General features: G+C 62.8%; 99 protein-coding genes, 2 pseudogenes and 2 riboswitches (2 of these 103 running past the window's edge). Of the genes and pseudogenes, 45 read left to right on the top strand and 56 right to left on the bottom strand.

Features of this window, described 5'->3' with window-relative positions:
* The 4 genes from tcuB to RPMA_RS21580 all read left to right on the top strand — a co-directional run.
* Positions 1 to 880, top strand: partial view of a tricarballylate utilization 4Fe-4S protein TcuB gene (gene tcuB / locus RPMA_RS21595; RefSeq protein ID WP_211909702.1) — the 3' portion only. The gene continues 329 nt to the left of window position 1, outside the view; the window shows 880 of its 1,209 coding nt (coding positions 330-1,209); its start codon lies off the left edge, out of view; it ends in the stop codon at positions 878 to 880.
* 105 nt (positions 881 to 985) lie between these two features.
* The gene (locus tag RPMA_RS21590) at positions 986 to 1,924 is read left to right on the top strand and encodes a 3-hydroxyacyl-CoA dehydrogenase NAD-binding domain-containing protein (protein WP_211909701.1); all 939 of its coding nucleotides are present in this window, start codon (positions 986 to 988) and stop codon (positions 1,922 to 1,924) included.
* A gap of 305 nt (positions 1,925 to 2,229) precedes the next feature.
* Positions 2,230 to 3,525, top strand: coding sequence for a glycoside hydrolase family 113 (locus RPMA_RS21585; protein ID WP_211909700.1), 1,296 nt, complete (start codon positions 2,230 to 2,232; stop codon positions 3,523 to 3,525).
* Positions 3,444 to 5,372, top strand: a complete 1,929-nt coding sequence (locus RPMA_RS21580) for a hypothetical protein (protein WP_211909699.1) — start codon at positions 3,444 to 3,446, stop codon at positions 5,370 to 5,372. The genes RPMA_RS21585 and RPMA_RS21580 overlap by 82 nt, the downstream gene beginning before the upstream one ends.
* A gap of 19 nt (positions 5,373 to 5,391) precedes the next feature.
* Here RPMA_RS21580 and RPMA_RS21575 read toward each other — a convergent pair whose 3' ends face one another.
* The 4 genes from RPMA_RS21575 to RPMA_RS21560 are packed head-to-tail and all read right to left on the bottom strand — an operon-like array spanning position 5,392 to position 9,087.
* Entirely contained in the window at positions 5,392 to 5,781 is a 390-nt protein-coding gene (locus RPMA_RS21575; RefSeq protein ID WP_211909698.1) for a hypothetical protein, read from the bottom strand.
* Positions 5,782 to 5,795: 14 nt separating this feature from the next.
* Entirely contained in the window at positions 5,796 to 6,962 is a 1,167-nt protein-coding gene (locus RPMA_RS21570; RefSeq protein ID WP_211909697.1) for a glycosyltransferase family 4 protein, read from the bottom strand.
* A 17-nt stretch (positions 6,963 to 6,979) separates the two neighbouring features.
* A complete protein-coding gene (locus RPMA_RS21565) occupies positions 6,980 to 8,260 on the bottom strand; it encodes a glycosyltransferase family 4 protein (protein WP_211909696.1) in 1,281 nt (426 codons plus the stop codon).
* Entirely contained in the window at positions 8,257 to 9,087 is an 831-nt protein-coding gene (locus RPMA_RS21560) for a WecB/TagA/CpsF family glycosyltransferase (RefSeq protein WP_211909695.1), read from the bottom strand. The genes RPMA_RS21565 and RPMA_RS21560 overlap by 4 nt, the downstream gene beginning before the upstream one ends.
* Positions 9,088 to 9,294: 207 nt before the next feature.
* Between RPMA_RS21560 and RPMA_RS21555 the strand changes: the two genes are divergently transcribed.
* On the top strand, positions 9,295 to 10,392 hold the full coding sequence (locus RPMA_RS21555; protein ID WP_211909694.1) for an endo-1,4-beta-xylanase: 1,098 nt from the start codon (positions 9,295 to 9,297) through the stop codon (positions 10,390 to 10,392).
* 9 nt (positions 10,393 to 10,401) lie between these two features.
* Here the strand turns inward: RPMA_RS21555 and RPMA_RS21550 are convergent, their stop codons facing one another.
* The 11 genes from RPMA_RS21550 to RPMA_RS21505 form a co-directional block, all read right to left on the bottom strand.
* Positions 10,402 to 11,841, bottom strand: a complete 1,440-nt coding sequence (locus RPMA_RS21550; protein ID WP_249225337.1) for an oligosaccharide flippase family protein — start codon at positions 11,839 to 11,841, stop codon at positions 10,402 to 10,404.
* An 88-nt stretch (positions 11,842 to 11,929) separates the two neighbouring features.
* Positions 11,930 to 12,889, bottom strand: coding sequence for an acyltransferase family protein (locus RPMA_RS21545; RefSeq protein WP_249225336.1), 960 nt, complete (start codon positions 12,887 to 12,889; stop codon positions 11,930 to 11,932).
* A 3-nt stretch (positions 12,890 to 12,892) separates the two neighbouring features.
* On the bottom strand, positions 12,893 to 13,999 hold the full coding sequence (locus RPMA_RS21540) for an acyltransferase family protein (RefSeq protein WP_211909693.1): 1,107 nt from the start codon (positions 13,997 to 13,999) through the stop codon (positions 12,893 to 12,895).
* Between the two features lie 27 nt (positions 14,000 to 14,026).
* Positions 14,027 to 15,100, bottom strand: a complete 1,074-nt coding sequence (locus RPMA_RS21535) for a glycosyltransferase (protein ID WP_211909692.1) — start codon at positions 15,098 to 15,100, stop codon at positions 14,027 to 14,029.
* Entirely contained in the window at positions 15,097 to 16,488 is a 1,392-nt protein-coding gene (locus RPMA_RS21530; RefSeq protein ID WP_249225335.1) for a VpsF family polysaccharide biosynthesis protein, read from the bottom strand. Before RPMA_RS21530 ends, RPMA_RS21535 begins: the two co-directional genes overlap by 4 nt.
* Entirely contained in the window at positions 16,485 to 17,888 is a 1,404-nt protein-coding gene (locus tag RPMA_RS28135; protein ID WP_249225334.1) for a polysaccharide biosynthesis tyrosine autokinase, read from the bottom strand. Before RPMA_RS28135 ends, RPMA_RS21530 begins: the two co-directional genes overlap by 4 nt.
* An 8-nt stretch (positions 17,889 to 17,896) precedes the next feature.
* The gene (locus RPMA_RS28130; RefSeq protein ID WP_249225333.1) at positions 17,897 to 18,790 is read right to left on the bottom strand and encodes a GumC family protein; all 894 of its coding nucleotides are present in this window, start codon (positions 18,788 to 18,790) and stop codon (positions 17,897 to 17,899) included.
* A complete protein-coding gene (locus RPMA_RS21520; protein WP_211909691.1) occupies positions 18,771 to 20,141 on the bottom strand; it encodes an outer membrane beta-barrel protein in 1,371 nt (456 codons plus the stop codon). Before RPMA_RS21520 ends, RPMA_RS28130 begins: the two co-directional genes overlap by 20 nt.
* A gap of 391 nt (positions 20,142 to 20,532) precedes the next feature.
* A complete protein-coding gene (locus RPMA_RS21515) occupies positions 20,533 to 21,111 on the bottom strand; it encodes a polysaccharide biosynthesis/export family protein (protein ID WP_249225332.1) in 579 nt (192 codons plus the stop codon).
* Between the two features lie 146 nt (positions 21,112 to 21,257).
* On the bottom strand, positions 21,258 to 21,989 hold the full coding sequence (locus tag RPMA_RS21510) for a metallophosphoesterase family protein (protein WP_211909690.1): 732 nt from the start codon (positions 21,987 to 21,989) through the stop codon (positions 21,258 to 21,260).
* Positions 21,990 to 22,090: 101 nt separating this feature from the next.
* The gene (locus tag RPMA_RS21505; protein WP_211909689.1) at positions 22,091 to 22,228 is read right to left on the bottom strand and encodes a hypothetical protein; all 138 of its coding nucleotides are present in this window, start codon (positions 22,226 to 22,228) and stop codon (positions 22,091 to 22,093) included.
* Positions 22,229 to 22,856: 628 nt separating this feature from the next.
* Here RPMA_RS21505 and RPMA_RS21500 point away from each other — a divergent pair.
* The 3 genes from RPMA_RS21500 to RPMA_RS21490 all read left to right on the top strand — a co-directional run bounded on the left by RPMA_RS21500 (position 22,857) and on the right by RPMA_RS21490 (position 25,934).
* Positions 22,857 to 23,627, top strand: coding sequence for a sugar transferase (locus tag RPMA_RS21500; protein ID WP_211909688.1), 771 nt, complete (start codon positions 22,857 to 22,859; stop codon positions 23,625 to 23,627).
* A 121-nt stretch (positions 23,628 to 23,748) separates the two neighbouring features.
* On the top strand, positions 23,749 to 24,540 hold the full coding sequence (locus RPMA_RS21495) for an FkbM family methyltransferase (RefSeq protein ID WP_211909687.1): 792 nt from the start codon (positions 23,749 to 23,751) through the stop codon (positions 24,538 to 24,540).
* Positions 24,541 to 24,614: 74 nt separating this feature from the next.
* Positions 24,615 to 25,934 carry a UDP-glucose dehydrogenase family protein gene (locus RPMA_RS21490; protein WP_211909686.1) on the top strand — a complete coding sequence of 440 codons (1,320 nt, stop codon included), beginning with the start codon at positions 24,615 to 24,617 and terminating at the stop codon, positions 25,932 to 25,934.
* Between the two features lie 27 nt (positions 25,935 to 25,961).
* On the opposite strand, the gene RPMA_RS21485 is transcribed toward RPMA_RS21490, so the two are convergent.
* Positions 25,962 to 26,381: a hypothetical protein gene (locus RPMA_RS21485; RefSeq protein ID WP_211909685.1), complete on the bottom strand. Its 420-nt coding sequence runs from the start codon at positions 26,379 to 26,381 to the stop codon at positions 25,962 to 25,964.
* A gap of 213 nt (positions 26,382 to 26,594) precedes the next feature.
* Between RPMA_RS21485 and RPMA_RS21480 the strand changes: the two genes are divergently transcribed.
* Both RPMA_RS21480 and RPMA_RS21475 read left to right on the top strand, forming a co-directional pair.
* Complete coding sequence (locus RPMA_RS21480; RefSeq protein ID WP_211909684.1) at positions 26,595 to 26,909, top strand: hypothetical protein; 315 nt, start codon at positions 26,595 to 26,597, stop codon at positions 26,907 to 26,909.
* A gap of 290 nt (positions 26,910 to 27,199) precedes the next feature.
* Complete coding sequence (locus tag RPMA_RS21475) at positions 27,200 to 27,454, top strand: DUF6719 family protein (RefSeq protein WP_211909683.1); 255 nt, start codon at positions 27,200 to 27,202, stop codon at positions 27,452 to 27,454.
* A 4-nt stretch (positions 27,455 to 27,458) separates the two neighbouring features.
* Here RPMA_RS21475 and RPMA_RS21470 read toward each other — a convergent pair whose 3' ends face one another.
* A complete protein-coding gene (locus RPMA_RS21470; protein WP_211909682.1) occupies positions 27,459 to 28,274 on the bottom strand; it encodes a mechanosensitive ion channel family protein in 816 nt (271 codons plus the stop codon).
* A gap of 246 nt (positions 28,275 to 28,520) precedes the next feature.
* Between RPMA_RS21470 and RPMA_RS21465 the strand changes: the two genes are divergently transcribed.
* Genes RPMA_RS21465 through RPMA_RS21455 form a run of 3 tightly spaced genes read left to right on the top strand, consistent with a single transcriptional unit; the run spans position 28,521 to position 32,259 of the window.
* Entirely contained in the window at positions 28,521 to 29,519 is a 999-nt protein-coding gene (locus RPMA_RS21465; RefSeq protein WP_249225748.1) for a phosphotransferase, read from the top strand.
* Between the two features lie 23 nt (positions 29,520 to 29,542).
* The gene (locus RPMA_RS21460; protein WP_249225331.1) at positions 29,543 to 30,883 is read left to right on the top strand and encodes an aspartate aminotransferase family protein; all 1,341 of its coding nucleotides are present in this window, start codon (positions 29,543 to 29,545) and stop codon (positions 30,881 to 30,883) included.
* Positions 30,883 to 32,259 (top strand): M20 family metallopeptidase, encoded by a 1,377-nt coding sequence (locus RPMA_RS21455; protein WP_211909680.1) that lies wholly within the window; start codon positions 30,883 to 30,885, stop codon positions 32,257 to 32,259. Before RPMA_RS21460 ends, RPMA_RS21455 begins: the two co-directional genes overlap by 1 nt.
* 134 nt (positions 32,260 to 32,393) lie before the next feature.
* Here RPMA_RS21455 and RPMA_RS21450 read toward each other — a convergent pair whose 3' ends face one another.
* Complete coding sequence (locus tag RPMA_RS21450; protein WP_211909679.1) at positions 32,394 to 33,251, bottom strand: VOC family protein; 858 nt, start codon at positions 33,249 to 33,251, stop codon at positions 32,394 to 32,396.
* 129 nt (positions 33,252 to 33,380) lie between these two features.
* Between RPMA_RS21450 and RPMA_RS21445 the strand changes: the two genes are divergently transcribed.
* Entirely contained in the window at positions 33,381 to 34,685 is a 1,305-nt protein-coding gene (locus RPMA_RS21445) for an NAD(P)/FAD-dependent oxidoreductase (RefSeq protein WP_211909678.1), read from the top strand.
* A gap of 194 nt (positions 34,686 to 34,879) precedes the next feature.
* Here RPMA_RS21445 and RPMA_RS21440 read toward each other — a convergent pair whose 3' ends face one another.
* Genes RPMA_RS21440 through RPMA_RS21425 form a run of 4 tightly spaced genes read right to left on the bottom strand, consistent with a single transcriptional unit; the run spans position 34,880 to position 39,950 of the window.
* Positions 34,880 to 36,505, bottom strand: a complete 1,626-nt coding sequence (locus RPMA_RS21440; protein WP_211909677.1) for an ABC transporter ATP-binding protein — start codon at positions 36,503 to 36,505, stop codon at positions 34,880 to 34,882.
* Positions 36,502 to 37,332 carry an ABC transporter permease gene (locus RPMA_RS21435; RefSeq protein WP_211909676.1) on the bottom strand — a complete coding sequence of 277 codons (831 nt, stop codon included), beginning with the start codon at positions 37,330 to 37,332 and terminating at the stop codon, positions 36,502 to 36,504. Before RPMA_RS21435 ends, RPMA_RS21440 begins: the two co-directional genes overlap by 4 nt.
* A 2-nt stretch (positions 37,333 to 37,334) precedes the next feature.
* The gene (locus RPMA_RS21430) at positions 37,335 to 38,312 is read right to left on the bottom strand and encodes an ABC transporter permease (RefSeq protein ID WP_211909675.1); all 978 of its coding nucleotides are present in this window, start codon (positions 38,310 to 38,312) and stop codon (positions 37,335 to 37,337) included.
* A gap of 24 nt (positions 38,313 to 38,336) precedes the next feature.
* Positions 38,337 to 39,950, bottom strand: coding sequence for an ABC transporter substrate-binding protein (locus RPMA_RS21425; RefSeq protein ID WP_211909674.1), 1,614 nt, complete (start codon positions 39,948 to 39,950; stop codon positions 38,337 to 38,339).
* Between the two features lie 290 nt (positions 39,951 to 40,240).
* Between RPMA_RS21425 and RPMA_RS21420 the strand changes: the two genes are divergently transcribed.
* A complete protein-coding gene (locus tag RPMA_RS21420; protein WP_211909673.1) occupies positions 40,241 to 41,356 on the top strand; it encodes a DSD1 family PLP-dependent enzyme in 1,116 nt (371 codons plus the stop codon).
* Between the two features lie 110 nt (positions 41,357 to 41,466).
* Here the strand turns inward: RPMA_RS21420 and RPMA_RS21415 are convergent, their stop codons facing one another.
* The 6 genes from RPMA_RS21415 to RPMA_RS21390 all read right to left on the bottom strand — a co-directional run bounded on the left by RPMA_RS21415 (position 41,467) and on the right by RPMA_RS21390 (position 47,165).
* Positions 41,467 to 42,174, bottom strand: a complete 708-nt coding sequence (locus RPMA_RS21415; protein ID WP_211909672.1) for an ABC transporter ATP-binding protein — start codon at positions 42,172 to 42,174, stop codon at positions 41,467 to 41,469.
* Positions 42,174 to 42,926, bottom strand: coding sequence for an ABC transporter ATP-binding protein (locus RPMA_RS21410; RefSeq protein WP_211913763.1), 753 nt, complete (start codon positions 42,924 to 42,926; stop codon positions 42,174 to 42,176). Before RPMA_RS21410 ends, RPMA_RS21415 begins: the two co-directional genes overlap by 1 nt.
* Positions 42,923 to 43,759 (bottom strand): branched-chain amino acid ABC transporter permease, encoded by an 837-nt coding sequence (locus RPMA_RS21405; protein WP_211909671.1) that lies wholly within the window; start codon positions 43,757 to 43,759, stop codon positions 42,923 to 42,925. Before RPMA_RS21405 ends, RPMA_RS21410 begins: the two co-directional genes overlap by 4 nt.
* Positions 43,759 to 44,631 (bottom strand): branched-chain amino acid ABC transporter permease, encoded by an 873-nt coding sequence (locus RPMA_RS21400; protein WP_211909670.1) that lies wholly within the window; start codon positions 44,629 to 44,631, stop codon positions 43,759 to 43,761. The genes RPMA_RS21405 and RPMA_RS21400 overlap by 1 nt, the downstream gene beginning before the upstream one ends.
* 217 nt (positions 44,632 to 44,848) lie before the next feature.
* Positions 44,849 to 46,099 carry an ABC transporter substrate-binding protein gene (locus tag RPMA_RS21395; protein WP_211909669.1) on the bottom strand — a complete coding sequence of 417 codons (1,251 nt, stop codon included), beginning with the start codon at positions 46,097 to 46,099 and terminating at the stop codon, positions 44,849 to 44,851.
* 376 nt (positions 46,100 to 46,475) lie between these two features.
* Entirely contained in the window at positions 46,476 to 47,165 is a 690-nt protein-coding gene (locus tag RPMA_RS21390; RefSeq protein ID WP_211909668.1) for a MarR family winged helix-turn-helix transcriptional regulator, read from the bottom strand.
* Positions 47,166 to 47,486: 321 nt separating this feature from the next.
* Between RPMA_RS21390 and RPMA_RS21385 the strand changes: the two genes are divergently transcribed.
* A complete protein-coding gene (locus tag RPMA_RS21385) occupies positions 47,487 to 48,119 on the top strand; it encodes a MarR family winged helix-turn-helix transcriptional regulator (protein ID WP_211909667.1) in 633 nt (210 codons plus the stop codon).
* Positions 48,120 to 48,228: 109 nt separating this feature from the next.
* Here the strand turns inward: RPMA_RS21385 and RPMA_RS21380 are convergent, their stop codons facing one another.
* Positions 48,229 to 48,966, bottom strand: coding sequence for an SDR family oxidoreductase (locus RPMA_RS21380; RefSeq protein ID WP_211909666.1), 738 nt, complete (start codon positions 48,964 to 48,966; stop codon positions 48,229 to 48,231).
* Between the two features lie 146 nt (positions 48,967 to 49,112).
* Between RPMA_RS21380 and RPMA_RS21375 the strand changes: the two genes are divergently transcribed.
* A complete protein-coding gene (locus tag RPMA_RS21375; protein WP_249225330.1) occupies positions 49,113 to 50,384 on the top strand; it encodes a Zn-dependent hydrolase in 1,272 nt (423 codons plus the stop codon).
* Positions 50,385 to 50,490: 106 nt separating this feature from the next.
* Here RPMA_RS21375 and RPMA_RS21370 read toward each other — a convergent pair whose 3' ends face one another.
* A complete protein-coding gene (locus tag RPMA_RS21370; RefSeq protein WP_211909665.1) occupies positions 50,491 to 52,485 on the bottom strand; it encodes a putative bifunctional diguanylate cyclase/phosphodiesterase in 1,995 nt (664 codons plus the stop codon).
* A 215-nt stretch (positions 52,486 to 52,700) separates the two neighbouring features.
* Here RPMA_RS21370 and RPMA_RS21365 point away from each other — a divergent pair, with 215 nt between their 5' ends.
* A complete protein-coding gene (locus tag RPMA_RS21365; protein ID WP_211909664.1) occupies positions 52,701 to 53,213 on the top strand; it encodes a tyrosine phosphatase family protein in 513 nt (170 codons plus the stop codon).
* Here RPMA_RS21365 and cobS read toward each other — a convergent pair.
* Both cobS and cobT read right to left on the bottom strand, forming a co-directional pair.
* Entirely contained in the window at positions 53,206 to 53,970 is a 765-nt protein-coding gene (cobS, locus tag RPMA_RS21360) for an adenosylcobinamide-GDP ribazoletransferase (RefSeq protein WP_211909663.1), read from the bottom strand. The two genes, RPMA_RS21365 and cobS, sit on opposite strands and share 8 nt — an antisense overlap.
* Positions 53,971 to 55,023, bottom strand: a complete 1,053-nt coding sequence (gene cobT / locus RPMA_RS21355; RefSeq protein ID WP_249225329.1) for a nicotinate-nucleotide--dimethylbenzimidazole phosphoribosyltransferase — start codon at positions 55,021 to 55,023, stop codon at positions 53,971 to 53,973.
* Positions 55,024 to 55,121: 98 nt separating this feature from the next.
* A riboswitch (cobalamin riboswitch) is annotated at positions 55,122 to 55,317 on the top strand.
* Positions 55,318 to 55,409: 92 nt separating this feature from the next.
* Between cobT and RPMA_RS21350 the strand changes: the two genes are divergently transcribed.
* The 6 genes from RPMA_RS21350 (at position 55,410) to RPMA_RS21325 (ending at position 63,558) form a co-directional block, all read left to right on the top strand.
* A complete protein-coding gene (locus RPMA_RS21350) occupies positions 55,410 to 55,856 on the top strand; it encodes a DUF1636 family protein (protein ID WP_211909661.1) in 447 nt (148 codons plus the stop codon).
* The gene (gene cobU / locus RPMA_RS21345) at positions 55,853 to 56,383 is read left to right on the top strand and encodes a bifunctional adenosylcobinamide kinase/adenosylcobinamide-phosphate guanylyltransferase (RefSeq protein WP_211909660.1); all 531 of its coding nucleotides are present in this window, start codon (positions 55,853 to 55,855) and stop codon (positions 56,381 to 56,383) included. Before RPMA_RS21350 ends, cobU begins: the two co-directional genes overlap by 4 nt.
* Positions 56,384 to 57,397 carry a cobalamin biosynthesis protein CobW gene (gene cobW / locus RPMA_RS21340; RefSeq protein WP_211909659.1) on the top strand — a complete coding sequence of 338 codons (1,014 nt, stop codon included), beginning with the start codon at positions 56,384 to 56,386 and terminating at the stop codon, positions 57,395 to 57,397.
* 179 nt (positions 57,398 to 57,576) lie between these two features.
* Positions 57,577 to 61,293, top strand: a complete 3,717-nt coding sequence (cobN, locus tag RPMA_RS21335) for a cobaltochelatase subunit CobN (protein WP_211909658.1) — start codon at positions 57,577 to 57,579, stop codon at positions 61,291 to 61,293.
* Entirely contained in the window at positions 61,290 to 61,919 is a 630-nt protein-coding gene (cobO, locus tag RPMA_RS21330) for a cob(I)yrinic acid a,c-diamide adenosyltransferase (RefSeq protein ID WP_211909657.1), read from the top strand. The genes cobN and cobO overlap by 4 nt, the downstream gene beginning before the upstream one ends.
* A gap of 151 nt (positions 61,920 to 62,070) precedes the next feature.
* A complete protein-coding gene (locus RPMA_RS21325) occupies positions 62,071 to 63,558 on the top strand; it encodes a cobyric acid synthase (protein WP_211909656.1) in 1,488 nt (495 codons plus the stop codon).
* Here the strand turns inward: RPMA_RS21325 and cbiB are convergent.
* The gene (gene cbiB / locus RPMA_RS21320) at positions 63,531 to 64,499 is read right to left on the bottom strand and encodes an adenosylcobinamide-phosphate synthase CbiB (protein WP_211909655.1); all 969 of its coding nucleotides are present in this window, start codon (positions 64,497 to 64,499) and stop codon (positions 63,531 to 63,533) included. The genes RPMA_RS21325 and cbiB overlap by 28 nt on opposite strands.
* Positions 64,499 to 65,320 (bottom strand): ABC transporter substrate-binding protein, encoded by an 822-nt coding sequence (locus tag RPMA_RS21315; RefSeq protein WP_249225328.1) that lies wholly within the window; start codon positions 65,318 to 65,320, stop codon positions 64,499 to 64,501. Before RPMA_RS21315 ends, cbiB begins: the two co-directional genes overlap by 1 nt.
* A 45-nt stretch (positions 65,321 to 65,365) precedes the next feature.
* Here RPMA_RS21315 and cobD point away from each other — a divergent pair, with 45 nt between their 5' ends.
* Positions 65,366 to 66,349 (top strand): threonine-phosphate decarboxylase CobD, encoded by a 984-nt coding sequence (gene cobD / locus RPMA_RS21310; protein ID WP_211909654.1) that lies wholly within the window; start codon positions 65,366 to 65,368, stop codon positions 66,347 to 66,349.
* 12 nt (positions 66,350 to 66,361) lie between these two features.
* Here cobD and RPMA_RS21305 read toward each other — a convergent pair whose 3' ends face one another.
* The 5 genes from RPMA_RS21305 to RPMA_RS21285 form a co-directional block, all read right to left on the bottom strand.
* Complete coding sequence (locus RPMA_RS21305) at positions 66,362 to 67,144, bottom strand: ABC transporter ATP-binding protein (protein WP_211909653.1); 783 nt, start codon at positions 67,142 to 67,144, stop codon at positions 66,362 to 66,364.
* Positions 67,141 to 68,166, bottom strand: a complete 1,026-nt coding sequence (locus tag RPMA_RS21300; RefSeq protein ID WP_211909652.1) for a FecCD family ABC transporter permease — start codon at positions 68,164 to 68,166, stop codon at positions 67,141 to 67,143. The genes RPMA_RS21305 and RPMA_RS21300 overlap by 4 nt, the downstream gene beginning before the upstream one ends.
* Positions 68,160 to 70,085, bottom strand: coding sequence for a TonB-dependent receptor plug domain-containing protein (locus RPMA_RS21295; protein WP_211909651.1), 1,926 nt, complete (start codon positions 70,083 to 70,085; stop codon positions 68,160 to 68,162). Before RPMA_RS21295 ends, RPMA_RS21300 begins: the two co-directional genes overlap by 7 nt.
* 77 nt (positions 70,086 to 70,162) lie before the next feature.
* A riboswitch (cobalamin riboswitch) is annotated at positions 70,163 to 70,359 on the bottom strand.
* 38 nt (positions 70,360 to 70,397) lie between these two features.
* The gene (locus RPMA_RS21290; protein ID WP_211909650.1) at positions 70,398 to 71,180 is read right to left on the bottom strand and encodes an alpha/beta fold hydrolase; all 783 of its coding nucleotides are present in this window, start codon (positions 71,178 to 71,180) and stop codon (positions 70,398 to 70,400) included.
* Between the two features lie 4 nt (positions 71,181 to 71,184).
* The gene (locus RPMA_RS21285; RefSeq protein ID WP_211909649.1) at positions 71,185 to 72,480 is read right to left on the bottom strand and encodes an O-acetylhomoserine aminocarboxypropyltransferase; all 1,296 of its coding nucleotides are present in this window, start codon (positions 72,478 to 72,480) and stop codon (positions 71,185 to 71,187) included.
* Positions 72,481 to 72,882: 402 nt separating this feature from the next.
* On the opposite strand from RPMA_RS21285, the gene RPMA_RS21280 reads away from it, so the two are divergent.
* The 4 genes from RPMA_RS21280 (at position 72,883) to uraD (ending at position 76,501) form a co-directional block, all read left to right on the top strand.
* On the top strand, positions 72,883 to 73,140 hold the full coding sequence (locus tag RPMA_RS21280) for a hypothetical protein (RefSeq protein WP_211909648.1): 258 nt from the start codon (positions 72,883 to 72,885) through the stop codon (positions 73,138 to 73,140).
* A gap of 1,088 nt (positions 73,141 to 74,228) precedes the next feature.
* Entirely contained in the window at positions 74,229 to 74,642 is a 414-nt protein-coding gene (locus RPMA_RS21275) for a DUF3830 family protein (protein ID WP_211909647.1), read from the top strand.
* Positions 74,642 to 75,571 carry an allantoinase PuuE gene (puuE, locus tag RPMA_RS21270; RefSeq protein ID WP_211909646.1) on the top strand — a complete coding sequence of 310 codons (930 nt, stop codon included), beginning with the start codon at positions 74,642 to 74,644 and terminating at the stop codon, positions 75,569 to 75,571. The genes RPMA_RS21275 and puuE overlap by 1 nt, the downstream gene beginning before the upstream one ends.
* A 9-nt stretch (positions 75,572 to 75,580) precedes the next feature.
* Complete coding sequence (uraD, locus tag RPMA_RS21265; protein ID WP_211909645.1) at positions 75,581 to 76,501, top strand: 2-oxo-4-hydroxy-4-carboxy-5-ureidoimidazoline decarboxylase; 921 nt, start codon at positions 75,581 to 75,583, stop codon at positions 76,499 to 76,501.
* A 140-nt stretch (positions 76,502 to 76,641) separates the two neighbouring features.
* Here uraD and RPMA_RS21260 read toward each other — a convergent pair.
* A pseudogene (locus tag RPMA_RS21260) lies at positions 76,642 to 78,034 on the bottom strand (nucleobase:cation symporter-2 family protein).
* Positions 78,035 to 78,224: 190 nt separating this feature from the next.
* On the opposite strand from RPMA_RS21260, the gene pucL reads away from it, so the two are divergent.
* The 5 genes and pseudogenes from pucL to RPMA_RS21235 all read left to right on the top strand — a co-directional run bounded on the left by pucL (position 78,225) and on the right by RPMA_RS21235 (position 85,269).
* Positions 78,225 to 79,064, top strand: coding sequence for a factor-independent urate hydroxylase (gene pucL / locus RPMA_RS21255; protein WP_211909644.1), 840 nt, complete (start codon positions 78,225 to 78,227; stop codon positions 79,062 to 79,064).
* Positions 79,065 to 79,399: 335 nt separating this feature from the next.
* A pseudogene (locus tag RPMA_RS21250) lies at positions 79,400 to 80,652 on the top strand (allantoate amidohydrolase).
* 3 nt (positions 80,653 to 80,655) lie between these two features.
* Positions 80,656 to 81,531, top strand: coding sequence for a dihydrodipicolinate synthase family protein (locus tag RPMA_RS21245; protein WP_211909643.1), 876 nt, complete (start codon positions 80,656 to 80,658; stop codon positions 81,529 to 81,531).
* Between the two features lie 218 nt (positions 81,532 to 81,749).
* Positions 81,750 to 84,071, top strand: coding sequence for a xanthine dehydrogenase family protein molybdopterin-binding subunit (locus RPMA_RS21240; RefSeq protein ID WP_211909642.1), 2,322 nt, complete (start codon positions 81,750 to 81,752; stop codon positions 84,069 to 84,071).
* 136 nt (positions 84,072 to 84,207) lie between these two features.
* The gene (locus tag RPMA_RS21235) at positions 84,208 to 85,269 is read left to right on the top strand and encodes an alcohol dehydrogenase (RefSeq protein ID WP_211909641.1); all 1,062 of its coding nucleotides are present in this window, start codon (positions 84,208 to 84,210) and stop codon (positions 85,267 to 85,269) included.
* Between the two features lie 337 nt (positions 85,270 to 85,606).
* Here RPMA_RS21235 and RPMA_RS21230 read toward each other — a convergent pair whose 3' ends face one another.
* The 3 genes from RPMA_RS21230 to RPMA_RS21220 all read right to left on the bottom strand — a co-directional run bounded on the left by RPMA_RS21230 (position 85,607) and on the right by RPMA_RS21220 (position 88,469).
* On the bottom strand, positions 85,607 to 85,981 hold the full coding sequence (locus tag RPMA_RS21230) for a helix-turn-helix domain-containing protein (protein WP_211909640.1): 375 nt from the start codon (positions 85,979 to 85,981) through the stop codon (positions 85,607 to 85,609).
* A gap of 620 nt (positions 85,982 to 86,601) precedes the next feature.
* A complete protein-coding gene (locus RPMA_RS21225) occupies positions 86,602 to 87,855 on the bottom strand; it encodes a serine hydrolase domain-containing protein (RefSeq protein WP_211909639.1) in 1,254 nt (417 codons plus the stop codon).
* Positions 87,856 to 87,950: 95 nt separating this feature from the next.
* Positions 87,951 to 88,469 (bottom strand): hypothetical protein, encoded by a 519-nt coding sequence (locus RPMA_RS21220; RefSeq protein WP_211909638.1) that lies wholly within the window; start codon positions 88,467 to 88,469, stop codon positions 87,951 to 87,953.
* 314 nt (positions 88,470 to 88,783) lie between these two features.
* Between RPMA_RS21220 and RPMA_RS21215 the strand changes: the two genes are divergently transcribed.
* Genes RPMA_RS21215 through RPMA_RS21195 form a run of 5 tightly spaced genes read left to right on the top strand, consistent with a single transcriptional unit; the run spans position 88,784 to position 95,753 of the window.
* Entirely contained in the window at positions 88,784 to 90,088 is a 1,305-nt protein-coding gene (locus RPMA_RS21215) for a CmpA/NrtA family ABC transporter substrate-binding protein (RefSeq protein ID WP_211909637.1), read from the top strand.
* Between the two features lie 37 nt (positions 90,089 to 90,125).
* On the top strand, positions 90,126 to 91,019 hold the full coding sequence (gene ntrB, locus RPMA_RS21210; RefSeq protein ID WP_211909636.1) for a nitrate ABC transporter permease: 894 nt from the start codon (positions 90,126 to 90,128) through the stop codon (positions 91,017 to 91,019).
* A gap of 12 nt (positions 91,020 to 91,031) precedes the next feature.
* Entirely contained in the window at positions 91,032 to 91,826 is a 795-nt protein-coding gene (locus RPMA_RS21205; protein ID WP_211909635.1) for an ABC transporter ATP-binding protein, read from the top strand.
* 13 nt (positions 91,827 to 91,839) lie between these two features.
* The gene (locus tag RPMA_RS21200; RefSeq protein WP_211909634.1) at positions 91,840 to 93,048 is read left to right on the top strand and encodes an NAD(P)/FAD-dependent oxidoreductase; all 1,209 of its coding nucleotides are present in this window, start codon (positions 91,840 to 91,842) and stop codon (positions 93,046 to 93,048) included.
* Positions 93,048 to 95,753, top strand: a complete 2,706-nt coding sequence (locus RPMA_RS21195; RefSeq protein ID WP_211909633.1) for a nitrate reductase — start codon at positions 93,048 to 93,050, stop codon at positions 95,751 to 95,753. Before RPMA_RS21200 ends, RPMA_RS21195 begins: the two co-directional genes overlap by 1 nt.
* Before the next feature lie 82 nt (positions 95,754 to 95,835).
* Here the strand turns inward: RPMA_RS21195 and RPMA_RS21190 are convergent, their stop codons facing one another.
* A complete protein-coding gene (locus RPMA_RS21190; protein ID WP_211909632.1) occupies positions 95,836 to 96,729 on the bottom strand; it encodes a LysR family transcriptional regulator in 894 nt (297 codons plus the stop codon).
* 99 nt (positions 96,730 to 96,828) lie between these two features.
* On the opposite strand from RPMA_RS21190, the gene RPMA_RS21185 reads away from it, so the two are divergent.
* Positions 96,829 to 97,887 (top strand): aldo/keto reductase, encoded by a 1,059-nt coding sequence (locus tag RPMA_RS21185; protein WP_211909631.1) that lies wholly within the window; start codon positions 96,829 to 96,831, stop codon positions 97,885 to 97,887.
* Positions 97,888 to 97,913: 26 nt separating this feature from the next.
* Positions 97,914 to 98,420: a nuclear transport factor 2 family protein gene (locus RPMA_RS21180; protein WP_211909630.1), complete on the top strand. Its 507-nt coding sequence runs from the start codon at positions 97,914 to 97,916 to the stop codon at positions 98,418 to 98,420.
* Between the two features lie 23 nt (positions 98,421 to 98,443).
* Here the strand turns inward: RPMA_RS21180 and RPMA_RS21175 are convergent, their stop codons facing one another.
* The 9 genes from RPMA_RS21175 to RPMA_RS21135 form a co-directional block, all read right to left on the bottom strand.
* On the bottom strand, positions 98,444 to 99,259 hold the full coding sequence (locus tag RPMA_RS21175) for a carbohydrate ABC transporter permease (RefSeq protein WP_211909629.1): 816 nt from the start codon (positions 99,257 to 99,259) through the stop codon (positions 98,444 to 98,446).
* A complete protein-coding gene (locus RPMA_RS21170) occupies positions 99,256 to 100,185 on the bottom strand; it encodes a carbohydrate ABC transporter permease (protein WP_249225747.1) in 930 nt (309 codons plus the stop codon). Before RPMA_RS21170 ends, RPMA_RS21175 begins: the two co-directional genes overlap by 4 nt.
* A 5-nt stretch (positions 100,186 to 100,190) precedes the next feature.
* A complete protein-coding gene (locus RPMA_RS21165) occupies positions 100,191 to 101,543 on the bottom strand; it encodes an ABC transporter substrate-binding protein (protein WP_211909628.1) in 1,353 nt (450 codons plus the stop codon).
* A gap of 184 nt (positions 101,544 to 101,727) precedes the next feature.
* Positions 101,728 to 102,153: a helix-turn-helix domain-containing protein gene (locus RPMA_RS21160; RefSeq protein WP_211909627.1), complete on the bottom strand. Its 426-nt coding sequence runs from the start codon at positions 102,151 to 102,153 to the stop codon at positions 101,728 to 101,730.
* Entirely contained in the window at positions 102,141 to 102,422 is a 282-nt protein-coding gene (locus tag RPMA_RS21155; RefSeq protein ID WP_211909626.1) for a type II toxin-antitoxin system HigB family toxin, read from the bottom strand. The genes RPMA_RS21160 and RPMA_RS21155 overlap by 13 nt, the downstream gene beginning before the upstream one ends.
* Before the next feature lie 94 nt (positions 102,423 to 102,516).
* A complete protein-coding gene (locus tag RPMA_RS21150) occupies positions 102,517 to 103,302 on the bottom strand; it encodes an IclR family transcriptional regulator (protein WP_211909625.1) in 786 nt (261 codons plus the stop codon).
* 26 nt (positions 103,303 to 103,328) lie between these two features.
* Positions 103,329 to 104,096, bottom strand: a complete 768-nt coding sequence (locus RPMA_RS21145; RefSeq protein ID WP_211909624.1) for an SDR family NAD(P)-dependent oxidoreductase — start codon at positions 104,094 to 104,096, stop codon at positions 103,329 to 103,331.
* Position 104,097: 1 nt separating this feature from the next.
* The gene (locus RPMA_RS21140; protein WP_211909623.1) at positions 104,098 to 105,822 is read right to left on the bottom strand and encodes an FAD-dependent oxidoreductase; all 1,725 of its coding nucleotides are present in this window, start codon (positions 105,820 to 105,822) and stop codon (positions 104,098 to 104,100) included.
* Positions 105,823 to 105,837: 15 nt separating this feature from the next.
* Entirely contained in the window at positions 105,838 to 107,046 is a 1,209-nt protein-coding gene (locus tag RPMA_RS21135) for an ABC transporter substrate-binding protein (protein ID WP_211909622.1), read from the bottom strand.
* A gap of 194 nt (positions 107,047 to 107,240) precedes the next feature.
* Between RPMA_RS21135 and RPMA_RS21130 the strand changes: the two genes are divergently transcribed.
* The 3 genes from RPMA_RS21130 (at position 107,241) to RPMA_RS21120 (ending at position 111,845) form a co-directional block, all read left to right on the top strand.
* On the top strand, positions 107,241 to 108,080 hold the full coding sequence (locus tag RPMA_RS21130) for an aldo/keto reductase (RefSeq protein ID WP_211909621.1): 840 nt from the start codon (positions 107,241 to 107,243) through the stop codon (positions 108,078 to 108,080).
* Between the two features lie 169 nt (positions 108,081 to 108,249).
* Positions 108,250 to 109,212 carry a DMT family transporter gene (locus tag RPMA_RS21125; RefSeq protein WP_249225327.1) on the top strand — a complete coding sequence of 321 codons (963 nt, stop codon included), beginning with the start codon at positions 108,250 to 108,252 and terminating at the stop codon, positions 109,210 to 109,212.
* A 215-nt stretch (positions 109,213 to 109,427) separates the two neighbouring features.
* On the top strand, positions 109,428 to 111,845 hold the full coding sequence (locus tag RPMA_RS21120) for a bifunctional diguanylate cyclase/phosphodiesterase (protein ID WP_211909620.1): 2,418 nt from the start codon (positions 109,428 to 109,430) through the stop codon (positions 111,843 to 111,845).
* Positions 111,846 to 111,859: 14 nt separating this feature from the next.
* On the opposite strand, the gene RPMA_RS21115 is transcribed toward RPMA_RS21120, so the two are convergent.
* Positions 111,860 to 112,321 carry an Lrp/AsnC family transcriptional regulator gene (locus RPMA_RS21115; RefSeq protein ID WP_211909619.1) on the bottom strand — a complete coding sequence of 154 codons (462 nt, stop codon included), beginning with the start codon at positions 112,319 to 112,321 and terminating at the stop codon, positions 111,860 to 111,862.
* A gap of 152 nt (positions 112,322 to 112,473) precedes the next feature.
* Between RPMA_RS21115 and RPMA_RS21110 the strand changes: the two genes are divergently transcribed.
* The gene (locus RPMA_RS21110) at positions 112,474 to 114,840 is read left to right on the top strand and encodes a transketolase (protein ID WP_211909618.1); all 2,367 of its coding nucleotides are present in this window, start codon (positions 112,474 to 112,476) and stop codon (positions 114,838 to 114,840) included.
* A gap of 111 nt (positions 114,841 to 114,951) precedes the next feature.
* Here RPMA_RS21110 and RPMA_RS21105 read toward each other — a convergent pair whose 3' ends face one another.
* Positions 114,952 to 115,188 carry an Lrp/AsnC ligand binding domain-containing protein gene (locus RPMA_RS21105; protein ID WP_068735543.1) on the bottom strand — a complete coding sequence of 79 codons (237 nt, stop codon included), beginning with the start codon at positions 115,186 to 115,188 and terminating at the stop codon, positions 114,952 to 114,954.
* A gap of 148 nt (positions 115,189 to 115,336) precedes the next feature.
* Positions 115,337 to 115,343: the final stretch of a Bug family tripartite tricarboxylate transporter substrate binding protein gene (locus RPMA_RS21100; RefSeq protein WP_211909617.1), read on the bottom strand. It continues 986 nt past the right edge of the window; 7 of the gene's 993 nt are visible here — the last part of the coding sequence; its start codon lies beyond the right edge, outside the window — the gene reads right to left on this strand; its stop codon occupies positions 115,337 to 115,339.

Raw genomic sequence — 115,343 nt, 5'->3', positions numbered from 1 at the left:
TGCGTGGCCGCGCGCATTCGGAAAGCTCTACGAGAAGGCCGGCCTTACCGTCGCTTTCGCGCTGTCCGGCGGCCTCGCACTGTTCATGATCCTGGCGATCGCCATGAATGGTAGGTTGATCCACGAACCCCTAAAGGGTAATTTCTACGCGATCTTTCCGCATAATTTCATGGCGCTGCTGTTCGGCTCCGTGTTCGGCTTCTCCATCCTTGCGCTGATGATCGGCGTGATCAAGTTCTGGCGCGAAGTGTCGCCGACCAAGGATGGCACGCCCGCAGACATCAAAGCTGCTGCGCAAGCGCGCGTGCCGGCCGTGGCCGAGGCCGTCCACGATGTGGCGCGCCTAAAATATCTCGGTGGCGGACATGGCGATGGCTGCAACGAGGGCGACGATGCGTTCACGCTGTGGCGCCGTCGCTTCCATCAGTTCACGCTCTACGGCTTCCTGCTGTGCTTCGCCTCCACCTGTGTAGCGACGCTGTATCACTATATCTGGAAGCTGCAGGCGCCCTATGCCTACACCAGCGCGCCGGTGATCCTCGGCACGCTTGGCGGCATCGGACTCATCATCGGCCCGGTTGGCCTGCTTTGGCTGAATTTCAAGCGCGACGCGCTGCGCGCCGACGTGAAGCAGAACGCCATGGACCGTGGTTTCATCATGCTGCTGCTGCTGGTGTCCGTCACCGGCCTGCTGCTCTTGGTGCTGCGCGACACCCGCTTCATGGCGCTGTGGCTGGCGATCCATCTCGGCACGGTGATGGCGCTGTTCGTGACACTGCCTTACGGCAAATTCGCCCATGGCATCTTCCGCTCTGCAGCCTTGCTCAAATTCAATATCGAGAAGCGCATGCCGAACCGGCTGGGGCTGGGCGGGGAGTGAGCCGAACTTGCGTGCAGCGGGCTGGCGCACGCAGGAGGTGATTGCGATGCCGGTTCCGACCGGTCACACTGCGGGTGGGAAAACGCACGCAGAGATCGATCGCATATGCCACTCATCGCACCGAATGCCGTCCGCCATGTCGCCATTGTCGGATCAGGCACCATTGGAGCCAGCTGGGCCGCCTTGTTTCTGGCCCATGGGCTCGACGTCACCGTCTATGATCCGCAATCATCCGCTGAAGCCACCACGCGCGCATTGATCACCAATGCATGGCAGGGGCTGGTCGCGCTCGGCGTTGCAAGCGACACCACGCCAAAGCCCTGGCGCTTCACCACGGATCTGGCCGAAGCCCTGCGCGATGCCGAATTCGTGCAGGAGAGCGGACCCGAGCGCGCCGACATCAAGCGTCAGCTCTATGCGCAGATGGAAGCCTGCATGAAGCCCGATGCGATCGTGGCGTCGAGCACGTCCGGTCTCGTGATGAGCGAGTTGCAGGTCGGGTTGAAGCATCCCGAACGCTTCGCCGTCGGCCATCCCTTCAATCCGCCGCATCTGGTTCCGCTGGTGGAGATCGTCGGCGGCAAGGCCACGTCGCCCGAGGTGCTGACTTGGCTCGACGGTTTCTATCGCCACACCGGCAAGGCGCCGATCCGTCTCAACAAGGAGGTCCCCGGCCATCTCGCCAATCGTCTGCAGGCCGCCTTGTGGCGCGAAGCCGTGCATGCGGTGGCGAGCGGCATCGCCAGTGTCGAGGATGTCGATACGGCGATTGCTCAGGGGCCAGGTTTGCGCTGGGCGATCATGGGGCCGCATATGATCTTCAGCCTCGCCGGCGGCGAAGGCGGGATGAAGCATTTCCTCGATCACATCGGCCCGGCGATGGAAGACTGGTGGCGCGATCTCGGCACACCGCAGCTCGGACCCGAGGTCAATGCCGCGCTGATCGAGGGGATTGCACAGGAGGCCGCCGGTCGATCGCGCACGGATCTCGTGACGCAACGTGATGCCGCGCTGATTGCGCTCATTAAACAGAAGAACAGCTGACCACGACGAATCGCAACTTTCGTCGCAAGCCGGCGCACGACATGTGCGCCGGCTTTGTTGTTCCGGCGTGGAACTGATGAGTGAGTTGCGATGGTGCGCAACGACAGATTTGCCGAAACACGCGGCAGATGCGCTGTTCCTTGGCAGGAACTGTGTTGCGTTGTGTTGCAGAGATCACGCAACGGATCGTCTTTGATAGTCGCCATTTGAATTTTCGCTTTCGGAAAACTTTGGATCGGTCTCTTAAGGCTGCCGTTAATTCATTGCGCTAAGCGTCCACGAAACCGCGGACCGGAGATCATTCAGTGGCAAATCTTTTTGACGTGCAGGGCTTCGGTGCCTTGTCGGAGTGGAACGGACAATTCGCCAGCGCCTCCGCTGCGCAGTCGTTCCAGCAGATCGCAGCGCTTGGTTCCAATTCGGTAAGCCTCACCGCGCGTATCTGGACCACGAACAAGACGACCAGCGACGTGTTCGCGCATGCCGGCAAGACCGAAAGCGATGCAAGCCTGCTGGCCGGTTTCAAGGCGGCGGAAGCTGCGGGATTGTCGGTGGTGTTCAAGGCGGCGATCTCGCCGCTCGATGGAACCACGTCCTTCGCATTGTCACCGACGGATATCAACGGCTTCTTTGCGTCCTATAAAGCCGAGATCGTGCGCCTGGCCGATGTCGCGCAACGCGGCGGCGTCGATACATTCGTCATCGGCAACGAGATGAGCAGCCTGACGGGCGCGGCCTATCGCGGCTACTGGACCGACATCATCTCGTCGGTGCGGCAGGTCTATCACGGCGATCTCACCTATTCGGCGGCCACCGACGAAGCGCTCAAGGTGAGCTTCTGGGATCAGCTCGACATCATCGGCGTCAACACCTATCCGCCGCTGACATCGAGCATGACGCCGACGGTGCAGGAGATGATCCACGCCTGGACCGAGGTTCCTTACAATCCGTATTATGCCGCGGCCTTCGACCACAAATCGCCGGTGGATTTCCTGCATTCGCTGTCGGAGACCTATGGCAAGCAGGTGCTGATGACCGAGGCCGGCTTTCGCAGCATGGACGGCACGGCGATGCGCCCGGGCTCCTGGACCACGAATGCACCGGCCGACACGGCAGAGCAGGCCGACGCCTATAATGCGTTCTTCCAGGTGTGGAGCGCGCATGGCGGCAGCTGGATGAAGGGCGTCGAACTCTGGCAGTGGGATCTCAACGGCAAATATAACGAAACCGGCTATTCGCCCATGGGCAAGCCGGCCGAAGCGATCGTCGCGCAATATTTCAGTGGCCACGGCGCCACGCTGGATCTCACCATCACCGGTTCGGCTACCCATGACGTCATCGATCTCGGTCGCGGCAACGATACGATCAATGCCGGCCTTGGCAATGACGTGATCTATGGCGGCGATGGGAACGACACCATCATCGGCGGGCCATCGATCTATGGCAAGCTGGCCACGACGACAGTGACGCTGACGGGCTATGGCACTGCGGGGGCGGCGCGAACGCCCAGGTCCAGATCATGGTCAATGGCCAGCCGGTCTCGGCACTGCTGGAGTTCAAGCCGGCTACGGATCCCGCGGGCTATCAGACTTACACGGTGACCTTCGCCAATCCCGAGCAATTCACGAGCTTCGATGTCGCGCTGATGAATTCGGCGCCCGGCCGCGCGCTGCATCTCAAGGATCTGATCATCAACGGCGTTGCCGTCGCGCCGAAGGAAGCGATCAATGCCAGTGCGCCCGGCACCTTCGATCTCTATGTGCGCAGTATCCATCTGGATGCCGCCGCGCATCAGGAATGGTTCTTTGGCGCCAATAGCGACAATGACATCATCTATGGCGGCGCCGGCAACGACATCATTACCGGCGGCATCGGCAATGACGTGATCGACGGCGGCGAGGGGGTCGATACTGCGGTGTTCTCCGGCAAGGCCGCGGACTACACGATCTCCTTCGTGAACGGCCAGCTGGTCGTGACCGACAGCGTCGCGGCGCGGGACGGCACCGATCGCATCACCAACGTCGAATATTTCAAATTCGCGGATGCGACGATCTCCACCGCTGGTTTCACCACCAGCCAGTCGGCGCTTGCCAAGGGCGGCGAATATCAGGCGCTGGCATCGAATGGCACCACGGTGACCAGCGAAACCATCCGCAATGCCGATGGCTCGCGTGACGTGTTCACCCGCGACATCACCGGCAAGGCCTACACGTCCGAACACAGTGTGATCGCCTCGGGCGGCAAGACGACACTGGTCGAGCGCTTCTACGGGGATGGCGACCTTGCCTTCCGCCAGATCGTGAATGGCGACGGATCGGTGTCGCGCAGCGATTTCGATGGCGACGGGCATCTGACCAACCTGCTGAACAGCTACAAGGATGGCTCGTTCCAGCAATTTGTCTTCAATGCCGCGGGGATTGAGACCAATGCCACGATACGCAATGCCGATGGCACGCGCGACATCCGCGAATACGGGATCACCGGGCAGGACTACACGTCCCGCCACACGGTGACCGACGCTGCCGGCAAGAGCATGCTGATCGAAGGTTTTCGCGACGACACGTCGCTCGCCATGAAGCAGACCGTGGATGCGGCCGGCACCAAGACGTTCAATCAATATGACAAGCTCGGCCAGCTGTCGCAGCAGACCGTCACCAAGACGGATGGCTCCATCGTGCAGACCCTCTACAAGGCCGATGGCGGCATCTCCAGCCAGACCATCCGCAGCGCGGACGGCACGCGTGACACCATGACCTATGACATCGCTGGCAAAGCCTATACCAGCGAGCATGTGATCCGGGATGCCGCCGGCAAGAGTGTGCTGATCGAGCAGTTCCACAAGGATGGATCGCTGGCCGTCAAGCAGACGGTGGACAGCACAGGCGTCAAGATGCTCGCCCAGTATGACGATGTCGGCCATCTCAAAATGCAGACGGTCACACAGACCGACGGCTCCTATGTGCAGTCGAGCTTTGCGACAAATGGCGCGGTCACCAGTGTTACGACGCGCCATGCGGATGGCAGCAAGAGTGTCGATACCTTCGCTGTGGCCAATCAGGCCTATGTCGCCAAGCATGACATGCTCGACGCCTCCGGCCAGCGGCTTGCGACCGTGCTCGACAACAAGGACGGTTCGCACACCATGACCGCCTATAAGGCCGGCGTGACGCTAACCGGCACGGCGGGCAACGACATCATGAACAGCGCCGGCGGTGACACTTTCGTGTTCAAGCAGGCGTCAGGCCACGATGTGATCAACAATTTCCATGCCGGGCCGGGCGCCAATCACGATGTGATCCAGATCGCCTCGTCGATCGCGAAGGATCTTGCGCAGCTGGCGGTCCATGTGGTCGGTCAGGATACGGTGATCGATCTCGGCCACGATGCGTCGATCACGTTAAAAGGTGTGACCGCCCCGCTGACGTCGCATGATGTTCTGATCGTCTGATCCGTAAGCAGGGGCTGGCTTAGGTCAGCCCCTTGATCTGCTTGCATGAGGTCGCGCCGGTCGATGACAGGCGCACGATCTGCGGCATGGATTTGGCAACGGCCAGATCCTTCTTCGACAGAAAGCGCAGCGTGGCGCGCGGATTGGCGTCGCAGAAGCGCGATAGCGTAGCCGCCGTGGCGGGGATCGTGTCCTGCTTGGGGATCACGGCGATGCCGCCGTCCTTGAGGATGAAGGCATCCTGCACATTCGACATGGTGGCCGTCGCCACGCAGATCTTGAACAGGCCGTCATAGGTCTGAGGCGCCATTTCGAGATCGCCGGCCAGGCCGCCGAGCAGATATTCGCGGCTCTTGTTGCAGCTGTCGGCATGCGCGGCCGCAGTGGACAGCATCAGCAGTGACAACATGATCGCAAGCCGCCTCATGCCGACAGCGCCTCGATCGGCGATGCTCGCCGCGGCAGCCGATAGGTTTCGGCCGCGCATCGTTCCCATGACAGGTCCTGCGCATGCCTGCGTGCGCCAGCGGCGAGGCGGGTGCGCAATTCGCCGTCATCGGCAAGCTGCTGGATGACGCTGGTGATCACGTCGATCCGCGGCTGCACCAGCAGGCCGGATCCGCCGGCCAGCACGGCATCCGGAACGCCGCCGATATCGCTGGCGACGCTCGGCAGGCCCGCGGCGCCGGCTTCGAGATAGACGAGGCCAAAACCTTCGACGCGGCCTGAGGATTCCGGCAGGCCGGTGAGACAGAAGAAGTCGGCGGCGCCGTAGAGATCGCGGATCTCCTCATTCGACAGCGCGCCGAGTAGCCGCACGTCGCAATCCGAATGGCGGATCATGCGGCGGACATCGTCCACATAATCGGCTTCGCCCTCGGGGCCGATGACCAGCCAGGTGATGCGGCGGCGTAATTCGTCGGGCAATTGCGCCAATGCCGCAAGCGTTAGGTGATGTCCCTTGCGGCGCGTGATCCGCGCGACCGTGATCATGACGATCCGGTCCGGCGCGATCTCGCGATGCGCGCGCACCGTTGCGCGGTCCATGCGGCGACCGGACCAAAAGTCCGACACGCCGAGGCGGATTGCGTGAATACGGCTGTTGTCGATAGCGAATTTTTCGCGAAACAGATCGCGGGTGAAGCGGCTGTTGGCGGCCACTTCGGTCCGCGGGCCGAACACGCCGCTGCAGCGGATCGCAAGACGCTTCAGCGTGGTCTGCGTTTCGTTGATTTCGGTGCCGTGCACGGTCATCAGGACGCGCGCCGGCGTGCGTCCGCGCGCCAGCGCGACGGGAATGAAGAACGGCCAGTCGGCCGCATGCACCACATCGAACGGCGCGGCGCCGATGCGGCTGCGCGCCAGCATGATCTTGGCGGGCAGGTCGCGGGCCGAATGCAGGCCGCCGCTGAAGCGATGCACCGCAAACGGCGAGGCGCGATCGTCATCCGACGTGTCCTGCGCGTAATCGGGCGCGACCAAAGTCACTTTGGCGCCGAGCTGCGTCGCGGCGGTTGCGATCTCGCGCGCATAGGTGCCGATGCCGCCCCGCATCGGGGCGTATTCACTGGACAACAGCAGGATATTCACGTCGCGTTTCCCAACACTCACTGCGCGGGTGATGGGGTCATCGAGAGCCCGCGGCCGTCCTGGATCTGCTGGTGATAGGTGTAGACACGCGCCAGCTGCGTCGCCGGGGTGAAATTGGCGATGGCATCGGCCACGCGCATGGGATCGAGCGTGCCGGCATCGATGCTGTCGCGCACTTCGACGAACCGGTCGGCCAGCGCTTCCACCATCTCGTCGCGCGAGGAGCTGCGCGGGATCAGATAGCCGCTCGGGCCGTCATCGATCACCGATTCGAGTTGCGGCAGATGCACGGCGACGGTGGGCCGCCCGACGGCGAGCGTCTCGAGCACGCAGCGCGGCATGCCCTCGAATTCCGACGTCAGGATGCCGGCATGTGCGCTCGCCAGCGTCGATGCCATGCCGAGCGCATCCTTGAAGCCGTGACGCACGGTGATGTCTTCGATGGCGGCGAATTCCGGGAAACGATGCGGATCGCTGGTGCCGATGTAATGGAATTCGAGCTTCCCGTTTAGCTTCTCGCGCAACCGCGCGATGGTGCGGAACATCAGCGGTGGATCCTTGAACTCGTCGAGACGACCCGCAAAGATCACGCGGAAGGGATCGGTGCTACCCGGGAAAGGCTGCGGCTTGAAGATGTCGGTGTTTACCCAGGTCCACAGCGTATCGATCTTGTCGCGATGGGCGGGATAGGTGCCCTTCAGCCGCTCGGTGATGAACGGGTTGACGCAGAGGAAGTGCGAACTGGTGGAAACGGCGAAGCGCTCGCCGAAATTATGCACGAAGGAATATTTCTTCAGCAGCGAATCCATCTGCAGCTTCGGTGCGCCCTCGCCATGCAGCATCTGCACATAGGGACGACGCAGCAGCGTCGGCAGCCATGAAAACTCCACGCGGCGCAGGTCGATGGTGCAGCCGCGCTGGCGGATCAAGCGTGATACCGGAATGAAATGGCGCAGCAGCGCCGAGAAGAACTGGCCGGTGAGCGAGGAGCGGATCGTCTTTGCCGCCTCGCGCGCCTGCTGGTCGCTGTAATGCAGGATCGGCATGAAATCGAAGTCGCGGCCCCGGAAGGTGAGCCGCCGGATTTCACCGAGCTTGAGATCACCGACGGAGTCGACGCCGACAAACAGCAGATCAGTATCGGCGGGATGGAAGGTGATGAAGTCGCGGATATAGGTCTCGAGCCCGCCGACCTTTTGACCGCGCGGATCGAAAGGGTGGATCAGGCAGATCTGATAGCGGCGCGGGGCGGGAGCAGCATTGCGGGCGCGCAGGCCGAGGGTCAGCGTGGACGTCATGCGGCTTTCCTTGTGCGGGGAGACGTGAAGAAGCGGGTGCGGGCACTGATGATTTGCGGCAGTGTGCCGACAAGAAGACGCGGAACCGCAGCCGCGCAGCGCGCATAGCGCGGCGCGAGGCGGCGCGGATCATTGATCATGCGCCAGGCCCATTCGAGCCCGGCCTTTTGCGCAATACGCGGCGCGCGGACTTGCGTGCCAGCGATAAAATCGAGCGATGCACCTATGCACAGGAAGCCGATGCCATCGAGTTCGTCGAGACAGCGTGATGCGAAGACTTCTTGCTTCGGCGCGCCGAGCGCGAGGAAACAGAGCTTTGCGCCAGATGCGCGAATGCGCGCGATGGCGTCGTCCGCTTCTGTCGAGAACGCATCGAAGCCGCGGCCGGGCGCAAAGATGCCGGCGACATCAAGGCCGTCATAGCGACGTTGCAGTTCGATCGCGGATTTTTCCAGCGTAGGTGTATCAGAACCGAACAGGAAGATCGGCAGGCCCTTTTCACCCGCAGCCGCGCATAGCGGTTCCACGAGATCGGCGCCGGTGGTGCGCGAGATGGGAACTCCGAGCAGACGGCTGAGCACGACGATGGGGAATCCATCGGCCGTTACGAAACGTGCGCGACGATAGGCGGCACGGAAGTCGGGCTTCTGTTGCAATTGAACAACATGATCGAGATTGAGCGTGCAAACGCTGAATTTCTCGCCCTGTTCGGCGGCATCGACGATGGATGTCACCGCTTCCGATAGCGATGACACATTCACCGTCACGCCATCGACGGTGAGATTGTCCTTGTCATGGTCTTGTTGTGAAGACGGTGTGTCCAACATGTCGGTCCCCTATGACGATGTTGCCGAGATACGCTTGTGTGAGATGCATCTGCTCATCGAGACAGCAGATCTACGCACACAGATTCGAAAGACACTCTGCTCGACATGGCGGACATGAAAACGAACTATTGCGACGCAACGATGGCGCATGCAGTCGCGTGCTATCAAAACACACGCAACGTCGTTTTGAATCGATGGAGAGTGATTATGTTCGAGTACTCAAGGCGAAACGCTCTTGCGATTCTGTCCGGTGCGACGCTTGCCATGCATCGCGATGCGATTGCAGCGCCGCAAACGCAGAGCCTCGGCGCGATTGCGGCGAAAAGTGGATTGCTGTTCGGTGCTGCTGCGGGACCTGTGATCGACAAGGATGTCGGTTATCGTGAGCTCTATACAAAAGAGACGCGGATCATCACGACGGATGTTGCCCTCAAGATGGGCACGATCGCGCCACAAGCAGGCATGATGCGCTATGAGCCTGCGGATCGATTGCTACAGTTTTGTGCGAGCAACAAGATTCCTATGCGCGGGCATTGCCTGATCTGGAACGATTGGGTGCCGCAATGGATCAAATCCATGAGCGTTGATGAACGTAGAAAATTCTTCGATCATTATATCGAACAGGTGGTGGGGCGTTACGCCGGCAAGCTGCATTCATGGGACATCGTCAATGAGCCGTTCTGGCCGGGCCACAAGGCGCCCGGCGGCTATCGGCTCGGACCATGGTATGACGCGTTTGGAACCGGCTATATCCGCCGCGCCTTCGAGCGCGCCGCATCGGTGGATAAAACCAGCAAATTCGTGCTGAACGAGGCGCAGACCGAGCGCGACGACGATGTCGGGCGGACATCGCGTGCCGGCATGCTGAAACTCGTCGACGAGTTGCAGCATGCGGGCGTCCGTCTCGACGCCGTCGGCCTGCAGGGCCATCTGCAGCCGCGTTATCCATATGATTCCGGCCGCTTCCTTGAATTCGTCCATGCGCTCGCGGAGCGCATGGTGGACATCTACATCACCGAATTCGATGTCCGCGATGACACATTCCCGGATGATGTGGCGGCGCGCGACAAGGCAATCGCCGAGACCGGCGAGAAATTCCTCAACAGCGTGCTGCAGGTGCCGGCCGTGAAGGCCGTCATCACTTGGCAGTTGTCGGATCACTATTCCTTCTACAAGGGCATCGCCTTGCAGAAGGACCCGACCACGCAGCGTTTGCCACGGCCACTGCCTTATGACGCGGAGATGCAGAAGAAGCCGCTATGGTTCGCGATGGCGCGGGCGTTCGAGAATTCGAAGCGGGGATAGATTGTGTCCTTATGAGAAACGGGGCTGGCGCCGGATCATGCGCAGCAATGTCGGTGCATAGAGCAGCGCCAGCACCGAGACATAAAGCGCCGCGCCGGTTCCAATATGCGCGGCGAGCGCGGCATAGGATTTCGCGTCCGGCAGCCACGTCAGCAATACGCCCATGGCCAGCGTGGCGATGGCGATACGGGCGAGATGCGCCCAGGGCAGCGTCAGCCCGAATCGCGTGAAGCCGAGTGCGAAGCTGACCAGCGCGGCGGCCACTGCCGAGATCACCGTCGCTGCGGCTGCGCCGACAAGTCCCCACAGATGAATGCAGATCAGGCTGGCGATGATGGTCACCGTGGCATCGATAGCCGAGACGACCACCATCAGCCGCGTCTTGCTGTGGAGCAGGAAGACCTGATCGCCGAAATGGGCGCGGATGTTGCGGATCGAGCCCGCCAGTGTCGAGAGCGGCAGAATCGCCAGGGTCACCGCCTGAAACGGCGCGGCGATCAGGAGATGCACGATCTCGGCGCGCAGCAGGAAGATCCCCGCGATGCTCGGCGCGAGAATGCCGAGCAGCAGCGCGCCATTGTCGGCGAGCTGCCGCATCGCGGCCTTGGCGCCGCCTTGCTCCATGCTCTTCACCGCGAGCGGGAATGCGGCTGCGGTGACTAGCATCGCCGCAACGGCAGCAGCGCGCTGGCCGAGCCCGTATCCGACGGCGAACAGGCCTGCTGCAGCCACGCCCAGCATGTCATTGACGATGAAACGCGATGCATTGAGGCCGACCCAACCGAGCGCGCCGCCGAAGATCAGCGGAATGCCATAGCCAAGCGCATGGCGGATGATCTCGCGGTCGAGGGGCCAGACTTTGCGGCTGCAGCCGATCTTCGGCAGCACGATCAGCGCCGCGAACAGTTGCGCGATGGCGTAGCCGAGCAACGGCCATTCCGGTGCCGGGCTGATCATTTCGATCATCAAGAGGCCGAGCAGGAACCCGGCCGCGGGGCCGACGATCTGCTGGATCGAATAGACGCCGATCTGGTGCCGCACGCGCGCACGCTCGGCGATGTAGAGATTGAGCGAACGGCTGATCACATAGGCGACGGTCGCTGCGATCAATGCCGGATTCGTATCGGTGGCGATCACCGAATAGAGCACGGCGACGACAGCGGCGCTCTGTAGCAGCAGCGACATCAGGATGATAACATTCTCGGTGCGATAGAAGCGCTCTGCCTCGTCACCGTCCTGATAGCGTCCGAAGAAGCGTAATGCATATTGCGACCACCACGCCAGAAAGCCGATCTGCAGCAATTCATGTGTGGCGGTGATCAGCGTGATCACGCCGAGCGTGTGTTCGTTGACCACATGGGTCCACACGATCATGGCGACCAGCTGGAATAGCGGGCCGACGATCTGCGCCGGAAGATAAAGGATGGTGCGCTTCAGCAGCATGGTCATGCCCCGAACATGCGCAGGACGCGCGGCGGCGCCCATTGGCGGAGTGCCAGCAGCGCCGCGCCGCTGACCAGCGTGGCGATCACATACATCAATATCGTGGCAGCCACGCCGCCGAGCGCGCGGAAGCCGCCGAGATCGCGCAGCGCCATGATGATGAAGATATGCCAGAGATAGATGAAATAGCTCCCCGCCCGAGCGTGGCGAGCAGGGGGACATCCGCGCGCATGGCGAGCAGGAAAACGCTCAGTGCGGCGGCGTAACCGAAGAAGGCGGTGGAATCATAGGCGGCGGCATCGCCAATGACGGAGATCCGCATGCCAGTGTAAATCGCATAGGCCCCGACCGTGGCGACGGCGAGGGTCGGCATCATGTCGAGCAGAACATCGCGGATGGCGGCGCGCGCCACCAGCATGCCGAGCGCGGCAAAGCCGAACCAGAACGGGATGTCGCGCATCCGAAATTCCTCGATGGAGCCGTCGGACAGGCCGAACCGCGCCAAAGTGGGATCGAGGTAGCTGCCGACAATGAGCCCGAAGGCGATGGCGATCAGCAGCAGCACCTGCAGTCGCTGTTCGGCCTGTTGCGGGACGCGGGTGGCGAACCACAGCACAAGCCACAGCATCAGCGTGCAGCCGATATACACGAAGACATAATAATAGACGAAGACGTAAGCCAATCCGAACCGCGCGATGGTCGTGGTGATGCGGTGGTCCATCGCCGGATTCATCAGCGCCATATAGGCGTAGGCGGCGACGAAGGCGATTGCATAGGGGATCACGGTCGCCGTGATGCGCTTGGCCACGGGCACGCGACCGGACAGGCCGGTGAGATAGCCCGATGCGAACAGGAAGATCGGCACGCAGGGGCGCAGAAACGCATCAAGCGCGATCTTCCAGGAGGCATCGAGCGGCTGCTGAAGCGCATGGATGCCGATGACCATCAGGATCGCGATGCCGCGCATGGTGTCGATGGCGCCGTCGCGGCTGATGGCATTGGCGCGGGCCGGCGCGGTGGCGGTGCCTGTCTCTGAATGCGTCACGCTCGTCATGACTCAGGTCTGCCCGGTGAGCGGCGCCGCGACCGGATGCGGACGAAACTGGCGATCGTAGAACGCATTGAGCGCGCGCCGCAGGGGTGTCTCGAAGTAGCGTAGCGACATCACGCTGAGCATGGCGAGGGCGACGATGGCGACGGGCACCAGCATCAGCTTTCCGCCGGGCAAGACCGGCGCGAGATAGCGCGACGCCAGCGTCAGCACGATGGTCGCGACGGGAATATGCAGCATATAGGAGGAGTAAGTGAGATCCGACCAGCGCGCGAAGCCGAGACGGGAGAACAGCGTGGTCTGGCCGGCGCAGTCATGATGGATCGCGAGCAGAGCGATGGCATAGACCACGAGCAATGCGAGCATGATTGGCAGATAGGCTCCGATCAGGATGAACATCACGAGCAGGCCGCTGAGCAGGCCCGGAATGGCCGGCAGCCGTGCGATCTGCGCCCGATAGAGATAGCAGGCGATGCCGAGATTGAAGGCAGGCACCGCGCGGAACGCGCCGCCTTTGTTGATCCAGTCCGGCCACGGCTCGAAGCCGGCCATGACCGTCACCAGCGTATTGGCGATAAACGGCACCGCGATCAGCGCAAGAATGACCGGCCGCCGGCGGCTGATCAGGATCGCCATCAGCGGAAACAGCACATAGCAGAAGAATTCGGCCGAGAGCGACCAGCTCGGAAAATTGAAGGTCAGCCGCGCGCCATCGATGGCATGCAGCAGGAATAGTTGCGCCGGAATGTCCGACAACGGATAGCGCGCGGGATTATCGCCACGCGCGATGCCCGCATGCATCGCCAGCGCAATCGCCACATAGAAGCCGAGTGTGGCGAGATGCAGCGGATAGATCCGCGCAAAGCGTCGCCACAGGAAGCGACTGACGGACGATGGCGATCCGACCTTGGTGAGGTACTGGCTTGCGATCACATAGCCGGAGATGACGAAGAACAGATCGACGAACAGATTGAAGTGCCAGGTATGATCGACCATGAAGCGGCCGATCGGATGGTCCTTCACATAATCCGCATAATGCAGAATCACGACGGCACTGGCTGCGACGATGCGCAGTCCGTCCAGATGTCGTGTTTCGGTCGTCGTATCCTGCAACGCGGCGTCCCCGGGTCAGTGCGATGGTCAGCGGGCGACCATGTTGTCCTTGGGCGCGGTGCGGCGCGCTGAGGCGAGATCGGCGATCAGCTCGATGACGGTGTCATGATCACTGGCTGCGAGCGCATTCCAGCGCAGCAGATTCTGGCTGGCCGCCGCCACATATTGCGGGCGCCACTTGGGCGTGGCGATGGCAGCGCCGATCTGTGCGGCAGCGCCGCCGTGATCGGCGATGTCGATGAAGATGCCGGAATTGCCGAGCACCTCGTGAAACACCGCCGCATTCGGCGCCACGACGGGAAGGCCGGCATATTGCGCTTCCAGCAGCGGCAGGCCCAGCCCCTCGTCATGCGACGTGCAGATGAAGATGTCGGCCCGATCGAGCAGGCGCGTGACATTTTCGGATGACTGATACCCATGCAGCGTCACGCCGGGTATGCGCTCCAGCGTGGCCCAGTCGTCGCCCCAGCCCTTGCGGCCGACGATGTCGAGCGTGGTGCCGGGAAAGCCGTGCTGGCGCAGTGCGCCGACGATGTGAGCGGCGGCGACGAAATTCTTGCGTGGCTCGACCGTGCCGAGCGCGACCAGCCGGAGCGGGGAGGCGCTGACCTCGCGCGCGCTACGCGTGGCCGATTGCAGGTTGAACACGTTGCGCACAGGCGGACGGTATAGCGTGATCTCCGCATCGGCGCGTGTATAGGCGCTGATCTTACGCTGCGTGTCGCGCGAATTGGTGAGGAAGCGCGGATAGTTCTTCAGCGCGATCCGGAACGGCGCAGCCATATATAGTTTAGCGCGGATATTGAGATCGGCGCTGCGGGTGATGAGGAAATCGTCATGGATATAGGGCAGCACGCGCGCAGCGAAGGGGCGCAGCAGCGGGCTCGGCGGGAAGCCGGGGCAGAGTAGCAGCGCGTTGGAGGCGGCAAGGCGCGCAGGCAGGCCGAAGGTCTGCGTGGTAATCATCTGGCGGGTGCCGCGCGATGTCACGGGAACGACATCGAGGGGCGCCAGCGCCTGCACGGAGAACAGTTCCTGGGTGATGCGTTCAAGGCCGGTGACGTGGCGGCCGAGATGGGTGTGATCGACATAGATCGTCATGCGAACTCCTGATCCCGGATCATCGGATGCCGCGGTGTCGGACGCGGCGAGACTGCTGGTCGCGGCGTGCGCGGCAGCAGCAGCGCGATCAAGAGCACCAATTGCGCCAGTTGAATGTTCTTCGAGGAAAAACTCACGGAACTCGCGGCGATCATCAGGATGAGAAGCAGGATCGCCCAGGCGGCGCGATCCGAGCGATGCATCAGCTCAACGGCAAAGCAGGTGAGGCCGAGTGTGATCAGCGCGGTGTGCACGAGCCCGAATTGCACGATGCATGACACCCAGAAATTCTCGATGCCATAATTGAGGCCGAGCTGCGACTGCAGCGCATTGACGCGCACGGGATTGGGGCCGAGCACGAGCTCGCTCCATTGGAAATGCGACAGCATGTCGAAAGTGGCGACGCGCGCCATGGCGCTGCCTTTGTCCGACGAGAATCGCAGCAGCATCTTGTCGAAGATGCCGAGCGAATAGGCAGCGAAGACGAGGCCGACGGCGGCGAAAATGAGACAGATGGCGCCGACCGCGACCAGCAGCGGGATTCGCTTGCCGCGGATCAGCTGGAACATCTCGATCGCAGCCATGACGGCGAGCACGGCCAGCACCGTCATCAGCGCCGTGCGGCCGCCAAAGGCCATCAGCGATCCCAAAGCGAAGGTGATCAAGGGAATGCGGATGATCAGCGGCGGGCAGATCGCCGGCCGCAGCACCAGCGCCATGATATAGGCGGCTACAATGCCCGACGCCGTCAGCGGATGGCCGAGCAGCGCGGACGAGCGCCATTCGCCCATCACGAGGATGCTGCCCAGCGTCAGCGGGATGATGCGGTGGCCCGACGCGAATTCGTAATAGCCGATCACGATATTGAGCAGCATCGTGGCATGCAGCGCCCAGATCAGCGGGCGGCGCTGCTGCGGCGTCAGGCGCCAGATCAGCAGGCAGAGCAGGACCGGTAGCAGAAACGTGTCGATGATGACCGTGAACGGGCGATCCAGCGCGAACATCTGGATCAGCAGGCAGAACCAGCAGAACAGATGCACCAGCAGCAGCTTGGCTTCGGAGAAGGCGCGGTTGATCTCACCGATGGGGTCGCCGCCGCGCATCAGCAGCAAGGCGGTGGCCATGAAAGTGAGATAGGTCGCTGGGTGCAGCTTTTCGAGGAAGTTGCCGCCGGGCGTTAGATAGTTGATCTTCAGATGGGTGAGCACGCCGCCGGACAGCGTGAAGATCGCGATCATGGCCACGGTGAGCAGGCCGATGACGCCGACATCGATCAGCTGAGTGACATCCGGCTGCGGCCGCCGCTGCGGCACGCGCGCGCCGCCGGCCATAGCGTAAGCGCCGTGGCGTGGCAGGCGATGCGGCGATGCCGGGCGGATCGATGTCACCGGGCGACCCCGGCGGTGGCAGGAACGCCATAGGGCTTCAGATAGGCCGAGCTGCGATAATAGTCGTAGAAGCGGATCTTGGAGAGATCGACCTGCGTCAGCACCGTGCCGAGCAGGCGGTCATGCACGGGGCCGAGCAGCTCCATCGTATGCTGCACGACCTCGCGCGGTGTCTGGTCCCAGGCCATGGCGAGCAGAATACGATCGGCGAGTTCGGCCAGCGCGCGGCCATCCACCAGCGGGATCAGCGGCGGGGAGTCGATGATGATCAGTTCGTAATGCGACTTCAGCCGTTCCAGGATCTCGACCATCTGCTCGGAAAACATCAGCTCGGTGATGACATCGACATCCTTCATCGCCGGCGAGGGCAGGATCGAGAGGCCAGACGAGCGGTCGAACAGCAGGGCATGTTCGAGCGGGACTTCGCCGGTGGCGACCTGGAACAGGCCGGCTTCGGCATTCGGGGATAATGCGCGCGTCATGCCGGGATTGCGCAAATCCGCATCGATCAGCAGCGTCTTGATGCCGAGCGTCGCGAAGGACAGCGCGAGATTGCCGGCGAAGGTGGTCTTGCCTTCGCTCTCGAGACCGGATGTGACCAGCACCGTCTTCACCGGCGCGATCTTGCGGGCACGCTGGATCGAGAGGCGCACGGCGCGGATGGCTTCGGCGAAGAACGTGCCGGGCTCCTCGATGGCATAGCGCATCAGCGGCGGCTGTAGCGAGGGCGGCAGGAGCCGCATGGTGCGCGGATCGTAGTTGCCGAGATCGGCGCGGCCGCGCTTGGCGCGCGAGGCGAGTTCGCGCGCGCCGATCGCCGGGAGCGCGGCAAGCGCGGGCACGCCGGTGAGGCTCTCCGCCTGTTCCAGCGTCTTGATGCGGCCGTCGAGATAGTCGATCAGGAATGCGAGCACTGTGCCGGCGCCGAGGCCAAGCAGGATGGCGAGGCCGAGAATGAGCTTGGACTTCGGTGCGGATGGAAACAGCGGCACGCTTGCCGTGGAGACGATGCGCGAATCCGGCATCTCCAGGCTTTCCTGCGCCGTCGTTTCCTTGGAGCGCGCCAGATAAGACTCATAGAGCGTCCGGTTGGCCTCGGCCTCGCGCTGCAATTCATGCAGGCGCACCAGCGCCTGGCTCGACGTGGTGGAGACGCCCTGCAACTTGTCCAAGCTGTCCTGCAGCGATGCCTCGCGTGATTTCGCCACGTCGTAATCATGCTTGGTGCTCTCGACGATACGCCGAAGCTCCTCATTGATCAGGCGTTGAGTATCCCTGAGCTGGGCCCGGATATTCGCCACCGTGGGATGGCGCGGGCCGTATTTGCTGGTGAGGTCCGCCTCGTTCTTGGCGATGTCGGCATATTGTGCGCGCAGCTTGCTCACCATGTCGGACGACACCGCGGCATTCAGCCCCCGGCATCGGCGCCGGATTTCGACAGCTGCTGCACCTGATCGAATTTGGCGCGCGATTCCGCGGTCTGCACGCGCGCCGCGATGAGCTTGTTGTTGAGATCGGTGATCTGCTGATCGTTGACGGTCACGCCTTGCGCGACCGACAGGTTGTTCGCGGCGCGATAATCGGCGACGGCGCGCTCGGAGACGACGACGCGGTTCTTCAGGTCGTCGATCTGGCCGCCGAGCCACTTCGCGGCGATCTTGGTGGCATCATATTTCGCGCGCACCTGTTCGTCGAAATAGGCCGACGCCACTGTGTTGGCGATGGTCGCCGCCTTGCTTGGCGATTCCGAACTTACGGCGATATCGACCAGGAAGGTGGTGCCCTGCCGCGTCACCTTCATCCGCTGCTGCAGGATGTCCACGGCATTGGCGCGGGCGATCTCTTCCGCGCTGAGGCCACCTGAGCCACCGGAACTCTTGAACAGCCGCTTGATCGGGTCGAGCAGGCCGGGCTTCGGCATGAATTCGGGATCTTCGGTCAGTTTCAGCCGATCGACCACGCGCTGCACCGTGGCGATCGACTGGATCAGCAGCGACTGGCTTTCGATCGTGGCATCGTCCGTGCCGATATTGGTCGGCGTGGTCTGGTTGGTCTCGATCATGGTGGCGCGGCGCGGATCCACCAGCACCGTCGAATTCGCCGTATAGAGTGTCGTCGCCATCAGGAGATAGACGAGTGCGACGCCGGCCAGCGCTGCGGCGGGCGCGAGCGCGACACGCCAGCGGCGGCGCAGGATGCGCGCCATCTCGCGCAGATCGACAGTCGGCGCCTTCCAGCCCTCGACGGCTGTCGGGACAGGATCCTGCGCAGGGTAGGCCTGATCAAAATTGCGCTGTAACATTGATCCCTACTTGATGCTTGTCATAGCTGAAGATCGGCGTGTTGCTGTCACGCGATGTGTAGCGGTGATAGGCGGAGATCGAGCTGAAGCGATTCATCAGATACTTCACGCTGGCATTGGTGGACGTCACGGTGTCGCGGCGATCCTGGCCGAAGAAGCGATCGGTCTCGTAGCCGGCCGAGGCCGACAGCACGACATTGCGCAGCAGCTCATAGTCGGCGCCGATCTGCACGGCATTGGCGAGCACGCCCGTGGAGCTGGTGTCCGAGGTCTGCGTCACCAGCTGCTCGGCCTTGACATGGATGTCGAGCATCCGCGTCGGGCTCCAGGTCAGCTTGGCGCGATAGGATGGGCCGGAGACGGTGCCGATCAGCGGATTGTCGAAGCGCTGCTCCACATAACCGCCGCCGAATTCACCCTTGACGAGGCGGCCGAGCCCGACGGTGAAGCCGGACAACACGCGATAGCCGGTAGAATCGATCGACGAGCCGGGAATGCCGCGCAAGTCGCGCTGATTGCCCTCGGCGCCGGCGAACCAGCCGAGCGATGGCGAGAAGGCGTAATCGATGCGGCCATGCACGGCATAGATCTGGCCGTCGCGCGCGCTCTGGTCGATGATGCTGCCATCCTGCGCTCGCGCAGTGCCGAACTCGTAGGAATCAACGCGGGCGCCCACCGAGCCGGTGAACCGGTTCCATTCCTTGCGCACCGTGAGATCGCCGGAGAACAGATTATAAGGTGTTGGTGTCACCGCATTGGTCGGCGAGCTCAGCGATCCCACGCCTTCATTGAGGCGCGCGATCTGGAAGCTGCCGAGCACGACCATGTCATGGGCGACATCGAACCAGCCAGCGCCTTTCAGGCTGGCATTGGTCTGGTCGAGGCTGGAATTCTCATTATAGATGGTGCTCTGCGAATTGAGCTTGAGGTCGATGCCGTGGCGCTCCCACAGCGTGTGGGCGCGCAGGCTCGGTTCGATCACGGCTGCGATGTCGCTGCGCTTCTGCGTGTTGGATGCGAAGACGTTGCTATCATAAAGTGCGCCCGTCATCAGCGACGGATTGAACATCCAGGAGCCGTGACGGATGCCCACCGGCTCATAGCCGGGCTGCTGGCGATTCTTCACCGGCGTGTCTTCCGGCGCCACGGGCTCGTTATTGCTGTCACGCGTGTCGCGATGCTCAAGCTCCGGCAATGCCGAAGGCTCGAAGATGCGTTGCGCGTTCCATGGCGAGCCGAGCGGATCCATGGTGTTCTGAATCGCCTGTGCATGGACCGCGGATGACGCGCCGATGAGAAGGGCTGCGAGCGACCATGGCGCGACACGTGCCACACGGCGCATGGTCAGCATGGACCGAAGCGCGTCATCACGCGCTGCGGTCGCACCTGCTCCTCTGACTGCCAGTGAACATTTCATCACGCATCCCTTGCGAAGGGTGTGGTCCTTCGCGATCGAACTGTCGTCGAGACTTGATTGCCGCTTCATCATTCATCGCGATGCCCGGAAAATCGGCGAGACCGTGATGAAGAAAGCGCCCCCGCTGCTACACGCTCAACTCACGTCTGATGAAACGTCCCCTCTGCGTTCGATCATGCGGCGATCGAACTCACATTCGTCGCACTGCACAAGATTACGCAGCGTAAAGAGACGAGACTATGGCAATGCAACACTGAAGCGTGCAGGACGTTGCCACAGGCCGAGACATACTCATCAAGACACAGTGTTGAGAATGAGAAGAGATTTAGAAGTATCGCTCCGGAATGCGCACATTGTCGCCGGGTTGTACGAGCACCGGCGCATCCATCGGATAGATCTCTTCTACCGTTGAGCCGGAGCGGCGCAAATACACTTTGCCTTCATTCGCACGGTAGGTGTATCCGCCCGCGGTGGCGACGGCATCGAGGACGGTGAGGCCGACGCGATACGGATATTCGCCGCTCTTCTTCACCTCGCCGAGAATATAGAAGGGGCGATAGGCCAGCATTTCCACATTCACGCGCGGATCGCGGACAATGCCCTTGGCAAGCGCGGATGCGATGTTGCGTTCAAGCTGACGCGTGGTGAGGCCTGCAGCCTTCACCTGGCCCGCAAGGGGAATCGAGACATTGCCGTTGGCGTCGATCTCATATTCACCGGTGATATCAGGCTCGCCATAGACCTTCAGTCGCACGCGATCGGTGGGGCCGAGGAGATAGGCGCCTGATGGCGAAGCCGCGGAAAGGCGTTGCTGCGCGGAGGCTTGCGGAGCGTGAAGGCTCATCGTGCCGAGTGTGAGCAGGCACAGAGTGAGCAAGCCGGCGAACCGGTAAAGCAATGGCATGGCAGACCCCCAACGAGATACGAATGTGATCATCTGCATCAATTCGATGACAATTGATCGAGAACTGGCCGACAAAAAACGGCGAAAGAATGTGACGTCCCCACTACGCCCGCGATCTCATATAAGATCGCGCCTCAATTCTCTTTCTATAGAACCATGATCTCCGTGCCCTCGATGGCGACGCAAGTAAGTACGCCACTACGCCACGCTCCGGTGTCGATATTGGCGCGATTGTCCCGAATGTCCGCGTGTGGAACCGGCGTATGTCCATGAACAACATAAAGACCGTGGTCTTTTGTGGAGTTCAGGAACTCGTCGCGTATCCACATCAGGTCACTCGGGTCCTGTGCATCAAGAGACACGCCTGGGCGAATGCCAGCGTGAACGAACAGAAAGTCACCGCATCGCACATTGTTCCGCAGGCATCGAAAAAAAAGTTGATGCGTCGTCGGCAGCGCTGAAAGCAGCGCTTGTTGAATGTCTTCCGCTGTTTGCTGGCGCGCTGGAATGATTCCATAGGACGCGAGCGTGGAGAGACCACCGAGCTGACGCCAGCCATCGAGCGCTGCAGGATTATCGTAAAGGAACTCTTCCATCAGCGCTTCGTGGTTCCCACGCAGGCAGATTGCATGGTTTTGCACCAAACGCGTAGCAAGAAGATCGATCACGCTTTTCGAATCCGCGCCACGATCGATGTAATCGCCGACATAGACTTCGCCGGCGAACGGGATGGGGCGACGTTGGATGTCCTCATCAATGCGGCTGATCACCTCTTGCAGAAGGTCAGCACGACCGTGAATGTCACCGATGGCATAGATGCGCGTTTCAGGCGGCAGCGCCGCCTTGCTCGAACGCTGATGGGAAGGGCGGCGTGGCATGATGGCCCAACCTATGCCGGACGATTTGCTGCGGTCAAATCAATCACGCACATCATCTTGTGCGATGTGAGGCATAACGAGCGGCAGATGCTGTGATCGCCTCAGGATGAAAAGGCGAATCCGATCGCGGCAATGATGACGACCCAGGCGATCGCATTACCGATGATGATGAGATTGCGCAGCTTGCGGCCCGACATCTCATTCTGATCGAGCGGCTCATGGGTGAATGATCGATCCATGATTGCCTCGTCCGTCTGTGCGGCCAGGCCGTTCATCGTATCGACATGAGGCGGCACCACGAGAAGCCGCGCTTCCGTTGCCTTATTTGATCCTGCTTGCCTCAATGCCATGGTCGCAACCGACAATGCTCGACTGAAAAACCGTTCTCACGCAGCAAGTTGTATCTGGCAGTCTATTATTCGATGAAAAATGTCGTTCGAATCGTAGGCGTCACGTCGAAATGCGAAACGTGATGAACGAGATCATGCACGCGATTGCGCTCACGCGCGATGAGAATCTTAACGCGTGTTCTTATGGCAGGTTTTTGCATGGCTGATGTGAAGTGAGCGCAGCGCAAGGCACGCAAGAAAATAGCTAAGCGCTTTTCCTCAAACAGAATTTTCTGCGTCGCACAAAACGAGGTCGGGTGTGTGATGCATTCTCATGCACGGCAATACCGTTTTGCGGCCCCAATTCACGCAAAGAGTTAAACAAAGTTCATCGGCGAAAGCTATTCGGAGTGTGGGTGAGCATCGTCGGCATCACAATCGCTGATGTCATGATGTGGACGAAGAGTTGTTGTGTCTCGTCGTCGCCCGCGCGCTGAGGGAATCGTAGGCTACCAAAGTTCCAGCAGGGAGCGTCAGCATGGTCTCTACTGTGTCAGTTGGTCTTGAACGCAGCAAGGTGACGCAGCTCTGGAAAGGGCAGCAGTTCATCTCTGTGCGGCCGGTTGAATTTGCCGGTGGCCATGGCGCCTATGGCAGCAGTGCCTATCGCGGTCGTCGCCACCAGAAGGTCGTCAGACGCGAACCGTCGGCATCGCTCACCAAGCGCGTGTTTGATATTGCAGCGTCGGGGTCGGCGCTGTTGTTCTTTGCGCCGTTTCTGCTGGTGATCGCCGCGATCATCAAGACGACGTCGCCGGGACCGGTGTTCTTCACCCAGTATCGCTACGGCTATCGCAACCGCGCCTTCAAGATCTACAAGTTCCGCTCGATGCGCACCGATGCCGGCGACAAGCTCGGCGTGCAGCAGACCGTTGTCGGCGATGCGCGTGTCACCAGGATCGGCAAAGTGCTGCGCAAAACCAGCCTCGATGAAATCCCGCAGCTCATCAATGTGCTGAAGGGCGACATGTCGCTGGTCGGGCCGCGCCCGCATGTGCCGGGCATGCTCGCAGCCAATATGCTCTATGAAGATCTCGTGCCGTATTACTTCCAGCGCCACAGCGCGCGCCCGGGGATCACGGGCCTCGCCCAGATCAGCGGCTGCCGCGGCAGCACGGTGGACCCGACGCTCGCCATCGCGCGCATCGACTACGATCTCGATTACATCGAGGGGTGGTCGATGGTGAAGGACATCAAGATCATCGTCCAGACGGTGCGCAAGGAGTTCATTTCCGGCACCGGATTCTGATCGACCCGTTTCTTTTCACAGGGTGATGCCGGCGCGTCCGTGCCCGGCAGAGCGCCGATTCACGTCGCACGCCCTGGAATTTGCCAGACATCAAACCGGCCGCGAACCAAGGGTGACAGCGATGACCGCCACACAGCGAACCAAGCAGATACTGAAGGAGACGTTCCCTTCCATGTGGCTGCGCTGGCGCTTCATGAAGCGGCCGAAGACTGCCGAACGCGAGTTGCATTATCTCGACAAGATCGTGCCGGCCGGCGCCGTCACCGTCGATGTCGGCGCCAATGTCGGTCTCTATACGCAGAAGCTCGCAAAACTCTCCGGCAAGGTGCATGCCTTCGAGCCCTCGCATGACATGGCCACATTGCTGCGCCGAACCTCCGCGTCCAATGTCAGCATCCATGAGATCGCTTTGTCGGATCAGGAAGGCGAAGCCGATCTCTATATCCCGCAGAGCGACGACGGCCTCGTGCATGGCCTTGCCTCGCTCGAACAGTCGCATGCGCCGAACACGACCAATGTCGTCGCCGCCCATGTGCCGCTGGCGCGACTCGATGGCGTGATGCGTGACGACGTCGCCTTTGTGAAGGTCGATGTGGAAGGCCACGAACTCAGCGTGCTGAAGGGCGCGACCGGCTTGATCGATCGTTGTCAGCCGGTGTTTCTCGTCGAGGCCGAAGATCGCCATCGCACCGACGCTACCAAATCGATCTTCGAATTCTTCGACGCCAAGGAGTATCGCGGCTATTTCCTGTCCGATGACGACATTGTCCCCGTCGATTTCTTCGATGCCGAGACGATGCAGGATCCTGACGCGCTGCTGCCCAATGGTGGCCGTAAACCCGGGCAATCCTACGTGAACAACTTCTTCTTCTTCCCGAAACATCTCGACGGCGAGTTGCTGCTCAGCAGCTAGGACGTCGCGCTCTATCTACCTTGGGGGCGTCCGGGTCGTTCTGACCGCGGACTTGTATAATGACAGGACATCTCATGCGTATCGCCATGATCGGCGCCGGCTATGTGGGGCTGGTGTCGGGTGCGTGCTTTTCCGATTTCGGCCATCACGTCACCTGCGTGGACACCGACCAGAGCAAGATCGATGCGCTCAATCGCGGCGAGATTCCAATTCACGAGCCCGGCCTCGATACGCTGGTGGCGAGCAATGCGAAGCAGAAGCGGCTGAATTTCGTCACCGATATCACCAGGGCCGTCGGCGAGGCGGAGGTCGTGTTCATTGCTGTCGGCACGCCGTCGCGACGCGGCGATGGTCATGCGGATCTCACTTATGTTTATGCCGCGGCGCGCGAGATCGCCAAAGCGATCACCAAATTCACGGTGGTGGTGAACAAGTCGACGGTGCCGGTGGGCACCGGGGACGAGGTCGAGCGCATCATCCGCGAGGAAAATCCCGAGGCGGAATTCGCTGTGGTCTCGAATCCCGAGTTCCTGCGCGAAGGTGCTGCGATTCGCGACTTCAAACATCCCGATCGCATCGTGATCGGATCGAGCGATGCGCGCGCGAAGCAGGTGATGGCGGAGGTCTATCGCCCGCTGCATCTCAACACGTCGCCGATCCTCTATACGGATCGCCGCACCGCCGAGCTCACCAAATACGCTGCCAATTCCTTCCTCGCCACCAAGGTGGCCTTCATCAACGAGATCGCGGATCTCGCCGAAAAGGTCGGCGCCAATGTGCAGGAGGTCGCGCGCGGCATCGGGCTCGACAACCGCATCGGCGCGAAATTCCTGCATGCCGGGCCCGGCTATGGCGGCTCATGCTTTCCGAAGGACACGCTGGCGCTGATCAAGACCGGCCAGGATTTTGAGGCGCCGCTGCGCATCGTCGAGACGGTGGTGGCGGTGAATGATCAGCGCAAGCGCGCGATGGCGCGCAAGGTGGCGCATGCCTTTGGCGGCAATTTGCGCGGCAAGACCATTGCGATCCTTGGTGTGACGTTCAAGCCGAACACCGACGACATGCGCGATGCGCCGTCGATCCCGCTGATCACGGCGTTGCAGGACATGGGAGCCGAAATCCGCGTCTATGATCCCGTCGGCATGGAGCAGGCAAGGAAGGTGTTCGAGAATGTCACCTTCTGCGACAGCGCCTATGATTGCGCTCGCGGAAGCCATGCGGTGACCATCGTCACAGAATGGGAGCAGTTCCGCGCGCTGGATCTGAAGGAGATGGCGGCGATCATGGCCTGTCCGGTGATCGTCGATCTCCGCAACATCTATGCGCCGGATGAGGTGGTCCGTAACGGATTCCTCTATAGCGGCGTCGGCCGGCCGCAGTCTGTCGCGTATTGAAACAGTCTGGAAGAGGCCGAAGCCGCGTTACTGCGTGGCTTCGGTGGTCGTCGTGATCGTGCTCTCGATGGAGACGGCGATCTTGTCGTCCACGCCATGGAACAGGGCTTCCAGGCCCTCGCCGCCGAGATACCAGCTGCCGAAATAATACGTTGCCCCGACAATCGCGGCGGCCATGATCAGGCCGCGGCCTACGGAGATGACGACGTCGGCCTTGGTGATTTGGTGCATCAAGCTTTCCCGTTGCGGGCCGTCATCATGTGACGCGGCGGTCCAGAACGTGCCGAGGAACTCGACGACGAGTAGCAGAGCGATAAAGCCCGCGGACAATAGCGAAATTGAGACGAGCGGCCGGCTGGCGAGGCCGAATTCGTCCATGGCCAGCGCGCCCATGGAATAGGCGAGGAGAGCCGCGCTCCCGCCGCCGATCACGATGATCGCGGCCAATTCCAGGATTCGTCCCATGCGCGACCATCTCTGCTGGGGATGACGGATTCAACCGTCGCATTTGCGACAATTCACCCCAGTTTAAGGCGCCCGCCAGACAGTGCTGGACATGAAAAGTCACGATTGCGGAACCGAGGTATAGTATGACAGTTGGATGTAAGTTCGAGACTCGGAACCGCGTGGGGCAGCATGAAGCGGTCTAACGGAATAGTCTTGGTACTCGTCACGGCACTCGCGTCGCCTGCATTCGCCAACGAGATCGACCAGATGGCGTCGAATCTCGAAAAGAGCTGCAGCAATCATTTCCGCAAACGTCCGAACCGGCCTTCGAACGATTCCAAAAAATATTGCAGCTGTTTTGCCGCAGAATTCACCTCGACGATTTCATTGCGTGAGATCGATAGCGCGGGCGGCACCGTGACGCCTGTGATTCAGGAGCAATTCGAACGCGCTGCCGAACATTGCGGCCGCGATGTGCCGGCCAGTGTCGCACAAGCCGGCAGAGCATGGGCCGTGCAGGACAACTAGGCGTCGGCGCCGCGTCGTGTCTTGCTGTGGCGTTGACTCACTGTCGCCTCATTTGCCAGAGAGTCTATGGCCGTTGGCGCACCGGGGACGTCTTCGCGCCGACATTGGGGACTGCTCATTTGACGATATCTCGCTCCAAGGCGCAGCCTGCGTCGCGCATGCCCGTATCCGGGCTGAAGCGCAAAGCCGGCCCCGCGGTCGAAGCCGTATCGATCGCTTGCGCCCATGTGTTCGCGGTGGCCTCTCTGGTCGTCATCGCAGGTCTGATTTTTTACGCGAGATAAGGATCGATGCGTTCTAGTCTGTTCGGGCTGCTGGTTGCGGCCGTTGCGCTCTGTGCTGCCCAGCCTTCCCATGCCCAGAAAGTCCTGTCCTTCGAGCCGCTGGCGATGGACCCGTATTCCACGGTCTATGTCGACAACGGCTCATGCTCGGCCGGCAAGGTGCTGAAGGTGCAAGGCGCGCCGAACAATCAGCGCCGCAAGAAGAGCTGCGTGCCGCTCGGCGATCTGCGCGGGCCGACCGGCACCATCCGCACCAAGTAAGCGTCTATATTGCAGCCTTCGGCAGCGCCGCCGGCCGCCCTGCGATATAGTTGTTGATCGCCTCCAGCAGTTTCGCTTTCACGGCATCGGCATCGCCGGGCTCGGTGGTGGCTGCGATGGTGAGTTCGACAACGCCGCCCTCGGCGTCAGCGAGATTGACGACCTTCGACACTTTCGCATGTGGCGCCGGTTCACGCTGCACGCGTGCATCCTGCGCGAGATCGGCAACGAGATCACGGCCCATGTTCTGCGCCTCGGCGCCGGCGCGAATCGGGAAACTGACTTCGACCTTGCTGGCATTCGCGCCGGGATAGGTCGATTTGTTGATGATCGCCGATCCCCACACCGAGCCGTTCGGCAGCAGGATCTGTACATTCTCGCTGGTCTTGAGTTCGGTCATGAACAGCGACAGCGAGGTTACGGTGCCGGCCTTGCCGCCGACCTCCACGGTGTCGCCGATCTTGAATGGCCGAAACAGCAACAGCATCACGCCGGCGGCGAGATTTGTGAGCGTACCTTGCAGCGCCAGGCCGATGGCCAGGGATGCAGCACCCAGCACGGCGACGAGACTTGCGGTCTGGATGCCGAACAGCTGCAGCACGGCAATGCCCATCACCGCCAGCACCGCATAGCGCGCGAGCGAGGCGAGGAAGTTCGAAACCAGTGGGTCGATGCTGCGCGCATGAGATAGCGCGCCGGTCACGATGCGATCCGCCGCGCCGGACAGATAGAGACCGACGGCGAGCAGGGCGCCGGCATAGATCGCGTTCAGTCCATAAAGCAGCAGCGACGCCCACAGCGTTTCAAAATTGATGGTCACGGAAAATCCCTCAAGCAGGTCTGACCGGGGGCAACGCTTGGGCGGAGTGATTGATCCCGCTTTTCGGGCTTCGCTGGGAGCCGAATACCGACCGGGCCTGACAAGCGCCGATCCCATTGCTAATCTCGCCGAGACCGGCTTGCATGCCAGCGCCGGTTCCCGAATCGAGATGGATTGATTGAAGTGAAACACGAGGCTTCCGCTCCGGTTGTAATGCAGAGCGGTCTCGCGGCGTCGTATGTGAATATGACCGAGGACGAGGCTGTCGAACTGGCGCGTATGCATTTCGGCATCGACGGCAAACCGACCCGCTTTGCCACCGAGAAGGACGACACGTTCCGCATCGCCCCGGCGAGCGGCCCGCGTTATGTGCTGAAGGTCGCCAATCCGACCGAGGATGTCGCCGAGATCGATTTCCAGATCCGCGTGCTCGAGCATGTCGCGGCGCGCGCGCCGGAATTGCCGATCCCGCGGGTGATTCCGAACAGGGAAGGCAAGGGCCATTTCGCCTATCATGATCGTGCCGGCCAGCAACGCCAGATCAGGCTGATGTCCTTCGTCGAAGGCCAGCCGCTGAGCGAGGTCGTGATCGACACCAAGGGCCGCGAGGAAATCGGCCGGCTATCGGCGACGCTGCGCCTTGCGCTGGCCGATTTCAGCCATCCGACCGAGACCCGCGTGGTGCCGTGGGACGTCAAGAACCTGCTGACGCTGGCGCCCATCCTGCCGGAGATCACCGATACCGCATGGCGTGCGAAGCTGGAATCCGTGCTGGAGCGTTTCGCCTCCATCGCGCCACGCCTCTCGCGCTGTCGCCAGCAGGTGCTGCATAACGATTTCACGCGCTCGAACATCGTTGCCGATCCCAAGCTGCCCACCTTCATCAGCGGCATCATCGATTTCGGCGACACCGTGCGCACCGCCATCGCTATCGATGCGTCCACCGCGCTGCTCAACCAGCTGCCGGAAAAGATGGAAGGCGAGATTTTCGCTCATGGCCGCGATCTCCTGCGCGGCTATCTCCGCGTCGCCGATCTCACCGAGGAAGAGCTCGCGCTGATCCCGGCGCTGATCATGTCGCGCCTCACCACGCGCATCCTGCTCTCCACCGCCATGGCCAACCGCGTGCCGTCGGTGGCCGGCTACGTTCTTCGCAACAATCACATGACCTGGGGCCAGATCGACTGGTTCCTCCATCGCTCGATGGATCAGCTCGGCAACGAATTGATCGACCTCGCGCGCTAACACGAGTTCAAAGGAGCATCACCATGTCAGCGACGTCAGCCCAGCGCGGCAAGATGGTCAACGGGTTCGATCCCGCCACCGCATCGAACCTCACCCCCGAAAGCCGCAAGCTCGTCGAGCGCCGCATCGCGCTGCTCGGTCCGGCCTATCGCCTGTTCTACAAGGATCCCGTCGAAGTCGCGCGCGCCAGCGGCGTGTTGCTCTATGACAGTGAAGGCAACGAATATCTCGACGCCTATAACAACGTCGTCTCGGTCGGCCACTGCCATCCCAAGGTGGTCGATGCCATCACCAAACAGGCGCAGACCATCTGCACCCATACGCGCTACATCCAGAAGGGCATTCTCGATTACGCCGAACAGCTGCTCGCGACCTTCGATGGCCCCGCGCGCCACGCGATGTTCACCTGCACCGGTTCGGAAGCCAATGATCTGGCCGTGCGCATGGCCAAGCATCACACCGGCAACCAGGGCATCATCATCACCGACGAGGCCTATCACGGCAATTCCGAACTGAGCGCCGGCTTCTCGCCATCGCTCGGTCCGTATTCGCCGCTCGGCACTTTTGTGCGCCGCGTGCCGGCGCCGGACAGCTATCGCATCGCGCCGGAAAACATGGGCCAGTGGATGGCCGAGAAGGTCTCCGAGCAGATTGTCGATCTGCAGCGCCGCGGCGCCGGCGTGGCCTGCTTCATCGCCGACAGCATGTTCTCGTCGGACGGCATCTTCTCGCATCCGACCAACCTGCTGCAGCCGGTGGTGGACGTGATCCACAAGGCCGGTGGCATCTATATCGCCGACGAAGTGCAGTCCGGATTCGGCCGCAGCGGTGAGAAACTGTGGGGCTATCAGCGCCACGGCATTACGCCGGATATCATCACCATGGGTAAGCCGATGGGCAACGGCTATCCCGTCGCCGCCGCAGTGATGCTGCCGGAGATCGTCGAGAAATTCGGCCGCGACAACCGCTACTTCAACACGTTCGGCGGCAACACCGTCGCGATGGCCGCTGCGCAGGCCGTGCTGAATGTCATCAAGGACGAGCAGCTGGTCGAGAATTCGCTCAAGGTCGGCAAGATGCTGCGCGAAGGCTTCGAGGCTCTCGCGAAGAAGTATCAAGGCATCGGCGATGTCCGTGGCTCCGGCCTCTATATCGGCGTCGAAATGGTGAAGGACCGCTCGACCAAGGAGCCTGATGCCGCGGCTGCCGCCGCCGTCGTCAATGGCCTGCGCGCGCGTCGCGTGCTGATCTCGGCCACGGGTGCCGCCGCCAACACGCTGAAGATCCGCCCACCGCTGGTGTTCAGCGCGGCGCACGCCGATCGCCTCCTCACCGAGGCCGATGCCGTGTTCGCGACGCTCTGATGTCGCGCGAACAAGCCATTGCGCGGATTGATGCGCAATTCGAGTCCGGCGAATTCCTCGCCGTGCTCGATCGCATGGTCGGCTACAAGACCGAGAGCCAGAGCGACAAGCGCGGCGAGGAGCTGCAGGCCTATCTCGACAAGGAGCTGGTGCCGCAATTCACCGCACTCGGCTTCACGACAAAGATCGTTCCGTCGCCATCGGGCCGCGGGCCGAACCTTCTCGCCAGCTATCACGAGAGCGACGATCTGCCGACCGTGCTGATGTATGGCCATGGCGATGTCGTGCCCGGCATGGAAGGCGAGTGGCGCGACGGGCTCGATCCCTGGCGCTGCACGACGGTCGGCGAACGCGTCTATGGCCGCGGCACCGCCGACAACAAGGGCCAGCATGCCATCAATATCGCGGCCCTCCGCGCGGTACACGAGACGCGCGGCGGCAGGCTCGGCTTCAACGTGAAATTCATCGTCGAGATGGGCGAGGAGATCGGTTCGCCCGATCTGCCGAAGGTGTGCGAAAGCCTGCGCGACGAACTCAAGGCCGATCTGTTTCTGGCGTCCGATGGGCCGCGTCTCTCCGCCGAGCGCCCGACGATCTTCTTGGGCTGTCGCGGTGGCCGCCGCATCCATCTCGATCTCAAGCTGCGCGAGGGTGCGCATCATTCCGGCAACTGGGGCGGACTGCTCGCCAATCCCGCCACCATTCTTGCATCGGCGATATCAACGCTGGTGGATCGCGACGGCCGCATCCTGCTCGATGCGTTGAAGCCGCCTCGCATCATCAACCAGATTCGATCGGCGCTCGCCGATGTCGTGGTGTCGCCGACGCCGGATGAGCCATCGCTGTCGGAAGGCTGGGGCGAGGACGGGCTGTCGCCCGCCGAGCGGCTCTATGCGTGGAATACACTGGAAGTGCTGGCGATCAATGCCGGCAATGTCGCCAATCCCGCCAATGCGATTCCCGGAGAGGCCCATGCGGTGCTGCAGCTTCGGTTCGTCGTCGGCACCGATATCGAGAACGTCGTGCCGGCCATCGAGAAGCATTTGGCCGCGAACGGCTATGGCGACATCAAGGTGAGCCAGTCGCAATTCTTCAATGCGTCGCGCACCGATATCGACAATCCCTGGGTCGGCTGGGCCGTGGAGTCCGTGCGCAAGACCACGGGCAAGCCGCCCGCGCTGCTGCCGAATTTCGGTGGCTCGCTGCCGAATGATGTGTTCACGGATATTCTGGGATTGCCCACCGTGTGGGTGCCGCATTCCTATCCCGGCTGCTCGCAGCACGCGCCCGACGAACATATCCTCAAGCCGGTGACATCAGAGGCATTGCGCATCATGGCGGGGCTGTTCTGGGATTTGGGGGAGAAGGGAAAGTAAAGGCGCGCGCCGTCGCTTCAATCCCGCTCCGTCATGGTCGGGCTTGTCCCGGCCACCCATGTCTTTCTTTTCCAGTCACCTAAGACGTGGATGCCCGGCACGAGGCCGGGCATGACGATTGAGGGCGCGAGCGTTTAGGCTTTCACGAACGCCACCAGCGTGCCATTCGCATTCGCCGGCGGCACGACGACACCGACGTCCGTCTTTGCGCCCGCCGATCCCACAGCCTTCTCCGCTGCATCCAGATCGCCGGCGATGAACACCAGTCCGACGCCGCCGCGTGCCGGCGCGCCATCCAGCGACGTGCCCGGAAAGCGCTTTGCTAGCACGTCGCGCGTCATGAACACGAAGTCCGCGCGATCGCCGCCCGGCGGCACGGTGACGGCGCCGTCGCTTTCCTTGCGTGCGGTGCCGTCGATCAGCTTCACCATATGCGCGGCGTCCTGCTCCGGTGCGTCTGTCACGATCAGCACCTGCTTCATCCGCTTGGCGGTGTTCGCGTGCTGCATCAGCTCGGGAATCCACACCGTCTCGCGCGTATAGTGCTGGCAGGCGAAGATGCGCAGCCCGCCGGGCGCTTCCTCGATCGGCCAGTGAAACACGCGAAACTTTGCCGCGCTGACGGTGCCGTTCGGCAGCGTCACCGGGCGTTCGAAATCGGTGGGGCCGAGCGCCTGATAGCCGCGCGCGGTGATCTCTTCGGCGCCAGCGGCAGAATCCACTGCGGTGAATGCGACACGCTCCACGCCTTCGCCGCGCTCGGCGAGAAACTTGCGCATGGGCGCATTGTGCTCGGTGTCGGAGATCACGCCGAGCAGCTCGACATAGTCGGGACCGAGCATGATCGTGTAGTTGCCGGAGCCCATCTTGGCGCTGTGGGTGCCGCGCGGCGACAGCGTGAAGCCGAGCTTTTTCCAGACCGCGGCTGCGGCATCGAGGTCTTTGACGGAAATCACCGCATGGTCGATTCCGATGATGTTCTTGAGGGTCACGCTTGCACCACCTTGCATTGGATTGGGCGCGTAAACTATGCAGAATGCGGAACTGCCGCAAGGGAATGGATCATGTGATCTGCCCTGCATTTATTGATGATTGTGCCGTTGAAAACGGGAAGGCTGACGATGGAAACTGCAAATGCGCCCTGGCCGAAATCGCTCTGGGCCGCCGTCACGCCGGATGGCCCGCAATTGCCCGAACTCAAGGGCGCGGTCGAGGCCGATGTGGTGGTCATCGGCGCCGGCTTCACCGGCCTCTCCACGGCGCTGCATCTGCGCGAACAGGGCATCGATGTCGCCGTGGTCGAGGCCGTCGAGCCCGGCTGGGGCGCTTCCGGCCGCAACAATGGCCAAGTGATCCCGACGCTGTCGCGCCCCGATCCCGACGACATCATCAAACGCTACGGCGCCGCCGGCGAACGCCTGGTCGGCATTATCAGGGATAGCGCACAGATCTTGTTCGATCTCACGCGCCGCTATCAGATCCAGGCCGAAGGCGAGCAGAATGGCTGGATCCAGCCGGTGCATTCGCCCGGCCGCATCAAGATCGCCGAGCGCCGCGTCAAGCAATGGTCGAAGCACGGCGCGCCCGTGGAGCTGCTGTCGTCGGATGAGATGAAGAAGATGCTCGGCTCCCCCGCATGGTTCGGCGGCTTCTGGAACAAGACCGGCGGCCATATCAATCCGCTCGCATTGGCCCGCGGCTTTGCCCGCGTGGTGCTGGAGCAGGGCGGACGCATTTTTGCGCGCTCGCCGGTGGAGAGTTTTGCGCGGCAGGGCGATCGCTGGATCGTCAAGACGGCGCAGGGCCAGATCAGCGCGCGTGCGCTGGTGGTGGCCAGCAATGCCTATACCGGCGAATTCTCGAAACAGCTCTCGCCGGGCATCGCCTCTGAGGTGATGCCCGTGCTGTCCTGGCAGATGGCGACGCAGCCGCTGTCCGATCAGGCACGGCAGACCATCATCCCCGGCCGTCAGGCGGTGTCCGATACTCATGGCGAACTCTATTTCATGCGCTACGACGCGCGTAACCGCCTCGTCACCGGCGGCAATGTGATCGGCGTCGGCGACAAGACCGGCCGCCTGAAAGAGATGGTCGGCGCTCGCCTGCAGCGGCTGTGGCCGGAGATCGGCGAGGTCAAGTTCGATTATGTCTGGAACGGCTATGTCGGCATGACCACGGACTTCCTGCCCCGCATGCACAAGCTCGGCCCGAATGCCTTCGGCTGGACCGGCTGCAACGGCCGCGCAGTGGCGCTGTCGATCGCACTCGGCAACGAGTTTGCGAAAGCCGTGCAGGGCGTGCCGGATGACGAACTGGCGCTGCCTTTCTCGGAGCCGGTGCCGATCGCCGCGCATGGCCTGATGCGATTGCTGGCACCATTCATGCTGCTGGTCTATCGGCGCAGGGATAAGAAGGAGATGGTGTAGGCTACCGGTCTCTCTTCCCTCTCGCCCAAGCACAGCGCAGCTGTGCGGGGTGGGAGAGGGTGGATCGAACGCGAAGCGTTCGAGACGGGTGAGGGGTGCCACAAGCTCCAAGCCTAGCCGTACCCCTCATCCGTCTTCGCTTCGCGAAGCCACCTTCTCCCACAAGGGGAGAAGGAAGAAAGGCAGCGTTACACTTAAACCGTCAACGGCTCTTTCTTCCTTGTAAAATCCCCACCCGGAATCGACGCCAGCAGCGCCTGCGTATAGGGGTGCTGCGGTCTGCCGAACACCTCGCCGGCCAATCCGTGCTCGACCACTTCGCCGTCCTTCATCACGGCGACGAGATCGCAGATTTGCGCCGCGACGCGAAGATCATGCGTGATGAACACGATGGACAGGCCCAGCCGCTCGCGCAGCTCGTGCAGCATCTTCAGCACCTGCGCCTGCACCGACACGTCGAGCGCCGACACCGCTTCATCCGCCACCAGCACATCCGGCTTCAATGCCAGCGCACGCGCAAGCCCGATGCGCTGGCGCTGGCCGCCGGAGAATTCATGCGGCAGACGGTCCATCGCGGAGGGATCGAGCCCGACGAGGCGAAACAGCTCCTTCGCTTCCGCCCAGGCCTGCGCGCGCGGCATGCCATGCACGATAGGCCCCTGCGCCACGAGATCGCCGGCCTTGCGGCGCGGATTGAGCGAGGCGAACGGATCCTGAAACACCATCTGGATATGCTTGGTCTCGCGCCGTACCTGCTCGCGTGGCATGGTCGCCCAGTCCTTGCCTTCCAGTACGATCGACCCCGCATCGGGATCGATCAGGCGCACGATGCAGCGCGCGAGCGTCGATTTGCCCGAGCCGGATTCGCCGACAATGCCCAGCGTCGCGCCGCGCGGCAGATTGAGCGAGACGGACTTCACCGCATGCGTCACGCGCGCGCCGCGGCCGAGAAAGCCGCCATTGCGATAGGTCTTGGAGACATTCGCCAGCGTGAGAATGTGATCGTCGTTCAGCTTGCGCGGCGGTGGCGCCGCAAGCGGCGGCACGGCGGCGATGAGCTGCTGCGTATAGGGATGCTGCGGACTATGCAGCACATCCTGCACCGGGCCTTGCTCCACCACCTTGCCATGCTGCATCACCACCACGCGATGGGCGATCTCGGCGACCACGCCGAAGTCGTGGGTGATGAATAGCACCGCCGTCTTGCGCCGGCTCTGCAATTCCCGAATGAGCTTTAGAATTTGCGCCTGCGTAGTGACATCGAGCGCGGTGGTCGGTTCATCCGCAATCAGCAAGCGCGGATCGAGTGCAAGGGCCATGGCGATCATGGCGCGCTGGCGCTGGCCGCCGGAGAGTTCGTGGGGATAGGCGCGCGCGGCCTGTGCGGGATCGGGGATGCGCACGTCCTGCAGCAGCGCCAGCACGCGCGCCTTGATGTCCTTTGTCGAGAGCTCGGTGTGGATCTCGAACATCTCACCGATCTGGTCGCCGATGGTGCGCAGCGGATTGAGCGCGGTCATCGGTTCCTGGAAGATCATCGCGATGCCGGCACCGCGCACCTTGCGCATCTCGGCATGAGAAGCGCTGGCGAGGTCCTTACCCTCGAACAGCACGCGGCCGCCATCGATGGCGACTTCCGGCGGCAGCAGCCGCATGACGGCATTGGCCATCACGGATTTGCCGGAGCCGCTTTCGCCGACCACGCAGACGATCTCGTCGGCGGCGATCGACAGCGACACGCCGCCCAGCGCATGGGGGCGATCGGCGCCTTTCGGCAGCTTCACGCTGAGGTCTTCGACCGTAAGAATGATGTTGCTCATCGGCTCTTCAGTCTCGGATTGAGCGCATCATTCAGTCCCTGGCCGACCAGCGACACCGCCAGCACCGTGAGCAGGATCGCGATGCCGGGGATCGCCGAGACATACCACTGCACCCGCAGCACGTCGCGGCCGAGGCCGATGAGATTGCCCCAGGATGCGACATTGGGATCGGAGAGGCGCAGGAAGGCGAGGGCGCTTTCCAAAAGGATCGAGACGGCCATCACCACGCTCGCATAGACGATCACCGGCGGCAGCGCATTGGGCAGGATCTCGCCGAGAATGAGCTGAATGTCCTTCATGCCGAGCGTGCGCCCGGCCTGCACGAATTCACGGCTGCGCAGCGACATGAACTCCGCACGCGTCAGGCGCGCGGGCGCAGGCCACGACACGATGCCGACGGCGATGGTCACGGTTGTCAGCGTCGAGCCGAACACGGCGACCAGCACCAGCAGCAGCACGAAATTCGGCAGCGTCTGGAATGCTTCGGTGATGCGCATCAGGATCGTATCGATCTTGCCGCCATAGAAACCGGCAAAGGCGCCGATCAGCACGCCGATGATCACGGCAATCAGGGTCGCAACGCCGCCGATCAGCAGCGAGATGCGCGCGCCGTAAAAAATCTGCGCTGCAATGTCGCGGCCGGAATTGTCGGTGCCGAGCGGAAAGCGCGGATTGGCGAAGGGCCAGACCAGCGGACGGCCGGCCAGCGAGAGCGGATCGTTGGGGTAGATCCAGCCCGCGGTGATCGCCATACCAATGACGATCAGCAGCAATAGCAGGCCGACCACGGCGGCGGGGCTGCGGAAGTAGCGTTTCACCGCATCCATGCTCAACCCTCCGCCTGGATGCGCGGATCGAGCCGGGCGTAGAGGAGATCGACCAAAAAGTTCACGAAGATCACCAGCAGCGCCGAGACGAAGACGATGCCGAGCAGCGTGTTGAGATCGCGCTGGACCACCGATTCATAGGCGAGGCGGCCGAGGCCGGGCAGCGAGAACACGCTTTCGACGACCACGGAGCCGCCGAGCATGGTGCCGGCCTGCAGGCCGATCAGCGTCACCATCGGCAGCAGCGCATTGCGCAGCACATGCTTGGCGACGATGCGCGTCTCGTCGAGGCCTTTTGCGCGCGCGGTGCGCACATAATCGAGATTGAGCACTTCCAGCATCGAGGCGCGCATGATGCGGAGATAGATCGCGAGAAAAATCAGCGCCAGCGTCAGCGTCGGCAGCACCAGATGCGCAGCAATGTCGAGCGTGCGCTCGAATGCCGTCTGTACCGCGCCGATATTCTCGAAACCGCCGGCGGGCAGCCATTGCAGATAGATCGAGAACACTACGATGGCCATCAGGCCGAACCAGAAGGAGGGCGTGGCGTAGAAGATCAGGCCCAGCGTGGAGATCAGCGTATCCGGCCAGCGATTGACGCCGCGTGCCGCGATGACGCCGAGCACCAGGCCGAAGAAGAACGCGAAGGACAGCGAGGCCGTCATCAGCAGCAGCGTCGCCGGCAGCCGCTCGAAGATCACGGTGGCGACGGGCTTGCCATAGATCGAGGAGAAGCCGAGATCGAACTGCACCAGCCGCCACAGATAGTTGCCGAGCTGCACCGGTACCGAAAGATCGAGCCCGTAGAACTTGCGCAATTCGCGCGCGGTGTTCGCATCGCCGCCGCCCATCTGCGCCATCATGGCATCGACCGTGTCGCCCGGTGCCAGTTGCAGCAGCAGGAACACGCCGATCAGGATCAGGAAGAGCGTCGGGATCGAGGCGGCCAATCGCCGCCCCGCAAGTGATAGAATGCGCATACCGCTATTGTGTCGGGTTTTGCGTCAGGCGGAAAGCCAAAGATCGTGCCAGCTCGACGAACCCCAACGCGGATTATTCGAATGGTTACGTGCCTTCGCCGTGATCACCGTGACGAAGATCTGTTCGATCGGCATCCACACCGGCAATTCGGTATTGGCTTCCTTGACGAACTCCGCATAGAGCGCCTTGCGCTTAACCGGATCGATCTCGGTGGCCGCGTTGTCGATCACCTTGTCGATGGCGTCGTTCTTCCAGTCCCACTGATTGGTCCAGGGTGCGCCGGCAGGCTGGCCGGAGCGATACCACACGGTGGTCGAGACCGCGGGATCGTTGCGATACTGGTGCCAGCCGGTGGCGAGATCGAAAGCGTGGTCGGCATAGACGCCCTTGAGGAAACCGCCGCCGTCATTGCGCACGATCTCGACAGGAATGCCGACTTCCTTCAGCGACTGCTGGATGAAGGTCGCCCATAGCGAGATGTCTTCGCCCCAAGGGGCGGGGAGAAGGCGCAGCGAGAAGCGCGTGCCGCCAGCACCTGCCTTGAAGCCGGCCTCGTCCAGCAGGGCTGCAGCCTTCTTCTTGTCATAGGGATATTGCGGTGTGTTCGGGCCGGGGAAGAAGTCGGTGGAGACCGAGGGGATCGGGCCGGTGCCGGGCTTGGCGAAGTCGCCGAGAAAATTCTCGATGAAGAACGGCACATTGATCGCATGCGCGATGGCGCGGCGGACGCGGATATCCGACAGCTCCTTGCGGCGGAAGTTGAACTCGATGGTGTTGGTGCGCGCGTTGCCTTCATTGCCCTTGGTGGAAACGACGAAGCGCTTGTCCTTGCCGAGCCGCGCCATGTCCGAGATCGTTAGACCCGAGAACGGCGAATACTGGATATCGCCGGCTTCCATCTGGGCTGCTGCAGCGGCGCGGTCGGTGACCACCTTCCAGACGATGCGGTCGAGATAGGGCAGGTTCGGGCGCCAGTAATTCTCGTTGCGCTCGGCGATGATATATTGGCCGCGCTCATATTTGTTGAACTTGAACGGACCGGTGCCAACCGGCGCGAGATTAGCCGGGTTGGCGCGGATATCGCTCGAACCCTCATAGATGTGCTTGGCCGAGATGTAGCCGAGATCGGGCAGCGCGCGCAGCAAGAGGCCGAGCGGCATCGGGCGCTCATATTTGAACACGGCAGTGTGCGCATCCGGCGTTTCCACCGCGGTCAGGAACAGCTGCAGGGTCGATCCATAATTGAGGATCTTCTTCCACATGTTCATGGCGGTGAATTCGACGTCTGCCGAGGTGAACGGCTTGCCGTCGTGCCAGGTCACGCCCTTGCGCAGCTTGAAAGTGATGGTCTTGCCGTCCGCCGAGGACTCCCAGCTCTCGGCGAGCACGCCGACCGGCTGGCCCTTTTCGTCGAGATCGACGAGGGCTTCCTGGATCTTGCCGCCGATGATGTAGACGCCGGTGGAGGCCTGCAGGCTCGGGTTCAGTTGGCGCTGTTCTGCACCGTAATGGACATTGAACACGCCGCCCTTCTTGGGCGTTTCCTGCGCGAAGGCGCGGAAGGGATTTGCCACATTGGCTGCAATGGCGGCCGAGGTCAGCAGCGCGGCGCGGCGGGTCATCTCAAAGCGGTTCATCTGTCCAATTCTCCTGCGTCATCTGCGCATAGCGGAACGGGCCGGTTCCACGCAAGCTACGGCAAAAACTTGGTTGAAGTCATGCGCAAATCGGCGCCTGATGGGTAATTCTTGCGCCATCGCCGCGTTCCGTAGCAATAATATCTCCGATCGATTTCTGACTTAGCTTGCCGGCCAAGCTATTCACCGCGGCACGTTCCGTGGCGCGGGCGCGACTTTGGTTCGTCTTCTCCTCATTGCCGGTGGTTGCTAGAGATTTTCGACATCGCCGCTCTGGAGTGCACCCCACCATGACCGCCCTCGATCCAAATCTGCCGGCCCTGCAGGATATTGCGACACCGGCATTGGTGGTGGATGGCATGGCGCTCCAGCGCAACATCGCGGCCATGGCGGATTTTGCCAAGGCAAACAACATCGCGCTGCGCCCGCATGCCAAGACCCACAAGTCGCCCCGCCTCGCGCAATTGCAGATCGAGGCCGGCGCGGTGGGCATCTCCTGCGCCACGGTGGCGGAGATGGAAGCGATGGCGGAGGCGGGCATTCAAGGCCTGCTGCTGACGACGCCGGTGGCCGACCGCGTCAAGCTCGCCCGCATCGCGGCGCTGGCTGACAGCACCGACATCGCGCTGGTCGTCGATCACGCGGACCAGATCAATGTGTTGCACACGCTGCTCGACACCGGCAGCCGCATTGTTCAGGTGCTGATCGATATCGATGTCGGCCAGCGCCGCACCGGCGTGGTCAAGCCGTCATCCACAGTTGAACTGGCGCAACTGATCGAGGCAACGCCGGGCATGAGCTTCGCTGGCATCCAGGGCTTTGCCGGCCATGTCCAGCACATCATCGATTACGAGGAGCGCAAGGCGGGAGCTGCGAAAGTGCGCGGTATCCTGGATGATCACCTGCGCGTGCTCGCTGAGGCCGGCATCAAGGCCCCCATCGTCACCGGCAGTGGCACCGGCGCCTGCGCCTTCGATATCGCCGGTACCTTTACGGAACTGCAGGTCGGCTCCTATCTGTTCATGGATGCCGATTACGGCCGGCTGCAAGCCGAGGGCGGCGCACCGCTGCCCTTCGAGCCCAGCCTGTTCGTGCTGGCCACGGTGACATCAGTCAATCGCGCCGGCGAATTCACCGTCGATGCCGGCGTCAAGGCGATGGCCTTCAACGGCCCGGTGCCGTCACTGATGCTCGGCGTCCCCGAGGGATCGACCTATCGCTTCGGCGGTGACGAGCATGGAATGATCACGCTGCCGGAAGGCGCTGAGGCGCCAAAACTCGGCAGCCGCGTGCTCCTGATCGCCACGCATTGCGATCCGACGGTGAACCTGCATGCGAGCTATCAGGTGGTGGGGCACAATGGCAGCGTCGAGGCGTGGCCGGTAATGGCGAGGTATGGGGCGTAGACACACACCGTATGTAGCCCGGGTGGAGCGAAGCGTAACCCGGGGACCGGCGCTTTTAACCAGCTCGATGGTCCCCGGATTGCGCTTCGCTCCATCCGGGCTACGCGGAGCTAATGTCCCCCGCCCAAAAACGCCTCCGACAGCGTCGGATCATTGATCAACGCCTCCGCCGATCCCGACGTCACCACGCGCCCGGTCTCCAGCAGATAAGCGCGGTCCACGATCTTCAGCGTCTGCCGCGCCTTCTGCTCCACCAGCAGCACCGTCAGGCCTTCATCGCGGAATTGCGCGATCATCTGGAACAGGCTCGCGGTCATCAGCGGCGCCAGACCGAGCGATGGCTCGTCCAGCAGCAGCAGTTTCGGCTTCGACAGCAGCGCGCGGCCGATGGCCAGCATCTGCTGTTCGCCGCCCGAGAGCAGACTGGCGAGCCCGTCGCGGCGCTTGCCGAGGATGGGGAAGCGCTCCAGCATCTTCTCCACATCGGCCATCGCGGCCGATTTGTCGCGGCGGGTGTAGATGCCCATCAGCAGGTTTTCATACACCGTCATGCGCGCGAGAATGCCGCGGCCTTCCGGCACCAGCGCGATGCCGCGGCGCAGGTTTTTCTCCGCAGCGCCCGGCGTCAGCTTCTCGCCTTCGAACGAAATCTCGCCCTGGAACGGCAGCAGCCCCGCGATGGAGCGCGCGATCGTGCTCTTGCCGGCACCATTGGCGCCGAGCAGCGCGACGATCTCGCCTTTCCTGATCTCCAGATCGACGCCGCGCACCGCCGTGATGGCGCCGTAACGGACTTCCAGCCCCTTGATCGCAAGCATCAGTTGTCCTTTCCGAGATAGGCGTCGAGGACGACCGGGTTGTTGCGCACGTCCTCCGGCGTGCCTTCGGCGATGGGTACGCCGAAATCGAGCACATAGAGATAGTCGCACAGGCGCATCACGAAATTCATGTCGTGTTCGATCAGCAGGATGGAGAGGCCGGTGTCGCGCAGCCGCAGCATCAGCGTGCGGATCTCTTCGGCCTCGTCATGATTCATGCCCGCCACGGGCTCATCCAGCAGAAGCAGCTTCGGCTTTGCGGTGACGGCGCGCGCCATCTCCACCTTGCGCTGGATGCCGTAGGGCAGCGATTTTGCGGGGCGGTCGCGATATTCGGTGAGGCCGAAGAATTCCAACACCTCTTCGGCGCGCGCCTGCGCGGCCGGATTGGCCCAGGCAATCGGCAGCAGCCGGCGCCATGCCGCCTCGCTATGCGGCTGCGCAACCAGCAGATGTTCCCACACCGACATCGAGCCGAACAGGCGGATGTTCTGGAACGTGCGCGCAATGCCTTCGCGCACGATGCGGTAGGACTGCCACTGGGTGACATCAACGCCCTTGAGTTTCACTTCGCCCGCATCGGCGCGATAGGCGCCGGTGATGGTGTTGAACAAGGTCGTCTTGCCGGCGCCGTTGGGGCCGATCACGCCAATGATCTTTCCTTCCGGTACCTCGCAGACCATGTTGGACAGCGCATGGATGCCACCGAACGTCTTGGTGACGCCGGTGAGTTGAAGCAGCGCCTGGCTCATGCTGCGGCCCTCCGGAAAGTCAGCGTTCGGATCAGCGAGCGATCGAGAATGCCCTGGCGCCGCACCAGCAGCACGATCACCAGCAGCGAGCCGAAGGCGGCGAGGCGCCAGTCGGCGATCGGCCTCAGGAACTCAGGCAGGAAGATCAGCAGCATCGAGCCGACCATCGAGCCCGGCGCCACCGTCGAACCGCCGAGAATGACGGCCAGCACGAATTCCACCGAACGTTCAAAACCGAAATTCGCCGGCTCGATATAGACATTGTGATGCGCGAACAGCCCACCGGAGATCGCAGCCACCGCAGCACCGGCTGCGAAGGCACCGATCTTGGTGACGACGGTATTGAGGCCGATCAGGCCGGCAGCCGTTTCGTCGTCATGCACCGCCTGCATTTCCAGCCAGACGCGCGAGCGCTCCAGCAGCATCACGGCGATCAGGATGCCGCCGGCCCACAGCCAGATATAGCCGACGCCGACATGCTGCATGCCGCGGAAGCCACCACTGCCACCCATGGTGTCGAAGTTGAGGAAGAAGCTACGCACCATTTCGCCGAAGCCGACCGTGGCCATTGCGAGATAGATGCCCTTCAGCCGCAGCGCCGGGAAGGCGACGATGGCGCCGACGATGCCGGCGAAAACGGCCGAGATCACCAGTGCCAGCGTCAACGGCAGATTCATCGTCACCGTGAGCCACGATGAGAGATAAGCGCCGATGCCCATGAAGGCGCCGTTGCCAAGCGATAGCTGGCCGGTGGCGAGGATGATGTAGACGCTCAGCGCGCCGAGCAGGAGAACGCCGGATTCAGCGAGCAGGCTTGCGTAATAAGTCGACATCAGACGCGCTGCCCCTGATCGGACCGCGCACCGCCGAGAAGGCCCTGCGGACGCAGCAAGAGAATAAGGATCATGAAGCCGTAGACGACGAAGTCGCGGATCTGCGAGCCTCCGTAAGCCACCGTGAGCACTTCGGCGATGCCGATCAGCGGGCCGGCCACAAGCGCGCCCCAGATTCGCGTGGTGCCGCCAATCACCATCACGGCAATCGCCTTGAGGCCGATCTCGACGCCAAGATAGGGCGTGATGGCACCGTAATGCAGCGCGATCAGCACGCCGGCCACGCCGGCCAGCGCGCCGGAGAGAATGAAGGCCATCATCATCAGCCGGTCGGCGGAGACGCCGAGAATGCGCGCGACATCGCGATTCTCGGCGACGGCGCGCAGCGCCCGGCCCATCGGCGTCTTCTGCACGATGTAAGCGGTGAGGGCGACCAGCACGACGGTGGCGCCGAGCACGAGTAGCTGCATCTCGCCGATGCGGATCGGGCCGATCTCGAACTGCTCGCCGAAGATCGGCAGCTGCAGCGGATCCGAACCCCAGATATTGGTGGCGATGTTCTGCAGGATGATCGAGAAGCCAAGCGTGGACAGCATCGGCGTCACCAGCGGCGCGTCGCGCAGCGGCTGGTAGCCGATCTTCTCGACGATGATGGCGATCGAGGCCGCGCCCAGCATGCCGCCGAGCACGGCGATAGGCAGCGGGAAGCCGGCGGAGATCAGCGTGAAGCCGATGAAGCCGCCGATCATGAACAGCTCGGCAATCGCAAGATTGAGGATGCCGAGAATGCCCATCACGAGCGAATAGGACAGTGCAAGAAGCGTATAAACCGCTCCGAGCGTCAGTCCGTTGACGAGTTGCTGTATCAGCATGGGGATCGCATTCGTTAGGTCGAGAATAGGAGATGTCCGAAATAGCGGACGGTCGTGTTCAGCGCACCTCTCCCATAGGGAGAGGTCGACCCGGCGTAGTGTAGCGAAGCCGGGGCGGGTGAGGGTTAGGGACGGTCGCTGCGGAGCGCTGCCCCTCACCCGCGCGCAAGAGCGCGCGACCTCTCCCCAGAGGGGAGAGGTGAAGTAAGAGCACGTCTTAGCACGCCGGGTGGTTCGGGGCCGAGCTGCAGCCCTTGACCTTGGTGTCCCAGTTGCCGCCCTGGCCCTGCAGCACATAGAAGGCCTTGATGGCGTCGCCGTCATCGTTGAAGCCGATCGGGCCGCCGAGACCCTTGAAGCCTTCGAGCTTGGCCATGTAGTCGCGAATCTTGGTGCGGTCGGCTTCGAGGTCTTCCGGCTTGCCGGTGACGCCGGCGGTCTTGATCGCGTCGATATACATCGAGACGATCTCATAGATATTGGCATCGAACATGTTCGGCTCGATGTCCTTCGGCAGGCCCGACTCCTTGCGCAGTAGCGGCGTCAAGGCGGCGGTGAACTTCTCCGGCGCCTCGCCCTTCATGGTCGAGTAGAAGGTCGCCGGCGCGATCACCGGAATTTCCGGCGCGGCCTTGAGGATCGCCGAGGAGATCAGCTGGCTGGCGCCGACCACCGGCTTGATCAGGCCCTGACGCTTCATCTCGCGCAGCACGGTGATGGCCTGGCTGTAGTCCGCGCTGATCACGATGCCATCGGGATTGAGCGACTTCAGCTTGGTCACCTGGGCGGAGACGTCGAGATCGCCGGTGTTGAACGACAGCAGGTCATTCTCGTTGGCGACGGCGATCTCATTCGCCTTCAGCACCGAGGGCATGATCACCTTGCCGACGGTCGCAGCGGTCGCATCCTTCGCATCGAAGATCACCGCAACGGTCTTGATGTTGAAGCTCTTCTTGAAATACGGCACCGCCGTCTTGGCGAGCACGCTTTCATCGATGGTGTTGCGGAACGCCCAGGGGCGGTTCTGCTTGGCGGTGCCCGGCTTCGACGAGGCCTGCGAGGTCGAGACCAGCTTCAGCTCGTTGGCGACGGGGAAGGTGACTTCCGCGGCGCTGGAGGTGAGAGGGCCGGCCACTGCGAGCACCTTCTCGTCGCTGGCGAGCTTGCGCATCGAGGTTGCGGACTGCGCCGGCTTGGCGGCGTCGTCGAGGATGGTGATCTTGAGCTTGGCGCCATTGATGCCGCCGGCATCGTTGGTCTGCTTCTCCAGCATCTTCAGGGTGACGGTGTTGCTGCGGCCCCATTCGGCGAACGGGCCGGAGCTCGGCACGATGGCGCCGAGATTGATCTCGCGGGTCTGAGCGTTGGCATGGCCGGCCACCAGCGCCGAGAGCGTCACTGCTGCGACGGTGCCGAGCACGCGTGATGCGCCAAGGACGTTTGGCAAATTCGATTTAATCCGCGACATCGAACGTGATCCTCTATTGGTGTGATGCAAGACCGCGGCGCGCCGCAGCTTTGTTTCTGATGGTCGTTCCATCTACCCCGTAACAATGCATTCCGTATGCCATCGCCGGATATGTCGCCAGCATGACAGCGGTGAGGGATGGTCCGATAAATTTGCGGTTTTGACAATCCGCAAGTGGAGTATCTTTGTAAAATAGTTCTCTTAGGAAGCTAATTTGTGCGGCAATCGAAGCCCAACATTATGGCACGCCACGGCATTCGCGGGTGGTTTTCCCGCGATACGACGTGGTTGAGGATAAATAAGTGGGGTGCGCCTGAGCCTTATCGCGGTTGTAAAGCGCAATTTGTCGCAGTTGTCGCCGGAGGGCGGCGAAGCGCTATGCCTTGCGGGACTTTACGGGCCGGGCTGCGACCACCTGCTGCGCTTCCGGGGAGAGCGCCTTCACCTTGGCTTCCGCCAGATATCGCTGCAGTGCGATAGCGCGATCGCTGGATTCCACGAGGCGCTGCACCATGTCGAGTAGCTGACGGAATTCCTTGGCGCTCAGGCAGCCGAACTGCACATCGTTGATCTGCTGCTGGGTCGGCGCCAGCCGCTCCAGCAATTCAGCGCCATGCGACGTCACCACCAGGCTGATCCGGCGGCGATCGCCGGGATGCGACGTCTTGGTGATCAGCCCCTTGGTTTCCAGCTTGTTGGTCACCGTGGTGACGAAGGCGCCGCTGAGATGCAGATGGTCCGCGACGGCGCGCACATGCACATCGCCTTGCGCCGACAGATGCCGGATCGAGATCAGGGTCGTGAATTCGATGCCGGCAAGGCCGATCACCGCAGCATGGCCTTCGCGCAATGTCTGGTGACGGACCAGGAAGCCGAACAGGCTGTGTACGAGGCGGCGGAATTCGGCGTCGGAGCCATCGACCAGCAATTCCGGACGCGAGGCCGTAAGGGCCGCCTGCCGCGCCAGATGACCGGCTGGCTTCTTGCCGCCGCTGACCTTGCTCGTCTCACCCTTGGCGGGCGATTTGTTCGCGGAGGAGGTACGTCGGCCGGCGGGCTTTGCCACGTGTCGATTCCATGCGTGAGGTTTTATTCAGCTTGGCGGCTTCGTGAGGTAATTGCAATTGCGACGAAGGATGCAGAGCGGTGTGTCAACCGCGCCGTGACTTCCGCGCCGCAAAATTATTCCCGTGAAATGATCTGTTCCGCACGCAATGCAATGGCGTTGGCGTCATCGAGGTCATGGCTGGACGCGTCACCGTGTTCGTTTTGCGACTCCTGTTGCCTATTTCCTTTGCACTAATAGCTTATCAAAAAAGTTATACGACTTACTTGACCTGCTGCCGGGGACCACGCAATCCTGAGGCTCACTCGTTCGGGAAGCGGCATGTCACGTTCCAGGGTTGCGCCGCTTGCGTCTGCATCGGGGTCACGAAAGTCGAAGTCGAAACTGCCGGTGCCGTCGCTGACGACGTCGCGCAGCGCACTGCTGACCAATGGGTCCGATCTCGCATTCCGGCAACTGGTGCATACGCTGCTGGCCTTTCTGGCGCGGCATGAAACCGTGCGCGAGAATTATGCGGCGGCGATCGGTCTCACCGGCATCGAATACACGGTCCTGATCTCGACGAAGTCGTTTGTGGCAAGCGGAGCGGTGAGCGTGCGCGAGCTCGCGGCGCATCTGCATCTGAGCGGCGCGTTCGTCACCACCATTTCCAACAAGCTGCAGGAGATGGGCTTGCTCGACAAGCTGGTGGATCCGGAAGATCGCCGCCGTCTGCGTCTGGTGGTGACGGCGGCGGGCGACGCATTGCTCGCAAGCCTTGCGCCCATCGAATGTCAGGTTAACGACATTCAGTTCGACGCGCTCGGCGCCGGCGATGTCGGCCGGTTGCTTGCCAGTGTCGACAAGCTCGTTGCCTCCAGCGAGCGGGCGATCGCCCTGCAGCGCTATCTGCAACCGGCCACCGGCGCAGATGCCGTGCCACGGCGTGCAGTGAAGAAGCGCGTATCGAAGTGACGGCGATGGCGCCGTGACGCACCGAGGTTAATGGCCTCCCTCCCTCCAGCGCCGCTGCGCGGCTTGGGGGAGGGAGAAGATCACCCCACTGCTCCGGGGAGGAAGAAGATCAGTACCCGATCAGACTCCGATTCCATGTCGGGCTGATCAGCACCTCGTTGATGCAGACATGTGCCGGCATCCCGGCAATGAACGCGATCGTCTTGCCGAGATCCTCCGGCTGCAGCATGCGCGCCATCACTTCGGCGCTGGGCGGCACCGGCCGATTCTTCATGATGTCGGTGGCCACTTCGCCCGGTGACAGGCAGCAGGCGCGCAGGCCATTGACGCATTCGTCCATGTTGAAGGAATGCGTCAGCGCCAGCACCGCATGTTTGGTGGCGGTGTAAGCGGGACCGGTCATCTTGGAGACGATGCGGCCGGCCCACGAGGCGACATTGATGATGCAACCGTCTTTTTGCGCACGCATTGCCGGCAGCACCGCGCGCATGCAATACATCACGCCGTTGAGATTGATGTCGACGATCTGGTCCCAGCCTTCCTCGGTGACATCCTGCCAGTTGCGCTTCGGCAGATTGATGCCGGCGCTGTTGACCAGAAGATCGATGCGGCCATGTTTGGCGAGGATCGCATCCGCGACCTTCTTGGCATCGGCGAGGTTGCTGACATCGAGCACCATCGATTCAATGGGCTTGCCGCCCGTGCCGAGTTCCTTGACCACGCCGTCCAGCACGTCGGCACGACGGCCGGAAATGATGACGGTCCAGCCGTCGGCCAGCAGCGATTCTGCACCGGCCTTGCCGATGCCGGTGCCGCCGCCGGTGACCCATGCGATTTTCTTCGTCACGATATTCTCCCTGATCTTTTCTTGTGTTGGGGCATGGTCGTTTCCAAAAGGCGGATGTCACTTTTCGGGATCATGCTTTTGATGGCGCGCGGAGTGTTCACCAATTATGGTGACGATACCAGCCCACATCGCGCGAGTGACCAGCGTTGAACAAGCCAGCCGATATCGTGACGCCGCCCATCGATCAGGCCCGCCTCTGGGACGATCATATGGCGCTCGCCGCCATCACCGATCCCGACAAGCCGTGGACGCGGCGGTCGTTTTCGCAGCGTTTTCTCGATGGCCGCGTCTGGCTGAAGCAGCAATATGAAGCCGCGGGCATGACGGTGCGGATGGATGCTGGCGCCAATGTGATCGCGCGCTGGGAGGGGACGGTCGCCGGCCTGCCGCCGATCATGCTCGGCTCGCATTCCGACACCGTGCCATCCGGTGGCCGCTTCGACGGCATCTCCGGCATTCTCACTGCGCTGGAAACGGTACGCGCGCTGCAGGCCTCCGGCTACAGGCCCCGCCACCCCATCGAGATCGTGGATTTTCTTGCCGAAGAGCCCAGCGAATACGGTCTCTCTTGCGTCGGTAGTCGCGCCATGGCGGGCGAGCTCGACGCCAAGATGCTGACCTACACCAATGCGGCAGGCGAGACGCTGGCCGCCGCGATCAAGCGTGTCGGTGGCGATCCCGACAAGATCGCCGCGATGCCGAAGCCGGTCTTCGCCGGCTATCTCGAACTGCATATCGAGCAGGGCATCGTGCTGGAGAGCAACAATCTCGACATCGCGCTGGTCACCGGCATTGCCGGCATCACCCGCGTCGAGATCGTGCTGACCGGTGCGGCCGATCATGCGGGCAGCACCTTGATGCAGTATCGTCGCGATGCGAGTCTCGCTGCTGCCGAGATCGTCCTGCTCGTCGCCCGCAAGGCGCATGAATTTGCTGACCGCAAGCAGGGCCATTTCGTCGCGACGACAGGCATTCTCGACATCAGCCCCAATGCATCCAATGTGGTCCCGGGCGGCGCGCGCATGATCCTCGATATCCGTGCCGAGAAAGCTGAGACCGTCGCCGAATTCGTCGCCATGCTCGATCGCGAGACGCAGGAGGTCGCGCAACGCGCGAAGGTCGATCGCACCAAATTTGGTATTATCTCGCAAAATCCACCGTCGCCCTGCGACGATCATCTGCGCGATATTCTCGGCCGCGCTGCGAGCAAGCTGGGCTATTTCACGACGACGCTGGCATCAGGCGCCGGCCATGATGCGGCCTTCATGTCTCATATCGGCAAGAGCGCGATGCTGTTCGTGCCGTCGAAGGATGGCAAGAGCCATTGCCCGGAGGAATACACATCGCCGGAACAACTCGCTGTCGGCGCAGCGACCTTGTTCGAGGCGGTGCGATTGCTCGACGGCCAGAACGCCTAGAGCATGATCCCGAAAAGTGGATGCCGGTTTTCGGATAAGATCATGCTCAAGCCAGCAAAAGCTCTAAGTCAGATTCATTGGAGATGAATCTGACTTGAGGCCGCGATCAGCCGTGACGAAGCGCTGCGATGCGGGCCATGTCGCTGGAGGTGCCGAGGAACGGCCGCACCTCTTCGCCATGCATCGGCTTGGCGAAGAAGTAGCCCTGCATGAAGCGGCAGTCTTCCTTGCGCAGGAAATCGACCTGATCCACGGTCTCGACGCCTTCGACGATACAGTCGTGGCCGAGGCCGTTGCAGAGATCGATCATGGTTCTCAGAATCAGCCGCGCCGCGGGATCGGTTTCGATCTTGCTGATGAAGCTGCGATCGATCTTCACCTTGTCGAGTGGCAATTCGCGGATATTGCTGAGGCTGGAATACCCGGTGCCGAAGTCATCCAGCGAAATACGGGCGCCGAGCGCGCGCAATGCATTCAATGACTGCGAGGTCTGCGCGACATTGCTCATCACCGCGGTTTCGGTGATCTCGAAATCGATGCGCGCCGGCCGTACGCCGCTTTGTTCGACGACGTTGATCAGCTTGAGCACCGACAATGGCGAGGCGACATCGACCGCGGAGAGATTGAACGAGATCCGGATATGTTCGGGCCAGCGCGCTGCGCCTTCAAGCGCCTTGCGCAGCAGGATCGGCGTCAGCTGCGCGATCATCCCCGAACGCTCGGCTGCGACGATGAAGGTCATGGGCGGCACATTGCCGAGCATGGGGCTCCGCCAGCGCGCCAGCGCCTCGAATGCGACGGGCTGCTGGGTCGCCGCGCTCATGATGGGCTGATAGGCAATCCATAGTTCCTGCTCGAGATCGGCATTGACGAGCGCCTGATCGATCCGGCTAGCCTCGCGAATGGTCGCTTCGTGCTCCGCGCTGAAGCGCACCGCCTTGCCGCGGTCGTTATGCTTTGCGAAAAACAGCGCATAGTCCGCGCATTCGAACAGGTCTTCGGCGGTGGTCGCCGCCTCCGGATATTGCGCGTAACCGATCGAGCAACCGATACGCACGGTCAGGTCTTCGATTTCGAACGGTGCATCGAACAGTCCGATCAGATCGCGCTCGGCGTCGGCGAAGGCTTGTTCGTCGGTGAGCCTCTCACTGAACATGGCAAATTCATCACCGCCCAGACGGCCCAGAAAAACATAATCGGGCAAGTGGGCGCGCAACCGGTCGGCGACCTCGATCAGGAGCCGATCGCCGACCCGGTGGCCGTGAACGTCGTTGATCGGCTTGAAGCCATCAAGATCGAGAATGCCAAGCGCGAGGCGGCCTTCCGCACGTTTGGTTTCGGGGATCTGCTTTTCGATCGCCGCGAAAAAGCTGCGCCGGTTCGGCAATCCGGTCAGGCTGTCGATATTCGAGTCGCGGAAATTCTTGTCGCTGAATACCTGCAACTCGGCCTGCTTGATGCGCAGCGCCTTCTCGGAATTGACGCGTTGCTCGAAGTCTTTGTGATTGCCAAGCAGCATGAACACGACCGCAAGGGTCACGACGGTGAAGTTGAATGCAAGTGAGACGAAGACCGGATTGTCGCTGGTCCCGAAATAGATCGCGAACGGGATCACGACGATGCTCATCAGGACGAGGGCTGCGGCGCGCAGATGCATCAGGCAGAAGCCGCAGCCGATCGAGGTCACGGCCATGAAGAAGGCGACATGGCTTTTGCTGAGATCGGTGCCGTACGGAAACAGGCTCAGGCTCCAGGCGCAGAATGCGACACCCAGCACGGCCGCAAAGATGATCGAGCTGCGCAGCTTGTCAGCGGCCTGATCGACATCGAAGACGTGATGACGTGACTGCCACCAGGATGTGATCCGGAACAGGCAGACGACAGCCAGTGCCACCGGCAGGTCGAGGGTCAGCAGGCGCGGTGCGGCGCCATGGAAGGTCGATGCCAGCGCCATGGTGTTGACGATGACGAGCGCATACATCATCGGAACCTGGCGCGTGAAGGCCGCGAGCTTGGCTTGCACCAACTCCGGATTTTCACGCGGGACGCGGAGCATGTTCAGCGTCCGCCACACGAAGATATTCGAGGAACCTCGCATCATGCCCTTCCTGGACTTCAGATCGTTCAACCCGATACCTACGGGAACTTGTTTAAGAATGAGCAATCTGCCGTAAAAGCGATCAATTTTGCTCAGGCGATATGTGCGGAAACAGACATGCGCGAGGTCGTGTACTTAACAGTAAGTCAACACGATAGCGGTTTTGGTATTTTGACACCGTAATTGTGCAGTGCCGTATTGCCCGTTAAAGGTTTTCGATGATCCATGTGACCTCGCTCAGGGGGCTTCGTCCCGTCGCTGAAACCCTGCCGGTGTTCGATCTGCTGACGCTGCTGTCCCCGTCTGCCACCGAGCCCGACTGGAACGGTATGGTCCGTGAGCGGCACATCCGGCTTTCATTCCATGACATCGTCGAACACGCGCCGGATCTCGTTGCGCCCGATATGGACATGATGCGCGCCATTCTCGATTTCGGCCGCGGTGCGATCGAGGGGCGGCCGCTGCTCATTCATTGCTGGGCCGGCATCAGCCGCTCGAGTGCTGCGGCCTATGCGATCACCTGCGATCGCAATCCTGGCTATGAGGCCGAGATCGCCGACGAACTTCGCCGCCGTTCGCCTTACGTGACGCCGAACAAATTGATGGTGAAGCTCGCCGACGACATGCTCGGCCGAGATGGCCGTATGAGCGAAGCGATCGCGCGGATCGGCCGTGGCGCCGAGACAGCCGAAGGCGCGCCGTATCAGTTGCCGTTGCGCTGGCCTATCTGATGATCGCGGCGACGCCGAGCAGGAATCCGATCTCGAACAGCTGCTCGATGGCGCCGAGCACATCGCCGGTATAGCCGCCGATCAGGCGCTTGGCCCAGCGCGCGAGCAGGGCGCCGAGGGCGGCGCCAAGCAGCAGGCCAATCACAACGCCGCGCGGCGCCAACAGCATGAGCGGCAGCACGGCCAGTGCCGCGGTGATCAATGCGAAGGTGATCTCCGTGCGACGCACGGGAGATTGGACATAGCTCACTTTCATGCTGGCGGGATCGCCGCTATGCGACATGCGGTTCATCACGAAGGCAGGCATGACCCGCGCGGCGGCGTGGGCGGCGATGAGGGCGGCGGCGCCGATCCATGGCGTGAGCGTTGCGAGCGCGGCGATGCGCAGCGTAGTGCCGAGCCCGAGGGCGAGTGCACCATAAGTGCCGATGCGGCTGTCCTTCATGATTTCGAGCCGTTTCTCGACAGTCCAGCCGCCGCCGAAGGCGTCGAATGTGTCTGCGAGTCCGTCTTCATGAAATGCGCTGGTGAGCAGGATGCTTGCCGTCACCGCCAGAATGGCAGCGATGGTCGGCGACCACACCATGTTTGCAGCGACCAACACGCATGCGGACACCGCGCCGATGCCGATACCCACCAGCGGAAAATACTTCATCGCGCGCGCCAGCCAGTCGGGCGCAGGCGCCTCGTCCGAATGCGGCGTCGGCAGCACCGTCAGGAAACGGATCGCATTCAGCAGATGCGGATCCGGCCTCATCTAGATCTTCCCAGCCAGCACGTCATCGAGGCTGGCGACATCGGTAAGCAATCGCGCTGCGGCGCGCACCAGCGGCACGGCGAGCAGCGCACCGGTGCCTTCGCCGAGCCGCAGGCCGAGATCGAGCAGCGGCTTTGCATCGAGCGCGTTCAATACGAGATCATGCCCGCGTTCGGCCGAGCGATGCGCGAATACGCAGTAGCCGCGGGCCTCCGGGCAAAGTCGGACCGCGAGCAGCGCAGCGACGCTGGAGATGAAGCCATCGATGATCACCGGCCGTCGCTGCGACGCGGCACCGAGGATCGCGCCGGCCATGCCCGCAATTTCGAGCCCGCCGAATTCGATGAGCACATCGAGCGGCGCCGTCGCATCGTTGCGCGCAGCTGCCATTTCGATAGCTATACGCTTGCGGCTCATACCAGCGTCGTCCTGACCTGCGCCGACGCCGATGCAGTCGTCGAGCGATGCGGGCGCGAGGCGATGAGCGAGCAGTGCAGAGGATGCTGTGTTGCCGATGCCCATCTCGCCAAGCGCAATGATATCAGCGCCGGCTTTGATCTCGCCGATGGCGATGCGGATGCCGTGGTTCAGGGCCTCGGTGGCTTGCCCCGCTGTCATTGCCGGCTCGCGCGCGGCATTGGCCGTGCCCATGCGCACCTTTGCATCGCGCAGGCCGGGATGCACCGGCAGTTCAGCCGCGACACCGATATCGATGACACGGACGTCCATGCCATTGGCTTTGGCAAATGCATTGGCGCTGGCGCGACCGGCGAGATAGGTCATCACCATCGCGACGGTGACGGCGGACGGATATTGCGACACGCCTTCGGCCACGAGCCCGTGATCGCCGGCGAACACCAACAATACAGCCTTCTCGCCGCGCGGTTCGCCGGGATGGCGGATCATGCCGAGTTGCACAGCGAGTTCCTCGATTCGCCCGAGCGAGCCCGGCGGCTTCGCCTTGCCGTCGATGGTCGCACGAAGGCTGGCTTCGGTTGCGGGATCGAGGGGCGTGAGGGCCGGCGGCTGGAAGAGGGGGCTGAAAGAGGTCAAATGCGGGTTCCTTTGGCCGTCTGTCTCGCGCATCCATGGCCTTTCGGTCAACAGTGGCTGCGCAGTTCCGGCCGTGGTTGACCCCGGCTGTGGGTGCAGATAGCGTCCGCCGCGATGGTCCTTCCGCGAGGAAGGTGAAAAGGGAAGCCGGTGCGATACCGGCGCTGCCCCCGCAACTGTAAGCGATGAGCCCGAGCCGGTGCCACTGGGAGTTCCCGATAGGGGAGCTGCTGGGAAGGCGGCAGCGGGCGCCGACTCGCGAGCCAGGAGACCTGCCGTCATGAACTGTGCTTTGGAGGCGTCGTCGGGGCGGGGTGCACCGGACGGGAGCGAGTGGATGCCCGCATCCGCGCGACCCAACAAAGCTCGTCTGATTTGAGCCCGTGATGGATCGCAACGCATCGACCTTGCCTGATGACTCCCGTGTCACCGAATTGCCTCGCCCGCTGCCCTCAGCGCCGGTGGTGGTGAGCGTCTGCGTGAATTGCAAGGCGGCTGATGGTGCGGTCGTCGGCCCGGCGATGCTCGATGCGGTGACGGCTGCGCTCGATGAGCGCGATGTCGCTGTCATGGTGCGGCCGGTGCAATGTCTCAGCGTCTGCAAGCGGCCGACCACCGTCGCGGTGACGAGCCAGGATGGCTACACGTTCTTGTTCGGCGATCTCGTGACGGACACCGGCCCGGATGCCGTCGCCTCTTTCGTGCAGTCCTATCAAAAATCCGACTACGGGCTCGTGCCATGGCGTGAGCGCGCCGATGTGTTGCGCAAGGGCATGGTGGCGCGCGTGCCGCCGCTGCGCTGGTCTCCGGAAGACGGCAGGGCGCCGAAATGACGTCGCTCGGCACCACGCTCGTCCTCGGCGGCGCGCGCTCCGGCAAATCGGCTTTCGCCGAACGGCTGATCGGCGAGATGTCGCTCACAAAAGTCTATCTCGCCACGGCGACGGCCGGCGACGATGAGATGCAGGCGCGCATCGCGCAGCATCGCAAGCAGCGCGGCGAAGGCTGGATCACCGTCGAGGAGCCGCTGGCGCTGGTGGACACGCTGACACGCGAATCCACCATCGGCCGCGTCGTCCTCGTCGATTGCCTGACGCTCTGGCTCTCCAATCTGATGATGGCCGAGCGCGATCCCGAAGTCGAGGCGAAGCGTCTGGTGCGCTTTCTCGACGTGTCGCGCTATCCCATCGTCTTCGTGTCCAATGAAGTCGGCCTCGGCCTCGTGCCCGAGACGCCGATCGGCCGCGCCTTTCGTGATGCGCAGGGCCGTCTCAATCAAACCATCGCCGCAGCCGTCAACAATGTCGCTTTCGTCGCTGCCGGCCTTCCGCTTTGGCTCAAGCGTTTTCAGGAGAACTGAATGTCCCGCGTTCCCGTCACCGTCCTCACCGGCTTTCTCGGCGCAGGCAAAACCACGCTGCTGCGTTCGCTGCTGACGCAAGCCGATGGCCGCCGCATCGCTGTGATCGTCAATGAATTCGGCGATGCCGGTTTCGATGGCGGCCTTGTCGAGGAATGTGCGGCAAAGGCTTGCGCGCCCGGCGACATCGTCGAGCTCACCAATGGCTGCATCTGCTGCACCGTGGCCGATGATTTCGTGCCGACCATGGAAAAGCTGCTGTCGCGCGAGCGCCCGCTCGATGCCATCGTGATCGAGACTTCTGGCCTCGCGCTGCCGCAACCGCTGCTGAAGGCGTTTGCGTGGCCCGCCGTGAAGACACGCGCCACTGTCGATGGCGTCGTCACTGTCGTTGATGCGCTGGCGCTGTCCGAAGGCCGGATCACGCTCGATGAGCATGCGCTCGCCGAACAGCGCGCTGCCGATGAAGGCATCGATCACGACGATCCCATCGAGGAAGTGTTCGAGGATCAGCTCGCCTGTGCCGATCTCGTGGTGCTTTCCAAGAGCGATCTCGTCAGCGCCGAACAGCTCGCCGAGATCGAGGCCAAGCTGAAGGCCGAGCTCCGCGCCAATGTCGGTATCGTCCGCTCCAAGGGCGATCTCGCGCCAACGGTGCTGATCGGCCTCAATGCCGCAGCCGAAGATGACATGGCCGCGCGCGTCGGTCATCACGGCGAGGAAGAAGAACACGATCACGACGATTTCGATAGCATCGTCATCAAGCCGACTGCCGCGGCCGATCTCGACACCATGCGCGCGCGTGTCAGCGATGCTCTCGGTCTCGAAGGCGTGCTGCGCGTCAAGGGCCATGCCCGCATCGCCGACAAGCCTGCCCCGATTGTCGTGCAAGCCGTGGGCGCCCGCGTCGATCTCGCTTTCGCGCGGCCCGATGTCAGCCATCCCGAACATCTCGTGGTGATCGGGCTGAAAGGCTTTGATGCCGACGCAGCAAGAAAAGCGCTGGCGGGCTAGTTCTCTTCCCTCCCCCGGAGCGAAGCGACTGGGGAGGGTGGATCGACGGCGCAGCCGTCGAGACGGGTGGGGTGCTTCCACAACCGCTGACGTCACGTGGTGCACCCCCACCCCGGCCCTCCCCACAAGGGGGAGGGAGCATTTCTGTCCGTGTGTAACAGGAAGACGCACAACATCACATGCATCTCAAGCTCGACACCTCCGGCAGTATTGACGACGGCGACGTCGCCCGCGATCTCGGGCAGGACACCGCCGATATCGTCGTGCTGTCGGCGGCGGATAGCGATCTCGCTGCCTTCGGTGCCGCGCATGCGAGCCTACCCGGCGATTTCCCGAGCGTGCGGCTGACCAATCTTCTTGCGCTCGGCCATCCCGCCTCGGTCGATCTCTATGTCGAGCGAACGCTGGCGCGGGCGAAGATCGTTCTGCTGCGCATGCTCGGCGGCATCAGCTACTGGCCGCATGGCGTCGAGAGCCTGCGCAGCGATGCCATCGCGCGCGGCGCGCTGTTTGCCTGCATTCCGGGCGAGATGGACTGGAATTCCGAACTCGCCGCGCGCGGCACGGTGAATGCCGATGCGACCCATGCCCTGTGGCGCTATTGCAGCGAAGGCGGCGTCGAGAATGCGACGCTGGCGCTGCGCTATGCCGCGCATCTGATCGGGCAAAGCGAGAAGCCGCCCGCGGCGCGGCCGATGCCGTCTGCGGGCTTCTGGCCGCAGGCGCCGATGAGTGACAAACGGCCCAATGCGGTGGTGATCTTCTATCGCGCCCTGGTCGCCGGCGGCGACACGGCGGCGATCGCAGCGCTGCGCGATGCGCTGGATGCGCGCGGTCTCAATCCGGTCTGCCTTTACGTCACCAGTCTCAAGGACGAGCGTTCAGTTGCCTTCCTGCGTGGGGCACTTGCGGCGTTTCCGCCCGATGTGATTGTCAACGCTACGGCTTTCGCGACAGCGACCGCCAATGATGATGCCGGTGTGCTCTCTGCGTCGGGTTGCCCCGTGCTGCAGGTCGCGCAGGCCGGCATCTCGCATGCAAGCTGGGAGGCATCGTCGCGTGGCCTCAATCCGCGCGATCTTGCGATGCATGTGGTGCTACCGGAAGTCGATGGCCGTATTTTTGCAAATGTCATCGCCTTCAAGGAGCGCGGCACGAGCGACGGCGGTTTTACGCCGACGCTGCTGAAGCCTGTAGCAGACCGCATCGATGCGGCCGCCGATCTCGCGCGCGCCTGGGTGTGCCTGCGTCGCACCGACATCGCCGAGCGTCGTGTGGCGCTGATCCTTGCCAATTATCCAAATCGCGACGGGCGCCTTGCAAACGGCGTGGGCCTCGATACGCCGCAGAGCCTCGTGGATATCATCAAGGCGATGCAGGCCGCAGGCTATGGCACGGCAGATGCGCCGGCGACGTCAGCCGCGATGATGGACTTGCTGCAGCAGGGGCCAACCAATGCGCTGTATGAGCGTGCAACGCGCAGCGGCGGCGTTACATGGTCGCTCGCAGATTATCGCGAAGCCTTTGCGGGATTACCTGCAAACGTGCGAACCGCTGTCGAAGCGCGTTGGGGTGATGCCGGCAACGGTCCGCATGTAATCGACGACGCTTTCCGTCTCGGCCTGCATCGCTTCGGCAACGTCGTCGTCGGCGTGCAGCCGGCGCGTGGCTACAATATCGATCCCAAGACCACCTATCACGATCCCGATCTGGTGCCGCCGCATCACTATCTCGCTTTCTATCTCTGGCTCCGGCAGCAATTCGACATCCACGCGATCGCCCATGTGGGCAAGCATGGAAATCTGGAATGGCTGCCCGGCAAGAGCACCGGCCTCTCTGCAGAATGCCTGCCCGATGCGATCCTCGGGCCGTTGCCGCATCTCTATCCCTTCATCGTCAATGATCCCGGCGAAGGCATCCAGGCCAAGCGGCGCACTTCGGCTGTCATCGTCGATCACCTGACGCCGCCGATGACGCGCGCGGAATTGCATGACGATCTCGCCCGGCTGGAAAGTCTGGTCGATGAATATGCCGCGGCCAGCGATCTCGATCCGAAGCGGGCGTCGGTCATCGCGGAGGACATTCTGTCTTTTGCCCGCGCCCAGCAGATCGACAGCGATGTCGATATCGGGCGCGACACGCCGACCTACGAGGCGTTGCGTGCGCTCGACGCCCATCTCTGCGATCTCAAGGAAATGCAGATCCGCGACGGCTTGCATATTTTCGGCCGCACGCCGGAAGAGGCGCAGCGCAACGATCTCCTCGTCTCCATCGCGCGGCTGCCGCGATCGGACATCCGTCAGCAGGATGCGTCGCTGCACCGTGCTCTGGCGATCGATCTCGGGCTCGGCAACTTCGATCCGTTGACCCGCGATATGGCCGACGACTATCTCGGTCCGCGACCGAATATGCTCAACGAGATGTCAGTCGCTCCTTGGCGGACGACGGGCGATACGGTCGAGCGGATCGAGGCGTTGGCGTTGAAGCTGGTCGCCGGCGACATCGCCTGCGATGAGAGCTGGACCCAGACCGCGCACATCCTCGGCTGGATCGAAAAATCCCTGCGTCCCGCCATCGATGCGTGCGGTGACGCCGAGATGGCGGCTTTCCTCAAGGGTCTTGACGGTCGCTTCATCCGGCCGGGCCCATCGGGCGCGCCGACGCGTGGTCGGCCCGATGTGCTGCCGACCGGTCGCAATTTCTTCGCCGTCGATGTCCGCGCGGTGCCGACGCCATCGGCCTGGCGCATCGGTCAACTCTCAGCTGAGCGTTTGGTCGAAGCCTATTGGCAGGATGCCGGTGAATGGCCGCGCAGCATCGCGCTCTCGGCCTGGGGGACGGCGAATATGCGTACCGGCGGCGACGATGTTGCGCAGGCGCTGGCGCTGATCGGCGCGCGTCCGGTGTGGGAAGAGACATCGGGCCGCGTCACCGGCTTTGCCATCACTCCGTTGTCCGAGCTGAAGCGTCCGCGCGTCGATGTGACGTTCCGTGTCTCGGGCCTGTTCCGCGACGCGTTCCCGACGCAGATGGACATCATCGGCTCGGCCGTCAGCGCGGTAGCCGAACTCGACGAGCCCGATGACGCCAATCCGATTGCTGCGAATGTCCGTGCCCGCGCACGCGCGCTCGAAGCCAGCGGCGTGAATTGCGAGACCGCGCGGCGGCAGGCGATGCGTCGCGTGTTCGGCTCCAAGCCCGGCGCCTATGGTGCGGGCCTGCAGGCGCTGATGGATGAAGGCGGCTGGAGCAACCGTGCCGACATTGCCGGTGTCTATCTCGATTGGGGCGGTTATGCTTATGGCAGCGGCTCAGATGGCGACGGCGCACGCGACGAATTTGCCGAGCGATTGAAGTCTGTCGATCTGGTGGCGCAGGCCCAGGACAATCGCGAGCACGATATTCTCGATTCCGACGACTACTACCAGTTCATCGGCGGTCTCGCGGCCACGGTGCAGACACTCAAGGGCTCGGCGCCGCGTGTCGCCCATATCGACACATCGCGGCCGGAAGCACCGATCGCGCGCTCGCTGGCGAATGAGATTTCGCGCGTGGTGCGCGGCCGCGGTGCCAATCCGAAATGGATCGCGGGCGTGATGCGGCACGGCTATAAAGGCGCGTTCGAGATCGCCGCCACCGTGGACTACCTGTTCGGCTTTGCCGCCTCGACAGATGCGGTGGGCAATCACCATTTCGATCAGCTGTTTTCGGCCTATCTGGAAAACGACGAAGTCCGTGATTTCATGACCAACGCCAATCCTGCTGCGCTGCAGGAGACGGCGGCACGCTTCGCTGAAGCGATCCGCCGTGGACTGTGGACGCCGCGCTCGAATAGCGCGCAGCATCTGATTTCTGAATTGATGACGACCAAGCAAATCGCGAGGGAACACGCATGAGCGACTCTGCAGCAGACAACGCCGCCGAGAATCTCCGGCACAAGGATAAGGCCGCCAAGCACAAGGCGGCGAAAGACAAGATCATGGCCACCAAGGTGGGCGAGAAGGGCCTCCTGATCGTCCATACCGGCACCGGCAAAGGCAAGACCTCGGCTGCGCTTGGCATGGTGTTTCGCCATATCGGCCATGAGATGCCGGTCGGCGTCGTGCAATTCACGAAGTCACCGAGCTGGGACACCGGCGAAGCGCGCGTGCTGGCGAAATTTCCGGAACTCGTGACGCTGCATATCATGGGCGAAGGGTTCACCTGGGAGACCCAGGATCGCGAGCGCGACATCGCTGCTGCGACGGCGGGCTGGGAGCGCGCCAAGGAACTGATCCGTGACGATCGCCATCGCATGGTGCTGCTGGACGAGCTCAACATCGTGCTGCGCTATGACTATCTCGATCTCAACGAGGTGCTGACCTTCCTGCGCGAGGAGAAGCCAGCGGACAAGCATGTCGTCATCACCGGCCGCAATGCCAAGCCGGAACTGATCGAGATGGCTGATCTGGTCACCGAAATGACGCTGGTGAAACATCCATTCCGTGCCGGCATCAGGGGCCAGAAGGGCGTGGAATTCTGATGAAGCTCCTCCTGTCGTCCCCGCGAAACCGGGGACCCCTAACCTCCGAGCTAATTGTTGAAATGGTGTTGCCGCGACTGAGCGTCACCACGATTTCGGAGTCGATGGATCCCCGCTTTCGGGGGGATGACATGGGAGTATGAGGCAGCCGATGAACCGCTCCACGCCCGCGCTGATGATCCAGGCGACCGGCTCCAATGCCGGCAAGTCGACGATCGTCGCCGGGCTGGCGCGGGCATTGGTGCGGCGTGGCCTCAAGGTCGCACCGTTCAAGCCGCAGAACATGTCGAACAATGCCGCTGTCGCTGTGGATGGCGGCGAGATCGGCCGCGCGCAAGCGGTGCAGGCGCGCGCGGCCCGGCTGGCGCCCAGCGTGCATATGAATCCTGTTCTGCTGAAGCCGGAGACCGACACGGGATCGCAGGTGATCGTGCAGGGCCAGCGCTGGGGCACGCTGCGGGCGAAGAATTATCTGGAGAAGAAGGCGGCATTGCTGCCCGCGGTGCTCGAGAGCTTTTCGCGGCTCGCCGACAGCGCCGATATCGTGCTGGTCGAAGGTGCGGGTAGTCCGGCCGAAATCAATCTGCGCAAGGGCGACATCGCCAATATGGGCTTTGCGGCGGCGGCCGATGTTCCCGTGGTCCTCGCTGGCGACATCGATCGCGGCGGTGTCATTGCGTCATTGGCCGGCACGCATCTGGTGCTGGAGCCGGACGAACGCGCACGTATTCATGGCTTCATCGTCAATAAGTTTCGTGGTGATCCCCGGCTGTTCGACGATGGCCTCAAGGCGATCACGGACCTCACCGGCTGGCGCTCCATCGGCGTGCTGCCATGGTTACCACAGGCCGCGATGTTGCCGGCCGAGGATGCGGTCGATCTCGATCGTGCGCAAAGTTCCAACGCCACGCGCGTCATCGCAGTGCCGGTGCTGGCGCGGATCGCCAATTTCGACGATCTCGATCCGCTCGGCATGGAGCCCGGCGTCAAACTGGTTTTCGTCAGACCCGGTGAGGCCATTCCCGGCAATGCCGATGTAGTGATCATTCCCGGCAGCAAGTCCACCATCGGTGACCTCGCTTTCCTGCGCGCGCAGGGCTGGGATATCGATATCGCGGCGCATATGCGGCGCGGCGGCCATGTGCTCGGCCTGTGCGGCGGTTATCAGATGCTCGGCCGTCGCATCGCTGATCCCGATGGCGTCGATGGCGCGCGGGGTGAGGTTGAAGGGCTCGGCCTCCTCGATATCGAGACCGTCATGAGTGGCAGTAAATCGACGACCATCGTCTCGGGGACGCATGTTGCCAGCGGTGCAGCCGTCGAGGGCTACGAAATCCACATGGGTCGCAGCAGCGGCGCTGATTGCGCGCGGCCGATGGTGAGCATCGGCGTGCGGCCGGATGGCGCGATCTCGCGCGACGGGCGCGTGCAGGGCACTTATGTGCATGGCCTCTTCACTGGCGACGCCTTCCGCAAGGCGTGGCTGGCGCAGCTCGGCATCGCGTCATCACTTGCCTATGATGCGCAGGTGGAAGCGGCGCTCGATGCGCTGGCGGATCATTGCGAGGCGCATCTCGATATCGATGCGCTGATCGCGATCGCGCGAAAACGTCAGAGCAGCCACGCCAGCAAGGCGTAGATCACGATTTCAAGTCCACAAGCGACGGCGTAGACGCGCAGCGCGCGGCGGATGTCGTCGGGCTCTGCCACGCGGCCATCTGCATTGAGATATGGCTCGTTCGCGGCGCCTTCCGCGTAAACGCGCGGGCCTGACAGTGCGATGCCGAGGGCGCTGGCCATGGCGCTTTCCGGCCAGCCGGCATTGGGCGAACGATGTTTTCGCGCATCGCGCAGCATGGTCTTGAGCGATGTGACGATCGATCCTCGGATCACAGGCGCAGCGAATGCGACCAGCACGCCGGAGAGGCGCGCGGGCACGAGGTTGACCAAATCATCAAGCCGCGCGGCAGCCCAGCCGAAATCGACATAGCGATCGGTGCGGTGGCCGATCATGGAGTCCGCCGTGTTGATGGCCTTGTAGGCGATCAGGCCGGGCAGGCCGAGTAGCGCCAGCCAGAACACCGGCGCAACGATGCCATCGGAGAAATTCTCTGCCGTCGATTCGATTGCAGCGCGCGCGACACCGGCGTCGTCGAGGCGTTCGGGATCGCGGCCGACGATCATGGCGACAGCCTTGCGAGCTGCGGGCAAGCCACCTTCCGCAAAGGCATGATGCACGCGGGCGACGTGCTGGTAGAGGCTGCGCTGGGCGATCAACAGGGATGCGATCAGGGCTTCGACTAATAGGCCAAGCCAATGGCCGTGCAGCAGATCCGAGATGAACGCGCCCACCAGAAGCGCGATGCTGACGAGAACGATAACCGTCAGGACTCCCGCAAGCTTGCGTGCTTGCTTCGACCAGGTCTCGCGATTGAGCCGTTGCTCGAGCCAGCCGATGCCATTGCCGATCCACACGACGGGATGCGGCGCGCGGCGCCACAGCCAGTCGGGATCGCCAATCACCGCATCCAGCAGGAGTGCGGCGACCACCAGCCAAAGCGCATCGCTGTGTACGAGCATCAGGGCGCCACGCGGTTGATTTCAGCGCTCAGGCGATCCAGTGCTTCCACCATGGTCGGACCACCGCAAGCGGTGAGACGCTCGGGGAGTACGAGGCGCTTCGAGGGCGGATAGGTCTTTTCCAGCGCGGGGTGCAGCAGGAAGGCGCGGCCTTCGTCTTCGGCAAAGTCCGTGGTGTCCGCCACCAGCAGGAGATCCGGCTTCAACGTGATGATCGCCTCCAGCGATGCGAAGCCGCCGGCCTTGAGCCCCAGTTCGCCGCCGGCATTCTTGAGGCCCACGGCTGATAGAAGTGACGTCGTGAGGTTATCGCCACCCGACACCCAGCCGCGGCGCGACACGGCGAGCACGCGAAGCGGATTGCGCTGTGCTGCGGCACGCGCGTTGGCGATGGCGACGTCGAGTTTCGCGATCTCGGCTTCGGCACGCTCGGGATGCTTCACCAGCGCGCCCATTTCTCGCAGCTGCTTCTTCACCTCGTCGAGCGAGCGCGCAGGCGCGAATTCAGCGACCTTGAGGCCCTTGTCCTTGAGAAGCTCGCGCGTGGCCCGTTTGGTAAAGCGGCCGGCGACGACAAGATCGGGCTTTAGTGCCAACACATCTTCCGCCTCGCCGGACAGCAAGCGAAATTGTGCCGCCTTGTTCTTGTCCCAAGAACGAAACGGATCGCGCGCGAACGGGCTGAGGCCGAGGATTTGCGCGGGATCGGCGAGGGTGACAAGCAATTGATCGGTGCACAGATTGATCGAGGCGATGCGCGGCTGCTCGGCCGCCTGCAGCGGAGCTGCGACGAATAGCGAGAAAGCCGCAGCCATCGCCATGCAAAGTCTCTCGCGCTGGGTCCGATATAGTGGCATGAGAGACGCATGAAACATGGTGGCGACCTCACTCAGGCGATGGCCGAATTTGGCGGCGCGGCGGACGATTGGCTGGACCTTTCGACCGGCATCAATCCGTGGCCGTGGCCGATCCGCAAGTTGCCGGATAGCGCCTGGCAGCGGCTGCCGTCGCGCGCCGACGAGCAGGCGCTGCTGGCTGCCGCGCGCGGTGCCTATCGCGTTCCCGACAATGCCGGCATCGTCGCCGCCAATGGCACGCAGGCGCTGATCCAGTTGCTGCCGCGCCTCGCGGCGGATGGCGCCGTTGCCATTGTCGGCCCGACCTATAACGAGCATTCTGCCGCCTGGAGCGGTGCCGGGCATTCCATCGCCGCGATCGGCGATCTCGCCGAGCTGCCGGCGCATGTCACCCACGCGGTGATCGTCAATCCGAACAATCCCGACGGCCGTGTGGTCAATCCCGATCGGCTGGCGGAAGTTGCGACCGTGTTGCAGCGGCGCGGCGGCTGGCTTGTCATTGACGAAGCCTTCGCCGATGTGGAAGCCGGTATTAGCGCCGTCGCATCCTGCGGCAAACTGCCGGTCGTGATCCTGCGTTCGTTCGGCAAGTTTTACGGTCTCGCCGGCATCCGACTCGGCTTTGCGATCACGACACCTGATCTCGCCAACCGCATCCGCACCGTGCTCGGACCGTGGAGCGTTTCCGGGCCCGCATTGCATGTCGGGACACGCGCGCTCGGTGACGTACATTGGGTGCTGCCCACGCGCGTGCGGCTCGCTGCCCAGGCGATCAAGCTCGACGGCGTGCTGATGGATGCCGGTTTCGAGATTGTCGGAGGCACCACGCTCTATCGGCTGGCCCGACATCGCGACGCATCTGCTTTGCATCGCAAACTCGCGCAACAGCACATCTGGTGTCGCAGCTTCGACTGGGCCGGGGACCTCCTGCGCTGCGGCTTGCCGCCCGACGCAGAGGCGCTCGAACGTCTGGCGCAGGCGCTGGCGAAATAGCCGCGGCATCGCTCAGACTCCCGTCCAGGGCAGCACCACGGCCTGTTCGGCATGCGTGGCGCGATAGGCGTCAACACGGAAGACGTCGGCAAGGATCTCGTCGGACAGGGCAGCCGCCGGAGCGCCTTGTGCCACAAGTCTGCCGCGCGACATCACAAGCACCGTGTCGGCGAACCGCGCGGCAAGGCCGAGGTCATGGGTGACGACGATCACCAATACGCCGCTGTCGGCGGTGCGGCGCAGATTGCTCATCACGTCGAGCTGGTAGCGCGGATCGAGCGATGCCGTTGGTTCATCCGCAAGCACGATCGGCGCTTCAACGGCAAACACCCGCGCCAATGCCACCCGGCTGCGTTCACCGCCGGAAAGTTCGGTCACCCGGCGGGCGGCGAATCCAACCGTGTCGGTGGCTTCCATTGCGCGTTGTACAGCGGCTTCGTCCTCAGCGGTTAGGCGCGCCGGATCGGTTGCGCCGTGAGGATAGCGGCCGAGCGCGACGACGTCTTTCGCCAGCAATGGCCAATGCACCAGATGTCCCTGCGGCAGGTAGCCGAAGCGCTTGGCTCGCTCGCGCAGCGATAGGTCAGCGAGTGCTGTGCCGGCAACCGTGATCGTGCCGGTGGCAGTCTGCAGGCCGGCGAGGGCGCGTAGGAGTGTGGTCTTGCCGGCGCCGTTCGGTCCCACCAGCGCAACGAGATGGGCTTTCGACAAGGACAGCGAAACGTCCTGCAGCACGTTACGGCCAGACAGGGCAACGTTCAGATCGGTTGCGACCAGCAATGGTGCTTCACTCATGCGATGCCTCCGCCGAGTGTGCGGCGTTCGCGCATGATCAGGTACAGGAAGAATGGAACGCCGATGATCGAGGTCAACACGCCGACCTTGATGTCGGTGGTGGACGGAATAATGCGGACGGCGATATCGGCGGCAAGCAGCAGTGCTGCCCCGGTCAGCGCGCTCGGTACCAGGAGCCGGGCCGGATCATGGCCGACGATCGGTCGCATCAGGTGTGGCGCGACGAGGCCGATGAAGCCGATGGAGCCGGCGACGGCAACGGCGCCGCCGACGCCAAGCGCCACACCGAGGATGACCAGCAGCCGCAGGCGCGAGACATGCACGCCGAGGCTCTGCGCGGTTTCCTCGCCGAGGCTGAGCGCGCGAAACGCCGAGCGCTGGCTCATCAGGATGGCGGCACCGGCAAGAATGAACGGCATTGCCAGCTCGACATGGCGGAAGCTGCGATCCTCCAGCGAACCGAGCAGCCAGAATGCGATTTCGAGTGCGGCGAAGGGATTGGGCGACAGGTTCATCACCAGCGCCGTCGCAGCACCAGCGAGGCTCGAGATTGCGAGGCCGGCGAGGATCAGCAACAGCAGTCCGGCATTGCGGCCGGCGATGGCGAGCAGCACGAAGACAGATGCGAATGCCATGCTGATGCCGGCGACCGGCAAGGCCCAAGAGCGCACATCGGCAAGGCCGAGCGAAATCATCAGCACCGCACCGAAGGCGGCCGATTGCGGCGCGCCGAACAGCGAAGGCGAGGCGAGGGGATTGCGCAGCAGGCCCTGCAGCGCCGCACCGGAGAGACCGAGAATGCCGCCGATGGCGAGTGCCAGGATCGCGCGCGGCAGGCGGATCTCGCGGACAATGATCTGGTGCACGTCGCTGCCGCCGCCGATCAATGCATCGAGCACCGTCAGCGGCGGCAGGCGAACAGGGCCGGTGCCGAGCGACGCCAGCAGCAAAAGCACCACCAGCCCGACAAGTGCCGAGATGGCGAGCGTGTAGCGCCGCGTTGCTGGTCGTCCGGTCACCATGTGGCGTTGAATCCTGCATAAAGCGCGGGACCCGTTGTGCCGAAATTCAGCACTTCCTGATAACGCTCATTGAGAATGTTCTCACCGCGCGCAAACACCTTCCAGTTCGAATCCAGCTTGTACTCGCTATAGATATCGACGCGCGTATAGGCATCGATCACGCCGATTTCGTTGGCATTGTTATAGCGCTTCGACACCGTGGTAATTCGTGGCTCGATCAGCCAGCGGTCGTTCGGCGTGATGGTGAGCGCGAAGCGTGCGAGATTTTGCGGGCGACGCGCCAGGATCAAGCCGGTCGTCATATCGACGGCGTGCAGATAGGTGTAAGCCGCATTGAACTTCACCAGGCCGGGCAGCACGTCGATATTGGCGCTGACTTCGAGGCCGCTGGTCTCGGCGCGGGCAACGTTGTTGTAGCATCCCCCGGTCTGGCCCAGGGCGCATGCGGTCGGTGTATAGGACACGAAGTTGATCAGGTTGCTGAAGTCGTTTGCGAAGCCTGTGACCGACAGGAGCACGCGACCGTTGAACAAGCTCTGATCGATGCCGGCGTCGTAGCCGAAACTCGTTTCGGGTGACAGCGTGGGTGTGCCGTTGGCCTGCGAATACAGCTGAAACAGTGTCGGCGCCTTGGCGCCGGTGCCAGCGCTGGCGCGCAGTTTCGTGCCGGTCTCGAAGATGTTGTACGCAGCCGTTGCGCGCCAGGTTTCGAAGCGCGCGACATTGACGACATCATCGACGCGGCCGCCCAGCGTCACGCTGAGCCGCTCGCCGATCGGCACCGACCATAGCGCGAAGATGGAGTTCGTATCCTGTTGCTTCGACAGCGTCGGCGTCATCTGGCCCAACGTCGGCAAAATGCTCGTGGTGAATGTCTGCGCCGTTTCGCTCTGGGTTTTGGCGCCATAGATCAGCGAGCCGAAGGCGCCGAGCTTCAGCGTTGCCTGATATTCGGCGCCGAGGCTGTCGCCCCAGTAGTCGAGGACGCGTGCGGTGGCCCCGGGAGGGCGGGGGATATAGAAGGGGTAGCTGACTTCGCTGAACGAACGCTCGGTATGGGTGTTCGACACCGTGATATTGTGCGTCAGTACGCCGCCGAAGGAGTCGATGCCGACGCGACCATAGATGGTCTGCAGCAGGCGGTCGGTGGACGATCCCGTGTCCGGATAGGTGCCGCTGCCGGGATCATAGGCGGCGCGGGTGAACGACTGCACGGTGCCGGCCTCCAGGCGGATGCCTTCGCCGGCATCATAACCGATGCGGCCTGAACCGCCGACGCGATCGAAACCGTCGCGTTCGAGATTCGGATACTTCGCCTCGATGGCGGGGATGCGGTAGCCGTAGCGCGAGAAGCCGTTCGAATGCTGGCCGCCGGCGGTGAAGGCGTAGGACCACGGACCCTGCGAGCCGACCATGGAGCCTTGCGTGACCACGGTGCCGTAGCTGCCGGCTTCGGTGCGGACGTTGAATTGCGCGGGGCCGGTGCCCTTCTTGGTGATGATATTGACCACGCCACCCATGGCGTCGGAGCCGTACAGCGCGCTTTGCGGGCCGCGCAGCACTTCGATGCGATCGATGGCCGACGGCGCGAACATGGCGAATTCGAAATCGCCGGAAGCGGCGGTGGGATCGTTGACGCGGATGCCGTCGATCATCACCAGTGTCTGGCCGGTATTGGCGCCGCGCATGCGCACATTGGCGGTGCCGCCGGGGCCGCCGTTTTCGGAGATGTCGATGCCGGGGACGCTGCGCAGCGCATCGACCAGCGAGCCTGGATTGGACGTGGCGATCGTCTCGCCCGACACCACGCTGATGGCGCTGCCGGTGGCACTCAGCGGTTCCGCCGTGCGGTTTGCAGTGACGACGACTTCAGACAATTGTTCAGAATTGGATTGCGCCTGCGCGGCATGCGCAGACATAGCAAGAATCGCCGCAGTGCCTGCAGCGATTGTTCGGATAGACATAGAAAACCTTCCGTCGACCCACCGTCGAACGCGATATAGACAGATTATCGGCCGGTCTCCTGGCTCGCAGTGATCTCCGGGGCCGCCTTCCCGAGCGATGCTCAGTGGCTGTGTGGCTTCGGACGAACTGCTGACAGTTGCGGGGGCAGCCGCGGCATTGGAGGATATCTCCCCTCACCGCATTCCCGTTTCACCTCCTGACGGAGGCACCGATAACGGATGACAGGAAGCACAGTGCGCAGCGCTGCGCAACTGGCTTCCGTCGATCTAGCCGCGCAAGGCGGCCAGCACCTCGTCGGGGCGCTCGATCATCATCATGTGGCCGGTGGCGGGGAGAATCACCGTACGCGCATCGCCGAGCGCTGCGGCGAGCGCCTTGCCGGCCTTGGCGGGGGTCATCATGTCCCGTTCGCCCAAGATCAAAGTGACGGGGACCTTGATCTCAGCGGCGGCAGCGAGGGCATTCTGGTAGGCATTGCAGGCATTGAGATCGGCATAAAGGACGCCGGGCTTCGTCGCCTCCAGCACCCGCTGCGCGCCGGTATGCATCCATAGGCCGGGCGCCAGACTGCCGCCGAGCTCGGCGCGCATGCCGAGGCCCCAGATCGACACCATGTCGATGGCCGACTGGGCATTGGCTTCGGCGTCCTTCAGGAGATCCGGTCCGACCGTCATCGTCGCCGCCGTGCCGAGCAGGTCGAGGCGCGTGACCTTGTCGGGGTGGCGCGCCGCGGTTTCGACGGCGATCAACGAGCCCATGGAGTGGCCGATCAGCCGCGCATTCTTCGCGCCGGCGGCCGTGATCAGTGCCGCGGTCCAGTCGGCGAGGTCGCCGATCGTGGTCAGCGCGTCGCCGCCGCTGCGGCCGTGGCCGGGAAGATCCGGCGCCAGCACGGCATAGCCGTGATGGGCGAACCAGCGCGTATGCAGCGCCCAGGTGGAACTGTCGAAGCCGGCGCCGTGCAGCAGCACCACGACGGGCAGCGACGGATCGAAAACACGGCCGCCATTGGCGACAAAGGTGTCGTGACCGTTGACTGTGATCTGCATCGGCTCAGCCCTTCTGCGAGAAGCGCAGCGCCTGCGCGAGATCGTCGATGATATCCTGCGCGGCCTCGATACCGACCGAAAGGCGGATCAGTTCCTCGCCGATGCCGGCGGCCTTGAGTTGTTCGGCATCCATCTGCTGATGCGTGGTCGACGCCGGATGGATTACCAGCGTCTTGGCATCGCCGACATTGGCGAGATGGCTGGTCAGCTTCAGCGCCTCGATGAATTTGCGGCCGGCGGGACGACCGCCCTTGATGCCGAAGGAGATGATGGAGCCGGCGCCACGCGGCAGCAGCGTCTTGGCCAGCGCATGATCGGGATGGTTTTCCAGCGAGGGATGCAGCACCCAGTCGACGGCCTTGTTCGCGGTCAGCGCCGCCAGCACGTCGCTGGTATTGGCGACATGGCGCTCCATGCGGATGCCGAGCGTCTCGACGCCTTGCAGCAGCTGGAATGCATTGGTCGGCGAGAGACACGCGCCGAAATCGCGCAGCCCTTCGGTGCGGGCGCGCATGATGAAGGCGGCAGTGCCGAACTGCTCGTCGAAGACGATGCCGTGATAGCCGGCATAGGGCTCGGTGAGTTGCGGGAACTTGCCGGAGGCGCGCCAGTCGAAGCGGCCGCCATCGACGAGCACGCCGCCGATGGCGATGCCATGGCCGCCGATCCACTTCGTCGTGGAATTCATGACGAGGTCGGCTCCGAGATCGATCGGGCGCGACAGGTATGGCGTGGCAAAGGTGTTGTCGATGAGCAGCGGAATTTTCGCGGCATGCGCGATGTCGGCGACCGCGGGAATGTCGAGCACTTCGAGGCCGGGATTGCCGATGGTCTCGCCGATCACGAGTTTGGTGTTCGGCTTGATCGCGGCCTTGAAGGCGTCGAGGTCGCGCGGCTTCACGAATGTCGTGGTGATGCCGAAGCGCGGCAGCGTGTGGGCGAGCAGATTGATGGTGCCGCCATAGAGCGACGACGAAGCCACGATGTGATCGCCGGCATTGAGGATGGTCGCGATGGCGAGATGCAGCGCGGCCATGCCCGATGCGGTGCAGACGGCGCCGACGCCATTCTCGAGTGCTGCGAGGCGCTCTTCCAGCACGGCGATGGTGGGATTGGAGATGCGGGTATAGATGTGCCCGGCGCGTTCGAGATTGAACAAAGCGGCGGCATGATCGGTGTCCTGGAACACATAGGACGTGGTTTGATAGATCGGCACCGCGCGCGATCCGGTGACCGGGTCCGGGTGCTGTCCCGCGTGCAGGCTCAGCGTTTCAAAGGCGGGCGGCTTGGGTGCTGGCATTAGTGGTGTCATCCCTTCAATTTTTATCTTCTATGGCACGAATCGAAGCCCCGGTGCAGTGCGCATTTCGACAGACGGAACAGCGCGTGTGCGGACGAGCTTTCGCCTGCGCATTTGCGGAGTTGCAGTGCAAAAGTACTCAACTGTCCACTGCCGTTAGCGCCGGCATGGCTCGGCCGCGCGCATGCGGGTTGCGTCCGGTGCGCTGCGATGCAAACAACATCACCGCCAGGCGAGCGGAGAAGGCGCGGCGCGATCGCGATGCCGGAAGGCCGATGCGATGATCGCACTGCCGCCGCAGTCTGCGCGCAGGCATACGTGCATGAAGAAGAATCAGTGGAGACGCCTCGTGCAGTGTGCATGAGGTCATTGCGGTCTTCGGGGGAAGGTAGCGTAAGGGGCGTGGTACTACATCGCGATGTGTTCTGGCTCGGTCGGCAATGGGCTGTCACCGGTTATGGCGTTCAGGCCGTCAGCAAGAAATACAATATGAAATTCGATATCGAGGTGTCGCGCATCTGGGATGACAATCTCGATGCGCCGATGCGTGATCTGCCGTGGTTCAACGCGCCTGATTTCGCCGAAGCGCTCGAACGGGCGCGGAAGCGTTCGCAAGAGGAGCCGCTGACATTCCGGCCGCCGCTGAGCGATGAGAGGTGAGGTTTCTTCTCCCTCCCGGAGCGCAGCGACTGGGGAGGGTGGATCGAACGCGAAGCGTTCGAGACGGGTGGGGTGCTTCCACAAGCTCTGACGTCACGTGAGGATAGACCCCACCCCGACCTCCGCTTCGCTCGGTCGACCCTCCCCATTCGCTTCGCTCCGGGGAGGGAGACCACGCGCTGTTGCGCGTCGTTGCGATCAACATGTCAAACAGCCCCGTCATTCCCTGAACCCGCGCGATCTCGTTCTCGCGACGCCAGCGGCGCCCGAGCTTTGCGCATTCCCACTCTCCCTCCCGAAAGAGGGCGCGCGGAACGCCGGGTGCCCGATGCACCCTTGGGCCTGATGCCGATGCGGTCGTCCGCAAGGGAAGACATCAGGACTTTCGGACCACGGGCACTTGCTTACTTGCCCGACGTTCCGCACGCGGTGTTCGGCTTGCTCGTGTCGCCGGGGTCGACGGCCCCTGCAGACCCCTTTGCCCAAGGCGATGGGCCGGGACAGAGCACTTGGGCCAGACGCCGCCGAGAGGGTCGTCCGCCGAGCAGCACAAGGTCTCAGCCCATCTGAAGGAAGGTCGTTTCTGCGCCCAGGGGTAAACCGGGGCAGATCCGTCCCGCCGACCGGCGAACGTCTTCCGAGCACCATTCGACGCCCCAACCTTGGCGTCCACCGCATCCAGCCCCGCGAACGTGACGATCGCGCTCGCCCCTCTCACCGAGGCCGGACGAGAGGGAGAATAGTCAGAAATGGAATTTAGTCAAGAACAAAATAGGAACAATTTCGGGCGGGGGTTTCCCTCCCCGGAGCGCAGCGACTGGGAGGGTGGCTTGAAGCGAGCGTCCAGCGAGCTTCAAGACGGGTGGGGTGTTTCCGCAAACGCTGATGTCACGTGGGGAGAGACCCCACCCGTCACGTCTCCTCGCTCTGCTCGTCGCCGCGCCACCCTCCCCAGTCGCTACGCTCCGGGGAGGGAGGCCATCGGCCTCCGCGCGCCTGTTATCGAGACAGTCTGCACCCTTGCTTCTTCGCAGCGCACCTGCACACTGGCTGTATCCGTTCCCTCTCGACACGCGAGACATGCCCGCATGAGCCAGCTCAAAGTCCATATCGGCGATTTCACCTTCGATGCGAAGTTCGAGGAGGAGGATGCGCCGAAGACCGTCGCCGCTTTCAAGAAGGCGATGCCGTTCGAGAGCCAGGCGATCCATGTGCGCTGGAGCGGCGAGGGCGTGTGGATGCCGCTCGGCGACCTCGACTTCGGCGTCGACTACGAGAATCACACCTCGTTCCCGGCACCGGGCCACATGATCCTGTATCCCGGCGGCATCAGCGAGACCGAGATCCTGCTGGCCTATAGCGGCGTGCATTTCGCCAGCAAGATGGGCCAGCTGGCCGGCAACCATTTCATCACCATCACCTCCAACCTGGATAAGCTCAAGGAGATGGGCAAGACGGTGCTGTGGAAGGGCGCGCAGAAAGTCCGCATCGAGCTGGTGTGATGACCGACTATCCGCGCGATCTCCGCGGCTATGGCCGCAATCCGCCCGATCCGAAATGGCCGGGCGGCGCGCGCGTGGCCGTGCAATTCGTCGTCAATTTCGAGGAAGGCGGCGAGAACAATATCCTGCATGGCGATCGCGCGTCGGAAGCGTTTCTGTCCGACGTGCTGGGCGCGCAGCCATGGCCGGGCCAGCGCCATGCCAATATCGAGAGCATGTTCGAATATGGTTCGCGCGCCGGTTTCTGGCGGCTGTTTCGCATGTTCGGCGAACGCGGGCTGCCGACCACGGTGTTCGGCGTGGCGACAGCATTGCAACGCAATCCGGAGATCGTCGCCGCCATGCAGGAAGCGGGTTGGGATATCGCCAGCCACAGCCTGAAATGGATCGAACACAAGGACATGTCGGAGCCCGAGGAGCGCCACGAGATCGCCGAGGCGATCCGCGTGCATACGGAGGCTGTGGGATCGCGGCCGACGGGCTGGTACACCGGCCGCAGCTCCATCAACACGCTGCGCCTGCTGATGGAGGCCGGCGGCTTCAAATATCTCAGCGACAGCTATGCCGACGATCTGCCTTACTGGATCAAGGGACCGCAGGAGCCACAGCTGATCATTCCCTATTCGCTCGATGCCAATGACATGCGCTTCACCAATCCGCAGGGGTTCAGCAATGGCGAGCAGTTCTTCTCCTATCTGAAGGACGCGTTCGATGTGCTCTATGCGGAAGGAGCATTGGCGCCGAAGATGATGACGGTGGGCCTGCATTGCCGCCTGGTCGGACGGCCCGGCCGCGCGGCGTCGCTGATGCGGTTCCTCGACTACATCACCAGCCATGAAAAAGTCTGGGTGCCGACACGGCTGGCCATTGCCGAACACTGGCACGCGCATCTCAAACATCTCGCGGCGGATGCCCGCGCTATCGGATAGGACACAGGCATGACCGGGACGACGCTCGCGCACCTCAATTCATGCAGCAAAGCGGACTTCGTCGCGGCTCTCGCCAATATTTTCGAATACTCGCCGTGGATTGCGGCGGAGGTGGCCGAGCGCAGGCCGTTCTTCGGCGTCAGCGAGATGTTCGAGGCGATGCGCCTGGTGGTGGCGGTGGCGTCGGCCGACCAGCGGCTCGCGCTGATCAAGGCGCATCCCGATCTCGCGGACAAGACCCAGCGCGGCGATCAGCTGACGGCGGAATCGAATGCCGAGCAGAACAGCGTCGGGCTCGATCGTCTGTCGGATGCCGAATATGAGGCCTTCGACCGGGCGAACACCGCCTATCGAAAGAAATTTGGGTTTCCCTACATCGTCTGTGTCCGGCGGCACACCAAGGATTCAATCCTGCGCGATTTCGAAAAGCGCCTGCCAAATGACAAGAAGACCGAGATCGCGGTCTCGATCGGCGAGATCTGCCGGATCGCGGCGCTGCGCACCGATCTGCTGGTGAAAGGCGACAATCCGCTCAAGGTGCATGGCCGGCTCTCGACCCATGTGCTCGACACCCATGGCGGTCGGCCGGCCGAGGGCGTCGAGGTCGAGCTGGTCGAACTGTCGGCGCTGGGCGCAAGCCGGGTGATTGCGCGCACCGTGACCAATCACGACGGCCGCACCGACGTGCCGCTGATCGGTGGCCGGCCGGTGCCGATCGGGCGCTATGAGCTCACTTTCAAGGTCGGGGGCTACTTTGCATCACGCAAGGTGGCGATGTCGGACCCGCCATTTCTCGATGAGATCCCGCTGCGCTTCTCGGTCTTTGAGCCGGAAGGCCATCTCCACGTGCCGCTGCTGGTGACGCCGTGGAGCTATGGGACCTATCGGGAAGCTAGATGCTTACCCTCCCCTGAAGGGGAGGGTCGGTGAGCAGCATGCGAAGCATGATGCGAGACGGGGTGGGTGAAGCCGCAAACGCCGTCGCTTGTGGTTTCACCCCACCCGCCGTGCGCTGCGCGCCCGTCGACCCTCCCCATGCAGGGGAGGGTCAGCAAGGGCAGCGTCCAATCTCAATGCGTCGCTGCGGCAGCAGCTCCTGCGGCTTCCGCCTTCGCAGTCTCCGCGCTTCCCAAGCCGTTGAAGAACGCATTCAGCACCACGGCCACCAGGGCCGAGAGCAGGATGCCGGACTCCAGCAACGGATGCAGGTCGTGGGGCAGGGCCTTGAAGAAGTTCGGCGCCACCAGCGGGATCATGCCGAAGCCGACCGAGATGGCGACGATGAAGAGATTGTAGGTGTTGGTCTTGAAATCGACGGCCGTGAGGATGCGGGCGCCGGTGGCGGCCACCATGCCGAACATCACGAGGCCGGCGCCGCCGAGCACGACCAGCGGCACGGCTTCCACCAGCGCCGCCATCTTCGGCAACAGGCCGAGCAGCAGCATGATGGCGCCGCCCGCCACCGTCACCCAGCGCGAGCGCACGCCGGTAACGCCGACCAGGCCGACATTCTGCGAGAAGGACGTATAGGGGAAGGTGTTGAAGATGCCGCCGACCAGCGTGCCGACGCCATCAGCGCGCAGGCCGCGGGTGAGGTCGTCGCGATCGACCTTCTTGCCGGTGAGTTCGCCGAGCGCGAGGAACATGCCGAGCGACTCGATCATGACCACCACCATCACGATGCACATGGTGATGATGGGGATGAGATGGAATTGCGGCATGCCGAAATGGAACGGGATGACGACGTCGCCCCAGGGGCGGCGGCGACCTTGTCGAAATGCATGACGCCCAGCGCGCTGGCGAGCACCGCGCCGGCGATGATGCCGAGCAGCACCGAGACATTGGCGATAAAACCCTTGCCCCATTTGATCAGCGCCAGGATCACCAGCAGCACGAATAGCGCGATGCCGAGGCCCTGCAGCTGGCCGTAATTGGGGTTCGGATAGCTATGCGGGATGCCGTCGATCATCTTGGTGAATGTTGGTATTCCGCCACCCGCCCAGTTGATGCCGACGCGCATCAGCGAGATGCCGATCACCATGATGATGGTGCCGGTGACCACCGGGGGAACAACGGCAGCAGCCGACTGATGAAAGGCGCGACAATGATGCCGAAGATTCCGGCAGAAATGACGGAGCCATAAATGCCGAGCAGGCCGATTTCCGGCGCCGCTGCCATGGACAGCATCGGACCGACCGAGGCGAAGGTGACGCCCATCATCACCGGCAGGCGGATGCCGACACCGGGGAAGCCGAGACACTGCACCAGCGTGACGATACCGCAGGCGAACAGGTCGGCCGAGATCAGATAGGCGACATCCTGCGGCGGTAGTTTCAGCGCGCGGCCGATGATCAGCGGGACGGCGACGGCGCCGGCATACATCACCAGCACATGCTGCAGGCCCAGCGCCAGCAGCCGCGGTGTGGGAAGGACTTCGTCGACGGGATGGACGGTCGTCGTCATTGATCTGGCCCTTGCTCACGTGATGAAATTCGATGGCATTATCCCTGAGAGATTCAAACGGCGTGCCAGAGCAGGGCGGATCGGCCCTCTGCTTGTTGACCCGTGGCACGAAGGTTGCTCGAAATGGAGCAACGGAACTGACGGCGATCGGATGGTCCGCTCGCCGGTCACCAGCTTTTGGAGATTGCGCGTGCCGCTCATCAAGAACCGCTACGGTAAAGGCCGGGTCCGTATCATGCGCGTCCATCGCGACGGCGACAAGCAGGAGGTCAGCCAGCTCAGCCTGAAAGTGATGCTGGAAGGCGATTTCGGCCGCGCCTTTACCGATGGCGACAACGCCACATCGACCTCCACCGACACGATGAAGAATATCGTCAATGTGGTGGCCCGCGAGAATACCGGACTACAGACCGAGCCGTTCTGCGAGGTGCTGGCCAGGCGGTTTCTCGATCTCTATCCGCAGGTGGTGTCGGTGAGCATCACGGCGCATGAGACCAAATGGGCCCGGCTGTCCATCGACGGCGTGCCGCATCCGCACAGTTTCATCCGCGACGACAACGGCAAGCCGTTCGTCGAGCTCGTCGCGACCCGCAGCGGCGTGACCATGCGGTCGGGGCTCGATACTTTCACCTTCATGAAGTCCACCCAGTCCGGCTGGGAGGGCTACTACACCGACCAGTATTCGACCATTCAGCCGACCAATGACCGCATCTGCGCGACCTCGATGGTGGCGTCCTGGGCATGGTCGGGCAAGCCCATAGACTATGCCGCGACCAATGCGAAGATCCTCGACGTGCTGCTGCGCGAATTCGCGACCACCTATAGTCCGAGCGTGCAGAACAGCCTTTATCGCATGGGCGAGAAGGCGCTCGCGGCCGTGCCGGAGATTTCCGAGATCAGCATGGCCTGCCCGAACCTGCATTTCATCCCGCTCAACCTGTCGGCCTTCGGGCTCGACAACAATAACGACGTGTTCCTGCCGACCGAGGAGCCGCACGGCCAGATCGAATGCACGGTGGGGCGGGGGTAGTTCAGGCGCTCGTTTCTTAACCTCTCCCCGTTCTTTTACGGGGAGAGGTCGCCGCGTCTTCGCGGCGGGTGAGGGGCGGGGCAGGCGGCTCGCCCTATCAAAGCTCCCTCGGGTCGATAACGCGCGCTTCACGGCGGCAATGCCGATCCGATGGTCCGAGTCTGGATGAGGCCGCGTGCCATGCCCCTCGCCCGCCCGGCCCATCGATGCTTCGCATCGAAAGGCCGGTCGACCTCTCCCCGCAAAGAGCGGGGAGAGGTTAGGAGTCGCAGCTCTTGCCAGTGGGGCCGCTAAATCTGCTACGGTGCAGTGCAGATTGAGTGACCGGGATGGTGATGGAACACAATCATAACGACGATGGCTCGCTGGGCCGCGAGATCGTCGGCCGGATCGACGAACTCGCCGCGATCTCCGAGACGCCGGATAATCTCACGCGGGTGTTCCTGTCGAAGGAGCATCGCGCGGCTGCTGATTTGCTGCTGCACTGGATGCGTGCCGCCGGCATGGTCGCGCGGGTCGATGCCATCGGCAATGTGTGCGGGCGCTATGAGGGCACCAGGCCCGGCGCGCCCTGCCTGATGCTGGGCTCGCATTACGACACCGTGCGCGATGCCGGCAAATGGGACGGACCGCTCGGCGTCATCACCGCGATCGCCTGTGTCGGCGATCTCCATCGCCGCGATCTGCGCTTGCCCTTTGCGGTCGAGATCGTCGCTTTCGCGGATGAGGAGGGCACGCGCTTCGCCTCGACGCTGCTGGGCAGCCGTGCGGTGGCCGGCACCTTCGTCGAGAGTGCGCTGGCAAGCCGCGACCATGACGGCGTTTCCATGCGCGAGGCGATGGAGCGCTTCGGCCTCGACCCCGATCACATCGGCGCTGCCGCCCGCGCGCCGGCCGAGGTGCTGGCCTATCTCGAATTGCATATCGAACAGGGCCGGTGCTGGAGGCGCAAAAGCTGCCAGTCGGCGTCGTCACCGCCATTGCCGGCGCAACGCGACTGGCGGTCGAACTGCACGGCACCGCCGGCCATGCCGGCACCGTGCCGATGGCGATGCGGCGCGATGCGCTGACGGGGGCTGCCGAGTGCATTCTGGCGGTGGAGGAATTCTGCCGCAGCGATCGCGGCGGGCTGGTCGGCACCGTCGGCTATATCAATGCGATGCCGGGCGCGACCAATGTGATTCCGGGACTGGTGTCGTTCACGCTGGATATCCGCGCGCCCAAGGATTCCTATCGCAAGATGGCGGTGACCGATATCGTGCGCGATATCGAGACCATCGCGAAACAGCGCAGCCTCGATTTGCAGATCAATGTCACCCATGAGAATCGCACGGCGCCCTGTGCGCCATGGCTGCAGCAGCAGATCGGTGCGGCGATCGCGGCCGAAGGCTTGCGCGTGTTCGAATTGCCGAGCGGCGCCGGACATGACGGCATGGCGATGATCGACATCACCGATGTCGCGATGTTATTCGTGCGATGTCGCGGCGGCGTCAGTCATAATCCCGCAGAACATGTGGAGGCGGCCGATGTCGATGCGGGCGCGCGCGTTTTGCTGCGCGTGATCGAGCATTTCAAACCGAAAGCATAATCGATGGCCGATTTTTACGGCGTGTTTCCTTACCTCGTGTCGCCGACCGATGGCGAAGGCCGCATCCGCACCGATGTACTCGCGCATCTGTGCGACGATCTCATCGCATCGGGCGTGCACGGATTGACGCCGCTCGGCTCGACCGGCGAATTCGCCTATCTCAACCGCGAGCAGCGCAGGGCGGTGGTGCAGACCACCATCGATGCCGCAGACGGGCGGGTGCCGGTGGTGGCGGGTGTCGCCTCGACCTCCACGGCGGATGCGGTGGCGCAGGCGAAGTCGTATCAGAAGCTCGGCGCCAACGGCATCCTGGCCATTCTCGAAGCCTATTTTCCGCTGAAGGACGCGCAGATCGAATCCTATTTCCGCGCCATCGCCGATGCCGTGGACATTCCCGTGGTGATCTACACCAATCCGCAATTCCAGCGCTCGGACCTGACGCTGGACGTGGTGGCGCGGCTCGCGGAGCATCCGCGGATCCAGTACATCAAGGATGCTTCGACCAATACCGGGCGGCTGCTGTCGATCATCAACCGCTGCGGCGACAAGCTCAGCGTATTCGCCGCATCGGCGCATATTCCGGCCGCGGTGATGATGATCGGCGGTGTCGGCTGGATGGCCGGGCCGGCCTGCGTGGTACCGAAGCAGAGCGTGCGACTTTATGACCTGTGCAAGGCGCAGCGCTGGGACGAGGCCATGGTGCTGCAGCGGAAGCTGTGGGGCATCAACGAGGCCTTCGCCCGCTACAATCTCGCGGCCTGCATCAAGGCCGGGCTGGTGATCCAGGGCTATGATGTCGGCGATCCCGTGCCGCCGCAGCCGGCCTTGACTGCAGACGAGCGCAAGGTAATCGCGCGGGTGCTGGCAGAGATGGATTGAGGCGTAGGGCGGATGAGGCGAAGCCGTCATCCGCCGGCCGAATTCATGGTGGTGACTTCGCGGCGGATTACGCTGCGGTCATTCGCCCTACATTCGAGTGTAACAATATTCGGCATGCAAATCAGTGCGTTCTGTCCTGCCGCAATGCGGTTGGCTGGCACCGTTTTTTCGGGCAAGGTCCGGCCAACTCGCCCGAACGGCCCACCCAAGGACGTCTGATGAATATTCTGCCTGCCAACCTGCGTTTCGGCGCGGGACTGTCTCCCAAGCGCCTCGAAGACCAGCGACTTCTGACCGGGCAGGGCCACTTCATCGACGACAAGCCGGAAGACGGTGCGCTGTGGCTGCATGTGCTGCGCTCGCCGCATGCCCATGCCAAAATCACCGGTGTGAATGTCGAGGCTGCCAAGGCGATGCCGGGCGTGCAGGCCATCATCACCGGCGCCGATCTCGTGGCCGACGATGTCGGTACGTTGCCCACGCTCAACATCTTCAAGCGGCCTGACGGATCGGAAATGAAATTCCCGCCGCGGCGCCTGCTCGCCCATGAAGCCGTGCGCTATGCCGGCGAAGGCGTGGCTGCCATCATCGCGACGTCGCGCGCGGCTGCACAACTCGCCGCGGAGGCTGTCGAGGTCGATTACGACGTGCTGCCGGCCGTGGTCGATCCCAGTGCGGCCATTGCCGACGGCGCGCCTGCCGTCTGGCCGGAGGCGCCCGACAATATCGCGGCCTCCATGAGCTATGGCGATGCCGCCAAGATCGAGGCGATCTTCGCCAGCGCCAAGCATACGGTGTCGCTCGATATCGTCAGTGAGAGTCTCGTGCCCTCGGCGATGGAGCCGCGCAGCACGATTGCGGAGGTCGACAAAAAGACCGGGCGTCTCACGGTCCATGTGCAGTCGCAGACGCCGATGGCAACGCGCGACATCATCGCCGATGCAATCCTGAAGCGTCCGAAGGATTCGATCCGTCTCGTCGTCGGCGATATCGGCGGCGGCTTCGGCCAGAAGACCAGCCTCTATCCCGAAGACGGCATCGTCGCTTACGCGGCGGTGAAGCTCGGCAAGAAGATCCGCTGGCGCGGCGACCGTACCGACGATTTCGTCGGCGGCACCCATGGTCGTGACCTGACATCGACGGCCGAACTCGCGCTCGACGCGAAGGGCCGCATCCAGGCCTATCGCGTCAAATCGCTCGGCGGCACCGGCGCCTATCTCTCCGGCACCGGCGTGATCATTCCGCTGGTGCTCGGGCCGTTCGTGCAGACCAGCGTCTATGACGTGCCGCAGGTGCATTACGAGATCAAGGCGGTGATGACCAACACCGCGCCGGTGGGTGCCTATCGCGGCGCCGGGCGTCCGGAAGCGGTGTTCATCATGGAGCGTCTGATGGATGCCGCCGCACGTCAGATCGGCATGGATCCGCGCGCCATCCGCAAGGTGAACTACATCAAGCCCACGCAATTCCCGTACACCAACGCCGTCGGCCAGGTGTATGACAGCGGTGCTTTCGCACACATGCTGGAGCGCGCGTCCGAACTGTCCGACTGGGATGGTTTCGCTGCCCGCAAGAAAGCGGCGAAGAAGCGCGGCATGCTCTATGGCCGTGGTCTGACCAGCTATATCGAATGGACCGGCGGCCGGAACCACTCCGAAAAGGTGACGCTGACCGCGACGGCGAATGGCCGCGTCATTCTCTATTCCGGCACCATGGCGATGGGGCAGGGTCTGCAGACCGCCTATTCGCAGATGGTGGCGACATCGCTCGGCATCGACATCAACCAGATCGATGTGAAGCAGGGCGACACCGACACCGCACTCGGCTTCGGCAGCGTCGGTTCGCGCTCGCTGTTCGTCGGCGGCACCGCGGCGGTGGTGTCCACGCAGGATCTCATCAAGAAGGCGCGCGAAAAGGCGTCGAACATGATGGAAGCCGCGGTCGAGGACATCGAATATGTCGACGGCTTTCTCACGGTCGTGGGCACCGACAAGCGCGTCAGCCTGTTCGAGATCGCCAAGGCTGAAGGCGGTGCCGGGCTCAGCGTGGAGTCCACCGGCGAAGTGGATGCGCCGAGCTGGCCGAATGGCACGCATATCTGCGAGGTCGAGATCGATCCGGAGACCGGCACCACCACCGTCGTCCGCTACACCACGGTGGACGATGTGGGCGTGGCCGTGAATCCGATGCTGGTGGCCGGCCAGATTCATGGCGGCGTGGCGCAGGGGATCGGCCAGGCGCTGTTCGAGAATGTTCACTATGACGATGATGGCCAGCTCATCACCGCGACCTATCAGGACTACTGCATTCCACGCGCCGGCGACCTGCCGTGGATGAATGTCACGCTGGATGGATCCGCACCCTGCGTCACCAATCCGATCGGGGCCAAGGGCTGCGGTGAAAGCGGTGCTATCGGCGGTCCGCCTTGCGTCGTCAATGGCGTGCTCGATGCGCTGGCGCCTTATGGCGTGACGCAGATGAACACGCCGCTGTCGCCGATCAAGGTGTGGGAAGCGATCAGGAGCGCAAAAGCGGCGTGACTGTAGGATGGGTAGAGCGCAGGCGCGATAGCGCCGAAGCGAAACCCATCGGCCGGGCTTGCCGCAATGACGGATTGATGGGTTTCGCTACGCTCTACCCATCCTACGACAACAGTTTCAACCGGGAGAAAACAAGATGAAGAGCTTCAAGGTCCTCGAATTCAACGAGCCGCTTGGCGAGGTCGATCAGGATACGCCGCAGCCGACCGGCACGCAGGTGCTGATCCGCGTCAAGGCTGCGGGCGTCTGCCACAGCGACCTTCACATCTGGGAAGGCGGCTATGAACTCGGTCATGGCCGCAAGCGCCTGTCGCTGAAGGAGCGCGGCATCAATCTGCCGCATACGATGGGCCATGAGACCGTCGGCGAAGTGGTGTCGTTCGGTCCGGACGCGCCGAAGGATGGCGTCAAGGTCGGCGACATCGCGCTGGCCTATCCGTGGATCGGCTGCGGCAAATGCGCGGTCTGTCTCGCCGACGAGGAAAATCTCTGCCTGCAGCCGCGCTGCCTCGGTGTGCATTGCGATGGCGGCTATGCCGACTACATGCTGGTGCCGCATCCGAAATATCTGATCGACCTGAAGGGCATGGATCCCGTGCTCGCGGCGCCTTACGCCTGTTCGGGCGTCACCACCTACAGCGCGCTGAAGAAGGTCGAGAAGGATCTCGGCAATCCGATCGTGATCTTCGGCGCCGGCGGTCTTGGCCTGATGGCGCTGAGCCTGCTCAAGGCGATGGGCGGCAAGGGCGCCATCGTGGTCGATATCGATGCGAACAAGCGCAAGGCCGCGCTCGAGGCCGGTGCTCTTGCAGCCGTCGATGGCAATGCAGAGGATGCGCTGGCGCAGTTGCAGAAGGCGGCCGGCGGCCCGATCCTCTCGGTGATCGATCTCGTGGGCAATGCGCAGACGACGCAGCTCGGTTTCGATGCGCTGTCGAAGGGCGGCTCGCTGATCATGGTCGGCCTGTTCGGTGGCGGCGCCACCTGGGCACTGCCGCTGATTGCCATGAAGGCGCTGACCATCCAGGGCAGCTATGTCGGCAATCTCAAGGAGACCAAGGAACTGCTCGAACTGGTGCGCACCAAGAAGGTGGCGCCGATCCCGACCACGCCGATGCCCTTCGCCAAGGCCAATGCCGCGCTCAACGAGCTGAAGGAAGGCAAGCTGGTTGGCCGCGCCATCCTGACGCCGGCATAAAGGGCGTTCTTCTCCCTCCCCGGAGCGAAGCGACTGGGGAGGGTGGATCGAAGCAAGCGTTCAGCGAGCTTCGAGACGGGTGGGGTGTCTCTGCATACTGCGTCCTACCGTGGGGAGAGACCCCACCCGGCGCTACGCGCCACCTATGGCGGACGAATTCGTCCGCCAGACCCCACGCCGCAGCTTTGCTGCTTGGGGGAGGGACATCATCGGCCATGTCGCAGGACAAAAAAAATCTCGCCGCAAACGGCGAGATTTTCTTTTGGCGCACGACAGAGCATGCAAGCCACTTCACAAACGTCCTGCCGCCGGATGCTCCCGACAGCGCCTGTGACGCTTACTTGTCTTCTTCGTCCGCGATGGCTTCCATCAGGACGACCATCTGGCGCTGCACGGTCTGGCTCTTGATGCGGCTGTAGGCGCGGAGCAAACGCAGGCTGAAGGCGCTGTCGAGGAACAGCAGGCTTTCGACTTCGCGGCTCTTGCCATCGCCGTCATAGAAGAACGTCACCGGCACATCGAGCGCGGTCGCGATCTGCTGCAGACGTGCTGCGCCGACGCGGTTCACGCCCTTCTCGTACTTCTGGACCTGCTGGAAACTGACGCCCAGTTTCTCACCCAAATCCGCCTGCGAGATCTTCTGCTCAACACGACGAAGACGGATTCGCTTACCCATCTCGATGTCGGATTTGCCGGCGCTACGTTGCTTCATTCGTCACCATTCAGTTTGGTTTGATAAGGGAGTTTTTGCTTTTAATTTTCTTGATTAAGGCTTCTTGGACAGAGAGCTTTGAAAGCTATCAATCAAAGGCATCTCTTTATACACATCGTGATGACGATTGGGATGGTTGAAATCGTCGCGATACGCGAAATGATTGACACTTGATCGCAGCAGTACGCAGTCCAACGCAATGACTTGCGGTACTCCAATGCTGTTCCGCAACTTGCACGAACATCGATCGAATACCCTATGACGATCCCTACTGGCCTAAGTCTCGTTGTGAAAGCGAAAGTATAGGTTGGTAATCAAGCTATACACACGTCATTTGCCGCACGCACGCGCGATAGCTGAGACTCATTCGCATTCTCGACGTGCTTGGCGCTGGTATTTCGGATTCCATCGTTTTTCCCGCGAAAATCGCATCTGCACTCCCAGTGACTGGCGCGTCATCTCAGATCACAATTGCGTGCGCAGTTGCTTCTAAGGTTGATGTGTACCGGAGGTTTTATTCGGAGCCAAGGGAACTCATTGTGATTCGTCGATCATCTTGAGCGGAAGTCGCTTTATCCGAGGACAGATGACGTGATCAGAATTGATCGCAACGTTCGATACTAAACATTGCTGTCGATCAAAGCCGAATAGATCATCGTGCGTAGTTCGCGCCGGATCGGATAAGCGCTCGATGGCAATAGCTGCGTCATGAAGATGGCGATCAGGTCTTCGCGGGGATCGATCCAGAACGCCGTGCTCGCTGCACCGCCCCAGGCATATTCACCGGCGGTGCCTGGAATGAGCGTCTTTGCCGGATCCATCGTCACCGAGAAGCCGAGGCCGAAGCCGACGCCGGCATAGGTCGCTTCGCTGAACAGCGACTTCGACATCTCCGTGAGATCGCGCCCGCCGGGCAGATGGTTGGATGTCATCAAAGCGAGCGTCTTCGGCGACAGCAGCCGGACATCGCCGAGCGCGCCGCCATTCAGCAAGGTGCGACAGAATGTCAGATAGTCTGCTGCCGTCGAACACAGGCCGCCGCCGCCGGAGATGAAGGAGGGCGGCGACAGGAAAGAGCTCGTGGTCGGATCGTCCTGCAGCACCATGCCGCCCTTGCCGTCGGCGGCGTAGCAGGCCGCGAAGCGGTGCGCTTTATCGGCGGGCACATGGAAGCCGGTATCGACCATGCCGAGCGGATCGAAGATGCGCTGCTGCAGGAATTGCGCGAAGGGCTGGCCGCTGATCTTTTCGACGAGATAGCCGACGACATCGGTGGCGACCGAATAGTTCCACGCGTCGCCGGGCGAGAATTCGAGCGGAATTTTTGCGAGGTCGGCGATCATCGTCGCCATGGTGCCGGCCTTTTCGATCTCGCCAATCTTCTGGGTGCGATAGGCGGCATCGACATTGGTGCGGTTCTGGAAACCGTAAGTGAGGCCGGATGTATGGCGCAGCAGATCGACGACCTGCATGGGCCGCGATGTTGGGCGTGTCAGGAACAGCGGCGCGAGGCCGGCCTGATAGACGCCGAGCCCGGCCCATTCCGGAATGTATTTGTGCACGGGATCGTCGAGCGCGACCTTGCCTTCCTCCACCAGCATCATGAAGGCGACCGAGGTAATCGGCTTGGTCATGGAATAGATGCGGAAGATGGTGTCGGACTTCACCGGCGCCTTGCGCTCCAGATCGGCGAAGCCGTGGACGCTGCTATGCGCGACGCCGCCACGGCGATAGACGACGAGCTGCGCGCCGGGAAAACGGCCGCTGTCGAGATAGCGCGTCTTCAGATGATCGTCGATGCGCTGCAAAGCCTGGCCGGACATGCCGGCGCGGTCAGGCGAGATCGATGCAGGGCGCAGGCTTTCCGTGGACATGTCGGCGTCACTCCCATGAAGGCTTCCATGATGATTAAGCGGCGGAAGCCCGGCGCTGTCCATCGCGGATTTCGTGCTGTCGTGGAATGATGCGACTACGCACCGTCGGTGGCGCTCCAGTCGCGCTGCGCCAGATCCTGCATCGCTTCGCGAAAGAACTGATCGAACCGAAACGGCGTGTCGTCGGTCTCGCCGGTGACCAGCGATGCCAGATGCTGAAATGCGCGGCCGAGATGGCCGATGCGTTGCGCGAGCACGTCGATGTCGTCGCGTGTCTGGCGCGCGATCACATCGCGCAGGGCCTGCTCCGCACTGCCCTGCCGGGTGCTGATCGTCGCCATGCTGGTATCAAGCCTGGCGGCATCGATCTCGATCTCGTCGGTGCCGGCAGGGCGCGAGAGCAGGGCGACGGGTACCATGCCGCCGCGGAGCGCGGGCAACAAGGCGGCGAAATCATCGAAATGTCCGTGGGCTGCGGCGGCATTGGCCGCGCGGTCGCCCGCGCTCTGCGACAGCACCGCGGCCGCGGACACCACGATGGCGGCCTTCAACGTGCTTTCGGCCTTGCGCAAGGGTGCGGCGAGGTCGGTGAGTTTGATGCGTAGTTCGGCCATGGGTTCCGTCCGCGCGGCATGTATGCCTGCTCATTGGATGTGCATCGCACAATAAATAAGCGCAACGCAAGTTTCCAAAGCGATACCGGCCAATGAGCGCGCCTCGAGCGCCGCGCTAAGGCTCTGTGCTTGATCATGATTTCGGCTCGCCGAGGCTTGGCACGCGATTTGAATAGTTCTTAGCGACGCCATTGTAGCCGTCGCATTTCATCACCAGCCAGCACTGCCATCCCTGGGGCTTTCCCCAGACGCGTCGCTACGCGCGTGGATGATCGTGCCGGCCGTAGCAAGGCGCGAAAGGACGACATCATCCGATGACGAAGTCAGAGACTAAGCCGGGCCGCAAGATCAGCCGCCGCCAGCTCCTCAAGGCCGGCGCGGGCACCGCTGCCTTGCTGGCTGCCGCCAAGCTCAATTTCCCGGCTGGCGCTTTCGCGCAGGGCGCGGGCCCCGAGGTGAAAGGCGCGAAGCTCGGCTTCATCGCGCTCACCGATGCCGGCCCGCTGTTCGTCGCCAAGGAGAAGGGCATCTTCGCCAAATACGGTCTGCCCGAAACCGAAGTGCTGAAGCAGGCGTCGTGGGGCACCACGCGCGACAATCTCGTGCTTGGTTCCGAGGGCAATGGCATCGATGGCGCGCATATCCTGACGCCGATGCCCTATCTGATCTCGGCCGGCAAGGTGACGCAGAACAATGTGCCGACGCCGATGTACATCATGGCGCGGCTCAATCTGAACGGCCAGAGCATCTCCGTTGGCAATGAATACAAGGATCTCAAGGTCGGTCTCGACACCGCGCCGCTGAAGGTGGCGATGGAGAAGAAGAAAGCCTCGGGCAAATCCGTGAAGGCCGCGATGACCTTCCCCGGCGGCACCCATGATCTGTGGATCCGCTACTGGCTCGCCGCCGGTGGCATCGATCCCGACAAGGACATCGAAACCATCGTCGTGCCGCCGCCGCAGATGGTCGCCAATATGAAGGTCGGCACCATGGACTGCTTCTGCGTGTGCGAGCCGTGGAATCTGCAGCTCATCCACCAGAACATCGGCTACACCGCGATCACCACCGGCGAGCTCTGGAACAAGCATCCGGAGAAATCCCTCGGCATGCGCGCCGCCTGGGTCGACAAGAATCCGAAGGCGGCCAAGGCGCTGCTGATGGCGGTGATGGAAGCCCAGCAGTGGTGCGAGAAGCCGGAGAACCGCGACGAGCTTGCCACCATCAATGCCAAGCGCCAGTGGATCAACTGCCCGGTCGACGATGTCACCGATCGCGTCAAGGGCAAGTTCGATTACGGCACCGGCCGCGTGGTCGAGAACTCGCCGCATATCATGAAGTTCTGGGACGACTTCGCGTCCTATCCGTATCAGAGCCACGATCTGTGGTTCATGACCGAGGATATCCGCTGGGGCAAATATGAGCCCGGCTTCGACAGCAAGGCGCTGATCGCCAAGGTCAACCGTGAAGATCTCTGGAAGGACGCCGCCAAGGAGCTCGGTGCAGCGCTGCCGACCTCGACCTCGCGCGGAAAAGAGACCTTCTTCGACGGTAAGGTGTTCGATCCAGCCGATCCGGCGGCCTATTTGAAATCCCTCGCCATCAAGCGCGTCGAAGTCTGATCGACGCGCGTAACGCAACATGACGGAGACCAGTGCGATGAACGTGCATGCACTCAAGACGGAGCCCGCGACGCCCTCGGTGAAAGCGCCGGCGGCAGTCGTCGCACTGGCTCCGAAAGCCCAGCCGAAGTCGGAAAAATATAGCAAGATGGCCAAGGATGTGGCGGCGCAGGTGATCCCGCCGCTCATCGTCGTCATCCTGCTCGGCCTGATGTGGGAATTGCTGTGCCAGCGCGCCGGCTCGACGCTTCCGCCGCCTTCGAAGGTTTACAAGGACACCAAGGAGCTGATCTTCGATCCGTTCTTCGACAATGGCGGCCTCGACAAGGGCCTGTTCTGGCATCTGTCTGCAAGCCTCTGGCGTGTGGCCTATGGCTATGCGCTGGCCGCCGTGGTCGGCATCGGTCTCGGTACGCTGGTGGGCCAGTCCGTCTGGGCGATGCGCGGCCTCGATCCGATCTTCCAGGTGTTGCGCACGATCCCGCCGCTGGCCTGGCTGCCGCTGGCGCTCGCGGCGTTCCGCGATGGCCAGCCCTCGGCGATCTTCGTGATCTTCATCACCTCGATCTGGCCGATCATCATCAACACCGCCGTCGGTATTCGCAACATTCCGCAGGACTATCGCAACGTGGCCGCGGTGGTGCGGCTCAATCCGCTGGAGTTCTTCTGGAAGGTGATGCTGCCTTCGGCTGCGCCCTACATTTTCACCGGCCTGCGCATCGGCATAGGCCTGTCCTGGCTCGCCATCATCGCAGCGGAAATGCTGATCGGCGGTGTCGGCATCGGCTTCTTCATCTGGGACGCGTGGAATTCCTCGCATATCAGCGAGATCATCCTGGCGCTGTTCTATGTCGGCATCGTCGGCTTCGTGCTCGATCGCATGATTGCCGGCCTCGGCAAGCTCGTCACCCACGGCACTTCGGCTGCTTAAGGACATCGCATCATGACGCCCTACGTAAAGCTCGACCATATCGACAAGGTGTTTTCCCGCGGCAAGGTGACGTCCGAAGTGCTCAAGGACATCAACCTGACGCTCGGCAAGGGAGAATATGTCTCGATCATCGGCCATTCCGGCTGCGGCAAGTCGACGATGCTCAACATCATCGCCGGTCTCACGCGCGCCACCACTGGCGGCGTGCTGCTGGAAGGCCGCGAGGTCAATTCGCCCGGTCCCGATCGCGCCGTGGTGTTCCAGAACCACAGCCTGCTGCCGTGGCTGACGGTCTATCAGAATGTGCGTCTCGGCGTGGACAAGGTGTTCGCCAAGACCAAAAGCCGCGCCGAGCGCGACGAATGGACCCTGCACAATCTCAATCTCGTGCAGATGACCCATGCCAAGGACAAGCGCCCGTCGGAAATCTCCGGCGGCATGAAGCAGCGCGTCGGTATTGCCCGTGCGCTGGCCATGGAGCCGAAGGTGCTGCTGCTCGACGAGCCCTTCGGTGCACTCGATGCGCTGACCCGCGCGCATCTGCAGGACTCCGTGATGGCGCTGCATCAGAAGCTCGGCAACACCATCGTCATGATCACCCATGACGTGGACGAGGCCGTGCTGCTCTCGGACCGCATCGTGATGATGACCAATGGACCATCAGCCACCATCGGCGAAGTGCTCGATGTCCCGCTGGCGCGTCCGCGAAAACGCATCGAGCTGGCGAGCGATCCCGTCTACCTGAAGTGCCGCAAGCGCGTGCTGGAATTCCTGTACGAGCGCCACAAGTTCGTGGAAGCGGCGTAAGCGCGAGGTCCCCATGAGCGAGCCGCTGGTCATCATCGGAAACGGCATGGCGGCGGCGCGGCTCGTCGACGAACTCGCAAAATCCTCGCTGGGCCGCTACGCCATCGCGGTGATCGGCGATGAGCCGCGGCTGGCTTACAATCGGGTGCTGCTGTCGTCCGTTCTGGCGGGCGAGGCGACGTCGCAGGAGATCGAGCTGAAGCCGGCGAACTGGTGGCGCGATCGCGGTGTCACCTTGAAATACGGCACGCGGGCAACATCCGTCGATCTCGCGGCGCGTGAGGTGACGACATCCACGGGCAAGCGCGTCGGATTTTCGAAGCTGGTATTTGCCACCGGCTCGTCGGCGCTTCGCTTGCCGGTGCCCGGCGGCGATCTGGCCGGCGTTCACGTGTTTCGCGACAGCCATGACGTCGATCGCCTGATCGAACTGGCCGGGCAGAAGAAGCGCGTCGTTGTGGTCGGCGGCGGGCTGTTGGGGCTTGAAGCCGCCTATGGCCTTGCCAAGGCTGGCGCCGATGTGACGCTCATCCATCTGATGGATCGCCTGATGGAGCGGCAGCTTGATGCGCCGGCAGCGGAGCTGCTGAAGACATTGGTCGAGCGCAAGGGCGTCAAGATCCTGCTCAATGCGAACACGGCGCGCATTCATGGTGCGGATGCTGTCGAGCGCGTTGAACTCGCGGATGGACGCGTGCTTGATGCGGACGCCGTGATTTTTGCCGCGGGCATCCGGCCGAATACGGCGTTGGCCAAAGAGGCGGGGGTCTCGGTCAATCGCGGTATCTTGGTCGATGATGCCTTGGCCACGGAAACCGACGGTGTGTTTGCGCTCGGTGAATGCGCGGAGCACCGCGGCACCTGCTACGGTCTGGTCGAGCCCGCCTACGAGCAGGCGAAAGCGTTGGCGCGGCATCTTGCCGGCGACACGGTTGCTTACACCGGCAGCATTCTTTCCACCAATCTCAAGGTCTCGGGCGTCAGCGTGTTCTCGGCCGGCGATTTCATGGCCACTGACGGCAGCGAGACGCTGCTGCTGAACGACGCAAAGCGCGGCACCTACAAGAAGCTCGTGGTTGCCGGCGGCAAGCTGACCGGCGCCGTGCTGGTGGGCGATACCAGCGATGCGCTGTGGTATCTCGAGCTGATCCGCAGCGGTGTTGATATCTCCGCTTTCCGCGCCGACATGATGTTCGGCCGCCCCATTGCGAAGGCGGCCTGATGAACGCGATCGACACAGGCCTCACCACGGTTCGCACCACCTGCGCCTATTGCGGTGTCGGCTGTGGCGTGCTGGCGACGCCGGACAAGCAGGGCGGCGCAGCCATCGCCGGCGACCCCGATCACCCCGCCAATTACGGGCGCCTGTGCTCGAAGGGCTCGGCGCTCGGCGAGACGCTGGCGCTGGACGAGCGCCTGCTGCATCCGATGATGCGCGATGCGTCCGGCGCGATGGTGCGCGCGGGATGGAACGATGCGCTGGATCATGTGGCCGATGGTTTCCGTCACATCGTCGCCGAGCATGGGCCGGGCGCGGTGGCGTTCTATCTATCTGGGCAATTGCTCACCGAGGACTATTACGTCGCCAACAAGCTGATGAAGGGATTCATCGGAAGCGCCAATGTAGACACCAATTCGCGGCTCTGCATGGCCTCGTCGGTGGTCGGCCACAAGCGCGCTTTCGGTGCCGATACGGTGCCAGGCTGCTATGAGGATCTCGATCAGGCCGATCTCCTGGTCTTTGTCGGCTCCAATGCCGCCTGGTGTCATCCGGTGCTGTATCAGCGCATGCTCGCCAACAAGCAGGCGCGCGGTGCGCGCTTCGTGGTCATCGATCCGCGCCGCACCGATACCGTGGGCGACGACGATCTGTTTCTCGGCCTCAAGCCCGGCACCGACACGGCACTGTTCTCGGGGCTGCTCGCCTATCTCGCCGACAATGGCGCGCTTGACCGCGCTTATATCGCGCAACACACGTCGGGCTTCGACGAGGCACTGGCGCGTGCCAAAACCATCGCCGGCAGCGTCGCCGCGACGGCCAGGGCGACTGGCCTCAACGAAGTGGATGTCGCCACCTTCTTCCAGATGTTCCGGCAGACATCGCGCGTGGTCACACTGTATTCGCAGGGCGTCAACCAGTCGGCGCAGGGCACCGACAAGGTCAATGCGATAATCAACTGTCATCTGGCGACCGGTCGCATCGGCAAGCCCGGCGCGTCGCCATTCTCGCTCACGGGGCAGCCCAATGCCATGGGCGGCCGCGAGGTCGGCGGGCTCGCCAACCAGCTCGCGGCGCATATGGGCTTTACGCCATCTGACATCGATCGCGTGCGGCGGTTCTGGAAGGCGCCGCATATCGCCACGCATGAAGGCCTCAAGGCCGTGGCGATGTTCGACGCCATCGACCGCGGCGAGATCAAGGCGCTGTGGGTGATGGGTACCAATCCCGCGGTATCGCTGCCCGATGCGGACAAGGTGCGCAGCGCGCTGGGCAAGCTCGATCTGTTTGTCGTGTCGGAGAATGTGCTCTCCAATGACACGGTGAATGCGGGCGCACATGTGCTGTTGCCAGCACTGGCCTGGGGCGAGAAGTCGGGCACGGTGACGAATTCGGAGCGCCGCATCTCGCGGCAGCGGTCGTTCCTGCGCGCGCCCGGCGAGGCGAAGCCGGACTGGTGGGCGCTCAGCGAGGTCGCAAAACGGCTCGGCTTCGGCGCTGGCTTTGCCTACACATCCGCCGCTCAGATCTTTCGCGAACATGCGATGCTGTCGGACTTCGAGAACGACGGCAGCCGCGATTTCGATATCGGCGGGCTGATGCATGTCACCGACGACGCCTTCGACACCATGGCGCCAGTGCAGTGGCCGCTGCGCAAGGGCCCGACGATGCAGCAGGCGCGGTTCTTCGCAAAGGGGCGCTTCTTCACACGGGATCAACGCGGCCAGTTCATCGCGCCCGAAGCGCCAGAGCTGCGCACGCAGGTGACTGAGGAGCGGCCGTTGCGGCTGAACACCGGCCGCGTGCGCGACCAGTGGCACACGATGACGCGCACCGGCCTCAGCCCGCGGCTCGGCCAGCATATTCCCGAGCCCTATGTGGAGATTCATCCGGACGATGCGACGCGCTTTGCGATCGCCGATGGCGGCTATGCGCATCTGACGACGGACTACGGCGCCTGCACGCTGAAGGTCGTGATCAACGAACGCCAGCAGCCCGGCATGCTGTTCGCGCCGATCCACTGGAATGATGAGACCGCCGGCTATGCCCGTGTCGGTGCACTGGTGGCGCCGGTCGTCGATCCCTATTCCGGCCAGCCGGAAAACAAGGCGACGCCGGTGTCGATCGCGGCGGTGGCCATGAGCCAGCGCGGCTTTATTCTGTCGCGAAAGCCGTTGGCGCTGCCGCCGGGCGTGGTGCATGCGCGGGTCGCGGTGACGGGTGGTGTCGGCTATCTCTTGGCCGACGATGCAGAGATTGCGCTGTGGCGCGACTGGCTGGCGCCGCTGCTGGGCGATGATGTGGCGAGCTTCGCGGATGCCGGCCGCGGCGCCTATCGCGCGGTGTCCTTTGCGGGCGAGCGGATCGCGCTGTGCCTGTTTGTCGGGCCGGCCGATGATGCGCTGTCGTGGGATGCTGTGAAGGAAGCATTTGCCGCCGATGCGCTGAGCGACGATCAGCGCCGCATGCTGCTGTCCGGGAGATCCGCGGACGGCGCCGCGAGCGCAGGGCCAATCGTATGTGCCTGTTTCGGAGTGGGCCGCAACGCCATCAATGATGCCATCGCGGCAGGCTGCGCGACCGCCGGCGAGATCGGTGCAAAACTCAAGGCAGGAACGAATTGCGGCTCGTGCATTCCGGAGCTGAAGCGGTTGATCGCGGCGGGTGAGGCCGAGCCTGATCAGCAGCGCAAGGTGGCGGCTTCGTAGCCTGGATGGAGCGCAGCGTAATCCAGGGACAGCAGATGTAATTGAAACGCCGGTCCCCGGATTACGCTGCGCTCCATCCGGGCTACAGGGTGCGATAGCGTGCGTGATCGATCAAGGCGCGCAGCTTGGGCGGCAGGTTGCGGCGCTCCGGGAAATACAGGAAAAAGCCGGGAAACGGCGGCAGCCAGGCATCGAGCAACGTCACCAACTCCCCGCGCGTGACATATGGCTTGAACAGTTCCTCCATGCCGAACGTAATCCCGCCGCCGGCGCAGGCGGTGCGGACCATGACCCACATGTCGTTGGTGGTGACGCGCGGATTGACCGCGACATCGAAGGCGCGGCCGTTCTCCTCGAACTCCCAGCGATAGGGCGCGACATCGGGCGCGGGGCGCCAGCCGATGCAGCAATGCTGCGTCAGCTCCGAGGGGTGCGCGGGTGCGCCGAAGCGTTCGAGATAGGACGGCGCAGCGACGACCACCTGGCGCTGTTCCGCCGAGACCGGCACGGCGATCATGTCCTGCTCGATCACCTCGCCGAGCCTGACGCCTGCATCAAAACCTTCGGCGACGATGTCGAATTCGTCGTCGGTGACGGTGACGTCGAGCTGGATGCCGGGATAAGCGAGCGTGAAACTTGCCAGTAGCTGGCCGGAAATGAAGCGCTCCGCAATGGACGAGACAGCCAGCCGCAATTGTCCCGTCGGCTGCGCGGGAAGATCGCGCGCAGTGTCCAGCGCGTCCGCGACCTCGGCAATGGCGGGCGCGACGCGCTCATGCAGGCGCAGGCCGGCTTCGGTCAGGCTGACGCTGCGGGTGGTCCTCTGCAGGAGGGCGACGCCCATCCGGTCTTCCATCTTCCGGATCGCCTGGCTGACGGCGGAGCGGGTCACGCCCAGCCGCTCGGCGGCAAGGCGAAAGCTTTTCGCTTCCGCCACGGCGAGGAAGACGGAGACCTGGTTGAGATCGAGCGACATTGGTTAGTCAAGCTTACTAGTCTGGGTCAGAAATCAGCAAATTGTTCCGAATATCGGTCCACCCTAGCTTGAGCGGCAACAGCAATGGAGCCGCGACTGATGACCTCCCTCGACACTTACCGCCTGCTTGGACGATCCGGATTGCGGGTGTCTCCGCTCTCGCTGGGCACGATGACCTTCGGCGAGGACTGGGGCTGGGGCGCCAATGAGGCCGAGGCGCGCCGGATTTTCGATCTTTATGTCGATCGCGGCGGCAACCTCATTGATACGGCGGTGAACTACACCAATGGCGCCTCGGAGCGACTGGTGGGCCAGTTCATCAAGGCGAAGCGCGAACGGATCGTGCTGGCGACCAAGTTCACCATGGCGCGCGATCCCGGCAATCCGAATTCCGGTGGCAATCACCGGCTCAACATGATGCGCTCGGTGGAGCAGAGCCTGCGGCAACTCGATACGGATCGTATCGATCTGCTCTATCTCCATGCCTGGGACATGACCACGCAGCCCGACGAGGTGATGCGCGCGCTCGACGATCTCGTGCGCGCCGGCAAAGTGCAGTATCTCGGCATCTGCAATGCGCCGGCCTGGCGCATCGCGCAGATGCAGGCGATTGCGGAGTTGTGCGCGTGGTCGCCGCTGGTGGCGTTACAGATCGAATACAGCCTCGTCGAACGAACGGTCGAACACGAATTGATGCCGATGGCTGCAGCGCTCGGGCTCGGCGTATTGCCGTGGTCGCCACTTGGCGGCGGCGTGCTGACCGGGAAATATACGACGGCGGATGTCGATCCGCTCGGCGAAACGAATGTGGCTGCGACCCGCAAGGGGATCATCGCGTCATCCGGTCATTTGAACGCGCGTGTCATCGGGATCGCCGAGGTGGTGCGTGCCATCGCCGATGAGATCGGCACGACGCCGTCGCAGGTGGCGATCGCGTGGACACTGGCAAATCCCGCGGTGGTGTCGCCGATCCTGGGCGCACGCACGCTCGCGCAGGCTGAGGACAATCTCGGCGCGCTCAATGTGTCGCTGTCATCAGGGCAGTTGACGCGGCTCGGCGAGGCGAGCGCGCCATCGCCGATTTTCCCGGCGCGGTTTGTCGGCCGCCCGATGGTTCAGCAACTCATTTTCGGTGGCGCATCCGTCGCTGCCCGTTAGTGGCGACGCGAGCAAAGGAGGAAAGCATGATGTCGATATCCAATTCTCGTATGGCGCTGATCGGATGGACGGTGCTGGCCATGACGGCGCTTTGGCCGCATCTGGCGACCGCGTCCGGCAATGCCGATACGGTGCGCAACAAACAGATCGTGAGTGATGCGTTCCAGCGTTGGGCCGCGGGCGGAACGACGTTCTTCACGGATCTGCTGGCGCCCGAGGTGGTCTGGACGGTGGAAGGTTCGGGGCCGAATGCAGGGACGCATCGGGGGCGTGATGCCCTGATGGAGCGCGCGGTGCGGCCGCTGGCGGCCCGCTTGTCCGAGTCCATCAAGCCGGTCAGCACGCGTATCTGGGCGGATGGCGATCATGTGATCGTCAATTGGGACGGTGTCGCGCGTGCGCGTGACGGTGTTCCTTACACCAATCGCTACGTCTGGATCATGCGCATGCAGGACGGCAAGGCGATCGAGGTGAATGCGTTTCTCGATCTGGCGCGGTTTGATGATGTGTTGCGGCGGGTATCGCCGCAATAAAGTCGTGTCGACGCGAGCGCAGGCTATTTCACCGCGCCCGCCGTCAGGCCCGCCACGATCTGCCGTTGCGCAAACACCGTCAGCAGCAGCACCGGCGCCGTCACGATCAGTGCGGCTGCGGCGAGCGGGCCCCAGCTCAGCTGATCGAACGAGATCATGTTGTAGACCGCGACCGGTAACGTCCGCGTCTCGCGGCCGGCCAGCACGATGCCGAACACGAAATTGTTCCAGGAGAAGATCACCGCCAGGATGAAGGCCACGGCAATGCCGGGCTTGGCGATGGGCAGCGCGACGTGGCGGAACACCTGCCAGCGCGTGGCGCCGTCGATCACGGCGGATTCCTCCAGCTCCATCGGCGTGGTCTCGAAATAGCCGATCATGATCCAGATCACGATGGGCACGGTGACCACGAGATGGATGATGATCTGCGGCCAGAGCGTGCCGAGCAGGCCGAGCCACTGGAACAGCAGGAACAGCGGGATCAGATAGGACAGGCCGGGCGTGATGCGCGCGATCAGGATCACGATCGCTGCCTTGCGGGCACGCATGCGGGCGATGCCATAGCCGGCGGGGACGCCGACGATCAGTGCGAACACGGTGGCGGCGCCGGTGACGATCAGCGTGTTGAAGAAATAGGTCATGAAGCGCTTGGATTCGATGACGGCGGCGTAATTGCCCCAATTGATCCGCTCCGGGATGAAGACCGGCGGATAGGAAGCGTTGTCGATCTCGAATTTGAGCGACAGCGACAGCATCCAGAGGAAGAACAGGATCGCCGGCGAGACGATCACGATCACCGCAAAGGTCAGGCCGATCCGGCCGAGCAGGGTCCGCATCATGCGCTGCCTCCGCTCTCGTTCCAATGGGTGCGCTGGCGCAGATGCAGCAGCGCGCCGGCGAGCGCGATGATCAGCGCGAAGAACACCACCACGATGGCCGAGGCATAGCCGACATCGTAGTAAACGAAGGCGACGCTGTAGAGATAGAGATTGATGGTCTCCGACGCGCTGCCCGGACCGCCCTGGGTGATAGCGAAGATGATGTCGAAACTCTTCACGGCATCGATCATGCGGATCATCGCGGCGATGAACAGGAACGGCATGATCATTGGCAGCGAGATGTGGCGAAAGGTCTGCCACGGCGTGGCGCCATCGATCTGCGCGCTTTCATAGGGCTCGCTGGGCAAAGCGCTGAGGCCGCCTAGCACGATCAGCATCACCAGTGGCGTCCACTGCCATGTCTCCACCAGCACCAGCGAGGGAATGACGGTGGCGGGGTGGAACACCCAGAGCGATGGTGGCAGGCCGATCAGCGACAGCAGATAATTGAGGATGCCGAGCTGCGGATGGAACATCATGGTCCACACCAGCGCGATGGCGACCGGCGTCGCCATCATCGGCAGGATGAACAGGCCGCGGATGAAGCCGCGCATCGGGAAGCGGTTGTTGAACACGACAGCCGCGAGCGTGCCCAGCACCAGCGGCAGCACCACGGACAGCACCGTATAGACCAGCGTGTGCCACACCGATTCCATGAAGCGGGCGTCACCGGGAAGGCGCATGTAATTCGCGAAGCCGACAAAGGTCGGCGCCTGGCCGACCTTCCATTCGTGCAGGCTCATCCAGATCGTATAGGCCCACGGGAACACGATGACCGCCAGCACGACGATCATCGCGGGGAGAACGAACGGCCAATACGAAATTGGCCGCCACTCGTCCTTCTTTACGGCCGTTGGCTCGGCCGCACGTCGTTGTTCTGCCGCCAGTGAACTCACGTCTTTTCGCTACGCTCCAGGATGGGACGGAACTGCTCATGCGCCTTCTTGAGCTCGGTGGCGGGATCGGCGCCCGCCAGCGTGGCGGTGATGCCGGCGCCGACGAGATCGCGGAATTCGGCCACCGGGATGATGACGGGCAGGCCGAGCTTGCTGATCTTGGCGCTATCGATCACCGACCGCAGCCATTCCTGGTTCTTCACGCCCTTTTGGACTTCCGCATCGTTCAGGATCGAGTTGCGGAACGGCACGCCGCCGCCGCTCTGCAGCAGGCGTGCGCCCATCTGCTTGGACACCGCCCACTGGCAATAGAGATAGGCGGCTTCCTTCTTGGTCGATGTCTTGGCAATGCCTACGCCGTCGCCATAGGTCGACGAGTACTGACCCTTCGGTCCCGCCGGCACCAGCGTGTAGCCGATCTTGCCGACCACGCGCGACGCATTGGGATCCTCGATGGGCGGCGCCCAGCCGACGCCGTCGATCCACATGGCGGCGCGGCCCTGGGTCAACGAGGCCATCGACTCCATCCAGTTGAAGCCGGCAGCACCCGGAGGCGCGCTCTTCATCATCAGGCGCTGATAGACTTTCGTGGCCTCGATGGATTCCGGCCCATCGGTGAGGATGTTGCCCTTGGCGTCGAGGAATTCGCCGCCATAGTTGAGGAAGAAGTTGCTCCACAGCGTCATATTGGCGTTGCGCAGCCCACGGCCGGTGAAGCCATAGATGCCCGCCGCGGTGTCGTTGAGCTTCTCGGCAGCGGCGACCATCTCGTCCATGGTCTTCGGCACCGCGACGTTCTTCTTCGCGAAGATTTCCTTGTTGTAGTAGAGAATGAAGTAGTCCACCGACCACGGCAGCGAATGCATCACGCCCTTGTCGTTCTCGGCGAATTGCCGGCCGCCGGCGGAGAAGTCATCCACGGTGAGATCGGGCGCGGTGAGGGTCGGGTCCTTCATGAAGCCCGAGATGTCGGCGAGCCAGCCGGCCTTCTCGAACTGCCGCTTCTGCACGTGATAGCTGAGATGCACCACGTCGAAGGATGGCTTGCCGGAGGTCAGTTCGATCACGGCCTTCTGGCGCTGCTGCTGCTCGGGGATCAGTTCGGACTCGACCTTGATGCCGGTCAGTTCGGTGAATTCCGAGGCGTATTTCTGCAGCAGCTCGCCGCGCGGGCCCTTGATCAGATTGGCTTCGATGGTGGTGCCCGCATATTTCTTCCAATTCGGCGCAGCGAAAGCGGGGGTGGAAATGCCGAGCGATCCGAGTGCAGGCAATGCGCTGGTGGCGAGCGCGCCCTTGAGCAGGGCACGACGAGACGGGCCGTGACGAAACGGGCCTTGGCTGGCCATGGGTAGTCCTCCCTCAAGCCGCCTTGACCGGCGGTGATTATATGGTCGCTCCCCGTGAACCGGAGATGCGCCTGAGGAAATGGTAACACGCTGGGATGGGGTGGCAAGGCGAACGTGCCGGTTGTCAGACAAGTTGTCGCGCGGCCTGTCGCCCGGATGATTTATATCAGCGGTCGAGCCTTCCTCAAACGAAGGCTTGGACTCCAACATTGAACCGCTCGGCCAGAAGTTTGATCTGCCGGACGTTCAGGTCGCGTTTTCCGCGCAGAATCTCCGAGACGACGCCCTGGCTGCCGATTTCCGGAAGGTCGCTCTGATTGAGACGGTGTTGATCCATCAAGAAGCGCAGCGTATCGGCCGGGGATGTCGAGTCAGGAGGGGATTGCGTCTCCTCGTATTCGCCGATCAGGTCGCCGAGCAATGTGACCAACGTGGCCAGCGGCGCATTTTCGTCCGCGCCGCCTGAATCGAGCAGCGCATTCAGCGCAGCCGTTGCTGCCTTGTAGTCACGCTTTGTCTTGATCCGGCGCAAGGGAATGCGAGCCGAAATAGCGTTGAGATGTTCGGCGATATCATCCACATCGGTACGAGACAGGTTCACGGCTTCCATGAATCATACTCCTTGTGTGTGAAGACGTGTCTCACATAGAGACGCTGTTTGTCGAAATGGATCGAAGCAACAATCCTGAATTTGTTGCCGCCAATGTCGAAAACATAGAAGGCGCCTACGCGATCGACGGTATTGAAGGTAGTCTTCAATTCAGAGAAATTCGCGAACGCGCGCGATGCGATAATCTTGCGCCAGACCTGTAATAGAATGCCCGCTGCAGGATGCTTACCTGAGAAGGCTACCAGCGCGCTGTTCGAAATGACCCTCATCCGCCTCCGCCCGTAACGCCGCTGGAATTATATATCTCATAATGAGATATATGGCAAACCACAAGTTCACAGCGTATGCGCGGCCGTCATTTACTTAATCCTTCACTCCATGCCCCAGCCGTCGTGAAATCGCGTGCGTGCAGTCGAGCAGCGCTTTGGCGATCGGGCTGCTCCAGTTGACGTCGAAGGTGCCGACGGCGCCCATGGCGGTGATGGAGAGGACGACGGCGCCGCTGTGGTCGAACACTGGTGCAGAGAATGCGTTGACGCCGCGCAGAGGCTCGGCGACGGCGCGCGCGAGGCCGCGGTGGCGGACATCGGCGAGGACCTTGTCCACGGCGGGGCCCTTGGTCTCGCGCTGCGGATCATAGCCGATGGAAAGGCGATCGAGGCCTTCGTCGATGGCTGCGTTGATGGTGGCCGGCGGCAGGAAGGCAGCGAAGATGCGGCCGGTCGCGGTCTCCAGTAGCGACATGGTGGAGCCCACGCGCATGGCGATGTGAACGGGATGGCTTGGTTCTTCCAGGCGCACCACGGTGGGGCCATGGGTGCCCCAGATCGCGAGCGACACCGCATGGTCGATCTGCGCGGCGAGCGCGGTGATCGCCGGTGTCGCGACGCGCACGGCGGACAGCCGCCGCAGCGTGACGATGCCGAGCTCGAGCGCCAGCGCGCCGAATTCATAGCGGCCGGTGGACGGATCCTGCTCGACCAGGCCAATGCGCGAAAAACTGACGAGATAGGGATGTGCCTTGGCCGGGGCCATGCCGGCCTCGCGCGCGAGATCGCGCAGCATCATCGGTTCACCATTGCGCGCCAGCGCTTGCAGCAATTCTCCGCCGACCTCGATCGACTGAATGCCGCGACTCTCTTTAGCCATGCTTGCCCCAAATCAGAGCGCGAACATTACACGGCGAGGAAGCCGCCATCCACAGGCAAGGTCGCGCCGTTCACATAGGAGGCCATGTCGGAGGCGAGGAACACCACGGGGCCGACGAGTTCTGCGGGCTGGCCGACGCGGCCAAGTGGCGTGCGGCCGAGAAAGCCCGCGAGACGGGCGGGATCGTTGCGCGTGCCTTCGGTCATGGCAGTCTCGATCACGCCGGGGGCCAGCGCATTGACGCGTATGCCGTCTTTCGCGAGTTCGCGTGCCAGAGCCTGCGTCAGCAGCTTGACGCCGCCTTTGGAGGGCGAATAGCCGAGCGTATCGGCAACGCCGACAAAGGAAGCAATGGAGCCGAGATTGATCACGCTGCCGCGACGTGCGCGCAGCGACGGCAGGAACGCGTGGGTGACGTTAAAGACGCCATTGAGATTGACGTCGAGCACGCGGCGCCAGTTTTCTGCCGCACGCTCGGAATCGATGCCCTCGCGGATGATGATGCCGGCATTGTTGATGAGAATGGAGATGTCGCCGGCTTCACCACGGATCGTCTCCGCAAGTTTGCGGCAGGCGATGACATCGGTGACATCAAGGCGGTGATGCCATGCGCGCGGACCCGTGGCTTCGATGGCGCGTGCGGTGTCCGTCGCTGCTTTCTCGTCGATATCGGTCACAACGACGTCGGCGCCGTGGGCGGCAAGCCCGAGTGCGATGGCGCGGCCATTGCCGTTGCCGGCGCCGGTGACGAGCGCCAGCTGGCCAATCAGCAGATCGGGGGCGAACACGGTCATGTCAGGCCGCCACCGGTTTGCCGGCGAGATGCCGGCCGGCGATATAGCCGAAGGTGAGCGCGGGGCCGAGGGTGATGCCGGCGCCGGGATAATTGCCGCCCATGATGCTCGCCATGTCGTTGCCGGCGGCATAGAGGCCGGTGATCACCTCGCCATTGCTGTCCAGCGCGCGTGCATGCGCGTCGGTCTTGATGCCGGCATAGGTGCCGAGATCGCCGATGACCATCTTGATGGCATAGAACGGCCCGGTCTCGATGGGGGCCACGCAGGGATTGGGGCCATGCTGTGCATCGCCCTGATAACGGTTATAGGCGCGCGAGCCCTTGCCGAAGGCGGGATCGTGGCCGTTGACGGCACCGGCATTGAATTGCGCAACGGTCGTTGCGAAGGCACCCACATCGAAGCCGGCATTGTTTGCGAGTTCGTCCAGCGTCGCACCTTTGATGAGATAGCCGGAGTTCAGATAATGGCCGATCGGCATGGGGAACGGCGGCACGGCGCCGAGACCGTATTGGCGCAGTGCGCGATGATCGCAGACGAGCCAGGCGGCCATCTCGTCGCCGGGCTTTGTCGCGCGCATCATTTCCTGAACGAAGGCGTGATAGGAGTTGCCTTCATTGGCGAAGCGCGTGCCGTCGCGCAGCACGGCGATGACGCCGGGCTTCGCGCGATCGATGAAATGCGGCATCACGCCTTTGCTGCCATCCTTGCGATGGGTAACCGAGACCGGCACCCAGGCGGCGGCGTTCGGCAGTGAATCCTCGACGCGGCCGCCGGCGGATTCGGCGAGGCGCAGTCCGTCGCCGGTATTGCCGGTGGGGCCGGGTGAATAATGCTCGCGGCCAGTGGGCGCATGCGGGAACATCGCCTTGCGGCGTTCGACATCATGCGGGAAGCCACCACAGGCCAGCACGACGCCGCGGCGCGCGATGACGCGCACGCGCTTGCCGCCGCGCTCGATGATGGCGCCGCGGACATGGCCGTTCTCGACGATCAGTTCGCGCACCGGCGACGACAGCCAGAGCGGGATCTTGAGATCGAAAGCGGACTTTGCGAGGCGGCCGGCCAGCGCGTTGCCGTTGGTGAGGGTCATGCCGCGGCCATGGCTCAGCACATCCTTCAGATGCTTCGACAGCCGTTTGGCCACATAGATCGCGGAGGTCAGCGATTTGGTCGCGCGCATGAAATGGATGATGTCCTTGCCGGAGCCGAGCATGATGCCGAACACCGTGAGTTCGGGCAGCGGCGCGCCGATATCGTTGATGTTGTCACCGAGTTCGCGGCCATCGAACGGGCGCGCAACCATGGAACGGCCGCCCTGGGTGCCGCCCGGCGCTTCGGCATCGTAATCCGGGAAGGTCAGCGGCATGTCGAAGCGCACCGCCGTCTGGGTGGTGAAGAAGTCGATCGCTTCGGGGCCTGCGGTGAGGAAGGCATCGACGCGCGCTGCGTCAAAGCTGTTGCCGGCTTCGTGGCGCAGATAGGTGCGGGCCTGATCGGGGCTTTCATGAATGCCCCAGGCTTTCGCGAGCGAAGTGCCGGGCACCCACAGCCAGCCGCCAGAGCGGGCCGTGGTGCCGCCGAAGCGCGGCTCCTTCTCGACGATCACCACATCGAGCCCGCCATGTTTGGCAGTGATCGCCGCCGACATGCCGGAACAGCCGGAGCCAGCGACCAGCACGTCGCACTCATAGACATCAAACACGGTTGCTGGATCGCTGGCCATGGGCGTCTCACTTCTTCAGCAGGGGCACTTGGATTCCGAGACGGGGCGATAGGCGTCTTCGCCTTTCACCGTCTTGACTATGTCGAGATAGTCCCACGGCTCCTTGGACTCCGAGGGCTTCTTGACCTTGGCGAGATACATGTCGCGGATGACGCGGCCGTCCTCGCGCAGCTTGCCGCCATGCACGAAAGTGTCCTCGATGGGCAGTTCGCGCATCTTCGCCATGACCTTGGCGTGATCGTCGGTGCCGGCTTCCTTGATCGCCTTTAGATAATGCAGCACCGCGCCATAGACGCCCGTCTGGATCATGGTCGGCATGACATTGGTCTTGGCGAAGAATTTCTTCGACCAGGCGCGGGTCTTGTCGTTCATGTTCCAGTAGGAGGCGGTGGTGAGATAGGTGCCCTGTGCAGCCTCAAGACCGATGGCGTGCACGTCGGTATCGAACATCAGGAGGCCGACGAGTTTCTGTCCGCCTTTGACGAGGCCGAATTCGCCGGATTGCTTGATGGAATTGTCGGTGTCCTGGCCGGCATTGGCGAAGGCGACGACATTCGCCTTGGAGTTCTGCGCCTGCAGGGCGAAGGACGAGAAGTCCGCAGTGTTGGTGGGATGACGCACGCCGCCGACCACGGTGCCGCCGCTCGCCTTGATGAAGCGCGTGGCGTCGTTTTCGAGCTGGCTGCCGAAGGCATAGTCGGCCGTGATGAAGTACCAGGACTTGCCGCCTTCGGCGATCACGGCCGAGGCCGTCACCTTCGACAGCGCATAGGTGTCGTAGGCGAACTGCACGGTGTTGGGGCTGCACAGCTCATCGGTGAGGGCGCTGGAGCCGGGGCCGGACAAAAGCGCGATCCTGTTGCGCTCGCGGGCGAGATTGTGGACCGCGATGGCGATGGCGGAGTTCGGGATATCGACGACGGCGTCGACCTTGCCATTGTCGAACCAGTTGCGCGCGACTTGCACGCCGACATCGGACTTCATCTGGTGATCGGCGCTGATGATCTCGATGGGCTTGCCGAGCACGGTCTTGCCGAATTCCTCCACCGCCATTCGGGCGGCTTCGACGGAGCCCGGGCCGCTATTGTCGCGGCCCCAGCTCGACAGGTCGGTCAGCACGCCGATGCGTACGACATCGTCGGAAACCTGCGCGAGGGATGGTGTGGACATCATGGTGGTCGAAAGCGCGAGCGCAGCGGCCCACGCCAGCACGTGGCGCGTCATGTGTTTCTCTCCCGAAAGGCCCGTATGCCGGGTCCGTTTTGCTTGGTGGTCTGTTTTTCAAAAGATTAGATATTGGCGAATTAATATGTCAATGGCGAATTTGACTTTTCGCAACGCGGCGCGCGGTGTCGCAGACTCCGCGACGCTGATGCGCTATCGTCCACTTCCGTGCATGCGGGGGAGTGGAGGCGATCATGAGGCTACATCCATTCGGAGCCAGTGGGCACGACGTATCCGCGATCGGGCAGGGCACCTGGTATATCGATAACGGCGACCGCACCGCCGCCGTGAAGGCCCTGCAGGCCGGGCTCGATGCCGGCATGAGCCATATCGACACCGCGGAAATGTATGGCGAGGCCGAGCCGGTGGTTGCCGAAGCCATCGCCGGCCGCCGCGACGAGGTGTTCCTCGTGTCCAAAGTCCTGCCGAGCAATGCCTCGCGTAAAGGCACCATCATTGCCTGCGAGCGCTCGCTGAAGCGGCTCAATACCGATCGGCTCGATTGCTATCTGCTGCACTGGCGCGGGCAGGTTCCGCTTTCTGAAACGGTGGCGGCCTTCGAGGAGTTGAAGGCGGCCGGCAAGATCGCATCATGGGGCGTCAGCAATTTCGACGCCGACGATCTCAATGAACTGTCACGCGTCGCCGGTAAGGGAGCCATTGCTTGTAACCAGGTGCTCTATCACTTGCAGGAACGCGCCATCGAACATCGCGTCATCCCATGGTGCGAGCGTCATGGCGTGGCCGTCGTCGCCTATTCGCCGTTCGGGCACAATGATTTCCCCTCGGCGCGCTCACCCGGTGGTGTGCTGCTGGCCCGGATCGCGGCAAGCCACGGCGCCAGCCCGCGTCAAGTCGCGCTGGCTTTCCTGACGCGGCGTCCCGCGATTTTTGCCATTCCAAAAGGATCCTCCGCCGCCCATGCCGCCGATAACGCCGCGGCGGGGGATCTCGTGCTCAGCGAGGCCGAGATGGGAGAAATCGATAAGGCGTTCCCGCGCGGGCGCGAGCCGTCGAGCCTGCCGATGCTGTGACGGAGATCGCGTGCTGCGGTGCATGATTGCGCGCGACTGAACGCGCAGTGTCGTCTGCTGCATATCGCAATCCTGTTATCGGAGGTTGTCGCGGAGGCGTGAACCGCGTTTGGTAGGAGCCAGATTCGGCCCGCACATTTCGCCGGGCCCAGCCAACCGGTCTCCATCCGTGACAACCCACGTTCCGCCGCCGAAGGTCAGTGCGCGTGTGCCATCCGCGCAGACATCGCGCCATTCCGACAAGCCTCTGTTCGGCCTCTTGCTGATCATCTGCTCGACGGCTTTTCTCGCGTCGTCCGACGTCATGGCGAAATATCTGGCGCGCGGCGGCATGCCGCCGGTGGAGATCGCCTGGATCCGCTTCACCGTCTTCGTGCTGATCATGGTGCCGATGGTGCTGGTGCCGTCGGGCGGTAAGGCGCTGCACTCCAGCCGGCCGCTGCTGCAGGTTTTCCGCGGCCTCGGGCTGCTCGGCTCGTCGATCTTCTTCATCGTCGGCCTCAGCTTTTTGCCGATCGCCGAAGCGACGGCGACGGGTTTCATCTCTCCGCTGTTCGTCACCGGCCTGTCGGTGATCTTTCTCGGCGAGAAGGTCGGCTTGCGGCGCTGGAGTGCGACGCTCGTCGGGCTGATCGGCGTGTTGATCATCGTGCGGCCGGGCACGTCGGCATTTCAGCCGGCGGCGATCTTTCCGATCGTGTCGGCGCTCTGCTGGGCCTGCGCGCTCGTGCTGACACGCAAGATCAGCGGCGCGGATCGTCCCATCACCACGATGGCCTATGCCGCGGTGGTTGGCTTTCTCGTGCTCAGTGTGTTCGTGCCGTTCTACTGGACGACGCCGACACCGACGCAACTGGCGATCGGCATCGCCATCGGTGTGTCCTCCACCGTCGGCCACTGGATCGTGGTGCTCGCCTTCCGCTATGCCGACGCATCGGTGCTGGCACCTTTCTCCTATGTGCAATTGATGTGGGTGACGCTGCTCGGCTTCTTCGTGTTTTCCGAAATTCCGGATGCATGGACATTCACGGGCGCTGCGATCATCATCGCGTCAGGCGTTTACACGGCGCATCGCGAGCGGGTGCGTCGCGCGAAAATTGCGGTTCCGGCAGAGCCCTATCCAACTTCGTGATGGGTTCATAACTGCGACGCAATTGCGCGGTTGGTAGTCACATCTGCACTGTCGGCATCATCATGCGCTTTGCGTAGATGATGATACTCAGATTCAATTGGTTTCATTTCAGCTTAAGAATAAAGCGTGTTCCGCGCACGTTTGCCGCGAGTTTTAAGCAATACGAACGCGAGACGCGTTATGATCTAATAGCCTTCAAAAGCGTTGGTATCGTTATGCTGAGAGTTTGGAATTGCATCGAGACGCAGCATGACTGGCGGCAGATTCTGCTGGCGGCGGCGGTGTGCTTTCTCACCAGCCTCGCAGCAGTCAATCTGTTCACGCGTGCACGCACTGCGTCGCCCGATACACGTCTTGCATGGTTAGTCACCGCAGGCGTCGTCACCGGATTCGGCACGTGGGCGACGCATTTCATCGCGATGCTCGCTTACACACCGGGCTTCGATCTCCATTATGATCTGATCATCACCGCATGTTCGCTTGTCGCTGCGGCCGTGATGACGACGGCTGGATTTGCTATCGCGCTGTTTCGCCGGAGCCGGCAGAATGCGCTGATGGGTGGCGCGGTGATCGGGCTCGGGATCGCCTGCATGCATTATATGGGGATGGCATCGCTGCGCATTCCCGCCATCATCGAATGGCTGCCCGATCTCGTCACTGCCTCGATCATCGGCGGTATGGTGCTCGGTGCGTTCGCGATCCTGGTCGCGCAGGCCGCCGACAGGCCAGCCAAACTGCTCGGTGCCGCGCTGCTTCTGACGCTGGCGATCTGCGTGCATCACTTCGTCGCCATGGGCGCGATCAACCTCACTTACAAGGCGGCGATCGACGGTAATGAAAGCCTGCTGTCACCGATTGAACTGTCGCTGGCGATCGCGGCCTTCACCGTCACCGTGGTGATCGCAGGCCTCGTCGTCGCCGTATCGGACCAGCGCAGCCGCCGCAGCATGTCACGGCGCAACCTGCAGCTCGATGCCGCGCTCAACAATATGGGGCAGGGACTGTGCATGTATGACGCGCAGGGCCGGCTCGAACTCTGGAATGACAGCTATGTCCGCATGTATCGGATCCCGTCGGAGAAGATGACGATCGGTGCGACCATGGATGAGGTGGTCGCATTGCGCGCCGAGGCCGGCATGTTGTTCGTCGATCAGGAGCGCTACGATGCGCAGCTGAAAGCGGCCGTCGCCGAGCGCCGCCCGTCGAGCCAGACCGCCGACCTGCCTGACGGCCGCAGTGTCAATGTGCGCTATCGGCCGATGGATAATGGCGGCTGGGTCGTGACCCATGCCGACATCACCGAGCGCAAGCTCACCGAAGCCCGCATGGTGCATCTGGCGCGCCATGACCCGATCACCGATCTGCCGAACCGCGTGGCGTTCAACGAATATCTCACGCGCGTGTTTAGCGAGGCATCGGCGGGCAATGGCAGTTTCGCGGTGGTGCGGATCGATATCGACCGCTTCCGCGAGATCAATGACGTGTTTGGGCAGGCCACCGGCGATGCCGTGCTGGCCGAGCTCGCCAAGCGCCTGTCCATCGCCAGCAATGGCGCCTTTTTGGCGCGGCCGAGCGGCGACGTGTTTTCCATCGTGACGCATCTCGGCGCCGAGCCACAGACCGTAGATGATCTGTGCGCACGGTTATCGGCGGTGCTCGACAACATGCTGCAGATCGAGCGCCAAAGTATCCGCGTCCGCTGCAGCATCGGCATTTCCGTTTATCCGCAGGACGGCAACGATATCGAGAGCCTGATCGCTCATGCCGATCTCGCGCTGGATCGCGCCAAGCAGGAAGAGCGCGGCACCATCCGCTTCTTCGAGGCGGCGATGGATCACCAGATCCGCGAGAAGCGCATGTTGCAGCGTGATCTCGTGGTGGCCATCGAGAACAGGCAATTCGAGTTGTATTATCAGCCGCAGGCGGCTGCGGATGGCACGATCGTCGCCTTCGAGGTGCTGCTGCGCTGGCGTCACCCGGAGCGCAATATCATCTCGCCGGCGGTGTTCATTCCGCTGGCCGAGGAAACCGGCCTGATCAGCGCCATCGACGAATGGGTGGTGCGCGAGGCGTGCCGCGAGGCGGCGACCTGGGCGAACAAGCTGTCCATCGCCATCAATCTGTCGCCGGTGGATTTTAGGCGCGGCGATGTTCCCCGCATGCTGGCCGATGTGCTCGCAGAGACCCGGCTAGAGCCGGAACGCGTCGAGATCGAGATCACCGAGGGTGTACTGATCGATGATTTCGCCGGCGCCATCGCGATCCTGCGCGACATCAAGGCGCTCGGTGTCCGCGTGGCCATGGATGATTTCGGCACCGGCTATTCGAGCCTCAGCTATCTGCAGGCCTTCCCGTTCGACAAGATCAAGATCGACCAGACCTTTGTGATGAAGCTGGAAACCAACCCGCAATCCGCAGCGATCGTGCATGCCATCATCGGTCTCGGACGCTCACTGAAACTGCCTGTCATCGCCGAGGGCGTGGAGACCATGGCGCAGCAGGCCTTCCTCGCCAGCGAGGGCTGCGCGGAGCTGCAGGGCTTCCTGATCGGGCGGCCATACCCGATCGCGCATTATCGCAACATCGTCACCAAGGGAGCGGGTGGCGCGATCGCGGTGAAGCGGGCAAGTTAATTCGCCGGCGGACGTTACACCGGCAATGCGATTGAGTACTTCACCTGGCTGAGCGCAAAGCTCGACTCGATGGATGCGATGCCGTCGAGGCGGGTCAGCTTGTTCTTCAGGAAGGCCTCATAGGAAGCGAGATCGGCGGCGACGACGCGCAGCAGATAGTCGCGATTGCCGGTCATCAGATAGCATTCCAGCACCTCTTCCCATTTCGAGATCGCCTTGGCAAAACGGTTGAGGTCTTCCTCCTTCTGCCGCACCAGCTTGATCGAGATGAAGACGCTGACGGGAAGGCCGACGGCCTTCTGATCCACCAGCGCCATATAGCCTGAAATCACGCCACGCTGCTCGAGCAGCTTCACCCGGCGGTGGCACGGCGAGATCGACAGTCCCACTTTTTCCGCCAGCTCCTGCATGGTGAGGCGGCTGTCGATCTGCAGCGCGGCCAGAATCTTGCGGTCGATGGCATCCAGGGTCTGCATTGGAATAAATCCGCCGAACAGAAGCTTTGGCGACGTGTTTATCCCAATATTACGACCATTGTCGTCATAAATTGAGAAAACACGGAAATCGCGGCTGGTACAATGGCGGCAATTGATGAACCGGATCAGCCGGCCACAGACGGGAGCCCACCATGCCGATCGATGACAGCCGCCTGCAGATGCTCACGGCGCTGGCGAAGAAGGCGCTCTGGCTCTCGTCATGGACCATCCACAACGCAAATCACATCCGCCCGAATGTCGATGGCCTGAAGGTCGGCGGCCATCAGGCATCGAGCGCCTCGCTCGCGACCATCATGTCGGCGCTGTATTTTTCGGTGCTGAAGCCGGAGGATCGCGTGGCGGTGAAGCCGCATGCATCGCCGATCTTCCACGCCATCCAGTATCTGTTCGGCAACCAGACCCGCGAGAAGCTGGAGAATTTTCGCGGCTACAAGGGTGCGCAAAGCTATCCGTCGCGCACCAAGGACGTCGACGATGTCGATTTCTCCACCGGCTCAGTCGGCCTCGGCGTCGCGCAGACGCTGTTCTCTTCGCTGGTGCAGGACTATGTGTCCGCGCATGGGATGATCGGCGATCGTCGCGAAGGCCGCATGATCGCGCTGGTCGGCGATGCCGAGATGGACGAGGGCAATATTTTCGAGGCGCTGGTCGAAGGCTGGAAGCACGGCTTGCGCAATTGCTGGTGGATCATCGACTACAACCGTCAGAGCCTCGACGCCGTGGTGCGCGAAGGCTTGTGGGAAAAGTTCGAGTCCATGTTTCGCAATTTCGGCTGGGACGTGGTGATCGTGAAGTATGGCCGCCTGATGGATGCAGCCTTCGCCGAGCCGGGCGGTGCGGCGCTGAAGGACTGGATCGACAACTGTCCGAACCAGCGCTACGCGGCGCTGTGTTTCCAGGGCGGTGCCGCTTTCCGCAAGCGGCTGCATGACGAGATCGGCGACCAGGGCGATGTCACTGCGCTGATCGACCGGCGCAGCGATGATGAATTGCTGGCGCTGATGTCCAATCTCGGCGGCCACGACATGAGCAGCATGCTGGAGGCATTCGAGACCATCGATCACGATCGTCCGGTCTGCTTCATCGCCTATACGATCAAGGGCGTCGGCCTGCCGTTCCAGGGCCACAAGGATAATCATGCCGGCCTGATGACGCCCACGCAGATGGAGAAGTGGCGCGCGGAGCAGAACATCCGGCCGGGCCGTGAATGGGACAAGTTCGAAGGCCTCGCGCAGGACAGCGCGGCGCTTGAATCCTTTTTAAAGCAGGTGCCATTCGTTCAGCAGGGACGCCGTCGCCTCGATGCGCCCGTTATCGACGTGCCCGAGGCGCTGTCGTTCAAGCTGGCTCCGGACATGTCCACGCAGCAGGGCTTTGGACTGATCCTCAACGAGCTTGCGCGCGGCGAGACGGAGCTGGCGTCGCGCATCGTCACCGCTTCGCCCGACGTGACGGTTTCCACCAATCTCGGTGCCTGGGTCAACCGGCGCGGACTGTTCGCGAAGGCGGAGAATGCCGACCTGTTCCGGCAGGAGAAGATCCCCTCGACCTTTGCGTGGGACTACTCGCCGAAGGGCCAGCACATGGAGCTGGGGATCGCCGAGATGAATCTCTTCATCATGATGTCGGCGCTCGGCCTCTCGCACACCATCAACGGCGCGCGGCTGCTGCCGGTGGCGACGCTCTATGATCCCTTCATCGAGCGTGGCCTCGATGCGCTGAACTATGCCTGCTATCAGGATGCGCGCTTCATGGTGGCGGCAACGCCGTCAGGCATCACGCTGGCCCCCGAAGGCGGCGCGCATCAGTCGATCGCGACGCCGCTGATCGGCATGGCGCAGGACGGGCTGGCATCGTTCGAGCCGGCTTTTGTGGACGAACTCGCCGTGATCATGCGCTGGGGTTTCGCGCATATGCAGCGTGAGGCGGGCGAGGGCGGTTCGGTCTATCTGCGGCTATCGACGCGGAGCATCGAACAACCGAAGCGCCTGATGACGCCGGAGTTGCAGCAGCATATCGCTGATGGCGCCTACTGGCTGCGCAAGCCCGGCGACAATTGCGATCTGGTGATTGCCTATACCGGCGCGCTGGCACCGGAGGCGATCGAGGCGACAGGGCTGCTCGGCGAAAGCCACCGCGACATCGGCCTGCTGGCCATCACCTCGGCCGATCGTCTCCATGCGGGCTGGACCGCCGCGCGAAAAGCCCGGCGCGAGCGGCGCATGCCGCCGCATCTGAGCCATATCGAGAAACTGCTGAAGCCGCTGCCGCGCGACTGCGGGATCGTCACGGTGCTCGACGGCCATCCGGCCACGCTGGGCTGGATCGGTGCCGTGCACGGCCATCGCATGGAATCGCTCGGGGTCGAGCATTTCGGCCAGACCGGGACTATCGCCGATCTCTATCGCCATCACGGCATCGACGCGAATGCGATCATCGATGCTGCGGAAAGCCTGAGCCCGGGAGCGCCGGTGCGGCACCGGAAGATGGCGGTGTGAACTCGGATCTGTAGGGTGGGCAAAGCGTAGCGTGCCCACCATCACCAGCTGTGCACGTGAAGGTGGGCACGGCGCTGCGCGCCTTTGCCCACCCTACATGCGATGTAGCGCTTAAAACGCCTTGAAGGTGATGATCGTGTGGGTGTCCTGGATGCCTGGGATCGTCTGCACCTTCTCGTTCACGAAGTGTCCGATGTCAGTGGCGTTATCGACGTAGAATTTCACCAGCAGATCGTAATGACCGGCGGTGGAGTAGATCTCCGAGGCGATTTCGGCTTCGGCCAGCGCATTGGCGACGGCGTAGGACTGGCCAAGCTTGCACTTGAACTGGACAAAGAAGGGGACCATCGGGATTCTCCGGAAGCAGGCAGATCGGGCATCATCAAGCCCAAAACGGCCAGCGTGGCAAGGCCGGCGGGGAACCCGCTCCCGTGGTCATGCGCAGTCACGACCGCGCATGACATGGGTGGGAGGTTGCCGCGAGGGGGCCCCCCGATTAGGCC

This window comes from Tardiphaga alba, assembly GCF_018279705.1.
Taxonomy (GTDB): Bacteria; Pseudomonadota; Alphaproteobacteria; order Rhizobiales; family Xanthobacteraceae; genus Tardiphaga; species Tardiphaga alba.
This window is presented reverse-complemented; position numbering and strand designations above follow the sequence as displayed.

Coding starts and splice junctions, on each gene's coding strand:
- RPMA_RS21515 (WP_249225332.1), bottom strand. CDS start 21,111: ATGCCATTGCTTTACCGGTTCGCCGGCTTGCTCACTCTGTGCCTGCTC.
- RPMA_RS21565 (WP_211909696.1), bottom strand. CDS start 8,260: ATGACGTCCACGCTGACCCTCGGCCTGCGCGCCCGCAATGCTGCTCCC.
- cobU (WP_211909660.1), top strand. CDS start 55,853: ATGACGTCGCTCGGCACCACGCTCGTCCTCGGCGGCGCGCGCTCCGGC.
- RPMA_RS21495 (WP_211909687.1), top strand. CDS start 23,749: ATGACCGCCACACAGCGAACCAAGCAGATACTGAAGGAGACGTTCCCT.
- RPMA_RS21140 (WP_211909623.1), bottom strand. CDS start 105,822: ATGGCCAGCGATCCAGCAACCGTGTTTGATGTCTATGAGTGCGACGTG.
- RPMA_RS21385 (WP_211909667.1), top strand. CDS start 47,487: ATGTCACGTTCCAGGGTTGCGCCGCTTGCGTCTGCATCGGGGTCACGA.
- RPMA_RS21155 (WP_211909626.1), bottom strand. CDS start 102,422: ATGAGGGTCATTTCGAACAGCGCGCTGGTAGCCTTCTCAGGTAAGCAT.
- RPMA_RS21120 (WP_211909620.1), top strand. CDS start 109,428: ATGCTGAGAGTTTGGAATTGCATCGAGACGCAGCATGACTGGCGGCAG.
- RPMA_RS21275 (WP_211909647.1), top strand. CDS start 74,229: ATGAGCCAGCTCAAAGTCCATATCGGCGATTTCACCTTCGATGCGAAG.
- RPMA_RS21245 (WP_211909643.1), top strand. CDS start 80,656: ATGGCCGATTTTTACGGCGTGTTTCCTTACCTCGTGTCGCCGACCGAT.
- RPMA_RS21305 (WP_211909653.1), bottom strand. CDS start 67,144: ATGAGTGAAGCACCATTGCTGGTCGCAACCGATCTGAACGTTGCCCTG.
- RPMA_RS21180 (WP_211909630.1), top strand. CDS start 97,914: ATGATGTCGATATCCAATTCTCGTATGGCGCTGATCGGATGGACGGTG.
- RPMA_RS21300 (WP_211909652.1), bottom strand. CDS start 68,166: ATGGTGACCGGACGACCAGCAACGCGGCGCTACACGCTCGCCATCTCG.
- RPMA_RS21420 (WP_211909673.1), top strand. CDS start 40,241: ATGACCGCCCTCGATCCAAATCTGCCGGCCCTGCAGGATATTGCGACA.
- uraD (WP_211909645.1), top strand. CDS start 75,581: ATGACCGGGACGACGCTCGCGCACCTCAATTCATGCAGCAAAGCGGAC.
- RPMA_RS21110 (WP_211909618.1), top strand. CDS start 112,474: ATGCCGATCGATGACAGCCGCCTGCAGATGCTCACGGCGCTGGCGAAG.
- RPMA_RS21325 (WP_211909656.1), top strand. CDS start 62,071: ATGAACCGCTCCACGCCCGCGCTGATGATCCAGGCGACCGGCTCCAAT.
- RPMA_RS21500 (WP_211909688.1), top strand. CDS start 22,857: ATGGTCTCTACTGTGTCAGTTGGTCTTGAACGCAGCAAGGTGACGCAG.
- RPMA_RS21175 (WP_211909629.1), bottom strand. CDS start 99,259: ATGATGCGGACCCTGCTCGGCCGGATCGGCCTGACCTTTGCGGTGATC.
- RPMA_RS21455 (WP_211909680.1), top strand. CDS start 30,883: ATGTCGCGCGAACAAGCCATTGCGCGGATTGATGCGCAATTCGAGTCC.
- RPMA_RS21410 (WP_211913763.1), bottom strand. CDS start 42,926: ATGAGCCAGGCGCTGCTTCAACTCACCGGCGTCACCAAGACGTTCGGT.
- RPMA_RS21465 (WP_249225748.1), top strand. CDS start 28,521: ATGACCGAGGACGAGGCTGTCGAACTGGCGCGTATGCATTTCGGCATC.
- RPMA_RS21365 (WP_211909664.1), top strand. CDS start 52,701: ATGATCCATGTGACCTCGCTCAGGGGGCTTCGTCCCGTCGCTGAAACC.
- RPMA_RS21505 (WP_211909689.1), bottom strand. CDS start 22,228: ATGGATCGATCATTCACCCATGAGCCGCTCGATCAGAATGAGATGTCG.
- RPMA_RS21590 (WP_211909701.1), top strand. CDS start 986: ATGCCACTCATCGCACCGAATGCCGTCCGCCATGTCGCCATTGTCGGA.
- RPMA_RS21235 (WP_211909641.1), top strand. CDS start 84,208: ATGAAGAGCTTCAAGGTCCTCGAATTCAACGAGCCGCTTGGCGAGGTC.
- cobN (WP_211909658.1), top strand. CDS start 57,577: ATGCATCTCAAGCTCGACACCTCCGGCAGTATTGACGACGGCGACGTC.
- RPMA_RS21205 (WP_211909635.1), top strand. CDS start 91,032: ATGACGCCCTACGTAAAGCTCGACCATATCGACAAGGTGTTTTCCCGC.
- RPMA_RS21160 (WP_211909627.1), bottom strand. CDS start 102,153: ATGGAAGCCGTGAACCTGTCTCGTACCGATGTGGATGATATCGCCGAA.
- RPMA_RS21105 (WP_068735543.1), bottom strand. CDS start 115,188: ATGGTCCCCTTCTTTGTCCAGTTCAAGTGCAAGCTTGGCCAGTCCTAC.
- RPMA_RS21545 (WP_249225336.1), bottom strand. CDS start 12,889: ATGACGAGCGTGACGCATTCAGAGACAGGCACCGCCACCGCGCCGGCC.
- RPMA_RS21560 (WP_211909695.1), bottom strand. CDS start 9,087: ATGTTGGACACACCGTCTTCACAACAAGACCATGACAAGGACAATCTC.
- RPMA_RS21580 (WP_211909699.1), top strand. CDS start 3,444: ATGGTCAATGGCCAGCCGGTCTCGGCACTGCTGGAGTTCAAGCCGGCT.
- RPMA_RS28130 (WP_249225333.1), bottom strand. CDS start 18,790: ATGTTACAGCGCAATTTTGATCAGGCCTACCCTGCGCAGGATCCTGTC.
- RPMA_RS21435 (WP_211909676.1), bottom strand. CDS start 37,332: ATGGATGCGGTGAAACGCTACTTCCGCAGCCCCGCCGCCGTGGTCGGC.
- RPMA_RS21215 (WP_211909637.1), top strand. CDS start 88,784: ATGACGAAGTCAGAGACTAAGCCGGGCCGCAAGATCAGCCGCCGCCAG.
- cobW (WP_211909659.1), top strand. CDS start 56,384: ATGTCCCGCGTTCCCGTCACCGTCCTCACCGGCTTTCTCGGCGCAGGC.
- RPMA_RS21225 (WP_211909639.1), bottom strand. CDS start 87,855: ATGTCCACGGAAAGCCTGCGCCCTGCATCGATCTCGCCTGACCGCGCC.
- RPMA_RS21520 (WP_211909691.1), bottom strand. CDS start 20,141: ATGCTGACCATGCGCCGTGTGGCACGTGTCGCGCCATGGTCGCTCGCA.
- RPMA_RS21370 (WP_211909665.1), bottom strand. CDS start 52,485: ATGATGCGAGGTTCCTCGAATATCTTCGTGTGGCGGACGCTGAACATG.
- RPMA_RS21440 (WP_211909677.1), bottom strand. CDS start 36,505: ATGAGCAACATCATTCTTACGGTCGAAGACCTCAGCGTGAAGCTGCCG.
- RPMA_RS21285 (WP_211909649.1), bottom strand. CDS start 72,480: ATGCCAGCACCCAAGCCGCCCGCCTTTGAAACGCTGAGCCTGCACGCG.
- RPMA_RS21230 (WP_211909640.1), bottom strand. CDS start 85,981: ATGAAGCAACGTAGCGCCGGCAAATCCGACATCGAGATGGGTAAGCGA.
- RPMA_RS21195 (WP_211909633.1), top strand. CDS start 93,048: ATGAACGCGATCGACACAGGCCTCACCACGGTTCGCACCACCTGCGCC.
- RPMA_RS21425 (WP_211909674.1), bottom strand. CDS start 39,950: ATGAACCGCTTTGAGATGACCCGCCGCGCCGCGCTGCTGACCTCGGCC.
- RPMA_RS21430 (WP_211909675.1), bottom strand. CDS start 38,312: ATGCGCATTCTATCACTTGCGGGGCGGCGATTGGCCGCCTCGATCCCG.
- cobO (WP_211909657.1), top strand. CDS start 61,290: ATGAGCGACTCTGCAGCAGACAACGCCGCCGAGAATCTCCGGCACAAG.
- RPMA_RS21350 (WP_211909661.1), top strand. CDS start 55,410: ATGGATCGCAACGCATCGACCTTGCCTGATGACTCCCGTGTCACCGAA.
- RPMA_RS21190 (WP_211909632.1), bottom strand. CDS start 96,729: ATGTCGCTCGATCTCAACCAGGTCTCCGTCTTCCTCGCCGTGGCGGAA.
- RPMA_RS21575 (WP_211909698.1), bottom strand. CDS start 5,781: ATGTTGTCACTGCTGATGCTGTCCACTGCGGCCGCGCATGCCGACAGC.
- puuE (WP_211909646.1), top strand. CDS start 74,642: ATGACCGACTATCCGCGCGATCTCCGCGGCTATGGCCGCAATCCGCCC.
- RPMA_RS21185 (WP_211909631.1), top strand. CDS start 96,829: ATGACCTCCCTCGACACTTACCGCCTGCTTGGACGATCCGGATTGCGG.
- RPMA_RS21315 (WP_249225328.1), bottom strand. CDS start 65,320: ATGGCGATGGCTGCGGCTTTCTCGCTATTCGTCGCAGCTCCGCTGCAG.
- RPMA_RS21400 (WP_211909670.1), bottom strand. CDS start 44,631: ATGCTGATACAGCAACTCGTCAACGGACTGACGCTCGGAGCGGTTTAT.
- RPMA_RS21220 (WP_211909638.1), bottom strand. CDS start 88,469: ATGGCCGAACTACGCATCAAACTCACCGACCTCGCCGCACCCTTGCGC.
- RPMA_RS21395 (WP_211909669.1), bottom strand. CDS start 46,099: ATGTCGCGGATTAAATCGAATTTGCCAAACGTCCTTGGCGCATCACGC.
- RPMA_RS21165 (WP_211909628.1), bottom strand. CDS start 101,543: ATGGCCAGCCAAGGCCCGTTTCGTCACGGCCCGTCTCGTCGTGCCCTG.
- RPMA_RS21130 (WP_211909621.1), top strand. CDS start 107,241: ATGAGGCTACATCCATTCGGAGCCAGTGGGCACGACGTATCCGCGATC.
- RPMA_RS21405 (WP_211909671.1), bottom strand. CDS start 43,759: ATGTCGACTTATTACGCAAGCCTGCTCGCTGAATCCGGCGTTCTCCTG.
- RPMA_RS21445 (WP_211909678.1), top strand. CDS start 33,381: ATGGAAACTGCAAATGCGCCCTGGCCGAAATCGCTCTGGGCCGCCGTC.
- RPMA_RS21535 (WP_211909692.1), bottom strand. CDS start 15,100: ATGACGATCTATGTCGATCACACCCATCTCGGCCGCCACGTCACCGGC.
- RPMA_RS21415 (WP_211909672.1), bottom strand. CDS start 42,174: ATGCTTGCGATCAAGGGGCTGGAAGTCCGTTACGGCGCCATCACGGCG.
- RPMA_RS21295 (WP_211909651.1), bottom strand. CDS start 70,085: ATGTCTGCGCATGCCGCGCAGGCGCAATCCAATTCTGAACAATTGTCT.
- RPMA_RS21475 (WP_211909683.1), top strand. CDS start 27,200: ATGCGTTCTAGTCTGTTCGGGCTGCTGGTTGCGGCCGTTGCGCTCTGT.
- RPMA_RS21490 (WP_211909686.1), top strand. CDS start 24,615: ATGCGTATCGCCATGATCGGCGCCGGCTATGTGGGGCTGGTGTCGGGT.
- cobD (WP_211909654.1), top strand. CDS start 65,366: ATGAAACATGGTGGCGACCTCACTCAGGCGATGGCCGAATTTGGCGGC.
- RPMA_RS21200 (WP_211909634.1), top strand. CDS start 91,840: ATGAGCGAGCCGCTGGTCATCATCGGAAACGGCATGGCGGCGGCGCGG.
- RPMA_RS21555 (WP_211909694.1), top strand. CDS start 9,295: ATGTTCGAGTACTCAAGGCGAAACGCTCTTGCGATTCTGTCCGGTGCG.
- RPMA_RS21510 (WP_211909690.1), bottom strand. CDS start 21,989: ATGCCACGCCGCCCTTCCCATCAGCGTTCGAGCAAGGCGGCGCTGCCG.
- RPMA_RS21290 (WP_211909650.1), bottom strand. CDS start 71,180: ATGCAGATCACAGTCAACGGTCACGACACCTTTGTCGCCAATGGCGGC.
- RPMA_RS21150 (WP_211909625.1), bottom strand. CDS start 103,302: ATGGCTAAAGAGAGTCGCGGCATTCAGTCGATCGAGGTCGGCGGAGAA.
- RPMA_RS21460 (WP_249225331.1), top strand. CDS start 29,543: ATGTCAGCGACGTCAGCCCAGCGCGGCAAGATGGTCAACGGGTTCGAT.
- cobS (WP_211909663.1), bottom strand. CDS start 53,970: ATGAGGCCGGATCCGCATCTGCTGAATGCGATCCGTTTCCTGACGGTG.
- RPMA_RS21135 (WP_211909622.1), bottom strand. CDS start 107,046: ATGACGCGCCACGTGCTGGCGTGGGCCGCTGCGCTCGCGCTTTCGACC.
- RPMA_RS21115 (WP_211909619.1), bottom strand. CDS start 112,321: ATGCAGACCCTGGATGCCATCGACCGCAAGATTCTGGCCGCGCTGCAG.
- RPMA_RS21550 (WP_249225337.1), bottom strand. CDS start 11,841: ATGACCATGCTGCTGAAGCGCACCATCCTTTATCTTCCGGCGCAGATC.
- RPMA_RS21145 (WP_211909624.1), bottom strand. CDS start 104,096: ATGACCGTGTTCGCCCCCGATCTGCTGATTGGCCAGCTGGCGCTCGTC.
- ntrB (WP_211909636.1), top strand. CDS start 90,126: ATGAACGTGCATGCACTCAAGACGGAGCCCGCGACGCCCTCGGTGAAA.
- cbiB (WP_211909655.1), bottom strand. CDS start 64,499: ATGCTCGTACACAGCGATGCGCTTTGGCTGGTGGTCGCCGCACTCCTG.
- RPMA_RS21240 (WP_211909642.1), top strand. CDS start 81,750: ATGAATATTCTGCCTGCCAACCTGCGTTTCGGCGCGGGACTGTCTCCC.